The sequence below is a fragment of the Psychrobacter aquimaris genome (genome assembly GCF_016107525.1).
In the GTDB taxonomy this organism is placed as follows: domain Bacteria; phylum Pseudomonadota; class Gammaproteobacteria; order Pseudomonadales; family Moraxellaceae; genus Psychrobacter; species Psychrobacter aquimaris.
This window is the reverse complement of record NZ_JABASR010000010.1, coordinates 1-115,343: the sequence shown is the minus strand read 5'-3', so window position 1 is coordinate 115,343 and position 115,343 is coordinate 1. Positions and strand designations below refer to the sequence as shown.

Genomic DNA, 115,343 nt, shown 5'->3' with positions numbered 1-115,343 from the left:
AACAGATTTCATGTGAGCCACTATTATGAATTGAATTTTATTGCGGCTCATTTATCGATAATACTTTTCATGGTGAATCATGGCTAAATACAAAGTAAAACAACTTGTTAGCTATAGAAAATGGTGCAATAACTATGCCAAACCTATTGATTTAACAATAAAATAAAAAATTATGCCTCAAAAAAAGCGGTCATAAACTAACATCTTGAAGAGGATAGTCGATGACAGTAATAATCTGGCTACTGGTAACGGTATTTTTAATATCTGCACTTTGACCGAAATAAGCCCGTAAACGGTCTGCTTGAATATAAAAATTCATGTGTTGACGTAAATCATGATCAATAATGAACGTTTTTTTAGGAAGCTCGACACTAATCATAATTGCAACCCGATGCTGCTGCCAAGTGACTTTAATATTGATATAAATGGTTTCAGTGGTCATCTCCACCACATTCAGCAGCATTTTTTCTAGCACGCTCTGTAAGGTCAAGGCGGTGATGACCATGTCATACATGACATCTTCGTCAGGTAATTGCCAACTCACTTCGAGCTTATCCGCTAAACGGCTAGACTCAATCGCCAGATAATGCTCACAAAGAGCGATCTCTTCTTCAAAGCTAATCTCTCGCGCCCCATTAAAACTGGCACGGAATAATGCAGAAACGTGCTGTAATAAAGCGGAAGCTCTTGCTGGATTGGATTCTATCAATGACACTAGGGTGTTAACGGTATTAAAGAAAAAATGCGGAGCAATTCTTGCTTTGATCACATCGTTTTGTGCACTCAATTTATGCTCAAACGATTGTTTGAGCGCATTCGTCTCACGATAACGGCGTAAAAAATACAGCAAGAACACCAAGGAAAAGCCACCACTAATCACCGCATCAAACAATATATTTAAAATAAAAGTCTGACGATCATATTCAAACCAACCAATATTAATCATCACCAGCATGACTAGAATCATAGATATTGTAGATGCCACCATGATTAAGGCAAGCACATACATGCTGACTCTAGGTATGCTCATGCCTTTAAAAATAGGCCGCAAATAATCAATGAGATATAAAGAAGGAATAATGCTCAAGGTGTTTTGCAGGACTCTGCTAAACAGCTGAATCAAAAAGTCTGACCACGTGGCAATGTCATAGCGATTCGTCACCGTGACGAATAGCGACCAAAAAAAGAGATAAATGAACCACTGCCAAGGCTTCATGACCTCCATGAGCTTGGGAATAAAAAACTCTAAGCGCTCCGCTAGTAAGGCAACCTCATCCTTTGCTATACTTGAGTTCTTATTCTCTTGACTTGTCTTGTACCGATATGAACGCCAATTCTTCAAACCCTAGTAATCCCGAATCAAGTGTAAATTCATCTGTCTCTGATTCTAGCACAGATGCTTCTATAACAAATAACACGACACAAAACAGCCCTGCAAGCAGTCAGGGTCAGCAGATGTGGGGCGGACGCTTCAGTGAAGCGACGGACAGTTTTGTCGCTGCCTTCACCGCCTCTGTCGGCTTCGACCAACGCTTTGCGCGTCACGATATTCAAGGCTCAATCGCCCACGCGACCATGCTTAAAGAATGTGACATTTTAACTGCTGATGAAGTTGCGACCATTGTCGATGGTCTTCAGCAGGTACTGCGCGAGATTGAAGCAGGCGAGTTTAACTGGTCAATCGCTCTCGAAGACGTGCACATGAACGTCGAATCACGCCTGACTGATATCGTCGGTGCGGTTGGCAAAAAACTGCATACAGGTCGTAGCCGTAATGATCAAGTTGCCACCGATATTCGTTTATGGCTGCGCGAAGAAGTCGATAATATCATCGCCTTATTAGTACGCTTACAAAGCGGATTGCTTGATTTGGCTGAGCAACATACTGACACTATTATGCCCGGTTTTACGCATTTACAAACAGCCCAGCCCGTGAGCTTTGGTCATCATGTGATGGCGTGGTTTGAGATGTTATATCGCGATACCGAGCGTTTGGTGGATGCCCGTCGCCGTATCAATCAGATGCCACTTGGTAGTGCTGCTCTGGCTGGCACGACGTTCCCAATCGATCGTACCATCACCGCTGAGCTATTAGGTTTTGAAGGTATTTGCCAAAACTCGCTCGATGCCGTCTCAGATCGTGACTTTGCGATTGAATTCACCTCAGCTGCTTCTATCTTAATGATGCATATGTCACGCATGAGTGAAGAGATTATTCTTTGGATGTCAGCGCAGTTTAACTTTGTGCAGATTCCAGATCGCTTTTGTACCGGCTCATCTATCATGCCGCAAAAGAAAAATCCTGATGTACCAGAGTTGGTTCGCGGTAAAGCAGCACGTGTCTTTGGTCAGTTAATGACGCTATTAAGCCTAATGAAGAGTCAACCACTGGCTTATAACAAAGACAACCAAGAAGACAAAGAGCCGCTCTTTGATTGCGTTGATACTTTGACAGGTTCGCTATTGGCGTTTGCTGATATGCTACCGAATATCACCCCAAATAAAGAAAATATGCGTGCTGCCACCATGAAAGGCTATGCCACTGCAACAGACTTAGCAGATTATTTGGTACGCCAAGGCGTTGCTTTCCGTGATGCCCATGAAGTGGTCGGTAACGCTGTCGCCTTAGGTATTAAAGAAGGCGTTGATTTAAGTGATTTATCACTGGCGCAATTACAGCAATTTAGCGATGCGATTGGTGATGATGTCTTTGAGTATCTAACTTTAGAAGGTTCATTGGCAGCTCGTGACCATTTGGGTGGCACTGCGCCAAACCAAGTTAAGAAAGCTGTGATCAATGGTCGCGCTCGCTTAAAAGCCTTTGTCTAATCAGACCATTTTAAGTAAAAGCTAACGTACCGCTATATATCTAACACCCGCTATTGATGCGGGTGTTTTTTATTTGTCTTATCCTCTCTTATCATTTACCACTTATCGCTTCTAAACTATCGTTACATCTAGAAATATCGAAACAAAGAATATGATTGGAAGCACGACACATCATAGATTGAACAGCCCTGACACCGTAGCTGGTTGATATAGGATTGACTATAGCGAATTGATAGAGGTTTGACGATATATACTAGATACCCTTTGCTAAATTGACCCAGACCGTTATCATAGTCTCATATGACTATTTGATTTGACCACTTAATATAATAAATAAGGAACGCCTTATGACTGAGACTTTTAATCCTCAAGCCAATACCGTATTTTGCCGCAAATATAAGCAAGAATTGCCAAAAATGCCGCATCCACCTTTTCCTAATAAAAAAGGTCAAGAGCTCCAAGAGACCGTATCTGAAAAAGCATGGAAAGAATGGCTTGAGCATCAAACGATGCTTATTAACGAAAACCATTTGAGCATGATGGATCCTGCCGCCAAGAAGTTCTTAACGGAGCAGCGCGATAAATTTTTGGACAATGAAGATTATGAGCGTGCTCAAGGCTGGACACCAGAAAGCTAACCTCGCCTTACTTTGTGATAGCCGTAAAAAAACGCGCTCAATATAGCGCGTTTTTTGCGGTTTATAAGCAATTAGTATTTATTATCAGTCGTCATCACTATCTAATAAATCAGTAACCGACATAGCACTAACTTGGCGGGCAGCTAAGCGATCATTGGCTTCTTGTACCGCTTTTTCGACCATTGCGTAGTCTGAATGACGTACGTCTTGACCGCTAATATAGTTAATCACTAGCTCTGCTACGTTTTGCGCATGATCGCCGATACGTTCAAGCGAGCGCAAAATCCACATGATATTGATGACCTTTGAGACTTGTCTTGAGTCTTCCATGATATATGTCATTAAAGCACGAATAGCAGATTGGTATTCGTTATTGACCACACTGTCATTGCGCATGACTTCAAATGCTTGCTCAGCATTCGATTGGCTAAAGGCTTCTAATGCGTTGTTGAGCATCAACCTTACCTGATTACTCAAGTGTTGCACTTCAGCATAGCCGTATGCCGATTTGCCTTGTGCCGCGAGCTTGCTTGCCATTTTCGCGATTTTTACCGCTTCATCGCCGATACGTTCTAAATCCACCACACCTTTACTGATCGACATCACCAAACGCAAATCACTGGCCGCTGGCTGACGCTTGGCAACCAATAACAAGATATGCTCATCGAGCTCAACTTCCATTCGATTGATATCGAAGTCCATCTCGATGACCTCTTGCGCCAGTGTCTCATCTTTGTCGATGAGTGCATGGATGGCTTTGGCCACTTGGTTGGCAGCACTATCACCCATGTATAAAAATAAACGGATGGCTTCATCAAGATCTTGGTCAAAACTTTTGGAGATATGCTTATCACTTTGCATAAGAGGTATTCCTTGAAATCCATATTTTAGTAGCGCGGTATACTGGTTAAGTGAAACAACCCAGCTCATAGCATGTTATGGAGCACTCTGTGTTAGACCCAACTTCAATATCAACTCTTCAATATCTACCCTTCGGCATTAACCCATCAATATTAACCGTAGCGACCAGTAATGTAATCTTCCGTCGCTGTTTGGGCAGGCTTGGTAAATATCTGATCGGTCTCGCCCATCTCGATCATATCGCCCAGATACATATAGACGGTATAGTCTGATACCCGCGCCGCTTGTTGCATGTTGTGGGTAACGATGGCGATGGTATAGTCGTTTTTGAGATCTTCTATCAGATCTTCGATAGCGCCCGTCGAGATAGGGTCAAGTGCAGAGGTTGGCTCATCGAGTAACAATACTTCAGGCTTGGTCGCGACACTACGGGCGATACACAAACGCTGCTGCTGACCACCTGATAATGACAGGCCTGATGCTTTTAGTTTGTCTTTCACTTCTGGCCACAATGCTGATTTTTTTAGTGCCCACTCCACACGCTCATCCACTTCGCTTTTACTGAGCTTCTCATAGAGTTTGACACCAAAGGCGACATTGTCATAAATAGACATCGGGAACGGGGTTGGTTTCTGAAAAACCATTCCGACTTGCGCGCGTAGCAAGTTGACATCGACGTCTTTGCCCAAGATATTGTTGCCATCAAGGTTGATGATGCCTTCTGCACGCATACCTGGATATAGATCATACATACGGTTAAATGTACGTAGCAGTGTCGACTTACCACAACCTGAAGGACCAATAAAGGCGGTCACTTTCTTTTCTGCGATATCAATATTGATATTTTTCAATGCTTGAAAATCATCGTAATAAAAGTTTAGATCGCGAACTTCCATTTTTGCTTTAGGCATATTTTTGGGAATATCATGAATGCTTTGCTTATTGAAATCAGCAGTATTTGGTTGCTGTGATTGCGCGCTATTAGACATGGTTCTATTTAACAGGCTGTCTGTTGCGGTATTAAAGCGATCAGCAGTCGTTTTTGTGCGGACCTTGCTTGCGACATCATTCATAATATTATCCAACCTAGCTTAGTGTATTTCATATAAGTGTAAGTAAATGCTTGGTATCTGTGTGGCGATATCGGTCTTTATTTGACCTGACCTCGATTGCCAATAAATCTTGCCAGAATATTCAACACCAAGACCGACGCAGTGATCAGGAGCGCCGCTGCCCACGCCAACGTATGCCAGTTATCATAAGGACTCATCGCAAACTGATAAATGGTATTGGGTAAGTTGGCAATAGGCTGACTCATATCGGTACTGAAGTACTGATTGTTCAGCGCCGTAAATAGCAACGGTGCTGTCTCACCAGTGATTCGAGCAAATGCCAATAACACCCCTGTCGTCAGTCCCGCTTTGGCGGCTTTGACCGTCACTTGTGTGACCATTTTCCACTTGGGTGTACCAAGTGCATAAGCGGCTTCACGCAAGCTATTAGGCACCAGATTCAGCATATTTTCAGTCGTACGCACGACGACTGGGATGACAATCAGTGCCAATGCCAATGCGCCTGCCCAACCAGAGAAACTTTCGCCTTTTACCATTAAAGCATATATAAAGAGACCAATGACAATTGATGGTGCCGATAATAAGATATCGTTCAAAAAACGGGTCACTTTGCCAAGCATGCTGCCTTTAGAAAACTCAGATAAATAAATACCTGTCATCAGGCCAATAGGTGCACCAATGAATAATCCTGAGAATGCCAGCATTACCGAACCGACGATCGCATTGCGTAGACCACCTGGGCTCATAGGCGGCGGTGTATCAGCGGTAAAGATTGGCAATTCCACTATGCCTTGAAAGCCTTCGACAAACAAAGTCACCAAAATCCATGACAACCAGAATAGACCAAAAACCATCGCTGACATAGCAAAGCCTAAACCCAGTTTATTGGTCCAGCGACGCTTGTTGTACAGGCTTTTGTTATAACGCCCAGCACTGCTTGGCTTCGTAGACATTGGCGCATTCATCGCATTGTTAGCAGGCATACTATTTATTTCCCATATCTTTTATCAATATCTATCAAGGTCTAATAAGTCCTTCTCAGACTTATCGGTTACCTGCTTTGTGATCCATGCGCATGAGCATTAGTTTGGCCAAAGACAGCACAATGAAGGTGATGACAAACAAGATTAAGCCTAGATGTAGTAAAGATGCCAAATGCAGCTCGCTCGACGCTTCGGCAAACTCGTTGGCCAATGCCGAGGTGATGGTCACACCAGAGGTAAATAGGCTTGGGCTGATATTGAACGCATTACCGATTAAGAAGGTCACTGCCATCGTCTCACCCAATGCACGACCAAGACCCAAGATTACGCCACCAACGACACCCGCCTTGGTATAAGGCAGGATAATCTTGAACATCACTTCCCACGTCGTCGCACCCATACCGTAGGCAGATTCTTTGAGCAGATCTGGCACAACCGCAAAGACATCACGCATGGTAGCCGCGATAAAAGGAATAATCATGATGGCAAGTACCAAAGACGCTGTGAACATCCCTAGCCCCATGGGCGCGCCTGTAAAAAGCTTCCCAATGATAGGTAGAGGGCCAACATTCTCAATAAACCATGGCTGAATGTGCTCACCAAAGAAAGGCGCAAATACGAACAAACCCCACATACCATAAATGATAGAAGGAATACCCGCCAATAGTTCAATGGCAATGCCAAGCGGTTTTTTAAGGAACTTAGGGCACATTTCAGTCAAAAATATCGCGATACCAAAACTAACTGGCACTGCGATAGCAATGGCGATAAATGACGTCACTAAGGTGCCATAAATAGGCGCTAATGCACCATACTCATTGGCGACCGTATCCCAATTATTACTGGTATAAAACCCCAGACCAAACGTTTGAATGCTCGGCCATGCCCCAACAATAAGAGACAGCAAAATGCCCCCTAAAGATAGGAGGACGAGTATGGCAAACGCTTTGGTAGAGTTGACAAATAAAGCGTCATAACGTTTTTGTTTAGCCAGTTGGGACCTTAAGTCTGTCATAAGTGTCTCAGCATTGAATGGGTGAATTCAAAAAACCAGGGTGTTCATTTCGTTTTATGACAGCAAACGCAACCTATATAAGCACTAATGGTCATATTTATTAATGATAATTATTAAAACTATCCATCAGTATGGCGGTCAAATTTGCTGTGATAAAACCTCTCAAACCACTACCGGAGAATAGTGGTTTAAGAGAAAATTTAGAAAATTATTAAACAAAAGCTAGCATAGATAGATTACTGAGCAGGCTTATAAACTGGCTGACCATCACTACCTTTTACGTCGTTCCATTTTGCTTTAAATAAGGCTACTGCCGTATCAGAGAATGGGACATAGTCTAGTGCCATGGCATCATCATCACCTTGGGTATAAGCCCAATCAAAGAAGTTCAACACACCAGCGACTTGCTGAGGATTCTCTGGTTGCTTATGGACTAAGATGAAAGTAGCAGCAGCGATAGGCCATGCTTGATCCGTCTCAGAGTTGGTGATGACTTTATAAAAGCCTTCTTGTTGTGACCAGTCGATATCACCAGCTGCTGCAAATGTCTCAGCAGACGGCTGAACAATGTTGCCAGCTGCGTTTTTCAGTGCAGTATGTGACATGTTGTTTTGCTTAGCGTAAGCATACTCAACATAGCCGATAGAGTTTTTCATACGGTTTACGTAGCTTGAAACGCCTTCGTTACCTTTACCACCTGCACCAGTCGCAGACGTTGGCCATTTAACGGTTTTATCAACGCCAACCGTGTCTTTCCAATCTGGTGACACTTTGGCTAGATAATCAGTGAAGTTAAACGTCGTGCCTGAACCGTCTGAGCGGAATACCGTCGTGATAGCGGCATCTGGCAAAGTTAAATCTGGGTTCATGGCTTTGATGGCTGGATCATTCCAGTTACTGATTTTACCCAGATAGATATCTGCTAACATTGCACCGTCTAATTTCAACGCACCCGGCTCGACACCGTCAATGTTGACGATTGGCACAACGCCGCCGATGACCGTCGGAAACTGAATCAAGCCCGCTTCGTCTAGCTCTTCAGGCGTCATCGGCGCATCAGAAGCACCAAAATCGACGGTTTTTGATTGAATTTGTTTGATACCACCAGACGAGCCAATAGATTGATAGTTGACTTGGCCACCGGTAGCAGCATTATAGTCGTAAGACCATTTGGCATAGATAGGCTGCGGAAATGATGCACCTGCACCAGTGATGTTCATTGCGATATTTTCAGCAGATTTGAAACCGGTTTCAGCAGAAGGCGTTGCCTGGTTCTGAGTGGTTGTTTCAGCCGTGGTAGCGGCACTACTGCTAGTATCAGCAGCTGGCTCTGTCGTTTCAGTCGATTTATTACATGCCGTAAGCATTAATGTACAACTAACGGCCACTGCTAATAACGAATAACGCATGTAGGACTCCTAAAGTTTAACAACGATACAAAAAGTATTTGTTTGTGATATGCGTGCTATCTTGCCAAATCTTTATGACAGTTTAATGACAACCTCTGGAATCTTTCATTCGCTTTACATAATATTTAGATAAGTATTCTAAATCCCAGTAATATCAAGTGATTTCAATCACTGGTACTCCAAAGTCGTTCACATAAATATATCGAACATCAAACTCAACGCCTGATATTTTCATCTAAATATCATTAGCCCTCATTGCAGAACTTTGTTAGTATTAAGTTGATTTACAACACTGACAGACTCGGGGTGCGGTGTATTATTGGCTCACTTTACTAAACTTGCTTTATTAAAGTAGTCGCCTTTATACATTCGCTGAGAGATCACCCGCCGAACCTGATGCGGTTAGTACCGACGCAGGGAAGTCTTAAGCACTTTGTTATTTATGGCAAAGGACGTGCAGAAATGCCTTTTTTATCCTCATTACTATCTTAATGTGCGTGATGTACTATTAAGTAATGAAGACTGATATAAAGCTGCGTCCAACATTTGATGAGTATTATTCACGACTATATCCTTCAATTTTAGTCGCGAATGATGCTCATGAACTGAATTTTCCGGAATTACAAATGCTCTCCCCGCAGCTACTGGCGGTGTTGCTTTTATTCAAAAACCAACACGCTAGGACAGCATATGACAACTTTATTAGCCACTTCTCCTTCTCAAAAATCTTCTAAGACAGATGCGTTAAAAACCCCTGCTCACCGCAGTGCCAGTGATGCGCGCTTTGAAGAAGATGCTCGCGACTTACACCGTGTTTTACCTGCCTCCCGTAAAGTCTATATCGAAGGCTCACGTCCTGATATTCAAGTACCCATGCGTGAAATCACTCTTGACCCCACTCCTATACAAGGCGTTCCTGAGAGCGCATGGGAGCAAAATCCGCCGTTTTATGTTTATGACACCTCTGGCGTTTATACAGACCCCAACGTCGAGATTGATTTGACAAAAGGCTTACCAAAGCTGCGTGAAGGCTGGATTTCTGAGCGTGGCGATACGGAACAGTTAGCAGGGTTATCAAGCGATTATGGGCTAGCACGTGCCCGTGATATCAGTACCGCTAATCTGCGCTTTGCCCATATCGACAAACCTCGCCGTGCTAAAACTGTTGATGGGAAGGTAGGTAACGTCACCCAATTGCACTATGCCCGACAAGGTATTATCACCCCAGAAATGGAATACATCGCCATTCGCGAAACGCAAAAGCAGCATGAGCTGACCGATATGCGTCAACACGATGGCGAAAACTTTGGTGCTAATACGCCGACGGTTATTACTCCTGAGTTTGTCCGTGATGAAGTAGCTGCTGGGCGAGCGATTATTCCCAATAACATTAACCATCCAGAATCTGAGCCAATGATTATTGGGCGCAATTTCTTGGTGAAAATCAACGCAAATATTGGTAACTCAGCGCTGGGTTCGTCTATCGATGAAGAAGTGTCCAAGATGACATGGGCAACTCGTTGGGGTGCAGATAACATCATGGATTTGTCGACTGGCAATCATATTCACGAAACCCGCGAATGGCTGATTCGTAACTCGCCAGTACCAATTGGTACCGTCCCTATTTATCAGGCACTCGAAAAAGTCGATGGCGTGGCAGAAGATTTAACGTGGGAAATCTTTCGTGATACCTTGATTGAGCAAGCCGAACAAGGTGTCGATTACTTCACTATTCATGCTGGCGTACTACTACGCTATGTGCCGCTGACTGCCGGACGCTTAACCGGTATCGTCTCGCGTGGCGGATCTATCATGGCGCAGTGGTGCATGTTTCATAATAAAGAGAGCTTTTTATATACCCATTTTGAAGACATTTGCGAGATTATGAAGCAGTATGATGTAGCTTTTAGCTTAGGCGATGGCTTACGTCCAGGCTGCTTACAAGATGCCAATGACGAGGCACAATTTGGTGAATTGCGTACCCTTGGCGAGTTGACTAAAATCGCATGGGAGCATGATGTACAGGTCATGATTGAAGGTCCGGGGCACGTAGCAATGAACCGTATTAAAGAAAATATGGACTTACAACTTGAGCTGTGTGCCGATGCACCATTTTATACGTTAGGACCCTTAACCACCGATATCGCACCCGGTTACGACCATATTACTAGCGCCATTGGTGCGGCGATGATTGGCTGGTTTGGGACGGCGATGCTGTGCTATGTCACACCAAAAGAGCACTTAGGTCTGCCGAATAAAAAGGACGTCAAAGACGGTATCATCACCTATAAAATCGCAGCCCACGCGGCTGATTTGGCTAAAGGTCATCCAGGGGCACAATCTCGCGATAATGCGTTATCCAAAGCCCGTTTTGAATTCCGCTGGGACGATCAATTTAATCTGGCGCTTGACCCAGATACCGCCCGTGAGTTCCATGATGAAACCTTGCCAAAAGACGCTCACAAGTCGGCGCATTTTTGCTCCATGTGTGGGCCAAAATTCTGCTCAATGAAAATCACTCAAAACGTGCGTGAGTATGCGGCGGGACTAGATAAAGATGCCGCTAACCAAAAAGTTATTTCATAAATAGATGACTTAACGGATATTAATCATTTAATTAAAGTGGTAAACATAACAGCGAAGGACGTCAGTTATAGAGAGAGATGTAGGCAACCTATATAGCAGCGCATCAAAAAAGCTCGAACCTGATAATCAGGTTCGAGCTTTTTTTAAAATAACTCTTAACATTTTTAAAAATTAAATACTCAATTCAGTGGATATTTTTTCTCAATTTTTCGGATTTCATCAATACCTCCAGATTCTAGCTTGGAAACAATGTAAAACTCTTTGTCACCGCCAAAATTATCTAGGGCGTTATTGAGTCCTTTTATATACTCATAAAACTCCGCGTAAGAATAAACTTCCTCATTATAGCGAGTGTCGGGTTTATCTATATAGAGGTATACCGAACCTTCGCACTGTGTTACTTCACCTTTGATATTCGTCTCAGCCTCATAGGAGCTTGACGTCAATATTTTATTGCTGTTGTAACTCATACATACTTTCTGTCCACCTCTATTCATTGTTTCAAACTTATAACTATCCAGTTTTTGATTTAAGTTGGCCTTCAGTTCTGAAAAATCTGTCTCATTTGCTGAAACATCCAAATTACCCAAAACAACATCTACTTCTGTCAGAGAATTCAGCATAACTTTGTCGTTAGTGCCTCCCATCGCACTGAGTAAACCAATATGGTGAATACCTTTGCGAGATAGCTCATCAATAATTTGCTGTACTGAGTTCGTAGTGCCAAGGACGTCATCACTATAAGCCACGCCAATCCATGCCATTGTCTTCCCCCACGCTATTTCTTGAGTGAGATGGGGTTCAATAGTTACACCCAGAGCTTTCAAAGCCTTACTTTTATCCTCAGATAAGTTGGCTGCCAGTACTGCTGTATCCTCTTTACAAAAAGGATTGTTGTTCAAATGATTGATAAAATTTGATAAATCCTGAGACTGCATTGATAGCTCTTGCTCACCAAGCGTTAACGCTCGAGAACACGTATAGCGAAGAAACTCAGCTTCACGTTTACCTTTATAGAGCTTGTAGCTATTACTACTGGTGTCTACAAGATTTCCAGATAGCATGTTGAAAATATCAGGTAGACTTGGGTTTTTATCTTGTAGCAAATCTTCAAAAGAGGCCATGGTAGCAAGATTGCCTTTGTTGACCGTCACATAGCTATCGCTTTCAGGGTAAAAAATCCTAGTAGTTTCAATACTGTCATAATTATGTAGGTTTCCAAGGTGCGTTCCAGAAATTGGCAAAACCTTATACATTTTCCCAGTTTCGTTATTTAACCTAGCAGGTGCGCGAATGTACTGATCGACGTCCTCGCCTTCTTCAGCCGCCATTTCGTTGGAAAAGGTGACATCTGGTACCTGTGGTTCAATCTTATCTGGTTTAGTAGTTGGTATGACTGGCGTCTCTGGCGTACCACCACTATTTTTATTACCGCCATCACTACCACCACCGCAGCCATAAAGTGCCAACATAGAAGCCAAAGCCAAACTTAGATAGCGTTTATTCATCAATACATATCCATTTAGGTTAACGGTAGATCAATATAGAAGTGAACTTAATTTCGCTAATAATAAATTGAAAATGATACTAAATCAATACAAATAAACAAAAAATTCCCAACAGATATTTTATCTGTTGGGAATTTGGTGAGTACCAAATTATAGCTTTTAAACTCTGTTTTTTAAAATTCAGTTTTTAAACTTTCGACGCCTCATAAATCTCTTCGATAGACGTGTTGATAGTATTAGCAAACTCATCATCACTTTGCTGCTTACTTAGCCCTTCAGTAAAGGCCCGTGAAAAGCTAGCAATCATACCTGGATTTTGCTTGAGCTTAGCACAAGCATCGCCACGGCTGTAGCCGCCCGATAACGCCACGACTTTTAATACTTTTGGATGATCAATCAGCTCTTGATAGAATCCTGCTTCTTCAGGCAATGTAAGCTTAAGCATTACTTGCTGATCATCAGTCAAACGATCCAGATTGTGCAAAATGCTGGTCTTGAGTATGACTTCACATTCATGCTTTTTGCTACTGTTGATATCTACTTCAGGCTCTACGATTGGCATCAGACCTTTTGAGAGTATCTGTTTTGCCACATCGAATTGCTGTTGCACGACCAGCTCAATGCCATCGACATTCGGCTCATAAATCACTGAGCGCATTTTGGTGCCAAATACTGGATAGTTTTTGGCTTTATCGAGTAGCAAGTCTAAATTTGGCATTGGACGCATCACTTGGACACCATTCATTTGCTCAGCCAAACCCTTATCCACTTTTAAAAACGGCACAATATTTTTATCTTCCCATAGATAATTGGCCGTTGGTTTACCATTGACTTCACGTTCCATAGTATCTTCGAACAAAATCGCCCCAAGTACACGCTTATTATCAAAGGCTTCACAAGTCATGATACGGGCGCGCATTTCATGCACCAGATCAAACATCGCTTCATCGTTGTCATAATCATCGCCCATGACACCATAATTTTCCAGGGCTTTTGGCGTGCTGCCACCACTTTGATCAAGTGCCGCAATGAACCCTGAACCATTTTTGATACGTTGTAGCTGTTTGTTATATTGGTTTTGATATTCCATTGAGAGTGCGTCCTATTTTATTTATTGAGGTCAAGTGTCACAAAGTAAATCACTTTTTGTTAGCTTATATCAGCCTTGCTATTTGTAGACAACCTTATCATAGGACTCTCTTTGTGCCTATATCTGATAAGTTAACTCGTTGGTAAAATGATTATTATTTGTCCTATGAGCGAACTCACTAGGCTAAACGTTTATGCTAAAAACAGCACTGCCACACAGCAAATCGCTAATAATAAACCCAATACATTAATACGGTTAAGCGACTCTTTAAACACACCAACCCCTATCAAGGTTGCCACTGCAATGACGCCGACATTCATACCCGTAAAGACGACACTGGGTGACTCGGACAATACTTGATGCGCACGTACATAAGCATAAATATTGCCCATATTGAGTACACCTAATAATAATCCTGCGATCAGTGCATTCCCCTGCCAGCGCACCCGCATAATCAGCAAATAAATGAACAGCAATAATCCTGCTAAGCCAAAGCTGACAAATAACGTAAGAGGAAAAGCAGTGCCTTGCTTGGCGACCTGCTTGAATAAGATATCAATCAAGCCATAACCTGCCCATACGCTAAACAACCAAAGCGGCGTATGTGTGGCTTGCTTACCAATCTCAACGTGCTGTGGACGATAAATCAGTGCACCAAGTGCCAAAAATCCTAACGCCAGCCCGAATATACGAGTGCCTGTCAGTACTTCACCAAACAATAAAAAAGCCGCGATGATAGGGATGATTAATGACAAACGCTGAGCCGCATCAGTTGCCACCATGCCAACTGCTTCTATTGCGCGTCCGAGGATGATAAACACGGCGGGAAGCAGGATACCAAGCGCGATGATAATACCCCAAGCATTATCAAGCTCATGTATGGTGCCTACATCAGGCTTCAATAAAAACCACGTCAGTAAAAAAGCCACTGGATAACCTGCGACGATGGTCTGGCGTATGTCGATATCTTTCTGTCGTAACATTTTAAGCAATACTGAAACGGCGACACTACAAAGCACCGCTATCGTCAAATATATCATGAGCTATTACCTTGTTAAACTGCCATTTTTACGTGGGTATTATTCATATACTGCAGATAAAACGCGAACTGCTAATGAGGATAAAGCCATAGAATGTAACAAAATATTTCTTAATCAGCAATCTATTTATTGGCTTTTATTCGACTGCTGACAAGTAGTTCTTTACCGTTCAATTTACAATTAGCATGCAGGTCTGATTGGGAATTTTGCTAAAATAGTGCACACCCCTAATAACAAAAGTAAAGATTCAAAATAACGAGTAATGTCGTTGATTTTGGCGTACTGCTATTGATGTTTTATAACTGCCTATGAATGCTCTATTTCGATTTTTTGAAACTCGCCTGCCTGCCTTCCCTGAAACTCCGATGCCGCTACCTTCACCCCGTGATGGCATGCTAAAGTTCTTGTGGGCGTGTACCAACGGTTTACGTGGCTGGCTATTGGTATTTATGATTTTGTCTGCGGGTATTGGCATCTATGAAGCGATGTTATTTGCTTGGATTGGGAATATCGTTGACTGGCTAGGCGTGTATACGCCGCAGAACCTGTGGTTAGAAAAAGGCGACATGCTACTGCTCATGCTAGCCGTCATGATCGTGAGTCCGCTATGGATTGCATTGTCATCGTTTATCCATTTTCAGACTTTGCAAGGCGTCTTTCCCATGCAAATGCGCTGGCGCTTTCACCAGCGGATGCTTGGGCAATCGATGCAGTTTTATCAAGACGAGTTTTCTGGACGTGTCTCAGCCAAAGTTATGCAAACTGCACTGGCTGTACGCGATACGGTCATGACCGTCACCGACATGTTTATGTATGTCACCGTTTATTTTATTACATCAGGTGTCATTTTATTTAATCTGGACAGTCTATTATTAATCCCGTTTATCGTTTGGCTGGTCTTGGTTGCGCTGACCATTTGGTACTTTATCCCTAAGCTCAAACAAACTGCCATTGTGCAAGCCGATGCCCGTGCTTTGATGACAGGCCGTATTACAGATGCTTATGCCAATATCATGACGGTCAAGCTGTTTAGCCATTCACGCCGTGAGCTGAGTTATGCCAAAAATGCCATGGGGCAATTTTTAGGTACCGTCCATGCACAGATGCGCTGGGTCAGTTATTTAGAAGTATCAACCCATCTAATCAGTGTGATTTTGGTTAGTGGCACTGCGGCTATTGGCTTATATTTATGGCAACAAGGTGCGGTCGGTGTCGGTGCGATTGCTGCCGCGACAGCCATGGCACTACGTCTGAACGGTTTAACTCGCTGGATCATGTGGCAGACTGCCAGTCTGTTTGAAAGTATCGGAACCGTACAAGATGGCATGCGTACCTTATCAGCACCGCAAAAAATCGTTGATAAGCCCAATGCACCCGCTTTAAAAGTCACCGAAGGTCGTATCGTTTTCGATCATGTTGATTTTAGTTATGAGAATGATAGCGACGATATCGAAGGCGACACCTTAGACACAGTAAAAACACCAGCAACGCCTACTAATAATACTAAACTGCTTGATAACTTCTATTTAGACATTAAACCCGGCGAAAAGATTGGCTTGGTTGGACGCTCAGGTGCCGGTAAATCAACCTTGGTTAATTTATTGTTACGCTTCTTTGATGTCGATAGCGGTAAAATCCTTATCGATGGACAAGCAATTGATGAAGTCACTCAAGAGTCTTTGCGCCAGCAGATAGGTATGGTGACGCAAGATACGTCTTTGCTGCATCGGACAGTACGTGAAAATATCGCTTACGGTCGTCCTGAGGCAACCGATGAAGAAATTATTACCGCTGCCAAACAAGCGCAAGCATGGGACTTTATCAAAGATTTATATGATGATAAGGGCAATACGGGACTTGACACCCAAGTCGGTGAGCGCGGCGTCAAACTCTCTGGCGGTCAACGTCAACGTATCGCCATCTCACGTGTTATGCTAAAAAATGCGCCCATCTTACTATTAGACGAAGCGACCAGCGCCCTTGACTCTGAGATTGAGTTTGCCATTACCGAAAGCCTGAATGACATTATGACAGGTAAAACGGTCATTGCGATTGCCCATCGTCTCTCTACCATTGCCGCACTTGATCGATTGGTGGTCATGGATAAAGGTCAAATTATCGAACAAGGCAGCCATGATGAATTATTAAATCTACACGGTGTTTATGCTCGCTTGTGGCACCGTCAAAGTGGCGGATTTTTAGGCGAAGACAGCTAAGTACAACCATTAATTTTCATTGAAAATCAGACACAAGGAGGTGTGTACATTATGAAAGCATTTGCAAAAAATATTAATATTAGTGGAAAACAAGCGCGCTACTATAATCTTAGCCAGCTTACGCCATCGATACAGTCAAGTACTGCCTCTCGCGTGCCAGCACACTTTTATGGAGGCAATAGTTTTACCGTTGGTACTTACAGTCCCTTATTGAATGCACTGGCCACTGACTTCAAGATCAGCTCGCTTGCGCTTCGTGGCTATTGGTACGACAAACCGCAGCGCCGTCGTCTTACACGCGAGCAAGATGCCGAGATACTTATTGAGTTTTTAGAAAAAACGCAAGACAAACCCATCGTTGGCATTGGTCATTCGCAAGGAGCCACTGCCACTGCCATCGCTGCAGCTCAGCGCCCAGATCTGTTTTCACAGCTATATTTGATAGAGCCTGTGACGTTTACCAAACCACAAGCCAGACTCTACAACCTATTGCCACGTAAGCTTCTGCTTAGCCGCGAACCTTTTAAAAGCACCCTCACCAAACAATCTACTTGGGCAAGCATCGATGATTATTATGAGAACTTGCGCGCTCAACGTGCTTATAGGCGAATGAGTGATGCGCATTTGCGGGTATTTGCGGAGCAAAGTTTATCCAAAGATACCAATGGCAGTTACACGCTAATATTTGCGCCTGAACAAGAGCTCGCCAACTATTTTGGCGCGCCGCACATCGATACTGCTCTTAAACAATTAAGCTGTCCTTATACGCTTATCACTGGCAAGCCAACGTTATTTATCAACCAAAAAGTGCGACAACAATGGCAAAAATTCGTCCCTGATAGCAACATCATATCTTTGTTAGATTATGGTCATCTACTGCCGATGGAAGCACCTGAATTATGTGCCCAAGTTATCAATGAGCATTATCATAGTCATAAATAAGCTGAGCCATCTAAGTCATGACTGACCTTTTTGCCCCTACGCCGACTGACAATCTGTTGCCTTATGATGGTCAGGTCAATGACTTAGGGGTAGTTATCAATGATGCTAACGCTCTTTATGATAATTTACTAACCGAGCTACCTTGGCAGCCTGACATCGTGACGTTGTTTGGCAAAACTCATGTTACCACTCGCCAAATCGTCTGGATGGGTGGCAGCGATGTCAGTTATCATTACTCTGGACAGACGCGTCGAGCCATTCCATGGTCAAAGCAGATATTGCACGTAAAACAACATATTGAACAACAGTTATTAAGCCATGGCATCAACGTTGATTTTAATTCTTGCTTACTTAACTACTATCCCTCTGGTGCTGATGGCATGGGTTATCATGCAGACGATGAAAAACAGCTGGGAACGAAGCCGATTATTGCTTCTTTATCACTCGGTGCGACGCGAAAATTTGTCTTTAAGCATAAAACTATTAGACAAAAGAAAAAGCCCGTCAAAGTTGAGCTATATCTTGAGTCCGGTCAGCTTATCGTTATGCATGGTGATACGCAGGATTTTTGGAAGCACACCATTACGAAAACCAAAACTGTCGCATCAGGGCGCATCAGTCTCACATTTCGACAAATACGATCGCATTAAATGAATATCCTAGGGCGTGTCTTCATTTTGAAAATGGTGATAAAAATAAGATAAATGGCAGCCAAACAAGGAAAATAGCGCAGATAATATCAAGGATATTAACCAGTTAATTGACGTCGTTTGGCAAGATTTAACCATTTTTAGCCGACTTAGTTGCTTTTGTTCAGATTGAGGGCATATGCCCTAGCTCACTTTTAAAACAATCTTGCCAAAAGCAGCGCCTTTTTGTAGCTCATGATGAGCCGCGACCACTTCAGACAAGGGATATGTTTGCTGAATACGTAGCGTTAGCTTGCCATCTGCAACGAGCTGTAAAACTCGCGCCATATCTTCACCACTACGCTGCGCTTTATAACCCGCTACCTTTAACTGCTTCTGGCTACCCGCTTCTTTGAGTTTATCCACCCAAATCGTTGGTAATACATTGACGCGACCACCAGATTTGAGCACGCTAAGCGCCCGTACCCCTGCTTCATTACCGACCAAATCCAGTAGCACATCTGCCTGTAACTCAGGAAATTCATCATCTTTGGTATAATCAATCCAACCTGTAAGCTGATTGGTATCTATTATTTCATCAAGTTTGGCATATTTTTCTGGCGAGCAAATAACGGTGACCTTGATACTATTTTTAGCCACTTTATCCATGAGTAGCTGAATTAATAAGTGACCCACGCCGCCTGCTGGCGCATTTACTACCACATGCTCACCATCTTGAATATCTGCAAACTCTACAAACTGTAGCGCCGTCTGTCCGATACAAGGTAGCGCACCTGCTTGCTGTAACGTGACAGACTCAGGTACTTTTGCCAGCATTTCAGCATCGACTGCTACATACTCTGCATAACAGCCGCCATGAAAAGTCAGGGCAGCGACCTGTGTACCGATAGTAAACTGCTCACTACGACTATCGACCACAGTGCCTGCCATATCGAAGCCCAAAATTGCAGGCTCATTTTTATCAAACTTGTCTTTTTGAATGGCCTCAGCGCCCCAGCCTTTGCCTTGACGCGTTTTGTAATCGACAGGATTGATACCAGCATAAGCGATTTTGACCAATACCTGATTGTCTGTTAACACAGGAATGACTACACCATCTTGATAGCTCATTACTTCAGGTTCGCCAAACTCACGTATGAGTACGGCGTGTTGCGTCGTTGGTAGCGGGTTATTAGAAAGAGTAGACATCGTTATATATCCTTATAAGCATCTATTGCTTCGTTTTTGCATTCAGTTTTATTTTTAGTGAATAACTAAACTTATTTAATAATCGTTTATAAATGCGCCAATTCTGCACTGAGTGGCAAATGATCAGACAGTGTCGACCATGGTTTGCCAGTATGTACCCAGGCATCCTTCACCCTTAGATTACGCACGTAGATACGATCTAAGCTAAGCACAGGAAGCTTGGCTGGGAAAGTTGGCAGCAGTTTGCCATGACAGTGCTTGAAAGCTTCGGTCATACCCAAGCTGGTGGCAAGCTTGTCACAAGACATCTTTTTCCAGTCATTAAAATCTCCTGCCAAAATCAGTGGTTGATCATGTGCAATCTCATTGCGGACATAGCTAGCAATGGCTTCATACTGCTTAATTCGATCACGCTCAAACAAATTTAGGTGCGCACACAATACGACGACTGGTACATCCCATCCTACTGGTTGTACTTCGCAGTGCAAAACGCCGCGCTGCTCAAGCTTATTAACGGTGATATTGACGTTATGCTTGGGATCCAATGGAAAACGGCTCAATACCGCATTGCCATGATGACCGTTTTCATACTCTGAGTTTTTACCATAGCTATTTTGCAGCTGTAAATACTCACCAAACCATTCATGTTGTGATTGGTCAGGGTATTCGTTGTACTGCATATTGCGCTTAAGGTTCTGACCTTGCACTTCTTGTAGACACAGTACATCGGAGCCAATGATATCAAGCGCTTGGGCGATACCTTGTATTTTAACTTGGCGATTCATCGGCGACATGCCTTTATGAATGTTATAGCTGGTTAGCACGAAAGAGGTTGTGGTAGTCATAGAATTAGTCATAAACTCAGTATGGATAGAGTAAAGGTTAAAAGCGATGGCTATTGGACAAGATTATGTCGTCCAAAAACACACCATGCTTCTCATTTTATCTTTCATAATTATTAATAGTTCTAACAAAGTTGTTATAAGCAAAATCTTATAATATAAATTATCAATATAAAAAAGAGCATTGGCTCTTATCGAACCAATGCTCTTATATTATACCTATCTGCCATCAATGGCGAACTTGCAAGTAAGCACCATCGATAAAGACGAGACTAGTAGCGAGTGACTAGAGCTATCGGCTGATCTTCGCCCATGATATCTTGTGGCATAAAGACCACCTCACCACCATTGTGAATGACATGCTCAATGATTTCGCCAATGGCATCATCGGTGACACCTTCTGAAGCCGCATCATCTGCGAGACTCAAAGTCTGTGCCTTTTCATCAATTTTGGCCGACTGTATATAACCACGACGGACATAAAGCGTCTCGCCTGCACCTTGGAAGGCACTGCGGTAGACTTCTTGTAGATCTGTTTGCAACATATTGGCACCGCGTGCTTTATCAATCTCACCCATGGCGGCTTGATGAAGTGATGTACGATAGCCTTCCACCGCCTCTTGCACACTATTGATAATATGCTGAGCACTACCATCTTCTAGATTGGTCGCATTTGACACTGTGGCAATGATGTTGTCTGGACGGTCACAAACTTCTTTATAGTAGCCGATGTTTTTGGCATCGCCAACGACGACGAGAGGCATTTTATGCTCACCCCACAGCTCTTGTACACTTTTATCCACTTGGTTAAAAAACTCTTTTAGGTAGCTGCTCTCATTATTAGACGAGCGATCCGATCCACCATCGCCTGTCGTGTACAAACCGTTATTTTCAATAGGAAATGGAATATTCTCCATGTTCTTTTGTAGGTCATCGTCTTTATCGAACTCTCTCACCACACGATCATTAGACGCTTCAATCAAGCGAGCATTATCACGAGTGAGCACCAATGTGTAATAATGCACCGCACTTGCCATATCACGCACCAAATCTCGAGTCGCAAAACGATGTGAAATTACCACACGCTCCGTGGTGTCAATCGGCATACGGATGACTTGCACATCGTCGGTACTGGCAAAAATAGCCAAGGTATCAAGATTCAAGTTGTGATTTAGCTCTTTGGTTTTATCATGAATCTTATCGAGTATGGTAGTCGCTGTACGCTTATCGTATTCGTTGGTTAAGCGTTCTTCAGCCACTTTTAATTGGTTCTTCAGGGCAATGGGATCTTGATCATTAGCAGGATGCTCGCGATGAGTTTTAACAAAGATACTAACCGCAGGATTGGCTTTGGTTTCACGTAAACTTTTGAGAGTCGCTTTCATTTATTGCTCCTTGTTTTATTATCATTTACTTTTAACGTTGTAATTTTTGCTATGAGTCAACTAATTAACAGTTTTTGCTATCAGTAATGCTTGGGCTTTCTATTCCATTGCCTTGATGCTAGCAGTCAAACCTCACTCGATGTAGGGTTAATTTGCAAGCAAATGATAGCGCTTTGTAAGTAGAACACTCTGTATTGTTCTAAAAGACTGACTGATCCCCTTTAAACCCCTTGAATATCCCACTATCTTCTCGATTCACTTTCTTTATAGTCAATGATTAGGTTGCATTTTCGTCAAACGAACCCATCTTTTATATAGCTTATCAATAAGACAGCAAAAAAGAAAAATAATAGAAAGCTACTGACGTTCTAGATATTACGGCAAGCCAATCTCTTATATATAGCGACGTTTACTCAATAATAATTCATTCACTACGATCAGATATCGGATACTTTTATGAAAACCCTTCCTGCAGATTTACGCCTTGTCGATTTTGACAACGTTTCGCCAAGTACATTACAAAGCCATGTCATCAGTGCAATCGATGCAGCCAATACATTTTTAGATGAGATGAGCGCAGATACTGACAGCCATAACAGCCCGACTAATATCAGTGCTGAGCAAGCACTGGCCGATGTGATGACTTTTGATCATATTAATCTGGCATTGGATCGCAGTTGGGGTATTTTATCGCACCTCAATAGCGTCATGAGCAATGACGACATTCGTCATGTCCATCATGAACTGCTACCTAAATTATCTGCTTATGGCACACGAGTGGGACAGCATCAGCCGTTATTTAATCGCTATCAAACCATCGTCAATGACACAGCATTTTTTGCTGCCCTTGAGCCTGCACGAGCGCGGGCTATTGAGCTTGCGCTACGCAGTTTTGAGCTGTCAGGCGTCGCATTACCAAAAGATGAACAAGAAAAGTTTGCGGCTATTCAAAGTCAGCTTTCCACCTTATCAGCGACCTTTTCAGACAACGTATTGGATGCCACCCAAGCCTATGCCTTACCGCTGCAGCAAGAGCAATTGGCAGGTCTAACCGAAAGTGGATTAGCGCTACTCGCAGATGCTGGCGAACAGTATAAAGCCCGCGAGCTTGCCAACGGTACGCTCACGCAAGTAGAAATCGATGCGTTACCAAGTCCTTATTACGTAGCAAGTTTAAATATCCCTGTTTATCTTGCCATCATGACCCATGCGGATGACCGCAAACTGCGCGAGACCCTATATCACGCTTATGTCACGCGTGCTTCTGAGTTTGATGCGCATACCAATGCCAAAGGTGAGTCGCTAAACAACGCCGATATCATGAGTCAAATCCTGCAATTACGTGAGCAAAAAGCCAAGCTATTAGGTTTTGACAATTATGCAGAAGTCTCTCTATCGACGAAAATGGCAGATAGTGTGGCAGAAGTAGAAACCTTTTTACGGGATTTGGCCACGCAAGCAACCCCAGCGGCCAAGCAAGACTTAGCTCAGTTGCAAAAGTATGCGCAGGATTATGGTATTGATGAGTTACAGGCGTGGGACAGTGCTTATATCGCCGAAAAAGTAAAACAAAGCGAGTTCAGCTTATCGCAAGAAGAAATCCGCCCGTACTTTCCCTTACCAAAAGTGATTAGCGGATTATTTGCCATCGTTGAGCGTCTGTACGGTATCAAAGTCCAAGAGCAAAGTGAATCCGTATCACGCTGGCACGACGATGTCAGCTTTTATCAGTTGTTTGATGCTGATGATAACTTGCTTGGTGGCTTTTACTTTGACTTATTTGCTCGTAGTGGTAAGCGTGGCGGCGCTTGGATGAGTGGTTTTCAATCACGTTATACTTACGATGAACAAAATCATCAGCAGCTACCGGTATGCTTTATGGTGGGTAACTTCACCCCTGCCCTCGATGGTAAACCAAGCTTGTTGACGCACGATGAAGTGTTGACTCTATTCCATGAATTTGGTCATGGCCTACATCATTTATTAACCCAAGTGACGGTCGGTGATGTCGCTGGTGTCAATGGCGTTGAGTGGGATGCGGTCGAGTTGCCCAGTCAATTTATGGAAAACTGGGCATGGGATGCCGAAGGTATTGCGCTGATTAGTAGTCATGTCGAAACGGGTGAGCCATTACCAAAAGACAAACTTGAAGCATTATTGGCGGTGAAGAACTTCCAAAGCGGCATGCAAACCCTACGTCAAATTGAGTTCGCACTGTTTGACTTATTGATTCATGCGCACACGCCAGCACTTAATTATGACGGTATCTTAGCCATGCTAAGTACCGTTCGAGACGACATTGCTATTATGCAGACACCTGACTACAACCGTTTTGCCAACGGCTTTAGTCATATCTTTGCCGGTGGCTATGCGGCAGGTTATTACTCGTATAAATGGGCAGAGTTGTTATCAGCAGATGCCTTTAGCAAGTTTGAAGAAGAGGGTATTTTTAATCCAGTCACTGGTAAAGCCTTCCGTGAGACTATCCTATCAGTCGGTGGTAGTTTCCCTGCCAAGACCAACTTTGAGAACTTCCGTGGGCGCAGTGCTAGCATTGATGCATTGCTACGTCATAGCGGCTTTGATAATGTTAAAAATGTCGATGCCGTCAGTTCTCAAACCAGCGCTCAAACTAATGCCCAAACGACGTGCGAGGTTATCTAAATGCGCTATCAATCATCAACTGCCAAGCGTCGGTTTTTAGCAGGGGTACGTTGCCCAAAATGTCAGGCGCTAGATGCAGTGGTACAAGTAAACATCGTCACACCAACACCCGATGAGTATATCGAATGTACTCAATGTGGACATACAGAACATCGTCCTGATCCTGATGCAATCAGTGCCAAAAACCATGCTGAAGACCAAATTGCTCGTGATGCTATGGCTACTGGTACCAGCGGTACAGTAAAATTCAAACATTAAATCTTAAGCGTCAAGTCTTAATAGCTACCGGCCTATCTAGCAATAGATAGGCTTTTTATTTTGAGTTTGCTATAGTATGGCTACTTATATTTCTAACATAAATCGACTATAGTATGAAAAGCCAAAAAATGCGACCTCTATCAACTAAATCATTAGAAAAAGAGCCTAGCAAATCACACCAGAAATGGTGGCCAATTATTGTTTTAGCGGCGTTATTGATTGGTTACTTAGTCTGGAAAAACAATTCGTATGATGCTAATACTGCGCCTATCGAAAGTACGCCAGCAACTACCGAACAAGATAGCGTTACTCAGTTAGATGCTACGCCCTTAGATAATAGTGACAATACTTCAGACAATAGTAGTTTAACGTTAAATACTGATGAGACAATCACAGTTAATCAGATGCCTGATGCCGAAACGATCTTAAATGCAGCTTTGCCAGAAACAGATAGTCTTGCTAAAGAAGAAATTGATCGCTTAGAAGACGAGCGTAAGCGCTTAGCCGAACAAGAAAAACTGGCTGCTGAACAACTGACGATGAATAAGCAATTGACTGATATGAAAGCAGAGCAAATCGCCCTACTTGAACAACAAATAGCACAATTAGAAGCGAAGGATGCTGTTACGACAACAGTAGAATAAATACATCGTTTTTATGGAGGGGCTGATGATGGCAAATATACAACTAACCCATGCCTCTATTTTAAATAGCAGTGCGCAGCTGCTTATTTTGCCTATCAATAATTCTGGCATCTTATTAGATCCCGTTCTCACCAGAGCTAAGACCTTATTTGCTGATAATTATCAACGTTATTATCGGGCATGCCGCGATGGCAGTCTGAGTGTTGGCAGCTGCTTACTCCATAAACGCGTGCTTGAGCAAGCCGGTTTAAGTATCAGCAGTAATGGCAATCAACCCAGTTATATCGCTAACCTTGTTATATCAAATCATCCTTACCACCCCACAAGATCACAGTGGTTAATTGCCGCGTTGAATGATTTATCTGAGCAGCTTATCCCGCTTATCCGTTATCAAGGTATCCGTAGAGTCTCCTTACTCGCACGCCCACTTGTTTATGATAATTCACGAGATGATGCAACCGATGTACCTAACTCAAAAAACCTAATGCCTTTAGATTGGTATGCTGATACGCTTCCATTACTAACCAAGTCTTTGCAAGACTTGCCGAAAATTCGTATCGATATTCATCTTCCTAAAGACATCAATATATAAACCAATCGCTTATTTCGACTTTTTTTAGTGCATAAAAAAACCGCCTTAAGCACTCATAACGAGAGACTTAAAGCGGTTTTTAGATTCTGACTAGATTAGATATCGATTAGTTTTGCTCGATACCTTTCATCGTCAATTTAATACGACCACGGTTGTCGACGTCTTGGACGAAGACTTTAACGATCTGACCTTCTTTTAGGTAGTCAGAAACATTCTCTACACGTTCTTCAGCGATTTGTGAGATATGTACCAGGCCATCAGTATTTGGCAAGACGTTAACGAATGCGCCAAAGTCAACGATACGAGCGACGGTGCCTTCATAAGTTTTGCCCACTTCAACTTCTGCAGTCAATGCTTCGATTCTACCAATAGCTGCTTTAGTTGCGGCTTTGTTTTCACCAAAGATACGAATCGTGCCGCCATCATCGATATCGATAACTGCGCCAGTCTCTTCCGTTAGCTGACGAATCATCGCGCCGCCTTTCCCGATTACGTCACGGATTTTGTCCGGATTGATTTCGATAACAGCATAGTTTGGTGCATGAGCGTTGATTTCAGTACGGCTTTCTGGCAATACTTTGTTCATCGCGTCCAAAATATGGATACGACCGGCATGGGCTTGCTTAAGCGCTTGCTCCATGATGTCAGGCGTAATACCTTCGATTTTAATATCCATTTGAAGCGCAGTAATACCGTCTTTAGAACCAGCGACTTTAAAGTCCATATCGCCAAGATGATCTTCATCGCCCAAGATATCTGACAAGACAGCGAAGCGCTCACCTTCTTTAACCAGACCCATGGCGATACCAGCAACTGGTGCTTTTAATGGAACACCAGCATCCATCAATGCCAAGCTTGCACCGCAAACAGACGCCATAGAAGATGAACCATTTGATTCAGTGATTTCTGATACTACACGGATGACATACGGGAAGCGTTCGCTATCTGGCAGCATCGCTTGTACACCGCGGCGTGCTAAACGGCCATGACCGATTTCACGACGTTTTGGAATACCTTCGCGGCCCGTCTCACCAACTGAGAAATGCGGGAAGTTGTAATGCAGCATGAAATGGTCACGAATCGTGCCACCTAGCGAGTCAATCATGTTGACGTCACGGCTATTACCAAGCGTGGTCGTAACCAACGCTTGCGTTTCACCACGTGTGAACAATGCTGAACCATGAGTGTATGGCAATACACCAACTTGTACGTCAAGCGCACGAACAGTTTCAAGATCACGACCATCAATACGCGGCTTACCTGACAAGATATTGTCACGAACGGTACGATATTTAAGATCGTTATAAATTTCTTTTAGCTCAGATACGGTGTCAGCATAAGTTTCTGACTCTGCATCACCAGCAAGCGCATCGATAATTGCTTGTTTAATCTCATCAAGCTTAGTGTAGCGTGCTTGCTTATCAGTAATCGTGTAAGCATCAGCCACTTGCTCACCAAACTGCTCTTTCATGCTGCTTGTAAGCGCTTGATCACGCTCAGGGGCAGTATACTGCTGCTTAGCAGTACCGATTTCTTCTGCCATTGAGGCAATGTTATCAATAACGATTTGCTGTTGCTGATGACCGTATAATACCGCGCCTAGCATTTGATCTTCTGAAAGCTCTGCCGCTTCAGACTCAACCATTAGTACCGCAGACTTAGTACCAGCCACAACCAAGTCAAGGTCGCTCTCTTTAAGCTGCTCAATCGTTGGGTTCAGTACGTATTCACCATTAATAAAGCCAACACGGGCAGCTGCGACTGGACCATTGAATGGCGCATCAGAAATCGCCAATGCCGCTGACGCACCAATTAGTGCAGCGATATCTGCAGACTGAGTCTTATCTGATGAAACAACCGTCGCAGTAATTTGGATTTCGTTGACATAACCTTCAGGGAATAGCGGACGAATCGGACGGTCAATCAAGCGTGAGGTTAGGGTTTCAAATTCGCTTGCACGACCTTCACGTTTGCCATAGGCACCTGGGATTTTGCCCGCTGCATACATTTTTTCTTGATAGTTGACCGTTAGCGGAAAGAAGTTTTGACCTTCTTTAGCCTCTGATTTTACAACTGCTGCGACAAGTACAGTCACGCCACCCATGTGTACTAAGATCGAGTTTGCTTGACGGGCAATACGGCCTGTCTCGATCACAACCTGTTGGTTGCCATACTGAAATTCACGCTTAATGGTGTTAAACATTGTCATATAATCTTCCTAATGTTGACTGACGAAAGTAATATTAGCGTTATAAAAAGCTGATATTTTTCATTAAAATTCTTTGTATATGACTACTAATTGACATTCTTTCTCTCAGAAATCATCTCAACTAGTGCCAATAACATTACCTGGTTATTCCATATGTCTGTCGGTGCTAGACATCGTACTATTGTGTGTATTTGGTCGTTCAATTTTGGCTTTACTATAAATACTATCAAAAAGACCTTAAGTCAAAAGACTTCGGTACTAAAAACCATACAGGCTATTTTTCTGCGCTTTTGAGAGTCGGATATTAGCGCAGCTAGCTATTCTATAAGCTAAGAAACAGGTATTTTATAAATAGTCACCATATATGCAATAGATATATTATCAAACTCACAAGGCATTATTTTACAGTGATTTATACCCATTGACCAATTAATTGCAGAACAGAGCAATTATCGATAAAAAACACTTAGCTCTAATAATACTGTTTTTACGAAAACTTCTATTACCTACTTTGAATTGGTCTTGATAACCAATGCTACCCAAAATCAATCTTGAAAATGAATAAGCATAAAAAAACGGCGTGAAACTATTCCACACCGTTTTTAGAAAAATCTATTTTATCGATAACAACAAGCAAATTCCAAGTGGTTTAGCAAAAGTTCTAAAATAGCACCATATAATGGCGTCTTTGGTTTTGACACCCACTCGTACTATTGTCGTTAGATTAACGACGTAGACCTAACTGGCTGATAAGGGTGGTGTAACGACCAAGATCTTTACCTTTTAGGTAATCAAGCAATTTACGACGCGTATTAACCATACGGATAAGACCGCGACGGCTATGATGGTCAGCTTTATGAGCTTTAAAATGGTTCTGCAAATCGTTGATACGAGCACTCAACAAAGCTACTTGAACTTCTGGAGAACCAGTGTCATTTTCGCCACGTTGGTATTGAGCAATGATTTGTTCGCGATCGGTATTAGTTAGCATAAATATCTCCGGCAATGCTAAAAGCTTTAAGACATTCTCGAATTTGAGTAAGATCTAAAGCAGTAGAATAGTAAATAAAATAGCCTGCACGTCATTCAGGACAACCCTGCATTACTAGAGTTGACCTAGTGTACGACAAGCTAATTAGTTATAACGACCATTTAGAGTAAGAGGCGATGAGAGAGCACTTAATATAACTACCCGTTTTGGACAGTCTATGAAACACAATATTTTATCTCAACCTAATTTAAATGTGATGGTGATTATAACAAAAAACTGCTGAACTAGCAGCAGTTTTTCATAATACTTGTAAAGTCAGATTTGCTTGTTAGAGTTAGAGCACTCCACAATAAGTAATAAGATTTGCTTATCGCTTTACGTCATCTTCCGTCGCGTTACCGCCTAGTTCATCCTCTTCAAGCGGTGCAGCTGTGGTAACTTCTGCTAAACTATCAGGAGTATCGTGCTCACTAGGGTTAATGTCTTCTGCAAGATTTTCAATCTTTTTTTCTTGCTCATCCATGTTATCCGATGACTTACTCATATTAGCTCCTGAATTATTATTTTTAACTAGCTGCTTTTATACTTTTTAATATTGAACTGCAAATATAAAATATATCAGTGTCACTCAACTATGAGTGACACTTTAAATACTCTACTTGTCTTCTTTAGCACTTTCTAGATTGTCCGCAATACGATCTGCTGCAGCTTCACTATCTTCGGTATGGTTATTCTCAGTTTGGCTTTCAAGAGCTGCAGTTGCTGATTCAGAACGTTGTTGCTCAAGCTTGGTATCGTTTGGATTAGAGTTTGACATAGTATTTTCCTCAGTTACGGTTGTGAATGGTTAAAAAATATGAATACTTAATTATTAATTAAATGAATAGATAAATTAAGATAATGCCTTATCAATAGCATCAACGAAATTGCTGATATCATCTGGATTACGTGAGGTAATCAAATTACCATCTACCTGTACTGTTTGATCTACAAATTTTGCACCAGCGTTTTCTAAATCTGTCTGCAGCGTATGATAGGCAGTAAGCGTTTTACCTTTAGCGATGTCTGTGTTGATAAGCGCCCAAGGTGCATGGCAGATAACAGCTAGTGGCTTGCCTGCATCATTGATGGCATTGATAATACTATGTGCTTCTTTATTACCACGAATTGTATCCGCATTGACAGTACCACCTGGTAATACCAGTGCATCGTAATCAGAAACGATTGCGTCTTTTGCAAAGATATCAGCAGTAAAGGTATCGCCTTTGTTGACATCCTGTTCCATCGCCTGAACGTTTTTGTCTTTATGAGTAGTGATGAGAACAGTTTTATAACCCTTATCTTTCAATTGGTTATTGACGTCTTCGTACTCTGCTTGTTCAAAATAATTATGCAGTAAAAAAGCAATGGTTTTCATGATATTCCTTTTTTCGTTATGAGTGATTTTCTTTCAGTTGTTTTATTATTTATACTTTTTATGCTTTATTTTTATGAGTCGTTCTTATTATCGGCCGTATAGTCTTCCTCTGACCCATTTTGTTTCTATTAAGATACTTCCTTTCGAACCCAATCTTTATTTTTGATATATGACTTTTTATCTTCTTATTTTTTTTATGTTCTTATTCTTAGCGTCTTAGTTCGATTTATTTTTCTATCCAGACTTCCTATCTGGTAGATCTAAAGTACAAAAAAAACAGGTTTCACCATAGGTGAAACCTGCAATAAAATGTGAGGATATGTGATTAGTGTAAACTATTAGTAAGCTAAATCGTGTTTAAACGAGGGTTATATAAGAACCGTAACACTAACGCTGAATTAATTTTTTAGGCTGTAATCGACCATTGAGACTCACAGCACCCAAACCAAGGAATTGACCTTGCTGGTTTATCAAACGAATATCAACTGGGATCTCATGGATCAATGGTTGTTTGTCATCCTCACTACTAACAATATTACTATCTAGTTGGGTATCATTGTTTTCTGACACAGAAGACTGATGACTGATGCTAGTTGAAATATAGTCACGCAGACTATCTGTCAACTGCTCAAATACATTTAAACGTTGACCCATATGTATACGCTCACACTGCTCAACCGTCAACGTCATCTCAGCTTCAATATTGATGCAAGTATCTACTGGCATCAATTGCTCTTGTCTGTTATCGAACGCTAATGCTTCTAAGTCTGGCAAAGTAATCGCATCATTAATTTTAAAATCACCAACCTGCGTACGGCGTAATGCGGTCAAATGCCCTAATGTACCCATCGCTTTGGCGATGTCTTCACCAAGTACACGCACATAAGTACCTTTAGTACAGGTCACTGTCAATTGGATTTTCTCATGATCAAGCGCTTTTAAATCAATGGCCTTGATTACAATATCTCTAGGCGCTCGCTCTACTTCAATACCAGCACGGGCATATTCATAGAGTTTTTTGCCATCTTTTTTTAGCGCAGAATACATCGGCGGTATTTGCTGCTGAACACCTGAGAATTGCTGAGCAACTTGCTCTAACAGCATATCATCAAATTTTGGAATGGGTGATTGTGCAACGATTTGACCGTCTGCGTCACCGGTGTCAGTCTGACTACCAAGCAAAATGGTTGCTTGATAAGATTTATCTGCATCTAGCTGATAATGGCTAAATTTCGTCGCCTCACCCATACAAATTGGCAATAAACCGGTTGCCATTGGATCAAGTGTCCCTGTGTGCCCCGCTTTTTTACTGTCATGCTTTGGTGACTTAAAAAGATACTTCACCTTTGATACGACTTGCTGTGAAGTCATGCCTTTGGGTTTATCCACTAAGATAACGCCAGAAACTTTTATTTTATCAGTTTGCTTTGATGCTGTAGACATAGTGATAGCTTACTCGTCATTTTCATTTTGTTCAGTCTTGGTGACGGCTTGATTAATCAGATCCATCATATAGTTACCACGAGCAGTCACTTCATCATAATGAAAACGCAGGCGCGGTGTGGTACGCGTTTTGAGGCTATGGCTCAATTCAGTACGCAAAAATCCCGCGGCTTTATTAAGTACTTTAATGCTTTCTTCATGATTGGTCTTGGTCATGGAATCATTAAGCTCAGGCTCCATGATAGTGACATAGACGTCAGCATATCCTAGGTCAGGACTAACCTTGACACTAGAAATAGTGACAAAACCAGTCAAACGAGGATCGTTGACTGCATCACGAATGAGGACAGCAAGCTCACGCTGAATTTGGTCGGCTAAGCGTTGTAGACGTTGGTTCATGTTGTTACCTTACTTTAATATGGCTTATTTTTATTGATTAATACATTGGCTGATTAACAAATTTTAGGACTGATATTTGGTAAAAAAGGCCTAGCAGGATGTACCTGTTAGGCCTAAGTACAGCTAGATATTAAGAAGATACTAATCTGCTCAGCTGATTAAGCATATTGCATGATTAGATATCCTGCTATCGAACTGTAACGTTAGATAGTACGTGCAAACTCTTGGATTTCAAAGACTTCAATCTTGTCGCCAGCTTCGACATCATAGCCTCGTACCGCTAGGCCACATTCCATACCAGTACGTACTTCATTAACGTCTTCTTTATAACGACGCAATGATTGCAATTGACCAGTAAAGATAACTTGGTCATCACGTAATACGCGGATAGGTTTATTGCGATAGATTGTACCTTCAACCACCATACAACCAGCAGCAGCACCGAACTTACTAGAACGGAACACTTCACGAACGTCTGCAACACCAAGGATTTTCTCACGATGTTCTGGTGCAAGCATGCCACTCATTGCTGACTTCACATCATCAATCAAACCATAGATAACGCTGTAATAACGGATATCCATGTTGGCGGCGTCTGCTTTGCGACGTGCGGTCGCATCAGCACGAACGTTGAAACCTAACAATACCGCTTCGCTAGACTCTGCAAGTGTCACATCAGACTCAGAGATAGGACCGACGCCTGAGCTGATTACTCTAACTTTAACTTCATCAGTTGATAGCTCATTCAATGCAGAAAGTAGTGCTTCAAGCGAACCACGAACATCGGTTTTCAATACGATATTCAAGAATGACACATCGCCTTGTTCCATCTGATCAAACATGCTTTCTAAACGCATGGCATTTTGACGTTCAAGTTGACGCTCACGCTCACGGTTGCTTCTAAACTCTGCAACTTCGCGAGCTTTTTTCTCGTCGGTTAAGACTAAGAACTCACTACCAGCTGCTGGGGTTTCAGGCAAGCCTAAAATTTCTACAGGGATAGAAGGACCTGCTGATTGAATACGCTGACCATGTTCATCGGTCATCGCACGAACTTTACCGTAATGCTCGCCTGCCAAGACCAAGTCGCCTTGCTTCAATGTGCCTTTTTTAACCAAGACACTAACAACTGGACCGCGTCCTTTTTCAAGTCTTGACTCAATAACCACACCTTGAGCAGCACCATCTAACGGCGCTTCTAGCTCCATTAGTTCAGCTTGTAGGCTAATAAGTTCTAGTAAGTTGTCGATACCTTCGCCTGTTTTGGCTGAGATGCGAGCCATCGGGGTATCGCCGCCCCACTCTTCTGAAACGACTTCTTTAGCAGTCAATTCATTAAGGACGCGATCTGGATCAGCGCTTGGCTTATCCATTTTGTTGATTGCAACGATAATTGGCGTACCAGCAGCACGGGCATGATCGATGGCTTCTGCTGTTTGTGGCATCATACCATCATCAGCGGCAACAACTAGCACAACGATATCTGTCGCCTGTGCACCGCGTGAACGCATGGCACTAAAGGCCGCGTGACCTGGAGTATCAAGGAAGGTAATCACACCACGATCGGTTTTAACATGATAAGCACCGATATGCTGGGTAATACCGCCTGCTTCACCAGTGGCTACTTTCGTTTCACGGATCTTATCAAGTAGCGATGTCTTACCATGGTCAACGTGACCCATGATTGTGACGACTGGCGGACGAGTTTGCACGTTACTGCTACGCTCATCAACTGCATATTGCAGATCGTCTTCAACTTTAGTATCACTGACTGGTACTGGATTGTGACCCATCTCTTCAACAAGTAAACTTGCTGTCGCTTGATCAATTGTATCTGACTCACGAGCCATCTCGCCCATTTTCATAAGCAATTTGGTGACTTCACGAGCTTTAACTGCCATACGTTGAGCAAGATCTGCGACTGTGATTTGTTCGCTAATCTCAACATCGTAAACAATTTTTTCAACAGGTTTTTCAAATTTATGCTGTGAGGCTTGCGTTGAACGCAAACCATTTTTACGGTTTTTGATCTCACGCTCGTCTTGATTTTTACGACGGCCACGACCACGGGCACTAGTACTACTGGTGCCACGCTTGATTTCACGACGTTCTTTTTCAAACGATTCTTCTAAAGCATCGCCGACCAAACCTTCTGCTAATGGTTCGTCTTTACGAACTTCAGAAGCAGGCTGATCCGTATATTTTCCAGCCATTTTACGCATTTGCTCAAGCGTACGTTTTTGTGCTTCTTCAGCTTGGGTGCGGCGTGTTTCTGTTTCGATTTCGCGTAAACGAGCTTCTTCTTTCTCACGCACTTCGCGAGCTTTACGCTCAGCTGCCGTTTCAACTTTTGGTTTCGTTGCAGCTACTTTTTTCTTCGGTTGGTCTTTTGGCTTAACTTCTACCGCCGCTTTACCACCCTTTTTCACAACCACTGAAGTTGAGATATCATCGTTCTTATCATCTGACTTTTTGCTAGAACCTAAGCTTGCACGCATCGCAGCCAAGGTCGCTGCTTGACGTTCTTCAGATTTTTTCTTAGTAGCAGCACGCTCTTCAGCATCTTTAGCAGCACGTTCTTGCGACTCAATCATCGCTTGCTCACGTGCAGCCAACTCTTCAGCCATTTTTTCTGGATCAGGCTTTTCGAATACTTTCTTTTTACGCACTTCCACATTGACGCTCTTAGATTTACCTGAAGAGCCGGTCACGCGCGCGGTGCTAGTCGTCTTAGATTTGAGACTAATACGACGCTTTTCTTGCTGACCATGACTTTGCTTTAAATACGTCACCAACTTCTCTTGCTCAAGCTCGGAGACTAGGTCATCCTCTGCACGAGCAGGCAGTCCAGCATCTACCAATTGCTGTTGTACAGCACTTGCGGTTTTGCCTACCATATCTGCCAGTTCTTTGACGGTCTTATCTGCCATTTATTATCACCTACTGTCTATTATTTGCTATATGTTCAATTCAGTTGTTGGCTACAAATGATTGGGTTAAGGCTGATATTTGTATTGCTTTCATACCAGCGCTTTATTATCGATAGCATATCACCAAAAGACAGCGATATGCAGTTACCGCTTATTCATTGAACCAAGATTCCCGAGCTTTCATGATGAGTTTTCCTGCGGTTTCAGAGTCTAAACCTTCGATATCTTCGAGATCGAAGACTGCTTGTTCTGCCAAGTCATCAACGGTAATAATGTCTTTTTGTGCCATTTTATAGGCCCAGTTGACTGTCATACCTTCAAGCTCTTGTAACTCTTGACTTGGCTCTTTCATGTTCTGTTGTTTGACCAGTTCATCAGCGATGACGACTTCTTTTGCACGCTCTTGAATCATCTCAATCGCTTCGTCGTCTAGACCTTCGATATCATAAAAGGTTTCAACGGGTACATAAGCCACTTCTTCAATACTGGTAAAGCCAATATCGACAAGTGCTTGGGCTAAGTCTTTATCCACTTCTAAGCGTTCATAGAATAATTCGATAAAGGCTTTCGATTCGTTTTGCTGACGCTGCTGATACTCTTCTTCTAGCATCATATTAAGCTTATAGCCCGTTAGCTCAGATGCTAAACGTACGTTTTGACCTTGTGAACCGATCGCACGCGCCAACTGATCATTGGTGCTAAAGATTATATCAGCAGTTTGCGTATCTTCATCTAAGATGATGCTGCTAACATCGGCTGGCTCTAAAGCACTGATAATAAATTGTGCTGGATCATCTGACCACACGACCACATCAATACGTTCGCCATCAAGCTCCTGCTGTACGGCTTGGATACGCGTACCACGCATACCAATACAAGCGCCAACTGGATCGATACGATGATCATTGGTCTTCACTGCTATTTTAGCACGAGTACCTGGCAAGCGCGCGACGTTGCGGATTTCAATAATTTGTTCAGCAATCTCAGGCACTTCTTTTTGCATCAATGCTGAAAGCATTTCAGGATGAGTACGAGAGAGCAACAACTGCGCACCACGGTTTTCACGGTTTACATGATACAAAATGGCATTGATGCGTGATTTTGCACGTAGTTGCTCACGTGGCAGCATTTGATCACGTGACAAATAACCTTCAGCATTGTCGCCTAGGTCAATGATATAACCATCACGCGTCTGCTTCTTAACTTCGCCATACATCATTTCACCAATACGTGGCTCGAAAGCGTCTGCAACAAGTGCGCGCTCAGCTTCACGGATTTTTTGAATGATGACCTGTTTAGCTTGTGTCGCAGCAATACGACCAAACTCAATTGATTCAATCTGTTCTTCTTTGACATCACCGATTGACCATTCTTCTGGATCAAGATCGCTGATGGCTAGCTGACAAGCAGGCATTTCATGGTCTTCATCTGCAACCACTGTCCAGTAACGATAAGTATCATAATCGCCCGTTGTACGGTCGATAGCAACCCGTACCGCCACTTCTGGCTGTTCGGTATATACTTTTTTCTTGGTCGATACCACCAAAGCGTCTTCTATCGCTTCAAAGATATCTTCAGGATTTAAGCCCTTTTCATTACTGACAGTTTCTACTACCGTTAAGATTTCACGACTCATGCTATACCTGTCCTATCATTTTTTAATTGACTTAAATTTTATAATTTGTGTATTGCTATTATATTTTCACCGTAAGCTATATAAGCTATTTGGATATTAAAATGCTGGTGGATGATTTGTTACTTCAAGTAGTCAAATCAAACTAAGCTGTATCGAAGCTTACGCATCTTCATAAATCAAATTGGCTTTATCAATATTACTTAATGCAATCTCAAACTGCTCGCCATCACTGGATGTCAGATTTAAGACATTTGCATCAATACTATCTAAAGTGCCTGTCGCTTTACGGCGTTTTTTATCACCTTCGCCAATGGCTTGTATCAAACGCAAGCTGACGGTTTGACCAACATAGGCATGCATCTGCTCATCTGAGAAGAATGCGCGGTCGAAACCTGGTGAAGAGACTTCTAAGATAAACTCACCAGCAATCGGGTCATGTACTTCAAGGATACCACTCACTTGGTGGTTCACCGCAGCACAGTTTTCAATCGTTACTTGTTTATTTTGGGCTTGCTCTTCTGGCAATGCCTCAATATAAATACGTAACAAAGAGCGATTACCTTGTGGTGCAAATTCGATACCCCATAGTGCCACATCGCAAGCAGCGACGGCAGGGGCAATAATATTAGTCAGTTCTGTAACTTTGGTTGAAAGCTTCATAATCTATTTATCTTTTCCTATTCACATATCTATCGTACTTAGTAAACCGCTTGCTTGTCGCTCACTCATGGTATGCATTTATTGGTAAGAGACACGGTCATTATATTATCTTAAATCACAAACATATTATTTTATATGATATGCGTTTATATAGGGATGAGCATAAAAAACATCAAGCTCAGCCAAACAATGCTTTTATTGTTCATAAAGCAGTACTATCGATAAAAGAGTGAGGAATAAAAGATAGTGTGCTTAAGAATCAGCGCGCCGGTAGCGGCAGGTGACAACCAGTAACGAATAATATCGCACTCTATAGAACTAGAGCTTAGCATAAGTAGGATAGATACCGCGATAACACTGACCATCAGATACAAAAAAACCCACAAGCATAATGGTGGGCTAATTGTTACTGACAAATTTAGTGTACAAAACATCAGTATAAAAAGTGGTAGCGGGGGCTGGATTTGAACCAACGACCTTCGGGTTATGAGCCCGACGAGCTACCAGACTGCTCCACCCCGCATCAATCTAGAACGCACATTATAGGGAGGTTTTATAGAAGTGTCAACGTTTATTTTAAAATAAATCTAAATAAACCAATTGACCACTAAAAAACAGAACCTTACGCTGTGCTAGCGTAATAAAACTTGGTGCGATTGGGGGGACTTGAACCCCCACAGCTTGCGCCACCACCCCCTCAAGATGGCGTGTCTACCATTCCACCACAATCGCATTGTACTACTCTGTTCCTTTACATCCAATCTATGATAAATGATGCTTAAGGTAGGCATCTATAGAGTAGGAGTTGCGAAAACAGAAACGCATTGTAAATCTAACGTGCCAAAATAGCAAGCACTGCCTATTTAAAAGACATTTACTCAGGATTCTGTGTCAATGGACGCGGCGTTTGCGGTGCCGAAACTGGCGCATCTAAACGAAACTGATCTTCAGCCTGCTTACGAGCATGAACAGCAAGCGTCATACTGGTGATGAAAAATATGACTGTTAATACCGCAGTCGCACGCGTCAAAAAGTTGGCAGTCCCTGCGGCACCAAATACCGTACCTGACGAGCCAGCACCAAAAGAAGCTCCAGCATCTGCCCCTTTACCATGCTGTATCAAGATCAAGCCGATCATGGCAATCGCCACGATAATGTGCAGGGCTAATATAAACGTAAACATGGTGGCCTCTTTTGCCGCGTAATGACGACTGATAACGGAAAATAAATCTTACGATTAATAGTGATAGCAATTGACGGGTAATACCGCTAAATCGATTATATAAATAAGGCGCATTGTACACGATTGCAAGGGTACTGTTAAACCTACTTTTGCCAACTGATAAAGACATTTATAATCGAGACCGCCATGGAATGAGCGTTTTGTCTCTATCTACTAGCCTTTAGCTTGACTAAAGGCATTGGCAATTGCCAAAAAACTCTCTACCTTTAATGAAGCCCCGCCAACCAATGCACCATCAATCATAGAATCTGCGGCAAAGCTATCGGCATTGTCCGCATTGACACTACCACCATATAGCACACTCATTACCTTTAGTGACTCAGCAAAGCCTGTTACTGTTTGCTTAATATGCTGATGCGTTTGACTGACTTCGCTCACGGTTGGGACTTTGCCAGTACCAATCGCCCACACTGGCTCATAAGCGATGATTAAATGCTCTGACAAACTTACTATAAGTTCTGGTTGCTGAGCCAATAGATCTTTAACAACCAATAACTGAGCATCGATTACTTCAAGGGTTTGCTTAGCATCATACTGAGCTTGGGTTTCACCAATACAAAATACCACGCCCAAACCTTGTGTGAGTGCGTGAATCATTTTTTGCAATAACGTATCGTGAGACTCGTTATGATACTGGCGACGCTCCGAATGACCCAGTATCGTCCAAGTTGCCCCAGCGTCTGCTATTTGCTGCGCTGAGCAATCACCTGTATAAGCACCAACGCTGGCACTATACGCACTAACATCTTGCGCTGCACTCAATATCGAACTACCAGCTAAATGCGCACTGACAGCTGCCAGATGAATACAGCTTGGTGCCACCATCAACTGGCAGCGACTATTTGACGGTTCTGTATCGGCTTGCTCTTTAGTATCAATCGTAGTCAACAAATCATTCAACAGCAAGTCGACGTCGTGACTCGTTGCTGGATTTTGTTTCCAATTACCAATTACCCAAGCTTGCATACTCATCTACCTTGTCTCATGTATTCTTGCCAATTTGGCTAATATGCGCGCCAGTATAACAAATAATTTCCAAGTGCTATAGTATGCTGCCGCCAACAGAAAAATAGACGGTCAATGCGAATATTTACTAAGGCGTGTCCTCATTTTAAAAATGGTGATAAAAATGAGATAAATTGCCGTCAAACAAGGAAAGTAGCGCAAATAATATCGAGATATTGATAAGCTATTTGACGATGTTTGGCAAAATTTAGCCATTTTTAGCCCATTTAAAAGATATTCGATTGAATTAAGGACACGCCCTAGACATTGTCTCAAGCTATCATTTTTTCAGGTCAAACATTCAATCGTCTATATAAAACCTTTAAACTAAAGTAATGTTTTATAGTATTGTATCTATATATAACAGAACATTATCAATAATCTAACGACCAAGCTAATGATGACCTACACTATTAAAACGCTTTCTCTGCTAGATCTTTTGCAAGGGCATATCTAAATTTCCTGTTATTAATGATAGCTCAAAGGCTAACAATGACTTATAGCAGGTATCTATTGAAAATTATAATAGTAAGTAGCTCTCAGAAGTATATGGGTTTCAGACAAATATATAGAATACTGGGTATTAAGGAGAAATCGTAATGTCTATCACCACGAGTAAATATGGTGGTTTAGCACATCAGCTAATCAGCGAAGGTATCATCAGCGAAGCGAACATGAAAATCGCGCAGACCGAATCGCAACAGCAACAAGTAGGACTAGTGCCCTACCTAGTCGACAATAAATTGGCCGATGCTTATCATCTTGCGCAGATGTTGTCACAAGCTTTTGGCGATCCTCTTTTCGACCTTGATGCCTTACATGTCGATGTCATTCCAAAAGACTTAGTGGATGAAAAAATCGTTCGTAAATTTAATGCGTTGCCATTATTCAAACGAGGACAGCGTTTATTCGTCGCGTTGAGTGATCCAACTCGTGTGGATGCAATTGACGCTATTGCTTTTAATTCACGGCTGTCTATTGAAACTATTGTCGTCGAAGAGGATAAGCTAAAAAGGCGTATTGAGAGTCTTTACGCTGATACCATGCAAAGCTTTGATAGCTTCTCTGATAGTGATTTAAATGTTGGCTTTGATGAAGAAAAAGATGAAGATGAAGGCAAGACCAAGCTAACTGACAGTATCGAGCAAGCACCCGTTGTAAAATTTGTCAATAAAATGCTGGTTGATGCCATTCGTATGGGTGCTTCTGACTTGCATTTTGAACCCTATGAAAAAACTTATCGCGTTCGCTTTCGTGTCGATGGTGTAATGCAAAAAATGGCCAATCCACCTGTACAGCTGGCTGGGAAAATTGCAGCCCGTTTAAAAGTAATGTCGCAGATGGATATTTCAGAGCGCCGTGTGCCACAGGATGGACGTATCAAGCTTAAAATATCTAAAGGTAAAGCCATCGACTTTCGAGTAAGCTGTCTGCCTACGCTATTTGGTGAAAAACTTGTACTTCGTATTTTGGATCCCTCTTCAGCGATGTTGGGTATCGAAGCGCTTGGCTATGAGCCTGACCAGAAAGAGATGTTTTTAGAGGCACTACATAAACCGCAAGGTATGTTGCTCATTACAGGGCCAACTGGCTCTGGTAAGACCGTATCGCTTTATACTGGTATTAATATTTTAAATACTGGCGCGACCAACATATCCACTGCCGAAGATCCAGTCGAAATTAACTTAGAGGGGATCAATCAAGTAAATGTCAATCCAAAAGTGGGTCTGACTTTCGCGAACTCTCTCAAATCTTTTTTACGCCAAGATCCTGATATTGTCATGGTTGGTGAGATTCGTGACCTTGAAACCGCTGAAATTGCGATTAAAGCAGCGCAAACTGGACACATGGTGCTCTCAACCCTACATACCAACTCAGCACCTGAAACGTTGACGCGTCTACGCAATATGGGTGTGGCCTCTTTTAATATTGCAACTTCCGTAAATTTGGTCATTGCCCAGCGGTTGGCACGCCGTTTATGTAAAAACTGTAAAAAGCCTATCAACATTCCACGTCAAAGCCTGCTTGAGCTTGGATTTAACGATGCTGACTTGGATAATCCAGACAATACTATTTATGAACCAGTAGGCTGTAACGAATGTCGCGAAGGCTACAAGGGCCGTGTGGGTATCTATGAGGTTATGAAAGTCAGTCCTGATATTTCCCGTATCATCATGGAAGATGGCAACGCGATAGATATTAAAGATGCGGCACTGAAAAATGGCTTTAGAGACTTACGTCGCTCTGGCATTTTAAAGGTATTACAAGGCGTAACCAGTATTCAAGAGATGATGCGCGTCACCTCCGAGTAAGAATACTGGCTATGCGCATGTTGCATACGCACAAAAAAACAGACACTCCTGATCACTAAAGAGAAACGTTCAAAATGATTAAATCAACTACTTTTTAATCTTGAATCATCTAAAAAGCAGTCTTTGTCAGTGCGATGGTGAAAAGGTAGTCGAAAGTTCTAAATTATCCTTATATAAGTAATGCTATCATTTATATGATGGACGTTAATAGTATAAACTTTTATAAAGCAGCAATAATATCTACCAGATATACTTAAATATAAAACAGAGTTATACTGGTTTTTTACGTTGAAATAAAGTATACCAATTTTATGTAATAAGTCAGGCATCGTTGTATGTCTTTGCAATATCTATATCAGACAATATTTTGAGGGTAGTAACATGGCAAAAGCGAAGACCGACATGCTGTTAGACTTTGTCTATGATGGGGTGAATCGACGCGGACAAAAAGTAAAAGGGGAGACCACCAGCCGTAGTTTAGAGTTGGCAAAAGCGACTTTACGCAAACAAGGTATCAGCGTCAAAGGCATTAAAAAAAAACCAAAGCCACTTTACACTTTCAAGAAATCTATCAAACCTATTGATATTGCTATTTTTTCCCGGCAAATGGCGACCATGATGAAAGCGGGCGTACCATTAACCCAATCCTTTGAGATTGTTGCTGATTCACTTGATAATCCCAGTATGAAAGACTTGGTATTACAAATAAAATCAGACATTGAAGCGGGTGGAACCTTTGCTTCAGCATTACGCAAGCACCCGCGTTATTTTGACGATCTGTTTTGTTCACTAATCGATTCTGGTGAGCAGTCAGGTGCACTGGAAACCATGCTTGAGCGCGTTGCTACCTATAAAGAAAAAAGTGAGTTACTTAAAGCAAAAATTAAGAAAGCAATGAAGTACCCTATCGCGGTTATCGTCGTTGCTATCATTGTTACCATGATTCTATTGATAAAAGTAGTTCCAGTATTTGCTGATTTGTTTGCCTCTTTTGGTGCAGAGCTGCCTGCCTTTACCCAAATGGTCGTTGGCATGTCAGAATGGATGCAAGCATGGTGGTTTATTTTGATCATTTTCATTGGCGTAGCGATTATTGGGTTTTCAGAGGCAAAAAAAAGGTCTAAGAAATTCCGTGACTTCTTAGACCGTGCGGTTTTAAAAGCACCAATATTTGGCAATATTGCCTATCAAGCTATTATTGCGCGTTTTGCTCGTACTTTATCTACCACTTTTGCAGCTGGGGTACCTCTTATTGATGCGCTAGATTCTACCGCTGGTGCTACTAATAATGTCGTATTTTATAACGCCACTCAGCAAATCAAAAATGATGTTTCTACTGGTCAGCAATTACAGTTTTCAATACGCTCAACCAACCTTTTTCCAAGTTTGGTCATTCAAATGGTTGGTATCGGTGAGGAATCCGGTAGCTTGGAAGAGATGTTAGATAAAGTGGCTGTCTATTATGAAAATGAGGTAGACAATGCCGTTGATGGATTAACCAGCTTAATGGAACCTTTAATCATGGCGGTGCTCGGTGTATTAGTCGGCGGCTTGGTGATTGCCATGTATTTACCAATATTCCAAATGGGCTCAGTAGTAGGCTAAAAGCTATTTAAAGGACAGCTACTTCATGCAATTTATAGAGTTATTACAAGACAATATGCCTATCGCTTTAGGCATATTTGGCCTACTAGGTCTTTGTGTTGGCAGTTTTTTAAATGTAGTGATTCACCGTATTCCGCTGATGATGGTTTATAGCTGGCGACAAGAGTGCAGCCAGTTTATATCAGAACAAACAGACATGCCACGCGAACACACTCTGCCCCTAACAAATATCGTAGCAGCTAACCAGCCGATTACTTTGAGTCGACCGGCGTCACGCTGCCCTCATTGCACCCACAAAATAAAATGGTATGAAAACATACCGTTAATCAGCTGGTTAATACTACGTGGCCGTTGCTCAGACTGTAAAGCTGCGATTGGACTGCGTTATCCACTGGTTGAACTAGCAACAGCCCTACTGTCAATGTTAGTGATTTATCAGTTTGGCGTAACTGCAGCTGGCTTGTCAGCACTGATTTTGGTGTGGACGCTGGTTGCATTAACCGGTATTGATTTTGATACGCAATTATTGCCTGATCGCTTAACTTTCCCATTAGCGGGTTTAGGGTTAGCGGTGAATTCACAAGGCTGGTTTGTCTCACCAACTCAGTCAATTTGGGGCTTATTGCTAGGATTTTTGTCATTGTGGATAGTGGTTAAAATATTTTATCTAATCACTAAAAAACATGGTATGGGGCAAGGAGATTTCAAATTATTGGCGGTATTGGGTGCTTGGCTTGGACCCATGATGTTGCCATTGATTATTTTGTTGTCTTCTCTATTAGGCTCGATCGTTGGCATTATTTTGATGAAGAAACAGGGTGAAAGCAAGCCGTTTGCCTTTGGTCCTTATATCGCTATCGCCGGTATTGTTGCTTTATTATATGGCTCAGATATCGTCAACTGGTATCTCGGCATGTATACTTACTAGATGTATTTTGGTCGCTCCTTTTCAAGCAGACAACAAAATACTTTCTTAGCTTATAACCATCACTGTCATTATATCGAGCAGATAAGTCATTATTATGTCAAAACAAGCATCTTCACCTTATTCTCATAAGCCCCAGACCCCGCAAAAGAAAAGCAAAACGTTAGTAGTTGGCTTAACTGGTGGTATCGGTAGTGGTAAGTCCGCTGCGAGTGCTTGGTTTGCTGAGCAAGGCATTGATATTATCGATGCGGATGTGATTGCCCATGAAATCGTTGCTAAAGGCAGCGCCACTCTGCACAAAATCCAGAAAAAATTTGGTGACTGGGTATTGAATGGCGATGGATCAATGGATCGAGTGGCAGTAAGAACACACGTCTTTTCACATCCTGAGGCATTGATTGAGTTAGAAGCAATCACTCATCCAGCGATACGCGAAACAGCAAAAGCGCAGTTAGCAACCAGTACTTCGCCTTACGTGATACTGTCAGCGCCTCTACTTATTGAAGCAGCAGAAGCAGGGCTTGCTAATTTATGCCAACGTATCTTAGTGATGGACGCCGCTGAAGATACGCAGATAGCGCGTGCCAGTCAGCGCGACGAACAAAGCATACAGAAAATCAAAGCCATCATGGTGAATCAGCTGAGCCGCGAAGAGCGTAATCGTCATGCGGATGATGTGGTGCTCAACGAAAGTGATCTTGCGGCTCTGTATGTGCAACTAGCGCCATTACACCAAGAATATCTTAAGCTTGCCCAGCAGCTAAAGTACGCTGTCGATTGACCTCATACAGCGCCATACCAGTGGCAACACTCACATTTAGACTTTGAAGGTTGCCATGCTCATTTCCTGACATCGGAATATACACCAGCTCATCACAGCTCTCCATGGTTAGGCGACGCATCCCCTCACCTTCTGAACCCATGATAATGGCTGTTTTGCCAGTCAGATCAGCGGCATGTATTGGTTTGGCATCCGCATTAAGCGCTGTACCAAAGACAAATACCCCAGCATTTTTGATTTGCGTGAGCGTACGTGCCAGATTGGTGACACTAACAATCGGCATCATCTCTGCTGCACCGACCGATACTTTAGCCACTGTTGGCGTCAGACTTGCCGCATGGTGTTTCGGACAAACCACGGCATCCACACCCATCGCCACTGCGGTACGCAAGCAAGCACCAAAGTTATGGGCATCAGTGATTTGATCCAATACTAATAACAAACACTGTTCACGGCCAATGATGGTATCAAGCAAGCCTTCATCAGCAAAGCCTAAAGGACGCGCATTTAGCACCACGCCTTGGTGTTGCGGGCTGCCACACAATTGCGTGAGTTTGTCTTTTTGCGTGGGTTGAATGCTAATACCATTGGCTTCTGCCTGCGCCATGATGGCTTGTACATGGCTGTCGGTTTCACGACCTTGTTGTACAAACAAACTAAGTCCATCAAGCGGACGATGTTCGAGCAAGGCATCAATCGCGTGAATACCATAGAAATAAACGGGTTTTGCCATAATAGGCCTATTGACTATAAAGTGGGTATCGCGCTATGTGATAAAAACTAGGCGATAAAAAGAGATGACGGTAATTGTATCAACAAATGGATATCTGCACATAAATAATATCAGCAGAAAAAGAAAAACCTTACCAATCCGATAAGGCTTTTCTTTTTTTGAATAAAAGGCTTTTTGGTGTCATCAAGCACTTAATAACAGCTTGAGCAGACTTACCCTTCTAAATGACAAATATATTGAACTATTTCTTCTGTCCGCAAGTTAAAGCCACTATTGCCTTCAACCACGAATGATTGACCAGCACGGTAATAGCTGAATTCTTCGTCACCATTAATTTTGACCTCACACTCACCGCCCGTGATCTCGATACGCTCGGAGGTATTGGTGCTAAAATGATAATGCTCAACCAAATTATCACAAGGCAAGATAACGCCCAGTGTTTTATGTCGACCATCTTCGAACATAATAGTGTGGCTTGAGCAACGACCATCATAAGATACCGTCGCTTGAGCATTGACTGTTACATTAGTAAATTGCGCCGCTGTCATAGTGGCTTCCTTATCAAATAATTATGGTAAAACTAAAAAATAAGTAACTGGTTAGAGTACCGTCAGAGTTGCGTCGTTAACCGACATCTCTGTACTACGTACCATATCCTTCTATACTAGATATCTGTGCGCTAAAGGTAGCCACAGGTGCTATGAAAACGCTTGAGAATAATGACCGAGTGGCATACTCTTCCAACTATACGCCTATCATTTTACAAAATTATGACTCGTTATCATGTATTACACTGCACTAATCTAATCAGAAGAGTTTATCATTATGTGAGATTATGCTACCACATTATATCTATAAAGTTTGTTAAAGCGACTAGGAAAATGCTGTTTGATGCTAAGCTTAAACGTACTTACTCATCTTTTTTTGAGTCAGCACCTTATCACTATAATGGGGCTTTTTTTATACATTTGATCCGCAACCATTCTTAGTCTAACGCCATCACTTTGACAGGCTTAGTCATCTTAATGATTGATATTGTGAAGATTATGATAACGACTCATTGCCAGTTTTTGATAGTTTTATGGTAGTCTTTCAACAATAAATCCTATTATACCGTGCCTAAAAGTTTGTATTTAATCGCATTTAACACCATACTATTTGCCTATAATATTTATCTCATTAACAGGGTTCAATGAATAATTTCATTCCCTTATCTACTCTACTTTATATATGGCTTCTTGAGATTTATATGAAGTCTATTGTCTGTCATGAGAGGCGTTGATGCTAGTATCATTAACTTTACATCAGTTTGCGTTGATCGCTCAGCATGAGCTGAGTGTGGCTGAAGGCTTCAATGTCATCACTGGTGAGACCGGTGCTGGCAAGTCTTTATTGCTTGATGCGCTCTCTTTATGTGTCGGTGAGCGCGCAGACATGGCGATGGTCAGACATGGCGCAGCGCATGCAGATATCTATGCTCAGTTTGATGTAGAAAATAACGGTGTCATCGCTGAGTGGTTTGCTAAAAATGAGCGAGCTCTAGAAGAGCCTGAAGTCCTAATTCGTCGTCAGCTCAGCAATAGCGGACGCTCAAAAGCCTGGTTAAATGGCACACCTGTCAGCTTGGCTGAGCTCAAAAGCTTAGGCGCATTATTGGTTAATATCCATAGTCAACATGCTCAGCAAGCGCTCCTCAAGCCGCAGTTTGTGGTGCAATGGCTTGATGAGATGGCGCAAATTACCCCACTTGCTGCACAAACGACCAGCAGTTATCAAGCTTATCAGCAACTTAAACGCCGTGCTGATGATATCGCGAGCCGTGAGGCACAGCGCCAAGACCGTATGCAACTATTGCAAAGCCAACTTGCTGACATTGCGCCGTTATTGGCGGTTGATTATGCAGAAGTTGAAGCGGAGCACGAAGAGCTGTCTAATATCGAAGCTTTAATGATCGAGGCCAGTCATGGCTTGCATCTGCTCGATAATGACACGGATGAGCCAGATGTCATGACCTTGCTCGGGCAAGCGATTAAGCTTTGTGATAACCAAATGAGCGTCAGTCAAACCTTTGAGCAAGCCTCAGAGCAGCTGCATTTAGCACAGCAACAAATCACTGAGGTAACAGGCTTACTGTCGGATTATGCTGAGCAACAGCTGCCTGATCCTGAGCGTTTGCAGACATTAGACAGTCTTATCAGCTTAGGACATCGCTTATCGCGCAAACACAACTTGCCAGCGAGCGACTTAATCGATGAAGCAAAGGGCTGGGAAGCGCAATTAGAACAGTTAGAAAATGAGCCAAGCAGCGATGCGATGGCCACACAAATTGAACAGGCATGGCAAGACTATCTAGCACTGGCCACTCAGTTAAATAAAGAGCGCTCAAAAGCAGCGCCGACTGTCAGCAAACAATTAATTAAACAATTACAACCGCTCGCGCTACCCAACGCCCGCTGCGAGTTTGTCTTTACCAAGAAAGCCGATATCAGTCAATATAGTGCGCAAGGTTGCTATGATATTGATTTGTTATTTAGCGCCAACGTCGGTATGCCGATGCAGCCACTGCATAAGATTGCCTCAGGCGGTGAGCTGTCACGAATGGCACTGGTGATGCAAGTGTTACAAGCAACCAATGCCGATAACAACGCCGCCAAACCCATGCTGGTATTTGATGAAGTCGATGTCGGTATCAGTGGCGGCACGGCGCAAGTGGTCGGTGAGCTACTGCGTGCGCTTGGGCAGACGCAGCAGCTACTGGCCATCACCCACCAAGCACAAGTCGCGGCGCAAGCACATCAGCATATCTTGGTACAAAAACATCATGACGAGCAAACCGAAAGCGAGCTATTAATACTGACTGATAGCGCGCAAGTCGACGAGCTGGCACGCATGTCTGGCGGTGTGATCATTACTGACGTCACCCGTGACCATGCGCGTAGTTTATTGACCGATGTTAAATAAAGGCTTTGTCATTCATAAACAGTTGTGAATCGCTGTGTCTCATAACTGCTAAATATTTGCTTTGGTTGATTTTCACCTCAGTATCGCCATATAGTGGTGTGTTATCTCTGTTATTTTACCTTTAATATTAGGTTGCGTTTGTCTCTATGTCTAAAGCCAATTTGACCCATCATTTCTTAATCGCGGCACCCGAGCTGTCAGACCCACGGTTTGAGCAGGCGCTGATTTATATCTGCCGTCATGATAAACACGGTGCCCTTGGTCTGATGGTCAATCGTCCATTAGAGCAGGCACGCGTGGGCAAACTGCTAGAAGATTTAGACATTGAGGTGACGGATGCGCAAGTCATGGAAGATGTGGCGTTAGATGGTGGCCCGATGTATCCAGAGGTTGGGTTTGTGCTGCATACGGGTCAACCAGAATGGGCATCGTCTTTTGCGATTTCAGAAAACGTCTGTATTACCACCAGTCAAGATATTCTTAAGCGTATTGCGGCAGGTCAAGGCGTTGGTCACTATCAACTGTGCTTGGGTCATGCCAGCTGGGGTAAAAAACAGCTAGACCAAGAGCTAAATAACGGTGATTGGCTCGTCTGCCCTGCTGATCTGAATTTATTGTTTGATACACCATTCGAAGAACGCTGGCAAATCGCCGCTGATAAGATTGGTGTCAACTTTGACTACCTTAGCAGTGATATCGGTCATGCTTAACGATTGGCTATGGTTACTAAATTATCTATTTAAATCAAAGCCGCATTTAAGTTAAAGCCATTAAGCCAAATGAATCATGCCCAACAGAAATAGGAAACGCGCATAATGATGGTAGAGTCTGATACGAGCACTAAAATCGAAACTGCTGACACTACTGTGGCGGAACCAGCTATTAAACCACATCTTATCTTAGCGCTCGATTATGGGGTCAAAAAGATGGGGATGGCGCTAGGTAATACAATTACTGGGACCGCGCGTGCCTTTGACATCTTGGCGATGAACAACGGTCAGCCAGACTGGGACAACCTAATCGGCATCATCAAAGTTTGGGGCGTGGCAAAAGTGGTGGTTGGGTTGCCGCTTAATATGGATGGTAGTAGCTCCATGCTCTCCAAGCGTGCGCACAAATTCGCTCGCCGCTTAGCGCATCGAGTCATGGAACAGCATCTGCCAGTGGTCGTGAGCCTTTGTGATGAGCGCCTGACTTCAGTCGAGGCACGTGAGATCGCTTGGGAGAATGGTTGGATTAAGCATGAGCGCGATCCGATTGATGATATCTCTGCCTGCATTCTGATGTCGACTTATTTCGCTGACCCCAGTAGCAGTATCGCCATCGATGCTATCAAAGCCGATTAAATCAGCGACAAACCTGCTGTTAAAACAACGCCAATTCTGCCATATCGTCACTCTACACGGATAAATGCCTGATTATTATGACCACTGTCTCAGACCACTCCCCGCAAAACAAATCGCAACATGGTTTTGCACCGCTTGCTATCGCCCGTATCAAAGGCGCACAGCGAGCGAATCAAATAGCGATTTATCTCATTTATGCCGCTATTCTCACCTTTATGGTCTTTGGCACCATTGCCAGTATCAAAGCCTTTCATGACAATCAACTGCTTTATCAACTTTTCTATAACTTGCCCTATGCCTTGGTTGCGCTTACGATTCCTATTACTATTTATGATGCGCTAGTAATTTATCGTTATCGCTTAAACCAAGCGTCGATGATTGCCATGAGCATTGGCGTATCGACCATCATATTGGTTGGTGGCTTATTATTCGCTGATACTGCCTGGTTAGGCTTATCTTGTTGGCTTGGTGTGGCATTTTTATTTAAAGTGAGCTTCAAGCGCTTTTTTAATTTTCTAGAAGCAGAAAAAGACCATGAAATCACTGAATAAGTGTAAAACACACTGATAAAAACATCCTAACGGATGAAGCGCAAAAAACTTTAACCTTATCGATTTAAATGACTATTATGAGCACTTCTACCACGCAAACGACGATCAATCATCATTTAGACACTCAAGGGCTGATTTGCCCTGAGCCAGTCATGATGCTGCATCGAACCATCCGTAACGCTGATGCTGGCGAGGTGATTGAAATACTCGCCACCGATCCAGCCACCACTCGTGACATTCCTAATTTCTGCCGTCATTTGGGGCATGAGCTTGTGCAGCAAGAAACGCTGGCTGAAAATGTAAATCTAAACGTCGATCCCGATGAAATAATGGTCGCTGGCGATGATGATGCGCCAATCAGCGCCACGCTCTATCGTTATGTGGTCAAGAAAAAAGATGCTTAAATGCACTCAAGTTACCGCAGAAAACTAATGACAGCTCAATAAACAATATAAAGATATTTTTGTATTTTAAGCGAAGTATCTTTCACAGAAGGTAGGCTATTACGTGTTACAAACAGAAAAGCAGTATGTACAATGGCAAGAAAACGAAACTCTACGTAATGCTCTTTGGTTGTCTGAAAGCAATCATATGCCACCTGCGCGCATTGTATTGGTCGATGATACAACGACCGCAGATGACGCTTACCGCTTGGCTTGCGAAGGTACATCACTGCTATGGCGCGGTGACTTTCATAATGCACGCCAGTTGCTACAGGCGCTCGGTCGTCGCATAGATCGTACGAATGAACGCTCTGAGCTGCGTAAAATCAAGAAAGCGGCTAATAAATCTGCTAAGTCTAAAACAGAGTCTGATTCGGTCAACTCTAAAGAAATTCCTAACCTATTTCATCAGCAGCGTCAACTACAAGCCCAGCGCTCACGCATATTGAGCCGCTTACTACTAGAGCTTGATGCCAGTTATGTCAGCCAACTACGCCGCGCCCCTGATGTCAGTGCGGCCTGTACAGAAGCCTTTGGTGCAATCGATGAGCCATGTGTACTATCATTTCGTGATATGCAAGGAGCACTTGGTGCAGCAGGATGGCGCGAAAAAGGCGTCCCAATAGATAGGTTAGGATTATCGATTTTCCCGCATTATGGCGTTTTTGCGCCAACCCGTCATGAGTATGTGCAGCTGTTGCTCGATGCACCGCTACCAGCGATCCATGATGTTGCCTATGACATCGGTACTGGCACAGGTTTATTGGCTATTATCTTAGCGCAACGCGGCGTTCCACAAGTAATAGCAACGGATTTGAATCCACGTTCTTTAGCCTGTGCTAGCGAAAATTTTACGCGATTAGAATTCACTAACGTGCAGTTACAGCAAGCCGATTTGTATCCGACTGATGCACCACTCGCCAATCTGATTGTCTGTAATCCGCCTTGGGTACCTGCTAAGCCAAGCTCGTCTCTTGAATACGCCGTTTATGATGCCAAGAGCACGATGCTTCGTGGGGTTTTGCAAGGTGCCAAACAGCACTTAGCTGAGCAAGGAGAGCTCTGGTTGATAATGTCGGACTTAGCTGAGCATTTACAGCTGCGCACCCGTGATGAGTTATTACGCTTGTTTGCCGATGCTGGATTGGCGGTAAAATATCGTCTGGACACCCAACCTAAGCATGGTCGCAGCCAAGATGATACGGACCCTCTACATGTCGCGCGCAGTGCAGAAATCACCTCACTATGGTGTTTAACGCTTATCTAACATTCAACCACCGAGTATTGAGTTATGAGCCGTGATCGTGCCGTGCAACAGCGCCAACCCAAGGCGCTGGCAGTAGATGATGAACCCAGTTATATCACTGAGTTTCGTCAAGCCATGCTGGCACGTGGGCTTGCAACCCGTACGCGTAATGCTTATGTGCGCGACCTGCGCTCATGCGAGCTGACCAACCCTATCGCGCTGACACGCTGGCAGCCTGATGACGTGCTGCACTGTCTCTCAACCCTTACACAAGACAATAAAACCCCACGTACTCAAGCGCGTATGCTCTCAAGCTTGCGTCAGTTTTATCTATGGATGATCGCCAGTAATCTGCGTGAGGACAATCCCTGCGAACGTATAAAAAGCCCAAAACTGGGACGACCGTTACCAAAAGACTTAGCCGAAGCTGATGTCGATAATCTTCTTGCCGCGCCTGATACCAGCACCGCGCTCGGACTGCGTGATAAAGCCATGTTAGAGGTGCTATACGCCTGCGGTCTACGGGTTAGTGAGCTGATTAACCTCTCACTAGAGCAAGTCAATCTAAACTCTGGCTGGCTACAGATCACGGGGAAAGGCAATAAAACGCGACTGGTGCCATTAGGTGAATATGCGGCTGATGCGCTGGAAGATTATTTAACCCATGCACGTGGGGATTTGATTGCGCATTTAAAATCTGGTAATTGCCAAGCGGTGTTTTTGACGGCGCAAGGCGGCTATATGACGCGGCAGAACTTTTGGTATTTGCTTAAAAAGTACGCCAAAGTCGCTAGTATCGATAAAGAGCTATCACCGCATACGCTACGTCACGCATTTGCCACGCATCTACTGAATCATGGTGCAGACTTGCGTAGCGTGCAATTATTGCTTGGACACAGTGATTTATCAACCACGCAAATCTATACCCATGTGGCGACGGCGAGATTGCAGAAATTGCATGCCGAGCATCATCCGCGAGGTTAGAATTGAGACTAAGAGATAAAATTTATGACCAATAATAACAATCAAAGTTTTGTCAGAAAGATTACTGAATACTTTAAAAACTTGGATTTTGAAACTGGTTACAATATGTTGAAAAGTTCAAATTTGCCAGCTATCGCTATTTTAGAATGCCAAGGAAATGCTGAGTTTTATAAGAAGAACTATCAAGACGCTTTTGCACTCTACGGTCAGGCGAATGAAATAGACAGTAGCTATCGCATAGCCAGAGATTGTTATCTGTGGGCTTCGAATTTCTTCGCTCAAGGTGATTTGGTTCAAGCTTTTGAATACTATCAAGAATCAATTGATATAGAGCCTGATTTTGTGGATGCCTATATCGATTTAGGGGCTTTAATGGCGGACATAGGAGAGTTTTCGTCTGCGAGAAAATGTTATGAAGATGCTCTGACTATAGATCCAAATGATACTAATATAAGAAAGAGCTTAGACTCCTTAAAAAACATGTGAAGCTAAAAGAGAGGTTGAGATTATAAAATGAGTCACTATCGAGAAGTAATTATCGAGACTTACGAAAATATCAAAAGTGGTTCGTCTAAAAGAATTAGAGCTCGCCCAATCGAAGGACAGGGACTTGATACGAATATGAACGTCGAGTGTTCGTCAAAAATGAGAAAGTCTTACCCTGTAGGTACTAAGTTCTTATTACAGGCAAAAGTAACAGAAAAAGAAGGCGGTAAACCTTTTCTATACGCTCACTATGATGCCGAATACAAAGTAATTAAAGGTGATTAATTACTCCATAGTAGTAAGAATATAAGCATCAGTAGCAAAATCCACGCTCATAAACCAAAACTACTATATGGCTTATTACACACACTAATTTTTTTTCGATTAAAGTATAACTAGTACTATTAATAGTCATCTTGCTAGCATCAAGGTAGATACAAGTAAGAAACGCGATTAGCGTTATAAAACGTCAGTAATCCCTAGCTGCAATCTCTTTTAATTCTCGCTACAATACACGTATGATGTGCACGCTGCATAACTGAGCAACGCACCACCTTTTACTTATCTATTATCCGAGAATCTCATGAGCCATAGACCACCTGCTGACCTATTAAAAAACGCCCAACATTGGCGTGAAGATATTAACTTTCGCCAAGATGTGCTGGGCAAGCCATTTGATTTTGCGACCACGTGGGGTATTTTTTCACCGCAAAAGCTCGATGATGGTAGCTTGATGTTGCTTGATTATGTGGATTTTCAAGCGGATGATGATTCGATCGATTTGGGCTGTGGTTATGGTGTGCTCGGTATGACAGCGGCGCGTGAATGTCCGAACGGTCAGCATACTTTGATTGATAAAGACTTTATGGCAGTAGAATATGCGCGCCTGAATTGTGAAAAAAACGGTCTAAAAAATGTCGATGTACATTTATCAAATGGCTTCAATCACGTGGCAAAAGACAAAGACTTTAGCCTTGTGATGTCAAACTTACCCGCCAAAGTCGGCAAAGAGCAACATTATCTATACTTTCTCGATGCCTATGCGCGCATGCGTAAAGGCGGACGTTTCTATGTAGTGACCATCAATGGCTTGCGTCAGTTTATGAAGCGCTCGTTTACCGAAGTATTTGGTAATAGTGAAAAGATCAAACAAGGTAAGACTTATACCATTACCATGGCGACGAAAGACTAAGCTTTAAAAGCTTATGTCTTAAAAGCTGCGTAAACAAAAAGCCCGCTAAATCGTCATGATCTAGCGGGCTTTTTTATGGCTAAATTTCTAAAATTACATCTGCCGCTTAAGCAAATATCCACCCAATATCGCACTGGCGATAATCGGTAATATCACCATCAATAACGGCGAGAATCCAGTCGCCAATGAGACAAAACCAACCAAATCTTGCACGTAACTAAATAGCAAACCAAACAATAATGCTACGACGATACGCAAGCCCAAGCTATGCGTCCGTAGTGAGCCAAAGACGAATGAGCAGGCAACTATCACCAGCGATAGAATCGATAACGGCGAGAGCAGCTTTTGCCAAAAAGCCAGCTCATGATTTAATGAGCGGGTGCCTTGTTGACGCATAAATTGACGATGCTCGTACAACTGGGTCAATGATAAATCCTCTGCCTTACGGGTGAGTAAATACACCGACTCAGGGGCAAAGGGCAGGCTTAAGGTATCTGACGGTGCGATGACTTGGCTACTCTCAAAGCCTTGATTAATCATCAGCTTGGTGATGTTGTTCAGCTGCCACTCATAGCGATACTGCTCGCTCGGTTTGCTGCTGGCAGGATTAACAGGTTCGCGACCGATATATCGACCGCCTTCAGCATGAATGGCAGTTTGCAGATTGCCATTATTATCTAAGTGCCAGCGTTTGACCTCGCCGATATTGCCTTGTACATCAGCATAATCAATATACAAAATATCGCTACCATCTGGCTTGGTACTGCCGTCTTTTGTACTCTCGAAGCGTGGTTGCACCGTCCAATAACCGCGTACCGATGTGACAAGCGAGCTGTTATCTTTATCGTTGATTTCTTTTGCCAATTGATTAGAGTACGGCAGCACGAACTGGTTGATAATCAATGCGAGCAATACAAAAATCAAAGCAGGCTGCAACACCCAACCGACGATACGATAAACGCTGACGCCAGCGGCGCGCATCACGACTAGCTCGCTTTTATTGGCAAGCAAGCCCAAGCCGACCACTGCACCTAGCAATGCACCAGTGGGAATAAATTGCTCTAAAAAATAAGGCGAGCGATAAAAAATATACTTAATCGCCTCACCCATCGTATAGCTATCATCTAACGAATCCAGCTCAGACAAATAAGAGAACACCAGTTGTAATGCCCACAAGCCTATGACTGCTCCGATGATCGCGAGCAAAGCGTTCAGTTTGACGTAACGGCTAAGCACTTTTAGTTTGGCCGGTTTGCGAGTGCGCTTAGCATGAGTATTTTGCGAGTCAGGATTGGAAGATTTAGAGAATAAGGCACTCATTAGGACTGCCCTCCTTGTGAGCCACTACTTTGCTGATCGGCAACCGTTAAAGACGCATTTTCTGGTTTTCGAAAACGCAATCGATGCTGCACACGGCTCCCCCAATTCATATAGAGCGCCAATGCCATAAACCCTAAAATAAGCCAAGCATATGCCCAAACGCTCACGCTGCCTTTGCTAACAGCATTTTTGAGTGAAATGATACCCAGTGCACAGCTAACAAACAATAAAATCGAAGGAAATAGGCGCAACCAGCGACCTTGGCGCGGACGCACTTGCGCCAGTGGTACGGCAAGCATCGGCGCGATAATCATTAGCCAAGGCAATGCCAAACGATAGCCAAGCTCACTTTGTGCCGCACGCAGCGAATTGCCACTGCTTGCCGTCCTACCCGTCGCAGCTTGCCATAACGGCCCAATCGCTTGTGTTTCGATATTGTCTTCGGTAATGACCTCTTTGGATGATTCTGTCAACGTAATACGGTAACGATCAAAGCCCACTTGATTGTATTTCAGACTGCCAGCACCCACTTCATAACGACGACCTTGGAACAAGTCCAATTGAGTCACGCCGCTATTACCCGTGTCTACTTGCTCGGCACGTTTGGCCAACGTAATGGTATCTTTGCTAATACTATTTTTATTTTCCAGTGCATCTGGTAGCTCTGGAATGTTTAATTGCTCAGCCGTTTCTGCATTAATGTTGTTATTAACATCGACAGCTGCCTCTTTAGTAGTGCTGGATTTTTTTTCAGGCTCAGACTGAATAAGTATCACATCTTGCAATTGCTTTTTATCATCACTCAAGCTGCCCACATACAAATGATAATTTCCACTACTAATAAATTCATTGGGGCGAATTAAATCAAAAGCGCTGGTCAATGCTTGCTGTTGCCAGACACTTTCCGATGAGCGCACGCCCCACGGTTTACCAACGATGGATAAAGCCGCTTCACCGACGAACAACGCCAAGATTAAAGGCGTCATCAAACGGGCAAGCTTACCACGCGACACGCCACTGGCATTAATCACGGCCATTTCTTGATCGACATACAAGCGCCCAAATACCAGCATCAGAGCGATAAAAAATGCTAATGGCAAGATAAGCTCTAAAAAGTACGGCAAATTATAACCAATGATAGTAAATAATAAGCTGATATCTAAATTGCCTTCTGCCGCAATGCCAAAGTAACGAATCAAGCGACCGCCCAGCATCATCACCACTAAAAACCCCAATACCAATGCGGTCGTTGAGGCAACTTGTTGAGTCATATAGCGGCGTAATATCACAATGGGCACTCTTTTAAAAAAGGTTGGTAGTCACACAATTTGGTGCAGCTTTATTGACAAACGCTGACAACGATGGACAGCTTTGCACGACATAGCTGCTATCGATGACTGAACAATAGAAATGCAATGCAGTACTGCTCAATCAGATACTTAAGCAGCCCTAAAAGCAACGGCAAAAGATATGAAAACATCTGCGAGACGGGTTAGCGACACGCTGTAAAGATTAGCGATAAAGATAACCGCTAATCCTAGCATATTTTGCTCAAAAATGGCTGTGAAATGTGTTTGCAAACATTGCGTCCATCTTGCTATACCGCTGTATTACTAACCAATAATAGATAAGATATGGAAAGAATATTAAGAATTCAACTCATTAGTTTGTCTTATCTTAGAAGCCTTTTTATGAAGTCTTTGCTCGATATTTTTACTTGATGTCATTTGGAAACCTTTGTGTGTCATTCGTATCATTGCCCTCGCACCCTTAATATTACTTGTTAGACTGAGAAAACTAAAAACTCATAATTATCTCGCCTAATGGAGAATACTACTGATGAATACACTCGCGTCTACGCCTGCTACCTTACTTGAACTCGCTGGCGGTCAATTTGATACGCTCGATTGGTCAAATTGTGCCGTGGTTTTTATTGACTATCAAAACGAATATGTCGATGGTGCGATGCCATTGGGGCAAGCTGGTACTAACGCCATTGCAAATGCGCGCCTATTGCTAGATAAAGCTCGTAAACAAGATGTTCCTATCTTCCATATCGCGCATCACGGTGCAGATAATGGCAACGTCTTTGATCCTTTATCGTCTAACGTCGAAATTATCGCTGAATTACAACCAAAGGATGGCGAAACCGTCATCGTCAAAAAACACCCCAATGCGTTCCATGATACCCAGCTTCAAGCGCTTATTTCAGCCGCGCAAAAACAGCAAATTATTTTTGCTGGGTTTATGAGTCATATGTGTGTCAGCTCAAGCGTGAGAGCCGCCTTTGATTTAGGCTTCGATAGTTTTGTTTGCCATGATGCTTGTGCCACTCGTGACTTGCCGGATTATAAAAAAGATAAGATCAGCGCTGATATCATACATGCTACCGCAATGGCAGCACTGCAAGACAGATTTGCCGCTTTAATAGCAACCGATGCATTGATTCATAGCTAATACAGTTTTGAACCCTTGACCTAAACCTTGCTCACTGCGCACTCACCTCGCAATATGCTACACTATTGCGATTGCTTGATTGGCCAAATACTCTAATAATCTAACAGGTATCAGCAATTAAAAAGATTCTGCCATTTTCATAGCGCTAACGTCATAACTCTAATAAGGATAAATATATGAATATTAAATTAACCCAAACACTACCAAAGACTCACACGCAAAAAATTCTCAAAAAAGAAGCCAAAAGTAAAGATGCGGCCTGCCTCGTCGTCTTAATCGATGATAAGAAAAATATCTTAGCTGAGTCAGTATTGAGCGATTATCAAACTCGCATTGAACAATTGATCGAAGTATCACACTTTAACGGCAAAGCCTGTGAAACCGTGGCTGATTATGCCTTAGCTGGTGATAAAAAGACCACTAAAGAAAATCCGGTACAGCTATTATTGGTCGGTGTTGGTAACCTTGAGAAGCTGAGCCATAGTGTATTGCAAAAAATTGCCAATACCATTTATCAAAGCACGCAAAAACGCGTGGATTCTATCACTGTTGCGCTGGGCGATGCTTTAGAAGAAAATCAGTTTGGTCAGTTTGCCTTGAACTTATTGGCAGCAACTTACCGTTTTGATAAATATAAATCAGAGCAAGCCACACCAGTCCTAAGCGATATTTATTTACTTGCTGACGAGTCATTAAAAGCTTCATTAACATTTGCCGAAGCGGTCTTCGCTGGTCAAAGCTTGACCCGTGATGTGGCTAATGAGCCGGGCAACATTTGCTTCCCAGCTTATATGGCAGAACAAGCACAAGAATTGGCCAAAACCTATCCTGACTTATTAAAAGTCACGGTACTAGGTGAAGATGAGATGTCAGCGCTAGGTATGGGTTGCTTCTTAGCTGTCGCGCAAGGCTCTACCAAAGAAGGCAAGCTGGTACTTATGGAGTATCGAGGTAAGTCTAACTTCAGTGCCAACACTGGTAAATCTACGACTAGCAGCGCAAAAGTAGCGGGTGGACTAAAAGCATTGGCGGATAAACTACCGACCAAAGCTGCTCACAAAAAAGCTGCTAAAAACGCGGAACAAGATAATAATGACGATGTTCAAGTTGCAAATGATGATGCGCCTATCGTCTTAGTTGGTAAAGGCGTCACCTTTGATTCAGGCGGTATCTCAATCAAGCCCGGTGCGGCAATGGATGAGATGAAATTTGATATGGGCGGTTCAGCGTCAGTATTGGGCACGATTAAAGCCTTATGTGAAGCACGCCTACCGATCAACGTCGTTGGTGCTCTCGCTTGCGCGGAAAACATGCCATCGGGTGATGCCACTCGCCCAGGCGATATCGTGAAAGCCATGAACGGCAAATCGGTTGAGATTTTAAACACCGATGCAGAAGGTCGTTTAGTATTGGCAGATACCTTGTGCTACGTGCAGCGCTATCATCCAAAAGCGATTATCGATGTTGCCACATTGACTGGTGCTTGTGTCGTTGCTTTAGGTCATGTACGCTCAGCCGTGTTCAGTAATGACGAAGACGTCTTGTTTGCTTTAGAAAATGCCAGTAACTTATCTGGCGACCTCGTGTGGCACATGCCAATGGATGATGAGTATCAAGCACAGCTTGACTCACCTATCGCTGATATGCAAAACATCGGTGGTAAAGGCGCGGGTGCAGTGACGGCTGCCTGCTTCTTATCGCGCTTCGTAGAAGAAGGTCAAGCATGGGCGCATTTAGACATCGCTGGCACAGCATGGAACTCAGGTAAAGATAAAGCCGCAACTGGTCGCCCTGTGCCGCTGTTTATGCAATATCTAAAAAACAGCTCAAACATGGCTTAATGAACTCATGAAAAACCAATGTATGAAAACCAATCTATGAACGTTAGCTTTTATGTATTAAGTGAAAATAAAGCCCAAGATTTCTTGGGCTTTATTTGTCAGTTGACCCAAACGGCGCTCAATAAAAGCAGCCAGTCGTTATTGATTCTTATCGAAAAAGATGATGAATTGCTGTCGACGCTTGATGAAGCATTATGGGCACAAGAGGCGGTCAGCTTTATACCGCATCAACGCCTTTTGGGTTCTAATATTGATGACACTGACGATGCTAGCAAGACTATTGGCTCTCATATTAATAATAAACCATTTGCCCCTGTCCTTCTTGGCAGCTATATGCCAGCCGATTTTAAAGGGATCGTACTCAACACCACGATACGTCCCGTTAATGACTTTATGGCAGCGACGAGCAATGCCCAACCTACTCGCATTCTTGAGCTCATAAAACCAGATCAAAAAAGCGTAAAAGAAGGTCGCCATAAGTACAAAATCTATAAAAAACTAGGCCATGAGTTGACGCATTTTAAAGTCTAACCTATAAAACCTCGCTATTTTTCACGCTGAAAAATACGCCCACCTTTCTTACGCCACGCCTGTTTTTTAGCCCTATCCACTTAGGTAGGTATGGGTTAAAGGTAGGCGCTTACCTTAAAAAATGCTACCATCCTTCGATTAGTTTTCTGTTTTTATTATAAATATCTTATTTATTGACAAAATTGAGGGTGTATAGATGCGTTCATTGATTGCGATGTACCAGCGTATAGGGCTGGTGCCGCTCATTATTATCGGTTTAATATTGGGGGTTTTGATTGGTTGGCTGGCACCAAACATCGGTATTGCATTAGGATTATTAGGAACGCTATTTGTCGGTGCCCTAAAGGCCGTCGCACCGATATTGGTCTTTGTTTTGGTCATGGCAGCGATTAGCCAACACCGTAGTGGCAATGAAGTTTACGTCAAGCCTGTGCTTATCATGTATATGTTTGGCACTTTTTTAGCCGCACTAACGGCTGTTGGCGCGAGCTTTTTATTCCCGACAGAACTGGTATTGGTCAACGCCACCATTGAGCAAGTACCCCCAGCCAATCTCAAAGAAGTATTGACCAATCTACTGATGAATTTGGTTGCCAATCCTGTCAATGCCATCGCTGAAGCCAACTATATTGGTATCTTAGCATGGGCAATCATCATTGGTTTTGCCTTGCGTCAAGCCAGCGATACCGCTCGTACCGTGGTAGGTGATTTTTCTGATGCTATTTCACAAGTAGTTAAATGGGTGATCGCTTTAGCGCCTTTTGGTATCTTGGGTTTGGTCGCCAATACTGTCGCTGAGACAGGTTTTGCCTCTTTAGCAGGTTATGCGCGTATCTTGATGGTACTGGTCGGTTGTATGCTATTTATCGCCTTGGTCGCTAACCCTATTATTGTACTGATCAAAACGGGCAAAAACCCTTATCCGCTAGTATTCAAATGCTTGCGTGAGTCAGGGATTACCGCATTCTTTACGCGTAGTTCGGCTGCCAACATTCCCGTCAATATGAACCTTGCCCGCAAACTAGGACTACACGAAGATACTTATTCGGTGACGATTCCACTGGGTGCGACCATTAATATGGCAGGCGCGGCGATTACGATTAACGTCTTAACGCTTGCAGCCGCGCATACACTCGGTATCGAAGTAACCTTTGCCTCAGCACTGCTACTCAGTTTGGTTGCAACCATTAGTGCGTGCGGTGCCTCTGGTGTCGCTGGTGGTTCATTATTGCTAATTCCATTGGCAGCGAGTTTATTTAGCATTCCAAACGATATCGCCATGCAAGTGGTTGCGATTGGCTTTATCATTGGAGTGATACAGGATTCGGCAGAAACGGCGCTGAACTCTTCAACTGATGTACTATTTACCGCGGCAGCTGACCCTAAATATGCACGTTAAACGCTAAATATATTATTTGCAAAAAAAGGGCCTCATTTTAGAGACCCTTTTTTTATGTGCTGATTTTTTATGTACTGAATAAAAGGTAATGGATTATTTTAAATGATTGATGTCAATTTCAATCACTGGTGTCTGCATATCTAATTGGCGTTTAAATTGACGTAATTGTTCGAGCTCATTCAATAGATCAAGTATCAAGCCGATCGCAGGAACACTGGCTTCAAAGTCGCGGCTAAGTCGTGAGGCACGGCGCACCGTCGTCAGCTGATAACCAGTGAACTGCTCACGTTCTGGCACATCATATTTGATGATGTCCTCTTCAATCAATTCGATGACCCATTGGCGCTCTTGGCCACAAGCAGATACCAGCTCATCCAAGCTCATAATAATGTCGGTAAATTCAGGCGAGTGTTTCATAGCTATTATCCTCGTTTGCTCTTTATTTCATCGTTATCGTATGGTATTCATCTCTATTACAATGTTTCAATTTGAGTGATTTTTAGTAGCCATTAACGACTAATATTGATATCGGCAAAGGCTTGTTTTAGTTGTTCATAAGCTTGGGTCGCGGCCTCAGTGCTGATATCAGGGTTCACGATGTTTAAAGTTAGATACAAATCACCCGCTTTTTTAGCAGGAATACCTTTACCTTTTAGACGTAAATTGCTGCCAGATTTGCTGTTCTTAGGCACAGTCACAGCAAGCGTACCTGCTGGCGTACTGACGTTAATTTTTTCACCCAACGCCGCTTCCCATGGCGCTATATTAACGGTTTGATAAACATCAGCACCTTCGATACGGATATTGTCGGCGTGACGGATTTTTACTTTTAAAAATAAATCGCCATTTTTACCGCCACCAATACCAGCCGCACCTTGCCCTGCTAGGCGAATTTGCTTGCCATCAGTGATGCCTTTAGGGATTTTAATTTTCAGCGTTTTGTTGTCATACTCGACACTGCCATTCGGTTGACGAATAGGGACATTCAACTTAATGCTGTAGTCGTCACCGTTATAAACTGATGCCAAATCAACCGTAATCTCTGCGTGCTGATCTTGACCTTTGCTATCTTGCGACCCAAAACCTCCACGCTGCGATTGTCCACTCGCTGAACCACGTGCACCGCGACCAAATGCCGAAAAGATATCATCGAAGCGGAAGCCACCATCGCCATAAGCTTCGCCATCACCAAACTGATCTTTGATATCTTCCCAGCGATAGCCGCCTTGCCCACCACTTGCAGATTGACTGCTAAAACCGCCACCTTGACCAGCAAAGGGGTTGTCTAGCATAGCGTCATATTCCGCACGCTTTTCTTCATCTCTAATGGTTTCATAAGCATTATTAATCTCAGCAATCTTACTGTCTGCGTCTGGATCGTCGCTCACATCAGGGTGATATTGACGGACAAGCTTACGGTATCTTTTCTTAATATCTGCAGCTGAGGCGTCTTTTTTGACCCCTAAAATGTCATAGTAATTTTTCTCTGCCATGTTTTTGTCCTCAAAATAAAAGCATGTTAATGATACTGGTATGCCCATTTTAAACGATATGGTATGGAAATTTATTCGACTGCGACATAACAGGTGGTAACGATAGTCTATCTAATAATGATAGTAATATAAAAGTTCAATACCGTTATATAAATATTACCAGTAATAGTGCCGAACAACAGCAGTGTTTAGGTTGTTTGAAGCACTTAATACATTATGATTCGCCTTTGTCACTGCATTGTCATATTTCTCTATGATTCTGGCATTATTTTTCGTTGATAACTACTGACATTGTGTCAATTTAGCACTCGACCTAATGCAAGAATAGAGATACAAGCCAAAAACACTATTAACAATGTAAATTGTTATTTAAAACAATTACATATAGATCATTGATATTCAATGGCTAGCGCGCATAAATGAGCATTTTGACCTCGGCAGTTCTTTTACAGAACCGTAAGAATATGACAAAGTATGTGTTGTAATATGAATATATTATTTATACTCATAGGGAGTATGAATAACATAGGCAAGTGTATCTGTCTATTTTATAAATTGCTTAAAGGTATTAAATGTCTTATTTAATCAAGTCTTTGGTTATCACATTATCACTACTGCTGAGTACCACCGTTTTTGCTGGAAACACCAGTTATTACGGTAGTCAATTCCACGGTAAACGCACCGCTAGTGGTAGTATCTTCAACATGAACTCTTTGACCGCTGCGCATCGCACGTTGCCGTTTGGTACGAAGGTACAAGTGACCAACAAGAAGACAAAGCAGAGTGTAATCGTAAAAATTACCGATAGAGGCCCTTTCATTCGGGGCCGTATTTTGGATTTATCGAAAGCCGCTGCTGGTCAAATAAACTGTCAGTTATGTACGACTACAATGGAAATTTTGTCTTATGGTGATGGTAAATACCGTAAGGAATAACGTAATAAAAAAGGGAGAGCCAGCGCTCTCCCTTTTTTGTGACTGTCTTTATCAAATAAAAATAGCTTAAAAAACAATCAAAATCTACTATTTATAACTGACAGCCATCTATTCAAAACCCGCTTCCATTTCCTCTAATGTCGTCATCAAAAGCAATAATTTTTCTTCATTATTACTATGCTGCTGCTGTAATGCCGTTTGCTCATTGAGTAATACTAGCAAGTCAGACTTGCGACTTTCTTCGTATAGAGCCGTATCAGCCAACTTTTCTTCAAGCGTCACAAGCTGCTTATCAATTTTAGCCAATGTCTTTTCTGTCTCTTCTATCTCACGGCGAACAGGTGCGGTGAGTTTGCGTTGTTCAGCAGCCAATTTACGCTGCGCATCTTTACTAAGCGTAGGCGTCGTAGCTTTACTTTTTGATGAATTATCAGGTGCTTTATTGCTCACTTGATCATTATCTGTTTCACGTGAAACGAATTTTTTACTCTCTTTTTTGCTTTTCTTCTTACTAGTATTTTTATCTTGCGAGTTTTCTTGTTTACGCTTTTCTGCCAGCCACTTACCGTAGTCGCTGATATCACCATCGAACTCATCGATTTTGCCATCATGGACCAAAAACAGCTCATCACAGACGTTGGCAATCAACTCACGATCATGCGAGACCAGTACCACTGCTCCTTGGAAGCCTTGCAGGGCAATGGTCAACGCTTGACGCATTTGTAAGTCTAAATGGTTGGTTGGCTCATCCAATACAAGGACGTTGGGACGTTGCCAAACGATCAATGCTAAGGTCAGACGCGCACGCTCGCCACCTGAGAATAGCTCACTTGGCGTATCAATACGCTCACCGCGAAAGTCAAAGCTGCCCAAAAACGAACGTAGCATCGCATCAGAGGTTTTGCCAGCTAGACGACGCAACATCTCTATAGGGGTTGCTTTGGCATCCAAGATATCCATTTGATGCTGGTTAAAGTAGCCTAATTTTAGAGTATCCGAAACACGATACGTCCCTGTTAATACGCCAAGCTCGCCGACCAATGCCTTAATCAATGTTGATTTACCTGCGCCATTCATACCCAGCAAGCCAATACGCGTGTCCGGCGTCACTTGCACGTTGGCATTGTGCAAAAGTGGCGTGGTGCTATAACCAATATCTGCGTTGGTAAGCTCAATCAGGGGTGAGCTCATATTTGCTGGCTCATAGAACTGGAAAGAGAACGGATTATCCGCCATCATCGGTGACAGTTCCGCCATGCGCTCAAGCTGCTTGATACGGCTCTGTGCTTGCTTAGCCTTACTGGCTTTGGCACGGAAACGACGAATGAAGTCATCTAAATGCGCCTTAGTTGCTTCTTGCTTTTCAAAAGCTTGCTGCTGCTGCGCCATCCGCTCGTGACGAGTGCGGATAAACTGCTGATAGTTACCCGTATAAAGGGTGATTTTTTGCTGCTCGACATGCAAGATATGACCGACCGTGGCATCCAAAAATGCTTGGTCATGCGAGATGACGATGACCAGACCAGTATAGGCATTGATCCAAGTCTCAAGCCACAAAATAGCATCCAAGTCCAAATGGTTGGTCGGCTCATCGAGTAGCATCAAGTCAGCACGGCTCATCAAGGTTTTGGCAAGATTCAAACGCATGCGCCAGCCACCCGAAAACCCTTCTACGGGCAATTCATGCTGGCTGGTATTAAAACCAAGACCTGCCATAATTTGTGCTGCTTTAGTGGGTGTGCGATACCCATCAATTTCATCGAACTGCTGATGCAAGACCCCAATCTGCTCATCACTAACGCTACTCAAATCATTCAAAGAAGCATTAATCTCATACCACTGCTCATCACCACTCAAGACATAATCAATCGCAGACTGCGTAGTAGCGCCGACTTCCTGTGCCATATGCGCCACATGCCAGCTATCAGGAATACTGACTTCACCTCTATCAAGCGTGACCTCGGTATCTCCCTTGCCCATTCGCGTCAACAATAAGGCAAATAAGGTAGATTTGCCGGTGCCGTTGTTGCCCGTCAAGCCAACTTTGTGGCCCGGATGTAGCTGGAAGCTTGCCCCTGCAAACAACTCACGACCATCACGGCGAACACCAACGTCTTTAAATTCGATCATATAATCTCTTCAACTCAACAGTAATATAAAATATAAGGCAATAAAAAACACACATCTGGCATGTTAACTGGCGGCTATTATTTCAAACGCTTGCCCCATAGGCAAACGATTAAATAACTATTTCAAAACTAAGTATTTATTAGCACAAAAAGTCTTTCTCTTAGCATGAGTTTATGGGGATAATCACCGCTAGTATCAATCAGTAACCTTCAGCCAGTAGTGTCACTCTTGACAAACGAATCAGCACCCCCATTATGATATACTGCGATCAGATAAGTGCCAGCCATCAATCAAATCGTTGTAATGGCACAGATATCATATTTATAATGTGTCACCTGTATCATGATTAATCACACCAATAGCATCGCCATAATAACAGCACCCAATTGAATCAAACGCCGTGCGTATCTTTATTTGCAACCATTTCATTGCAAACCCTAACTGGACGACCGCATTTGATCCTAGCAACTGAGGTAGATATGAACGAATCAGCCAACCAATTTAGCCCAAGCTCAAGTCAGCCAGTAGACCCAACCGTTTTAAGCCTAACTGACAGTGCCGCACAAAAGGTACGACGTCTGCGCGAAGAAGAAGGTGATAGCGACCTGATGCTACGCGTCTATGTGACGGGTGGCGGCTGTTCAGGTTTCTCTTATGGATTTAACTTTGCCAACGATCTAAATGAAGACGATGCCAATTTTGATAATGGTGACGTCACATTAGTCGTCGATTCACTGAGCTATCAGTACTTGCAAGGCTCTACTGTTGACTATACTGAGGGGCTAGAGGGTGCACGCTTTATCGTCACCAACCCAAATGCCACCACCACGTGTGGCTGTGGCTCATCCTTCTCTATTTAGGTTGGTGAGTCGCATGACTTTTGATAAAGATGCCCTCGTCGTTAGTCAACGCTATAACAAATAGCTTAACGTCGCACTTTTGAAGCATTTATCTCGTAGGTAGATGCTTCTTGTTTTATTCGCTTGCTAGAAAATAGTAGCGTGCTGTTCATAAAATTTTTGATTGAAATACCTATTAAAATCAAGACAAATGGGTGCCTGTAGAGCTTATTGTATTTGTAATTGTCCGTGGTTTTCAGGGCAGCTTTGAGCTAAACTGACGGCATTCTTAATCCAATATTTACCTTTTTTATGGTCAAACGCCAACCGTGTTTTGATCCGCCATAATAAATAACAATAGATGACTATTATGAGTAATTTTGCGAGTAGCTTTGTGAACTTTGACATTCCTAATTGGTTTGACAGCAAGCATTTAACGGGCATGTTACGCGGTATCGAAAAAGAAGGTCTGCGCGTGAGGCCTGATGGTTACTTGGCTCAGACGCCGCACCCAGCCAAACTTGGCTCAAAGCTCACCCATCCGTTTATCACGACTGATTATTCAGAAAGCCTACTTGAGCTAATTACCGACCCTAAAACCTCACCAAAAGAGACGCTAAACATGCTGCGTCAGTTGCATGTATTGGTCTATCAAGCCATGCCTGAAGGTGAGCTGATGTGGCCACTGTCTATGCCTTGTATGCTCTCATCGAATGACGAAGACATCCCGCTGGCTGATTATGGTAGCTCTAATACGGGCAAGCTCAAGACGCTATACCGTAGTGGTCTGGGCATCCGTTATGGTCGTCGCATGCAAACGATTGCAGGTTTGCATTATAATTTGTCTTTTGGTGACGGATTATTTGAAGTCTGGCAAGCTGAAATGTCCGCTGCGCAAGAACAAACGCTGACAGAATTCAAAAACGAAAAGTACTTAGGGCTTATCCGTAACTTTAAGCGCTTGACCAGTTTGGTGCTGTATTTACTGGGTGCTAGCCCTAGTGTTTGTCCTTGTTTCTTAGCCGGTCGTGAGCATGATTTAGAACTACTCAACGACTCAACCTATTATAAGCCTGCCGCCACTAGCCTACGTATGGGCAAGCTTGGCTATACCAATAGTGTGCAAGAACAGCTCGATATTCGTTATAACTATCTGCCAGAGTATGTCGATGGGCTGCGCCGTGCGATTCAGACACCACACGAAAGCTTTGCAAAGCTTGGCTTAGATGATGCCGACGGCAATCCTATCCAAATCAATAATCATATTTTACAAATAGAAAATGAATACTATAGCCCTATCCGCCCAAAACAAATCGCGATGAGCGGTGAGACACCGACAGAAGCACTGGAGCGTCGCGGTATTGCTTATGTTGAGTTCCGTGCCATCGATCTAGACCCTTATAGCGATGTCGGTATTCGTCTATCTAGCGCTTGTTTCCTAGAGGTCATGGCGCTGTACTGTTTGCTGAGCGACTCACCTGATCTGCTACCTGAGGAAGAAGAAGCCCTAGCCATCAATCTTGAGCGTGTGGTAAACGAAGGTCGCCGCGAAGGCTTACACATTATAAACAACGGCGAAGAGCAACTGCTTGAGAGCTGGATGCTGATGCATTTAGAGCGTATGCAGCCATTGGCAGCGCTGCTTGATGCTCATTATGGTGGCAACGACTACCGTGCAGCAGTCGCTTTAATGCAAGGCAAAGCAGGACATTCTGAATCGACCATTTCAGCACAAGTCAACTCTGATAGTCAACGTTTAGGCAGCTTATGGCAGCTTGGCTTTACCTTGGCACAGCAGCATAGAGAGTCTTTATTACAGCAAACGCTTAGTCCGAACACCCAAGCCAAATACGAAGTATTGGCGGAAAAATCGATATTACAGCAAGCTGAGATTGAAAAAGCCGAAACTGAAGACTTTATGGAATTTTTACAGCAATATCGCTAAATTTTGCCCACTAAGTTCTTTCCGCCACTTAGTGTATAAATGACTATTTTATAAGAGTAACCGCCCGATGCTAAAGCTGACCACTTACCGCAATTTGCAAATATTTTTGGTGATAATAGCCGTAATAGGTATGAGTTTTGCGCTGTTTTTTTTACAGCGCTATATGGGTTTTTCGCCTTGCCCACTGTGTATTTTTCAGCGTATTGGTCTCATAATAATGGGCAGTTTTGCTTTGATAGCAGCGTTATTCAACCCTAAATCTAAAGCGGTTAGATTGGTATTGTGGCTTGGTAGCTTAGCAGGTATCGGCTGGGCGACTGCAGTGGCTGGACGTCATGTTTGGCTACAGCATCTACCTGCCGACCAAGTACCTTCTTGTGGTCCAGGGTTGGATTATTGGTTAGATACGCTACCGATTTTACAAGTATTTAAAGAGGTTTTTGCAGGTTCTGGCGAATGTGCTTCTGTTGATTGGACATTTATGGGACTGAGCATTCCTGAACAATCTTTGATTCTATTTAGTCTACTATTGGTGGTACACGGATTAATATTATGGCGCATTTTACGACCTACTACCCCTAGCCATCTGGCTTAATAGCGAATTATCATTTACGTCGTCTTTTGCTATACCCTTTATCTAAAAGGACAGGCATATTTTTTAATAAACGTCTGTTTGTTAAAAAATACCATTAAGCAGCTTTGATAATTTTTATTCGTCATACCTATCAGTGTTAAAAAATTATGCTTAGATCGTGGCTAGACTAATCATAACAAAAAGGCCACAGAAATATCTTTAACCTTTGATATCTTGACACAGTTTATTTGCGTTTTTATTGGCTAAGATGCTTAATATCCGTGACTGATTGGCGATAGGCTACAGATAGCTTATTGTCGCCGCCAAATCTCAAATAGTGCGTATCATCTGGCAACTTTTGAGACATTGATAATTCTATACATCCTATTATCTTTCCTTTTTGACAACAGTATTGAGTTGCCGATAATATAGATAATCTTTCGAATGGCTATTTAAAAAATTGTTTTTTGGTGTGACCATGATATATTCTGTGCCTACTTGCTCTAGCACGCTAACCATCCTCAAACGTGGCGGTCATTGTTTGCTAGCGCTTCCCCTTTGTGTGCTGCTCATCGGCTGTGATAGTGCCTCGTCTAACCAAGATAAAGGATTGACGACTAAGATAGCCTCTATCGATTATGTAGAAGAGAACAGCTCACAAGTTGCCGCAGAGAACTTGGAAGAAATCAATCTGTTAAGTGCTGGTAGTAAGCTGGCAGTAGCAGAAGGACAATCGCTGATTGCGGCTGCCCAATCGAGCAATGATGCACATATACATCAATCGTTGACATACTCAAAGTCGCATAATAGTATTTTACAAGCCACGTTAATGGGCGACTATGGCGGCATGGTACCCTGCAATTCTTGCGACAGCACCGATATTACATTGAATTTATTTGCTGATGGTTCAGTGCTCAAAACCAGCATTTATAACAACCCTGAAACGCCTCGTTTGCCCTTAATTGAGTCTGGCGTTTATCGTCAAGACAATGATACGATTACGATTGTCTATGAAGAAAAAAACATTGAGGCCTATCATATCCAGGATAATCATCTTGTCTTAATGGATGAATATAAAAATCCTAATAACGACTATACTTTGTCGCGTAAATAACCAAGCGGCGGCATAAAGTATTAGATGCTCTGAACCTAATGATGCCAAACACGCCAAACCATCTGTTGAACAACGCCTACTTACTGGGCGTTTTTTATTGGTCATCATGCGGTGTTTACTTTACAATAAGTGCTTGTTTTCGACGCTGCTACTTGGCGACCGTATGCTGTTTTTGTGACAGAATATAGGTCGAAGCAGTTTAAAGTAAGGGTAAGGCAGCCGGGTGCAAATAGTACGTTTGGTACATAAAGCGCGGTTAACGCCGTAACCATTTATAATACTTTAACTATCGCCAAGACTGATGATCATTAGGTTGAGTGTATCCTAGAATAAGCCACGGTTAATATCGGTGACTTTTGGGATAATACTCCATTTTTATTCTTTTAATTTAAGCTCGTACGGAACGTCTATGCATATTCATATTCTTGGTATTTGTGGTACTTTTATGGGCTCACTAGCCCTATTGGCGCGCGAGCTTGGACATACGGTCACGGGCTCAGATGCCAATGTTTATCCGCCGATGTCTACCCAACTTGAAAACGCGGGCGTGACCATTGAGCAAGGCTATCTGATAGAGCATTTACAACCAGCACCAGATTTAGTCGTCGTTGGTAATGCCATGAAGCGCGGTATGGATGTCATCGAATATATGCTGGACACAGGTCTACGCTATACCTCAGGGCCGCAGTTTTTATCTGAGCAAGTATTGCAATCGCGTCATGTGATAGCCGTTGCCGGTACTCACGGTAAAACCACGACGACGACCATGCTCGCTTGGATACTACATTATGCCGGTATCGATACTGGGTTTTTAATCGGCGGCGTGCCACTGGTTGATACCACTGATGCGCATTTGCAACAAGTCTTCGCTCACAGCAGTTATTTGGGTGCTGACAAAATTGATAATGACGATTCGACAAATACTGGCTATTTCGTTATCGAAGCGGATGAATACGATTCTGCGTTTTTTGATAAGCGCTCAAAGTTCGTTCATTACCGTCCGCGTACGGCTATTTTAAATAACCTTGAATTTGACCATGCGGATATTTTTAAGGATCTTGATGCTATTCAAACCCAATTCCATCATATGGTTCGCATGATTCCAAGCACTGGCAAAATCATTATGCCCACAGCGACTGCCAGCTTAGAGGAGACATTAGCGAAAGGGGTTTGGACACCTGTTTGGCGGACAGCCATACTGGACTCAGTGGCACATAATACCCATGCAACAGACGAGCATTTAAGAGATAGTAGTGATTGGCAAGCTGAGCTTATCAGCGCAGATGGTGGTCAATTTGCGGTCAGTTTTGTGGCTGATACTGCTGACAAAGAAGCCACGGGAGTCGTCGATTGGTCGATGAGCGGCATTCACAATGTAAATAATGCCTTGGTTGCTATCGCAGCAGCTTATAACATCGGCGTCAGTGTTAAAGCCGCTTGCGCGGCGTTATCAGCATTCGCTGGCATTAAACGTCGGATGGAGCTGATTGGCGATGTCAATGATATCTTAGTCTTTGATGATTTTGCCCATCACCCTACGGCTATTACTACAACTCTAGATGGTGCAAAGAAGAAACTGGCAGATAGACGCATTTGGGCCATCATTGAGCCACGTAGTAACACCATGAAAATGGGTGTTCATCAAGACAGCTTGGCTGAGTCCGCAGCTCTCGCCGATCATACCTTATGGTATGAGCCGACAGGACTAGAATGGGGTTTAAAAGAAGTCATTGAAAATGCCAATATCGCAAATCCTAACATGGGCAATCAACAGGTGCTCTCTAGTATCGATGCGGTCATCGAGCATATCGACACGCATGCAAAAGCTGGTGACGCTATTGTGATTATGTCGAATGGGGGTTTTGAAGGTATTCATCAACGCCTGCTAACTGCACTACATAACAAAGCTACGCAGCAAATGATTTAGCTGGTCTAGATCTGGTGTTGAACAAGAGCGTTGCTTGTCATAAATAAGCAACGTTTTTTTATGATCAAATTTTTTGATTACTATAGGGAATATCAGTATTAGGGAGCGCCGGTATTCAAAAATCATTTAATATATAAACGGCGTTTTCGACTTCACTACCTTTGTAACCTTTCATTTACCTATCCTACCTGCATATTAGCAAATCTACGGTTTTCCTCACATAGCTCATACACTGGTAACATTTCGCGCTTACCTTTGCGCCTATACAGTGCTTACAATGGACTTATCAAAATTAGCAAACCATTATAAATGATAATAAATTAGGAGAATAATATGAGCTTTATTTGGATGATTATTGTAGGTCTGGTTGCAGGTTTATTGGCACGAGCTATCAAGCCAGGTAGTGACCCGATGGGCTGGATAATGACGATTGTACTGGGTATCGTTGGTGCTTTAGTAGGTGGCTTCTTGGCTAGTCTTATCGGTATCAATGCTGATGGCGGATTTACTGGTTTGATCTTCTCAGTAATTGGTGCGATCATCCTCTTGTTTATCTATGAGATGATTATGAGCAAACGTGGCGTATAATTTTTCGCTTTTGGTCAAATGCTTTAGTTGTACAAAGTGACTTTCCTTACTCAAAAGTGACTTTATTTACCCAATTGAGACCACATACCATCTAGCTTATATAAATCGAAAAGCCTTGCGAATTGCAGGGCTTTTTTATGACTAGAATAAAAGCGACCACTTTTATTTTTTACGATGATAAAAAGCAATAATTGCTCGAAAGTATTGATAAGCATTACTTTTGTCCCCATTTATCTTATAATATCAACCCTATTTTATCCTTATCACTGAGGTGAGCATTATGGCTTTACTCCCTATTTTAAATTACCCAGACCCACGCCTGCGTACCATTGCTAAGCCTGTTAAGGAAGTGACTGCTGAAATCAAAACCTTAATCGCTGATATGATTGAGACAATGTATGATGCACAAGGCATCGGTTTGGCAGCGAGCCAAGTGGATCGCCATATTCAGCTCATCGTCATGGATCTGTCTGAAGATAAAAATAGCCCTAGAGTTTTTATCAACCCAAAGGTGACACCATTAGTAGAAGACAAACAGCCCTATGAAGAAGGTTGTTTGTCCGTACCTGAGGTCTATGACAGTGTTGAGCGCCCGAACAAAGTGCGCATTGAAGCCTTAGATGAGAATGGTCAAAAGATCGATGAAGAAGTAGAAGGCTTACTCGCGGTATGCATCCAACATGAAATGGATCATTTAAATGGGGTCATATTCGTCGATTATTTATCACGTCTCAAGCAGACTCGTGCGCGCGATAAAGTGCGTAAAGTTATTAAAATACGCGAAAAACAAGGCGAACAAACGGCGGATAAACAGCCGCAGCCCACCCATTCTTAGTCTACTCATCACCTAAGCTATTTTTACGTCATTTAGTCAGCATGAATATAAGATATTATCACCTGTGAGATGCGCGATGATAATGACGTGATGCGAGCATTTACTCTTTCACACATACTGTCTCTACTAAAGGTTTACTACCATGACCATGATCAAAATTGACCAATATTTTGACCCTGCCGGCTGGCAGAAATTCACCCAAGCTGCTGAAGGTCGCGAGACGCCATTTTTGGTCGTGGACCTTAGCCGTATCAAAACCAAATATCATGAAATGGTTGGGTTTTTTCCCAATGCAAAAATCCATTATGCAATGAAAGCCAGTCCTGCTGTTGAAGTGATTAACTTGCTTGCTGATCTTGGTTCAAACTTTGATTGTGCCTCCATCTATGAGCTTGATCGCGTACTAGACTGCGGCGTTGAGCCATCGCGTATCTCTTATGGCAATACCATCAAAAAAGCGGAGCATGTCAAATATGCCTTTGAAAAAGGTATTGACTTGTATGCGACCGACTCAGAAGCTGATTTAAAAAATATTGCCAAGCACGCCCCTGGTTCAAAAATCTTTGTGCGTATCTTAGTACAAGGGTCAGAGACTGCTGAATGGCCATTGTCTCGTAAGTTTGGTTGTCATCCCAATATGGCGATTGAGCTGTTGATTCAAGCTCGTGACTTGGGTCTAGTACCTTATGGCATCTCATTCCACGTCGGTAGTCAGCAAAAAGACGTTGCCGCTTGGGATGATGCGCTAGCCAAGGTCAAATACATGTTTGACTGGATGAAAAACGAAGAAGATATTAAGCTACAAATGATTAATTTGGGTGGCGGCTTTCCAGCCAACTATATCAGTGAAGTGAACCCTATAAAAGTCTACGCTGAAGAGATTACTCGTTATTTGACAGACGATTATAATGAAGAAGACATGCCTGAGATTATCCTTGAGCCAGGTCGTTCATTGGTTGGCGGATCGGGCGTATTGGTCAGCGACGTGGTGCTTATCTCACGTAAGTCACATACAGATTTAACACGTTGGGTCTATACCGATGTGGGCTTATTCCAAGGCTTAATCGAGACGTTAGGAGAGGCCATCAAATATCCTGTGTATACGCCTAAAATGGAGACATCAACCAGCGAAGGCACGGTAGTACTGGCAGGTCCCACATGTGATTCGACCGATATCATGTATGAAGAAGCGGGCTATCAGCTACCACAAGAGCTGGAGATTGGTGATAAAATCTTTTGGTTGACCACTGGTGCATATACTAATTCGTACTCATCTATTGAATTCAATGGTTTCCCACCGTTAGAAGTGATCTACGTTGACTAATCTGCAATAGATTATTATCAATAAAAAGGCGCGATACTGCTCATCACAGTATCGCGCTTTTTTATACCAAAAATAATATGAGTCAATGCAAGGCTACTGCACCATTATCCAAATTGGTGTGTTTTTAGTGCTATCAATGGCACCATAACTTGAGCGTTGATTGTGGCTATTTTGAGAGATTTGTCCGATAGTCACCCATTGTCCACGTGGGATAATAATGGTCGTGTCTAATCGCTGACCTTGAACAGCATGATTACTATTTTTCTGAGAAGTTGAATAGGAGCGTGCGAGTTTTTCTTCAACTTGGGACAATGTTACTTCGACTTGGCCAGTCGGTAATAGCCTTGGCGTAACGGCGATGCCTTGCGTCGTTGGTAGCAATACCTGCTGCTGAATGACAATCTGTACTGACGGACGGTTATAATTTGTATAACTATTGGCATCAGAGGTTTGATTCAATGCGTAAAGCGTCCCTGTGCTGATACTGGCGGCACTACCTGACAAGGTTTGTACTTGATATAAATTATTTGTTTGCTGTTGGCTATTGCTCTGATGAATAATCCCTGATCCTTGAATACCACGATTGCTAATAATGACCTGCCCCTGCTGAATATTACCTTGGACGCTGCTATTATTGCCAACACGCACAGCGACCGTCAATGCCTGTGGCTGACGATCAATCTGAGTCAATAACTGCTGTACCGCCTGATAATTAGCGGCTGTCGTGTGCAACACTAACTTGTCTTGATAAGTAGTAACTGTACCGCCGTCACGACTATTATTCAGTTGCTGACGAACAGCAGGTAATAATGCATCACCGCCATAAGTGTCGATGACGTAGGTTTGAAAAGTCGCAGCTTGTGCGACTATTGGCACTACCGTCAAACTTAGGGCAAATGCTATTTGGCTAGCGTAAAGCGTGCTTTTGCTAGGCTTGAGTGTCGTGACGCTGTTGGCAGCTTTGATACTTCTGGCAACCCTGACAACAGCCACAGCGCGACTAAAACTCGCTATTAGATTCTTGCTAAACTTATCCATGTCTGACTCCTAACAGTCATTTCGCTTTATCAATCAGCCATCCTCAGCAGCCACCAAACAGCAAGCAAGAAACCTTAATCAGTCAAATCTTACTCTCTCAAAGACTAGTCATTTAAACCCAACACATCCTGCATATTATATTGCCCGAATTCTTGTTTGATAACCCAAGTCGCGGCACGTACGGCACCCGCGGCAAAAGTCATACGCGCGCGGGCACGATGGGTAATTTCAACCACCTCACCATCGGCAATAAACATCACGGTATGATCGCCAATGATTTCACCACCGCGAATGGCATGAATACCAATAGTACCAGCTTTACGTTCGCCCGTTTGTCCTTCGCGGCCATAAACAGCAACGTCTTTTAGATTCTGTCCGCGAGCTTCTGCGACGGCTTCTGCCATCATATATGCTGTGCCTGATGGCGCATCGATTTTATGCTTATGGTGTGCTTCGATGACTTCTACATCGGCATCCTCACCAAAGGCCTTCGCTGCCATGCCGAGCAACTTTAATGACAGATTAACACCTGTTGAATAGTTACCGGCATAGACAATTGCTATTTTTTCGCTGGCTTTTGCCAATACTTGCTCTTGCTGCTCATTAAAACCTGTCGTACCAATAACCATCGCGACATTGTTTGCAGCGCAAATCTGCATATTTTGCTCAGTGGCATCAGGCAAGCTAAAATCAATCAGTACATCGATGTCATTAATGACGGCTTTTAAATCATCGACAATTTGCACCTCTAAGCGACCGATAGCAGCAACTTCGCCAGCATCCGCGCCGACAAGGCTTGAGCCTTGACGTTCTATCGCGGCATTTAATATTGTTTGCGAGTTGCCTTGTACCGCCTCTATTAGCATACGCCCCATACGACCACCAGCACCAATCACACCAACTTTAATGGCTTGTTTTTTTGTTTCCTGACTCATATCTTTACCTTAAATGCTTTATATTTAGTGGGGTTATTTTTGGATGTCATTTATCCTAAGTTTAACAAATATCACTGCATGAGTGGTTTTTTATAAGTACAAGAAAAAGCCCAGATGTTTCACATGAAACCTCTGGGCTTACTTTAAGTATAATTATCTAGCGATAGTCATTGTTAGTCAAACAAATCGCCAATCTTTTTAAAGAATGATTTTTTGTGTGGCGACTGCTGATGCTTACTATCACCGTCGAGCGTATCTTGGAACTGGCGCAACAGGTCTTTTTGCTCGCGAGTTAAGTTCACTGGGGTTTCGATAACCACACGGCAAATCAAATCACCTTTCATCGTGGTGCGTACTGGCGTCACACCTTTACCGCGCACACGCAGCAACTTACCACTTTGCGTGCCTTCTGCAACCTTGATTTTTACTTTACCATCTAAAGTTGGTATCTCTACTTCTTTACCCAATGCCGCATCAGTGATGCTAACGGGTACGTCCATATATAGATCAGCGCCTTGACGGGTAAAGACGTTATGCGGTTTCACGCGTACTTCAACGTATAAGTCGCCGTTTTGGACACCCGCGCCGCCCGCTTCACCTTCGCCTGCTAGACGGACGCGATCACCATCATCAACACCCGCTGGGATAGACACTTCTAGCGTACGTGATTTGTCTTTAACGCCATTACCATGACAGTCAGAGCACGGATTTTTGATTTGTTTACCAGTGCCGCCACAATGTGGGCAAGCCTGCTGAACAGCAAAGAAACCTTGCTGCATACGCACTTGACCTTGTCCATGACAGGTCTGACAAGTCACGATATCAGAGGCATTTTTTGCACCTTTACCATCACAGGTGTCACATGGAGCCGGAGCAGTAAAGCTGATTTCTTTTTTGCAGCCACGTACCGCTTCTTCTAATGTCAGCTCAATCACATAACGCAAATCTGAGCCACGGCGCGAACGTCCACCGCCGCCGCCGCGTGATTGACCAAAAATGTCGCCAAAGTTACCGAAAATGTCGCCGAAAATGTCTTGGAAGTTGCCACCACCTGCACCGCCAAAGCCGCCGCCACCCATACCGTTTTCAAAGGCTGAATGACCCATGCGATCATAAGCAGAGCGCTTTTCTTCGCTGCTTAGTACTTCGTAAGCCATGGATGCTTCTTTGAATTTATCTTCAGCATCTGGATCATCAGAGTTACGGTCAGGGTGATATTTCATAGCCAGCTTGCGGTAAGCTCGCTTAATTTCTTTGCTTTCAGCGGTCTTGCTCACACCTAATACTTCATAAAAATCGCGCTTACTCATGGGCTCTCCTATCGTCTTTACAGTCCACCGGCCAGTCGATTCAGTAGTTCTAGTCAACCACCACCTTGATACGACTCACTATGGCACTTAAAGGTTTCACATGAAACATCATAAATAGTGAGAGAAAAGAGGTGATACTGCTATGAATCTTACAAGCGAATACGGCGGGATGCTGCTTAGCCAAATCAATTATTAAAAGTTTGCGCTATTTATGGAGATGCTATGGTGATTTATCAAGCGCTTAAGGAGGAAAGTATCCACTATAGTGCGCTTGGCCATACAAAAAGGTTTTATTAAGGAATGAACAAAGGTTTTCATACCTTAAAAAGGCTCAGCCATGCTAATATTTATCGCTATATTCTTGGGGGTTTAGATTTATACTCACCATCATTAAATTTGCCCATTATTAAGTTTTGTTTTTCAACAAGGTATTGATTTTTATGAAAAAGCTGATTATTTTATTAATCATCATTGCAGTCGCTGTCTATGCAGGCTCGCCTTATTACAGCGCCTATCAGCTTAAAAATGCCTACGATGCAAAAGACGGCGCGACCATCGCAGCAGCGATCGACTATGAGCAAGTGCGACCCAGCATCCAAAACCAACTAACCAGTCAGTTTACGGCGACTATGGCTAATTATCCATTGGTCGCTGAGCTGGGCGGCGAACCATTGACCCAAGCTGCCAATAGTTTTATCACGCAGGCGGTGAATGGTGCTATAACGCCACAAAATATCGAAAAAGTCATTAATACCCAAGGTCAGGCCAACACCGCGACCAAAGAGCTGGCCGCCGCATGGGCAATCGCCAGTAATCAAGTCGATCTCAAAAACTTGATTCAAAATCTTATCATTCAGCGCGGTGATGTAGATGCAGTGGTCAAAAGCCAAATGCAGCAAATCATGAAAAAACAAGCTGCGGAATTGGAGCAACAGGTAGCGCAAGGGTCTGACAGTGACAAGCCAACATTGGGCTATTGCGGTATTAATTGCTTCAATATTAGCGGTCAGGTAAAAGGTTATCCGCTCACCATCGAGATGCAGCGTAACGGCTTAATTGATTGGAAAATCGTTGATATCGTGTTGCCACAATAGACTTGCTATCATTGACTTTTAGACACAATAAAAAAACTGCCCCATGAGTTATGTTCATAGGGCGGTTTTTTAATAGTCGTTGATTATGTGTATATCATGTATATCTTACGTCATATAAATATCAAGGTTATACGGGTCAGGCGATAAAAACGTTAATAATCTACTCTACGCCCAAAAACTCTAAAAACTCTGGACTCTCAAAGCTTGCTTGATAAAGCACCCCATCTTCACGGTAGATAGCAGGCGTTGCCATCACCGCAAGCCCTGCTGATTTTTCACGATTGGGCGTCACATGATCGACTTTACAACTTGCTGGTGCAGGTGTCATCTCACCCTGCAGCATTGCTTTATCAAAAGCGTTGCGGCGGCTGTCCTCGTCACCTTGGCACCAGATGCCACGCATTTGCTCAGGGGACTGTTCGTATATCGGATAACCAATGGTTTTGACCGTCACACCTTTGGCATTAAGCATCGGTAGCTGCTGATGTAAGCGGCGGCAGTAAGGGCAATTGACATCATTGGCCACATAAATAACCGCTCTCTCAGGACTGGTCGCTGGATAATTAATCAGTTGGCTTTCATCTAAAGTCTCAAACACAGACTGATTTTTACGCTTTTCAAACTGCTCATCGAGTCCGATAAATTGACCGTTTTCGATGACAGAGACCTCGCCATCAGTAATATATTGCGCATCATCCGATAGTAAAAAAGGCACGCCTTCTAACGTCGCACCCCAAATCACACCGGGTACTGCGGTATAAAAGAACGGCGTTTTAGCGCTCATGTTTTTCAGCGCATCCATATTTGCCAATATATCGGCTTTGACACTAGCACTGACAGGCTTGCCTGCCTGCGCACTGGTGCTACGCGCTGGTGTCTTGGTGACTACACGCTTGCTTGGATTCTTTTGTAGTTCGCCTTGAATAACATATTTACCATCTTCAGTGATATGCAATGGCAACTGCCCCGCCAAATTGACTTGATACATATTGGGTAAGTTGGAAGGCACAATAGAGCTGATTTGTGTTTTGATACCTGCCTGCGTAAGCAATTGGCGCAAGCGACTGTCCACAGATTTGCTAACGCTGCCAGCAGCTTTTGTATTTTGCACACTTTGGCTGGCTTTTTGGTTAGTAGCGGCAGTATCACTAGACTGAGCACAGGCGGTGGTTGCCAATAACATGGCGCCAATTAAACTGGCAGATTTTAATAGAGATGAGTTCACAGAGACAGTCCTATCTGATTTTAACAACGAGCGCTTTTAATAACAGCGAGTTTCAGTAACCACAATTTTTAATAACTTTCTTTTTTGATAACCTTCATTTTTTATAATAAGGCGCTTTTAATCAAGGTAACGATATTATGTAAAAAAATAGATTAAAAAAGACAGTCAGACTTTAGCATAAGGAAGACTTTTGCAAAGTAATAACGGTTCAATTTTGCAAAACTGCTACTGAGCTTTAAGAGATAGGCAACACAGTGTGCACGCAAGACATAACAGTCTAAAAGTAATAAATAAAAACTACGGCCAAAAAAAAGCAGCACACATGATGTGGCTGCTGATTGTAGAACGCTATATTTAAGGGTTTATTCTAATATTTAACAAAACGTAAATTTAGAATTTGGCGACTTCATCGGCAGTTAAGAAGCGACTATCGCCTTTTTCCAAACCGTCTAAATTAATGTGACCGATACTGGCGCGATGCAGCTCGGTGACTCGATTACCAAAATAACCCATCATACGTTTTACTTGATGATACTTACCTTGCTCCAAGGTCAAACGCGCATGCGTTTCATCGATGAACTCAAGAGTTGCAGGCTTGGTCTCTTCGTGATCACCTTCTAACAAGATGCCTTCAGCCACTTCTTTAATCGCGTTCGCCTGAGCGTCGCTATCCATCGCCTCTGCTAAGGTTAGCTCATAAACCTTGGCATGCTCATGTTTAGGACTGGTCACACGGTGTAGCCAACCGCCATCATCACTGATAAGCAAAGCGCCAGTGGTATCGACATCAAGTCGTCCGGCGATGCGTAAACTGCCAAGCTCTGGTACGGCTATCAGCTCAGTGACAATTGGGTACTCTTTGGCTTTTAGCGTACACTCAAAGCCTTCAGGCTTATGCAATAAGATATAACGATTGCCCGTCGCGACCGACAGTGGCTCGCCACCCCACATCACCTCATCATTGACGATATCGACATGCAAACCTGGATCCTTGACGATCTGCTCGTTTACCATGATCTCACCGGCATGCATGATTTTTTTGGACTCTTTACGTGACAACTCAGTGGCTTTACTAATAAATTTATCTAGACGCATACTATTTACTACCATCCGTTTTATGATACCTACTTTACCGTAGCAGCTAACGACACCAGCACTCGCACTGAGCTTGTCCGCTATCTTCATGGGTCAGAAGTGGTACTATAATAAAAAATTAAATGAACACTGCGCCAAATACGGACGACAGTGAAAGTTAGACCAGTTTACCATATCCAACCTAGACCTGATGAAATATGAGCTATCAAACGCTAAAACGTGCTGTCACTGCGCGCTTAGAAATTAAAAAATCCGAATTTATTGCTTACGCTTATCCTGTAACCTCACGTGAGCAGGCAATGTTTCACGTGGAACAACTACGCGAGCAATATGCCGATGCGCGGCACCACTGCTGGGCGTATATCGTTGGTGACCCCAATAACACCACCAGTGCTGGCTTTGATGATGATGGCGAGCCAAATGGTACGGCAGGTCGCCCGATATTAAATGTCCTGCAGCATAAATCAATCGGCAATGTCATTATCATCGTGGTGCGTTATTTTGGTGGTATCAAGCTGGGGGCTGGCGGTCTCACTCGTGCTTATGCAGGCGCAGCGCAAGCAGCAGTCGACCAGATGATATTGCTACCTTATGTGCCGATGGTGCAAGTACAGATATTGGCAGAGTTTGCCACCGAAGCACAATGCCGCTATGTGGTCGAAAGTTTAAATGGCAGTATCGATGATGTTGCTTATAGTAAACAAGTGACATTGACCGTGACGCTTGCTGAGGCAGATATCGAGAGTTTAAAAGAGCGACTTGCGATGGATGGGCGGGTGTTAGCATTGCCATAAATAACTTAAGTATTTTAAGTAACGTCATTTTAAGTAACGCTATTCTGAGTAACCATGCGTTCACTGATAATCATTGGTTTTGACGACTGCTAACGCTATGATAAGACATTACTTTTTAACTCTAATAAAATAAGACCTATCTATGTCATCTTCAAAACCGAACCAACCCTTCTCGCCAGCGCCTTTTAAACCGCCCTTTTGGCTGACCAATCCGCATTTGCAAAGCATCTTACCTAAGTTTTTTGCCCCGAAAGCGCCTATTTATCGCCGTGTGGTCGAAAAAGACTCGTTGGATGAAAGTGATATTGCTTATGACTTTTATGATGCGCAGTTTGTTAACACAGCAGAAAATGGCGAGCTTGAGCAAACACCTTTAATCGTGCTATTCCATGGCATGGAAGGCAGTAGTGACAGTCATTATGCACGTGCTTTGGCGCATCAGATGCACGCACAAGGCTGGCACTTTGTCGTCGCTCACTTTCGTAGCTGTGGCGGCATTCCTGCTAATGGTAGAGTTTTTTATAATGCCGGTGATACCGATGAAGTGCATCACGCGCTGCAAAACCTAAGTCAACAATACGCCAATATTTATGCGGTTGGGGTGTCGCTGGGCGGTAATGCCTTGGCAAAATACATGGGCGAATATGGTGACAAAGCACTCTGCCAAGGCGCTGTGGTCATCTCCGCTCCCGTCGATATGTCATCGGCGGCGCTTAGTATGCACAGCTTTTTGAGCCATCGAATTTATACCCCTTATTTGCTCAACCCAATTATCAAAAAAGCCTTAGCTAATGACATTACTCAAGATGAGATCGACTCGATCAAAACCGTCAATCGCATCAGTGACTTTGATGATATCTTTACCGCGCCGCGTCACGGCTACCGCTCTAACAATCACTACTATCAAGCCTCATCAGCCCTGCCTTATTTGATAAAAGTGACAAAGCCTTTATTACTCATTAGTGCCAAAGACGATCCTTTCCTTGGTTTTACCGCCACGCCAAACGATGTGTCTAACAGTGTCACTATTTTAGACACTGAGCATGGTGGGCATGTGGGCTTTATTCGTTATCGCTCTGATAAAGACAAATCACCTCATCTTTATAAAAAATCAAGATTTGATATCAACTGGATACCCGAAACCGTCACTGCTTATTTTAACCATATTGGCGTACCATCTAACATCTAAAAACTGATAATTTTGCAAACGTTAACCCTAATATTTGACCTTTTGAGATTGCGCTTATGTATCCATTTATCCGTTATGCCAGTACCATCGCCCGTGCCGCGCTAGAAGTAAAAAAAGGCAATACATTGACGTTTAAGGATACCAGTGAGATTCAGTTTCGCTGTCGTCTGACAGACATTGATAATTTTCTGGAGATGAATAACGGTCGTGTATTCACGCTGTATGATTTGGGGCGTATGGATTTTGCGGTACGTAGCGGGCTTGGCAAGCAGCTGCTAAAACAGCGTTGGGGTTTGGTCATCGCTGGCAGTACCATCCAATACCGCAAGCGTATTCGTGCCTTTGAAAAGGTCACGCTAAAAACTAAAATCGTCGGTATCGATACGCGCTGGCTCTATATCGAGCAGTCAATGTGGGTCAAAGGTAAGCCCTGCTCATCTGCGCTACTGCGTACGGGTGTGACCAAGGGTGGTCGGGTGATCGACACGGCACAAGTACTGGCAGCATTGGGGCAGTCTGATTGGGAATTACCGCCAACTGGCTATGTCGCCGAATGGATAGAGAGCGACCGTGATCGTCCGTGGCCACCGCAAGGTTAGAATTTGTTATCTAACGTTATTCATAAGTCACAACCCAGCAACCTTATGGCTACTATTTACTAACAATACATTATATAAATAAATATAATAAATGTTAGGATAGTAGTGAGCATCATACTCAGCTCAACTAAATACTATCTAATTAAAATAGTCTTATAAGGAGAATAATATGGCTAACACGACGGATTATGTCGGTACGTTATTTGATAATAGTGAATCAAATCCAAGCAAAATCACCTTAGCATTTACTATGGCTGGCGTGGCACTTAAAAAAGGTCATTCTGCCTCAGTGATATTGATGGTGGACGCAGTACATTTAGCATTACCCAACGCATTAGATAAGGTCAATATTGGCGCGCCATTTGAACCTGCGGGCGAATTGTTAGAAGCCTTTATCGAGAACGGCGGTCAAGTATTGGTTTGCGGTGCGTGTATGAAGCACAACGGCGTGGAAGAATCAGACATCGACAAGCGCTTTGAAGTGATTAGCGGTGATGATGTGGTTGAGCTGCTGATGAATGCGAAAGGGTCGTTGCAGTTGAATTAAGTTTTTTTCATAGTTCTAACACTGAGTTAGTTCTCTTAGCTGTCTTTTTGACGGCTTTAGGGACTGACTCTTTTTTTTGAAAATTTAATAATATTTCATAAGATTCACTATAGTCAGTCCTAAATAAAAAAGATACGCATATGATCATGCAGTAATGGCATACATTTTCCTTGCTTGCTGTGCCTACGTAGACAGAGGCGGCGCAAAATGTACGCCAGTATTGCTGTATCTCTTTTACAGTGGATCTACTATAATTCATAAGCTTCACTAATTAGGTATATACAAGTTGCCGACCTTAGCTAGAACCTATGCTTATGAATGGGTAGAAAGTAGTAAAGTGATATGAGCTATAGTATATTTAGATTCCATTTTCTTAGGTTTTGGCCATATCTATAATGAAGATTAAATCAGCTAACGTTTTCCTTAGTTTTCTTTTACCCGCTATGCTTTTAACAGGGTGTTCAGAGCTTTCTACAAATACCAATGGATATATTACTAATGAAAATAACAAGCCTTTCTATTTGGAGTTTGATAGTAGTAAAGCAGATAGCCTTAATGTAATAAAATATAGTCAACTGACTACTGATACATTCAAACTATTTTGTGGGAGTGATGCTTTTACTACTTTACCTAATTGGTCAATATATGATGGCGAGCCTACGGAGTCGATTGCAAGTATCGATATCTCACATATATATTTAACCTTCGACGATAGAGAACGCTTACAAAGGCTACTTCTTGTGGAAACTGTCGATACTAAGGACGAACAAAAACAAGTATATGATAAAGCCAAAAAATATCTCGACCAAAACTATAATCAAACTAAATCACATCCATTACGCACACTAAACATGACTACTAATGAAGTGGTTAGAAGTGATAGAGATAACTCTTATACTGGTTGGGTCAGCTACGATGTTGTTTCTTATAAGACTAAAAATGGTTATATTAGTATAAATAAAGGTTCGGTAGGAGCTGTGGTACCTCCTTCAAATATACAACCAAGTACAAATGGACTATACAAAGAATATATTAGTCTTGGAAATAAGCTACCTAAGTGGGAAAACGATGATTCAGAGCTTTTAGATGTAAAAGTTAGATATTTTTCAAATTCGTTTTCAGATATGTATGACAAAAAATGTAGTTGATTCACTTAACTACAATTCCGTAGCCAAAATCCAATCCTTCTATTCAGCAACTAAATAAACACTATCCAACACGCGCACCGCCTACCTCTGCTACAGTAAGTCATGCAAATATCCTAATAAAAAGGAGCCATTCATGAGCTTACTCAATACGCTTAACCTAATCTATCCGATCATCCAAGCGCCAATGGCAGGCGGTGCTACCACCCCTGAGCTGATTGCAAGTGTCAGTAACTTTGGTGGACTGGGCTCATTAGGCGCTGGTATGACCGCGCCAGACGTTTTGGATAGCCAAATCAATACGATTAAAACCCTGACCGACCGTCCTTTTATGGTCAATCTGATGGTGTTATCTGAGCAGGAGTCGAGCAGCTTTGATACCGCCATGCCTACTTGGCTGAGTAATTATTACCAAGAGCAGAATATAGAATTTACGCTACCCGAACGTCCAGCACAGAGCTTTGCTGAGCAGTTGCAAGTCCTCTATGACAATCCTGTACCTGTCGCCAGTTTTACCTTTGGTATTATCAGCGCCGAGCAAGTTCAGCGTTTACAAAGTATCGGCACGCGAGTCATCGGTACGGCAAACCATCCATTAGAAGCCAAAGCATGGAGCGATATTGGTGCAGATGCGGTGTGTGTACAAGGGGTAGAAGCTGGCGGTCATCGTGGTGGTTGGTTGCCACAAAGTGAAACCGATCCATTGGGATTATTGACACTGATTAGTCAAACGCGTGCTTGCACCGATATTCCGTTAATTGCAGCGGGTGGCATTATGACGGGACAGGGTATCAAAGCGGTACAAGCAGCAGGTGCTGAGCTTGCGCAAATGGGAACGGCGTTTTTGACTACAGATCAGTGCGGTATCAATGATACGTATAAGCAAGCACTCATTGATGCCAGTCAAAGTAGACGCAGTACTGAGACGCGCTTAACGCGACTGTTTTCAGGCAAGCTTGCGCGTGGTTTATTAAACAATTATCTGCGTGATTTTGCCCAATTTGAGAGCGCAGATGCGCTACCGCCCTACCCGCAACTCAATGCCATGACCAAGTTTATGCGGGCGGATGCGACCAAGCATTTGGACGCCGAGCATCTATCACTATGGGCAGGACAAGGCGTCACGTTGGTCAGAGACGAAAGTACAGACGCCTTGCTAACGCGATTAATAAAAGATTTGTGAGTTACTGACCCTTAAGCGTTGCACGAAATTCTTTGTAATCACTGGCCGTCTCTTTTACTGCCTCGACCATCGGCACATGACCGACCTCAGACATCATAATCAGCTGTGCTTGCGGCATCAGTTTGGTCATGATGGCGGCAGTCTCAGGCTTAATAATTTTATCCTCAGTGCCCCAGACGACGAGCGTGGGTATATCGCGCTGCGCGATGACTTTGGCACGTGCTTCCACATTGTCTGCTGTAATCTGCTTGAGGATATTGGCGTGCAGATCTCGGTTGGCGATATTGGTCTGCGCAAAGACGGCTTGCACGGTTTTGGGAATATAAGGCGGCTTGTACATCACGAGATTATACAAAGCAAAATAATCCTCTGTGTTTTGGACCAACAGCGGGCTGTTGTCAAAGCTATCATCATCAAACCTGTCTTTTGGAAACCCTGCTGACCAAAAACCGCCACTGTCGAGTAGCCACAAGCTTTTGACGCTATCAGGATACATGGCGGCATAAGCAACACTGATGGCACCGCCCATTGAGTTACCACCGATATGAATATGAGACGCGACCCCTTTTGCCTGTAGCAGCTCATGTAAACGCTGCGCCTGAGCGTCGGTACGATAGTCAGCTTGCGGCGGTTTACTGGATTCACCAAAACCCAGTAAGTCTGGAATGATCAGATGATAATCGCTCAGCTCTCTCGCGATACGGGTAAAGTTGTCTTTGTTTGCCCCAAACCCATGGATGAGCAGTAACGGCTCGCCGTTGATATTGCCACCTTCTAGATAGGTCATGGTATCGCCAGAGGCCAGCGTCAATACCTTTTTTTCAAGCTTGGCTTTCTTTCGCTCGAACTGTATCAGCTTTTGAGTGGCATTCACCGCAAGCTTATTGAGTGCGGTGGTGCAGGCTATGATGGAAAGACTAAATAGGGCGACAAGGCTTAAACGTTTTAGTGTCATCGAAACATCCTTGTTAGAAATACAGCCAATCCATTATAAAAGCGTTACAGCGTTAACCTCGCTTGAAGTATGACATGTACATCTGAACTCGGCTGCCTTGTACCACTCTTACATTGGATCAACTATAGTATAAAAAGTATTTACGCTATGATTCTAACGATAAACGCTGCTTCATATTTATAAATCTATTACTTTGTAGTCAAATCAGCGTCATCCTTTTCAGGGTTTTTATAATAATCAGGATTTTATAATTAGTAGAAGCCGAGATAGCCTCACATAAGACCCAACATCAAAAGGAAAATAACAAAGTTAGTAACACATTTAGTACTAGGGCTTATGTCAGCACGTGGTTTGCTTACCGTTCTAATAAAAATGGCACGGGCATTGTCATTTATAATAAGCGTTTTTATTCCATGAATCCTAAGTCCGTTATCTAGCATCTTTATTAGGAAGCATTTTTATAATAAACCGAAGCCCACTTGAATGGTGCAAAAGGAAAGACATTGAGCAACACAAGTATTGCCACTGACAAAAGGCGTGACCTCACCGAAGGGTCGATTGCCAAAACGATGCTCCTATTTGCCTTGCCAACCCTTGGATCGTCAGCGCTACAGTCGTTGAACGGCTCCATCAATGCCGTCTGGGTGGGGCGATTTTTAGGAGAAGAGGCTCTCGCTGCGACAGCGAATGGCAACATTTTGATGTTTATACTCATCTCTTTCGTTTTCGGTTTTGGTATGGCTTCTACTATTTTGATTGGTCAGGCCATGGGCCGCCGTGATGAGGCTATGGTCAAAAAAACCATGGGAACAGCGCTTGGGAGCATTATTCCGATCAGTATATTGGTCTCGGCAGTAGGATGGATATTTGCCCCGATGCTACTTAATCTGCTAGGTACGCCGCCAAGCGCTGTAGACCTTGCACTAAGTTACCTGCGGATGATTTTTGTTGCGATGCCCGTCACACTCACGTTTACGCTGATAATGATGGCACTGCGCGGGACAGGCGATTCTACGACGCCGCTTTGGTTTATCATTATATCGGTGGCTCTTGATCTGATTTTGACACCGACACTGATTTTGGGTTTAGGACCCTTTCCCGAATGGGGCATATTTGGCGCAGCCTTCGCAACAGCCACCGCAAATACGCTAGCGCTTATTGGCATGGTCGTCACCATGTACCTACGTGGCTCGGTGCTAACACTTAAGCTGCCAGAGCTGCGCTTTTTGCGTGTAGACCGAGAAATACTAAAGTCGATGTTGTCAAAAGGGCTGCCGATGGGCCTTCAGATGATCGTCATTTCTTCGGCGGCATTGACAATGTTGTCGCTGATAAACCGCGAAGGTGTACAGACCACAGCTGCCTATAGCGCCACCCAGCAACTTTGGACATATGTGCAGATGCCTGCAATGGCGCTAAGTGCCGCAGCCAGCGCGATGGTCGCACAGAATATCGGTGCCAATCAATGGAGTAGAGTCTCAGGGATCACACGATGGGGACTCATCTTTAACGTGATATTGACAGGCGCAATTATCGGGATACTGACCATTTTTGATGGAACCATTCTGGGCTTGTTCCTTGGTAGTGACAGCGAAGCGTTGCCAATCGGACAACATATTCAGTCAATGGCGACATGGGGCTTTGTCTTTTTTGGGATAGCGCAAGTGCTGTTCGGCACCATGCGGGCGAATGGCTATGTGATTTGGCCGCTGATCGTCATGGTGATTTCGATGTACCCGGTGCGCCTTGGGTTTGCTTTTGGGCTTTACCCACTACTGGGAGAAGATGCGCTTTGGCTGTCGTTCCCAGCAGGCATGGTAGCCACCGCGCTGATGGGGGCAGGACTATATGTGCATGGCGGATGGCGCAAGGGTAAAAAATTGGTCGCAGAAGAGGCTGCTCAAGGGGCTGAGGGGTATCGCGCACATGGTGGTACCTCTGCATCGTGCCGTGATATTGCACCGACGACTGTGTGGAAACTGTTCCCTTTACGCCGTATTACAAGGTTACATCGACGACTTCGCAGACGACTTTATAGGCACCGCATGATCAAGAATAATAAAGGATAATAGCTTGGTTATATACGCTTAGCTTGATGGCTCTTGATCATTACGGCTTTTGTTAATCGGTATGGCGAATAAACTGTCCATAATACTTACTTATTACCGCATATACTAAATCCAGTGATAAGTAAGCCAGAGGTTGACATAACTTTGGCATATCAAAAAGCACCGTATGTAAAAATCTTTGCTGGGCTAAGCGTTGACTGGTAAAACATTACAACGTTGTATCAGCCAATAAAAAATCTACTGCGGCGGCGGCATGAATCGCTGTGGTATCAAATACAGAGATCGGGCTGTCTGCTTGCGTGATCAATAGACCAATCTCAGTACAGCCTAGTATCACGCCCTCTGCTCCTTGCTCAGCAAGTCCGTTGATGACATCGATATAATATTGGCGTGAGCTGTCTTTAAAATCACCGACGCACAGCTCTTTTTTGATGATACGGTGTACCTCTGCACGCTCGTCCTCGGCAGGTATCAACACTTCTAGCCCTGCATCAATCAGACGCTGCTTATAAAAATCTTGGGTCATCGTAAACTGCGTACCTAATAACGCTATTTTGCTGAGATTTTGTGTTTTGATGGCATCAATAGTGGCATCTGCAATATGAATCAACGGCAGGTCTGTGGCTGATTGTACATCGTCGAATAATTTGTGCATGGTGTTAGAAGCAATCATGAGCCCTTGTGCACCCGCAGCTTGCAAGCGTTTACCGCTACTCGCCATCATTATCCCTAATTCCTCCCAGCGGCCTTGCTCCTGCAACTCATTAATCAGCGCAAACTCCACGCTATGAATCAATAAATCCGCTGAATGTAATCCACCCAATTCAGCTTTGATGCCTTCATTGATGATGCGATAGTAGCTTTCGGTGCTCTCCCAACTCATACCACCGATGATGCCTAATGTTCGCTGTACTTGGTCTGCCATTTTATTGTCCTATTTATAGTTTAGTCTTGGTTATCATAGATTATCGTCGAAAAATAGACTATAAATAATGAACTATTTTTCATTATTATTTTTGAGGTAGCTTTTAAAACTGCCCTATCAAAACTACTCCTATATTATTCACTCTTTTGTTCACCAATAGGCTATACCCGTCACCCTACAAGGAAGTATTATGAAAACGATTCAATCAACGCTATATTCAAAGATTCGCTCATCGACATTATTACCGATTGGCTTACTTGCATCAGTAGTGGTTCTATTACCTGCTTGCGGTGGTGGCGACTCAGATACAGATTCAAGCGCTTCAACGCCTCCTACCACTGCTGAACCAGCCACACCCGCAGCACCAAATATTCCGACAGCTCCTGAAACCGTGATGCCGATATCTAGTAGCCAAGCGTTTTATGATCGCAGCTCAGCACTTGATGATTTAACGCTCGATGACAGTACGCGCAAACATATCTATGTGGCGACAACAGGTAGCGATAATGCTTCAGGTAGTGCGAACTCGCCAGTACTGACGCTACAAAGAGCGGCAGATCTCGCCACTGCTGGCACAACGGTACATATTGCCGCCGGTACTTATAAAGGGCCTGTCTATATTGAAAATTCTGGCACACTAGCGCAGCCTATTGTTTTTGAGCCAATGCTATCCGCAAAAGTTGTCGTTACAGGCACACCAAGCACTGACGATGAGCATTTGATTCATATCGAAAACCAAGCTTATGTGATCATTCGCGGTTTAGAATTTACCAAATTTTGGACGAGCAACGATCAGATTACACCCATTGCGATCTATGTCACTGGTAGTAGTCATAATATCCTCATCGAAAATAACTATATTCATGATCTAGGCACGCGCGCTGACACTGAGGATGGTAATGCGCATGGCATTGCGGTGTACGGTACTAAGCCTATTAAGGATATTCAGGTCAATAATAATCGAGTCGAAAACCTCAGCTTAGGTCGTAGTGAAGCGATCGTACTCAATGGGGATGTGACTAACTTTGAAGTGAATCGTAACCAAGTCAACAATAACAATAATATTGGTATCGACATCATTGGTTTTGAAGGGACAGCAGAGACCGATAATGACTATGCCAGACGAGGCGATATCATCGGCAATACAGTCACGCGCAATAGCATTGTTGGCAATCCTGGCTACAAAGGTGATGATCCTTCAGCGGGTGGTATTTATGTCGATGGTGGTAAACAAGTATTTATTCAGAACAATACCGTGACTGGCAATGATATTGGTATCGAAGTCGCCAGTGAAAACTTCCAAAAGTTGACAGAAGAGGTCTGGGTAGAAGGTAATACGGTCACCAATAGCAGCTATGCTGGTCTCGCAGTCGGTGGCTATGATGAGCAACGTGGCGGCGTCAGACAAATCACCCTTATTAATAATACGGTCATCAATAATGACCTTGGTAAACAACAAGGTGGTCAGCTGCTACTGCAATTTAATATTCAAAAATTAAGTGTTAAGAATAATACATTTACTAGCTCGCCATCACGCTATATGATCGTTGCCAATCAGATTGATCGCGGTGAAGTCAGCTTTGACAATAACCGTTACCTCCCTCAAAACAGCAATTTATCGTTAATATGGGTACTTGGTAACAGAAAGTTTAGTAGTAGTACCGCTTTTGAGAACTGTGCAGTATTGCTACAATGCAAATAGCCTATCAATGTTTAACAGGCCATAACCTTTTATTATCGAAATAAGTAAAACTATGAGCAAAATACCCACCATCAGAATACGTACACGGCGCAAATATTACCGACTGATCTTCACAGGTCTGATGGCGATGATGATGTCGCTGATCATCTCAGCGGCGCTAATTATCGTAAAGACAGGCATACATGACGGATTTTTTATGACACTGATGCACTCGTGGGGATTGGCATTTATTTTTGCGTGGCCAAGTGCTTATATCTGTGCCTATTTTGTACAAGAGCAGGTGCTTAGCCGCATTGAGTTTTATTAAGTAAGCATCTACAAACTTTAGTATACCCCTACCTCATAAAAAAGCTAAGATAAGCGATATCATCTTTTTATCTAGAGGACGCTATGAGCCAACCACGGCGTACTATCGAGCATTTGCTTAAGCAAGGCATACTGCCATTAGAGCATGCCAACGATGCAGCGCTTCATTTGCAAGTCTATCCTAGCAAACGCTCATGGCTGGTCTTTTTTGATAAAACCCTACTGATTATCGGAGCGATAGCGCTGGTATTGTCCCTTGTATTCTTTATCGCTTACAACTGGTTGCATATGGGCAAAATAGGCAAGTTTGCCTTAGTCGAGGGGGCGCTGGTCATCACTATCGCCTGGTACGTTGCACTGTCTTTTCGGCGACGGTTTCAGCTTATTCGCCAATTATTATTGCTCATTGCCAGCGTGATTACGGGTAGCTTATTGGCGCTGTTTGGGCAAGTTTATCAAACGGGTGCTGATACATGGCAGCTGTTTTTTGGTTGGGCAGTGTTGATTACGCCTTGGGTAATTATCGCCCGCTTCCCTGCGCTATGGCTGCTGTGGTTAGGGTTAATCAATGCCTGCTTAACACTCTATTTGCCTCTCACAAATATTCAATTTAGTGATGATAGTTTGCAAAGCGTATTTTATGTAGCAGCCCTTGCGCTAGTGAATCTCGTTGCTCTGTATTTTTGGCTCATGAGTTTTGATGATAAACGCCCTGTTACTAGCAAACTCTCTGGTCATATTACTGATAAACAACTCAGCTCAGCCACCGTTATTGGTCGCCCTACTACTAACCCTAACACCAAATCTAATACCAAATCTAATACCAACCCTAGCCTGCACTGGAGCACTTATGTCGTTGGTCTATTAAGCACCATCTTCATGACTTATCTAGCGATTGTCACCGTTTTTGATAGTGGCAATATCTGGGCAATATTAATCTCTGTCACTGTGTGGTTAGGCTGGTGCGGCTTTATATATTGGCAGTTTCGTCAGCGCCGTATTGATTTGCTCATGCTTACTTATCTATCATTTTCTATCATTGTTGTGGTGATGTTTTGGCTAGGTAAATGGCTGTTAGATGGCTTTGACGCAGGCGGATTTTTGATTTTATCATTGGTGCTGATTGGACTAAGCTCTACAGCGGTCATATGGCTGCGCCACGTGTCACGCTTAGACAATGAACATCAAACTGGCACCATAAATAAAGGCGCTGACCATGAATAGTGATAAGCAGACGCTGATTGCCTTAAAAAACCTTGGTCTGATTGATGCCAAGGGGGGCAATATTGACATGATTGACGAACATATTGCCACGGTAGACGGCGATGGTCGCCGCCAAATAAATGATGATCATCCATGGTTTCTACAATTGTTTTTTGGGGTTAGTGGGGTTTTAGCCAGTCTGTTCTTTGTTGGCTTTTTATCGTTGTTATTAGATAGTACTGGTGCGCTCGATAGTATGCTGGCTTTACTGATTATCGGGCTGTCATTAAACGCTGCTGGTTTTGCGCTATTTAGAAACAAGCAAGGTGGTGATAATACCTTTATCAGCAGCTTGGCATTTGCCATCAGTACTGCCGGTCAAGCGTACATTGCGTTTGCCTTGTTAAGTAATGATTTACCGCAGCCTTTAGATGCTTGGTTATTTTTACTAGTACAAGGCATTATGACCTTTATCGTGCCCAACCGTGTCTATCGAATATTAGGTAGCCTAGTCACGCTAAGCCTCATGGTCTATTTGCTTAATTACTATCATCTGCCTGAGGTCAGTTTGGGATTATTGGCGCTGATTGCGATCGTCACTAATTTACAACGCGATACGTTATTACAGCAAACCCCGACTCAATGGCGAGCGGGTAGTTTTGACATGATCAAGGCGATGGGTTACGCCAGCGCGCTCATGCTGTTATGCGTCTCTGTTTATTTTATCGCTGCTGAATATGGAAACAGCTTTAATGGTTATAATGCACCTTTCAGCTATCATTACTACTTGGCTCAAGGCCTGCTTATCCTTGCCAGCTTATATGCCGCTTACCTTATTCTCAAACGCTATCGTGTCACACTGCTATCAACAGCAGCTGGTATCATTGTCTGCGCTATCATTGTATTAGGCATCACGTCGGTCTATGTCTCAGGACTGCTCGCGACCAGTTTGATTATTATCATCGCGATGGCTAACAGCCAGCGTGCGCTGTTGGGACTTGCTATCATCGCTTTAGTCAGCTATATATTTTGGTATTACTACCAGCTCGATACTTCATTACTAATCAAATCTCTCTCAATGCTCATCGTCGGACTGACCATGCTGATGGTGCGTTGGCTATTGATTAAACGCTATTTCGCAAACTCCCTTATCAACGATACTGATTTGACCATAAGCGCCAACGATCATCAGGAGCGCCTATCATGAAAAATAAGATTTTGACTAAGCGCTTGATTAATGACACGTCACCATCCACCCATTGGCTAAAAAAACGAGCCGTTACGATTACCATTGCCCTACTTGGGTTAGCCTTGATATTGATTGTAATGACGATGAATATCATCAAATACGAAACCCATCTCACCACTGGCAAAACGGTATTATTAGCGCTAGCACCGGTTGATCCCCGTGGTTTTATGCAAGGTGATTATATGGCGTTACGTTATGCGCTGGAGCGCGATATTTTTGATGCCATGCGCTCAAAGCATCCTCATTCAACACCAGACAAATTAGGCTCAGAACTAGATGTAGAATTAAACGAGTTTGATGCAGATTTTCGTATTTATGAGCCAAGTGACGGTTATGTGATTGTGAGACTTGATGGCAATAATGTGGGGCATTTTGTGCGCCTAGCAGATAGCAATGACGGTGATAAATTGGCCGCTGATGAAATAGCCATTCATTACCGCGCCCGTAATGGCAACATACAGCTGGCTACCAACGCATTTTTCTTTCAAGAAGGCCATGCTAAGGCATTTGAAGCGGCTGAATATGGTCTGTTTCGTGTGAATGACAAAGGCGAGCCATTACTCACGGATATGGTAGACGGTGATTTTACAGTCATCGTCGGCGACATAAGCCAAGAGGATAAAGCCTCTCATTAGACGTTTATGATGTGACTTATCATTCGTTACTTCTCATGCTTTACTTCTCATGCTTTACTACACGCGATACGTGCAACGCATAACATTCCTTAACCAAAGTAACATTGAGGGTACTAAGACAAACTTGTTACTGTTGCTCACGACTTAAAAATAAAAAAGGAAATGATTATGCGTAGCGCAATTTATAGTACCTTCGGTAAACCATCTGACGTCCTCAGTTTAGGTGACACACCTATTCCTGAACCAAAAGCCAATGAAGTCCGAGTCAAAATGATACTCGCCTCTATCCACAACCATGATTTATTAACCATTCGCGGTCAATATGGCTTTAAACCTGAGCTACCAGCGATTGGTGGTAGCGAAGCGGTCGGCATTATCGATGCCGTCGGTCAAGATGTCAAAGACTTAAAAGTTGGTCAGCGCGTGGCGGCAGCGAGCGTGCAAGCGACATGGGCAGAGTATTTTGTCGCCTCAAAAGACATGGTATTTGTCATGCCTGATAGCTTAGAGGACGAAATGGCAGCACAGCTCATTGCGATGCCACTCAGTGCCCTGATGCTGATTGAGTTTTTAGAACTAAAAAGCGGTCAGTGGGTGATCCATAATGCCGCCAATGGTGCGGTCGGCAAATCGCTCGCCATGCTAGCCGCCGCGCGTGGTATTAATACTATTAATGTCGTGAGAAGTGGCGATGCTATCAAGGAATTAGAAGCACTGGGTATCAAGCATAATATCAACACCTCAGATGATGACTGGAAAGACCAAGTAAAAGCCATCCTTGGTGATAAAAAAATCAGTGCCGCGGTTGATTCTATCGGTGGTGAGTCTAGTAATGATCTGCTAGCGTTACTGGGTCATGGTGGCACATTGGCCTCGTTTGGCATCATGTCAGGCAAACCCATGGTGCTAGATCCAACCCATATTATTTTTAAACAAGCGATAATTAAAGGCTTTTGGGGCAGTAAAATCAGTCAAGAGATGAGCGTTGAAAACAAACAGCGTTTGATTGATGAGCTGATCGAACGTGCTAATAATGGCAATTTAAAACTGCCCGTTGAAGCAACGTTTGATTTGGCGGATATCGTCAAGGCCGTCGATGGCAAATTGCAGGCAAGTAAGAATGGTAAGGTGTTGTTAAAAGCATAAATGACTGTCTTACATACCTCTATGTAATTGCAAATAAAGATGCACACCAAAAAACCTCATTAGGAATAATATTATGTCTAATAATAAAACCTTTAAAGCCTTGGTTGTCGAAGAAAATACCGACGGCAGCTTTAGCAAAAGTATCCAAGAACGCAACGTCAGCGACTTACCAGAAAACGATTTACTCATCGAAGTGCATTACTCATCGCTCAATTATAAAGATGCGATGTCGGCATCAGGTAATAAAAGAATCACCAAAAACTATCCGCATACCCCTGGTATTGATGCGGCAGGCGTGGTGGTCAGTGATAAATCAGGCACCTTTACAGAAGGGCAAGAAGTATTGGTATTTGGCTATGATTTGGGCATGGATACGGATGGCGGTCTGGGTCAGATGATCTCTATACCTGCCGATTGGGCATTGCCCTGCCCAGAAACGCTGACGCTGAAAGAAGCAATGACTTACGGTACGGGCGGCTTAACCGCAGCACTCAGTATCCAAAAACTAGAAAAAATGGGCGCAAAACCCAGTGATGGTCCAGTCGCGGTAACTGGTGCAACAGGCGGCGTCGGTACGATCAGCATCGCTATTTTGAGTCAGCTGGGTTATGAGGTGATTGCCTTCTCAGGTAAGCCAGAGCAAAGCGAGCATTTAAAAGCATTGGGCGCGAGCGAAGTGCGTCATCGCGATACCATCAATGAAATCGGTAACAAGCCTATCGGCCGTGAGCTATGGGCAAACGCCATTGATACCATTGGCGGCGACTACTTACCCAACCTGCTAAAGCAAACCAAATCTGGCGGTGCGGTGACCAGTTGTGGTTTAGCAAGCGGCGCTGAGTTTTCGATGTCGGTGATACCTTTTATTACCCGCGCGGTGTCATTATTGGGTATCGATTCGGTCTATATTCCACTGGCTGATAAAGAAGCCATTTGGCAGCGTGTCGCCACCGATATGAAACTGCCTAATCTAGAGAGTTATGGTGAAGAGATTACGCTAGAGCAAACGCCAGAATACCTAGATCGATTTATGTCTAGCAAAGTAGTTGGGCGTTATGTGGTGAATGTGAAGGGTTAGGGTTTTGGTTTAGAAGCTTAACTTTTAGAGAATGGCAGCTTTCTTTTTTGGAGGGTTGCCATTACTTTTTCATAAAGACTATTTGAATAAATAAAATCAATATTTATTTAAAATGACTCTCAACTTCTACCAGCCTAGAATCTTAGCTAGTAACATTAGAGATCCACCTACAACAAAATTATCGATCATTGCTGATGGGTTCGGTCGATAGACATTACTAATATAAGATAGTTTCTCTTTTGATTTTTCAACAAAGATAAAAGTATTCTTTGTTAAATCTAACTTTTCATCTAAAAAAACTTGCAGCCACATAAGTATAAATAGGCAATTTAATATAATTGGGTAATAATAAACTTGATACAAACCAAGTAGAACAGTACGTCTTTCTTCGGAAAGCTCGTTAAAATCGTCTACTAAAGATAGTTCGTCACTTATTTCTGAGTCTAGTTCTACTATAGTTTCACTAATATTCTCTTCTAAATCTGGAATGCTATCTAAATCAATTCGCACCATATCTTCGAAAGGAAAGTTCTTTAGTCTAGTTATTGCTTTAAATGACTCAAGATTGTGTAGTGACTCAACCTGCTTAAAAACATCTGCATAATCTGATAAAACTGAGTTAGTAATAGCTTTCTGAGATTGAATATCTCCCACAAGTTTAGAAATTTCGCTTGCTTCAAATGAAGTACTGACTGCATCAAAAGCGCTTCTATATGGTTCTAATGAATCCCTAATTAGATTTACTGATGACATCATATTTTCATATACACTAGTTCCTCCTGTACTTTGTATTAGGCTCTCTCTTACAGACATGACACTATTATTATAAGCACTCATTCCCTTTGTCATTTCAAGAAAAGTATCTTGCACAGCCATTGCTTCTGGAAATTTCAACTGATCACTCATTGCCATTGCACCATGGTCAAAAACACTGCTGGAAGCGAAATCTACTGGTTGAACAGATTTGCTGACAATATCTGCAATACTCGCAGCTGAATTCATCTGTTCATATTTTGCCATTCTCGGCATAATACTATCTATTGCTTTACCACCAAAAGATAGTGGATTCAATTGTCTCTGAATTTTATCAACCATTTCACTGATCTCTAACATAGATGGTGTTTTACTATCTTTTTTAGGATTTTCAGCCACTCATAAGTTCCTTTTGTTCGATAATTAAAGCTAACTTCAAAGATAGCACAATAGTTAGAAATTTAGAAAATCAATAAATCTTTCAATCATAAACAATACTCACGTCGTATGATAAAAATACCAACCATTATGTAGCTCCGTTAGAGATATGACGGTAAGTCCATAAGGCGGTATCATATAACCAACTTCAATGTCATTATTTGGCGCTTTTAAGTAACCAAATTCATTATCCAAAAAGCCACCCATCGTTAGTACGATATAACCGTCCTCTCGTGCCATACTAACGATACCTGAGCGATCTAGCTTCTTACGGAGTAAAGCGACTTCTTCTACATCTAAATCATCTGCCCTTATCTTCCCAGCATAAGCTGCCGCTATCTCTCGTTCAGTTGTATAGCTGTCATCATTGGAGATAAGCTGATCATTTAGCATCTTATGGTAACGACGCATATTACTTATTTGATAGACGTTGGCATCTTGGCTGAGTGTATCTATAGCCTGCAAATTGCTTTTATTAAGCAAAAAATGTACTTGATTGCCCATACCAATTGCTGAAAGATAAAATGCAATCACAGTAACTATGGGAAATATCGCTAATGGCATATAAGAAGATGGCTTTTTATATCCTTTGCTGAATATATTTAACACCGAAAATAGTAACCCAGCAATAAGAAAAAATAGCAGAGTCAGCATACTTAAAATCGGCCCGAAACTGCCAAAATAGGGAGAATTAAGTAAACTTACCGAGAGAATAAACAAGCCAAGATATTTAGCGTATTTTTTATTTTTTGGCGGCATAACAGTCTCACACTGGATTTGAATATTGATAATATCTTAACGTGAGTCTGTTATAAGTAAGATGAAATAAGGATGAAATGAATATGGAGCGAATGACTTACGTTCAAACAAAGCCACTTCTACATTATCAATAACTAGCCACACGCCCAGTCAAAATTATTATTCAGCAAATCAATTTGACCATTACCACCGCCCATATTGGCATCGCCAAGTGCTTCTTCAAACTCAATATAAAAAGGGCTAAATTCTGGCATTGCTTGAATAGGATTGGCTGTACCACCAAAGTGATTTTTTGCATGAAATCTATCAAGTTTTAATACGTCGCCTTTTGTAGAAAACATAGGAACATAAGCATTCTCATCGTCTTCATCTGCCCATTCAGTTAGCGCTTTACCAATATTAGGATCATCTGTTCGAGTAACTTGCTTAATAAACTGAGCGGGTTTATCTGTAATAAAACAGGTACTCCCCCACTCTTCTACTGCATAGTTTGGATGCACACTGTTATCTTTATCAGGCAGTGGTGTAGATTCACCATGGAACTCTGCTTCCGTTAGCCAAATTAACGCCCAGCCACCGCCAATAATATCTTCAAGATATATTTCTTGAGGGTGACGATGGTTAGCATAGCGACTCAGTGACACCCAAAAATTCTCAGCGTCTGTATGATTCACCTCAGTGAGGTTCGTAATCAAATCTTCAACACCATCTATAGTGTCAGCAGTATGATCATCCGCTTGAAAGAATGAGATTGCCACAAAGTCCTGACCTTTTACGCGATACACTTCAGGTACTAATATCGTCCATAAGTGCGCCATCGGTAGACCGTTGCTCCTACTTCGCGGCCATTGATCAGTAGTAATACCGACAGGACGTCCAAAGGCCCAACCTTGTCCGTGATTGTTATCCGTTAGTTCCAAATCATATGCTTGTTTTAATGGTTCCATTGCTCTTGTCTCGCATCCTTAGATTAACCTTATTGATTAGACGTACTACACCAACCAAAACCAATCAGGGGCAAACAAGTAGGACATACCCATTGATAGTAAAACCGCCAATATACTACCCACAATTGCGCCAACCCATGACGTACCACCCTTTGCCGCTAGTTCCTGTTCAAGCATCGCTGGGTCTGCTGTGTTGCTCATGACTTTTTTTATATTTTTGACGCTATGATTAAAGTAAAAATAATTACCTAAAAGTCCTGTCAGTACTGCCCATGCGATAAAAAAGCTGGTTTGACCTATAGAGCTATACATTTCCAGACCGAGCAGATGCATTAAAATCAAATCGACCGTATTTATACCAACTACAATACACAAGGCTACTAGGTACATTTTACGATAGCATAACCACGATGTTCCCAATAGCAGTCCGGCAATATTAAAACTGTGAATGCTCGAACCATCATTATTGACTTCTAAACGTGGCTCACTGTCCTTAAACCATTTATTACGGTAGAAATCATCATACTTTTTACCAACGAAGGCCGCCAGTAAAGTATCAGCTGTCTCAGAGTCAGATGATGATGTGTTTTTCGTGCTTTGCGCATCTTTAGAAATATTAACTGCCGTTAACGGTGGCGGTGTTTGTGCTTGAACGTCAGAGAGCTGATGTCCACATTTTGAACAAAATCCTGCCTCACTTGAATTTTCTTGATTACAGTTATTACAAAGCATCTTATCCCTTAGTTTTACCAAACGGTTTGTGGTTTTATATCAACTTCAATAATTAAAAGTCAATTAAAGTTTGCTATATTATAGATAATAAAGACAAATGTTCAATGAAAAATTAGAGGATTCTTAGCTACCCGTTTGTTTTAACCAAAAAAAACACCCAACCAAGTTGAGTGTTTTTTTATTTCAGCTAAAGATTAAATAAGAAGTTTATTCCCATTCAATCGTCGCAGGTGGTTTACTCGACACATCATATGTCACGCGTGACACTTCCGCGATTTCGTTCATAATGCGGTTCGATACCGTCTCGATCAAATCATACGGCAGATGGGCAAAGCGCGCGGTCATAAAGTCTACGGTCTCAACAGCACGTAGCGCAATCACCCATGCATAGCGGCGGCCATCGCCGACCACGCCAACCGATTTAATCGGTTGGAATACCGCAAACGCTTGCGCGGTCTTCTCATACCAGCCTGATTTTTCTAACTCTTCCATAAAGATAGCATCAGCTGAGCGCAAGATATCAGCAAACTCTTTGGTGACTTCACCAAGGATACGCACGCCCAAACCCGGTCCTGGGAACGGATGGCGGTTGATCATCTTCGCTGGTAAACCAAGGGTAATACCCAATTTACGGACTTCATCTTTAAACAAATCACGTAACGGCTCAACCAATTCAAACGCCAAATCATCTGGCAAACCACCAACGTTGTGATGGCTCTTAATCACGTGGGCTTTACCTTGATGCGACTTCGCTGATTCGATAACGTCTGGATAAATCGTCCCTTGTGCCAAAAATTCAATCGTTTTGCCATCGCTTTGCTCGCTGATTTCACGGGCACTATTAGCAAAAACGTCGATAAAGGTTTTACCGATGATTTTGCGCTTGGCTTCAGGATCAGACTCGCCAGCCAATGCCGTTAAGAACAACTCTTCGGCATCGACACGAATGACTTTTACGCCCATATTTTCTGCGAAGATTTGCATCACTTGGTCGCCTTCGTGCAAACGCAAGAGACCGGTATCGACAAACACACAAGTTAATTGGTCGCCAATCGCTTTATGCAATAGTGCTGCAACGACCGAACTGTCGACACCACCTGAAAGACCGAGCAATACTTGCTTATCACCGATTTGCTTCTGTAACTGTTCGATACGCATATCGATGATGTTGTCAGGCGTCCAGCTGCCAGCGCAATCACAGATTTCATGGACAAAACGACCAAGCAGTGCCTGACCTTGGGCGGTATGAGTCACTTCAGGATGGAACTGCAAACCATAATAATGGCGCGAATCGTCTGCCATAATCGCAATCGGACAGCTTGGCGTACTAGCGACGATATCGAAACCTTGTGGCGCTTCAATTACCTTGTCGCCATGGCTCATCCAGACATTCAGCTTACCCGCTGCGTCTTCGATTCCATTGATCAGTGTAGAAGTACCATTGATATTGATAGTCGCTGCGCCAAACTCATGGATATCACTGGCATGAACCTGCCCGCCGAAACGATCTGCCATCGCTTGCATACCGTAGCAAATACCTAGTACTGGTACGCCTAAGTCAAATACAGCATCGTTGATACGCGGGCTGTTTTCAGCGTGCACGCTCTCAGGACCACCGGATAAGATAACGCCTTTTGCGCCAAAATCGATGATGCGCTGGGTGTCGATGTCATAAGGGAACATCTCACAAAACACCCCAGAATCGCGCACACGGCGAGCGATTAGCTGGCTGTATTGCGAGCCAAAATCAAGAATTAAGATGCGATCTTGCTTGATAGTAGGTATTGCAGGAGTGGCAGCGGCAGTGGTCATAAATCGATGTCCATCAATAGATAAATTGGTGCCCTATTTTAACAAGTTTCCGCACATTAATGGCTATAAAAATAATCTAATCTGCTAACTGGCATATAACTTTATAACTCATCAGTATAAACCCCTACTTTATTTCATTAATAAATGCATTTCTTCTATATTTTTCTATATCTAGGTAGCGATGATAAGGCACTGTAGAATAATGAACAGCATAAAAAAGCGGCTGATAGGTCTAGTACGTCAACTGATACTCTTGGCTATTAGGCTTTCTTCTCAGCCTGATACTTTTATGGGCAACGCCTAAATTATGGTGTAGACGTTATTACAAAGTAGCCATTGTACTTTTTTACATAGCATTCTATATAGAATACTTGCATCAGTGTCGCCTATGATTACCGTGTATTATTCGGCAACACATGTACTTCATCTGAAATCTTCTCAAGCTTAGTCTCACCGCATTGGTATTTTTATATGCTAGGGTTTATTGGTGTCATTTGGCACTACTTAGCGCATAGACTGATTGTGTTCGTGAGGAATAAAGACTTATAAAGTTGAGACAGTACACCAATCTTCGTTGACTAATGTATAGAAAACAGTTACTTATTATAGTCATAAATAATCATAATAAATTGACAGGTATGTCCCTATGAGCAAAATAAAATCCCTTATCCAAAAACGCCCTAAATCTGACCAATCCGAAGCTATTTCAGTAAATTCTGATAACCAGAATACCAATAAGACCAGTGTAGACGCCACCTCAAAAAGTCATACGTCCAATACCCCCATCGAGCAAACGCGCTGGAACGGTTGGGGCAATATCAATATTAATAAAAAAGTCTCACCGCACGGCGCAAAACTCATCAAATCACATATTGGCAAAACCAAAAAACTATCGTCGGTGAGCTTACAACAGGTACTAAAAACCGTCCCCACATCGCGCTTACCTACTGCCATTATCGATCTTGATATCGTCTCTATTGATAGTGAGATTAGGCTTAGACACGCTCGTGGGCAAAGCTTTCCAGACTGGATAGCCATGCATGGTGGTAACTTTGAAGTCTTCCCTGATGGCGTCGCTTTTCCTAAATCGACCGCTGATGTCGAAACCTTATTAAAGCTAGCAAGCGAACATGATCTTATCGTCATTCCGTTTGGTGGCGGTACTTCGGTAGTTGGTCATATCAATCCGCAAAAGGGTTCACGCCCTGTACTCACCGTCGCGATGAGCAAGATGGATCAGCTTATTGGTTTAGACAATGAGAGCCAAATCGCTACCTTTGGCGCAGGCACACAAGGGCCCGCCGTTGAAGCACAATTGGACGAGCATGGCTATAGATTGGGACATTATCCGCAGTCTTGGGAGCTATCGACGCTCGGCGGCTGGATTGCCGCGCGCTCTAGTGGGCAGCAGTCATTAGGCTACGGGCGTATCGAGCAGATGTTTGCCGGTGGTACATTAGTCACGCCGCAAGGCATACTCAATATCGCTGATATTCCTGCCTCATCAGCAGGGCCTGACCTGCGTGAGATGATGATGGGCACGGAAGGTCGAGCTGGTATTTTTACCGAAGTCAAAATGCGCGTGCAGCCACAACCGGAAGAAGAGTTGTTTAAAGTCGCCTTTTTACCCAATTGGGAAGCGGGTAAAGCCATACTCAGACAAGCCGTGCAGAGTAATATCCGCCTGTCTATGCTTCGTCTGAGCAATGCGGTCGAGACCGACGCGCACTTGCATCTGGGTACGACGCCTAGTCAGTTTTTAGCCATTAGCACTTATCTAAAAGCACGTGGACTGAGCTCAAACAAAGTCATGCTGACTTATGGCGTCTCAGGTGATGAAGCGCAGAATAAACTGGCACTTAAACAGTTCAAGCAGCTACTAAAACAGCAAGGCTGTGTCACGGGCAAGCTGACCGATATCATGGGCAAAATTTGGGCACACGGCCGCTTTAAACTCCCTTATTTGCGCGGGACACTGTGGGAAAAGGGCATCATGGTCGATACCTTTGAGACTGCAACCAATTGGCATAATATCGATGAGCAAATGGCGCAGATGCAAGCAGGCGTTCAAACGGCTTTGAGCGATGAAGGCGAAGCGGTGATGGCATTTACTCATATCTCGCACGTCTATAAGCAAGGTGCTAGCCTTTATACCACCTACTTCTTTAGAGCAGCACAAGACCACGCTAGCACTTTAAGCCGCTGGCAAAAAATCAAACTTGCCGCTAGTACCAGTTTGGCTAATGGCAAATCGACGATATCGCATCAGCATGGTGTTGGTCGCGATCACGCGCCATACCTTGCTGCTGAAAAAGGCGAGCTAGGTATTCAAGTGACCCGCGATATGCTCAAAAGCTTAGATCCCAAGCAGCGTATGAATCCAGGCGTCTTAATCGAAGATTAAAAGGTCGCCTTAGCGTCACTAGTTGGCTTAAACAGGTTAAGTCGCTGATTAATTTGAGTATCATTTGAGATGAGTCGTTTATGAACCAAGCCAATCAACATCAGCAACGCCAGCAAGTATTAGCGCCTTTATTTCGTCGCTCGTCTCAAGTAGTACCGTGGGATATGCTCATCATCGGTGGCGGCATCACTGGTGCTGGGATCGCGCGCGAAGCGGCACGGCGTGGCTTGGCGGTGTTACTCATTGAGCAAAAAGACTTTGCGTGGGGCACCTCTAGCCGCTCTAGTAAAATGGTACATGGCGGGCTGCGCTATATTGCCTCAGGCGACTATAAAACGACTTTGCTTAGCGTGCGTGAACGTGAGCGTATGCTTAGTGAAGCAAGTGGTCTGGTTAATGAAATGCATTACGTCATGCCGCATTATAAAGGCAAGTTTCCACCGCCATGGATATTTAATACCCTACTTAGGGTATACGATAAACTGGCAGGGCAGCGCTACTTTAAATACTTTAAAAAAGACGCTTTTTTAAGTTCAAATCCTGGCATCAAACGAGAGAATTTCTTGGGTGCCAGCCAGTTTAGTGACGCAGTGACCGATGACTCACGGCTGGTGATGCGGGTGCTGGACGAAGCGATTCATGATGGCGCGCATGCGATTAATTACCTTAAATCCGAATCATTAATGACTAATGAGCAAGGCTTGGTGGTGGGTGCGAGTCTAGTAGATACTGCTGCGCAAAATAGCGCCGCCACGTATGATATTTATGCCAAAGTGGTGGTCAGCGCGACGGGCGCTTGGGCGGATACTTTACGGATGCAAGCGAGCGCTCAGACGGAGCAAAACTTTCATAAACAAATTCGCCCATCGCGTGGCAGTCACTTGGTGGTCAGTCAAGAGCGTCTGCCGCTCAAGCAAGCCTATACCTTTTTGCATCCTGTCGATAAAAGAGCCATTTTTGTATTTCCATGGGAAAACCGTACGGTCCTTGGAACAACCGATCTGGATCATCCGCCCTTAGACGATAACGAAGTCGGTATCACCAATGCAGAGGTAGATTATCTATTGGCGGCAACCAATAATCTCTTTGACAAGGCTAATCTAAACCGAGAAGACGTCATCAGCACGTGGGCAGGTGTGCGTCCGCTGATATCTGAAGGCGGCGATGGCAAGCGCGTCAGCCCAAGTAAAGAAAAGCGCGACCATAGCATTTGGCTCGATAACAATTTAGTGACCGTCAGTGGTGGCAAGCTCACGACTTTTCGCCTGATAGCCCTCGATGTACTCAAAACCTGCCAAAAGGTGTTGGCACTTGATGGCGTCGCTATCCAAGACCATACTCACCATAACGACCAAGTCTTTAGCAAATTAGTACCAACCAACCCTAAATTTGCCACCTTGCCCGCATCGCTACAGCAGCGCTTAAAAGGGTTTTATGGTCGGCAACTTGATGCCTTGCTTAAGCTGGCGCATGACGATGATTTGGCTTATGTGACCAACAGCAATACCATTTGGGCGGAAATACGTTTTGCGGCGCATTACGAGCAAGTCATTCATTTGGACGATTTATTACTGCGACGCACGCGCTTAGGATTGATACTGCTGCATGGCGCGATGACGCGGCCGATTAGTGATAGGCTCAAACAAATATGTCAGCAGGAACTGGGCTGGGATGAGCAAAAATGGCAGCAAGAAGTTGACCGCTATCAAGAGTTATGGCAACGCTACTATCATCTGCCTGCGGCTTAAGCCTATTTTTATTACTGCTTATCACTACATAGTTAAGGATGACTATGACCAACAACTTTGATGCTCCTATTTATTTCTTAGCCATCGACAATGGTACGCAAAGCGTCAGAGCGCTGATATTTGATCAATTTGGCACTGAGATCGCCAAAGCCCGCGTCGCTATCGAGCCGTATTTTTCAACGCAGCCCAATTTTGCTGAGCAACATGCCGCCTACTATTGGCAAAAATTAAGCGAGGCCTGTCAGCAGTTGTGGCAAAATTGCGATATCACGCCAGCGCAAATTGCCGGCATCAGTCTCGCCACCCAGCGCTATACCATGATATGTTTGGACAAGGATAAACAACCGCTACGTCCCGCCATTGTGTGGATGGATTTGCGTCGCGGCGAAACCAACGATATCGGCTTTCTCAATCCACTCACCAAAGTCATCGGTATGGGTGAGCTGGTACAAGAGGCGCAGCAAAAAGCACGCTGTAATTGGCTTGCTCATCACGAACCAGAAATATGGGCAAAAACAGCCTATTATGTCAATTTATCAGCGTACCTCACCTATCAACTCACAGGCGAGATTGCCGATTCTACTGGTCATGCCTTAGGCTACCTGCCTTATGATTACAAAGCGCAAACTTGGTTTAAGCCAAACAATATCAAATGGCGACTGTTCAGTTGCCGACTAGAGCAAATGCCCAAACTCGTGGCACCAGGGCAGCTACTTGGTCACATTACCGCTCACGCTGCCGCCGCTACTGGTGTTGTTGAAGGCACGCCAATGATCGCCGCTGCCAGTGATAAAGCTTGCGAAGCGTTGGGTTCCGCTGGACTCGCCGCCGATACCGCCTGCTTAAGCTTTGGCACTACTGCGACTATTAATACCACGTCGAGCCATTATATTGAGATACTCAAGCACATGCCCGCCTATACCGCCGCCGCGCCGAATTACTACAATCATGAATATATGATTTATCGCGGCTTTTGGATGGTCAGCTGGTTTAAGGAGCAATTTGCCCAGTATGAAGAGCAACTGGCAAAAACTCAGGGTGTTGATACTGAAAAACTACTCGATCAAGCGGTAAAAGACATTCCAGCAGGCTGTATGGGTTTAATGATGCAGCCATATTGGTCGCCCGGTGTTCGTCATCCGGGTCTTGAAGGCAAAGGTGCACTCATTGGTTTCGGTGATGTACACACGCGAGCGCATGTTTATCGCGCTATTTTGGAAGGACTTGCCTACGAGCTAAAGCTTGGTTTTGATACTATTGAGAAGCGTACAGACAAACCCATTAAACACCTGCGTGTGTCTGGTGGCGGCTCCCAAAGTGACTCCGCCATGCAGCTGACGGCAGATATCTTTGGTATGCCCGCTTATCGACCGCATACTTATGAAGCTTCAGGCTTAGGCGCTGCCATCAACTGTGCAGTGGGTCTTGGCGTTTATCCTGACCATTTAACCGCGACTCAGGCGATGACTCATTTGGGTGATGGATTTGTACCCATTGACGTCAATGTCCAGCTCTACAAACGTCTTTATAATGAGGTCTATCTCAAAATGTATAAGCGCCTAAAGCCGTTATATCAAAGCATTCAAGATATTACGGGTTATCCTGCGAAACAATATTAAATATCTGCCCAGCTGCCCAATCACACTAACCTCAATACTGGATAAGCATGGTGGCTTTCAGTATTGTCTAAATACCATCACTGTTTAATGCTGTTTGCATACGATTTAGCCCTTCTATCAGCAACGCTTTAGGACAAGCCACATTCAGGCGCATTTTAAGATGTCCCTCTGCGCCATATTTAATCCCAGCATTTAGCTCCACTTTCGCCGCTCTTAGACTATCATAGAGCACTTGATCATCTTGACTATATGCAGAGCAATCCAGCCAGATTAGATAGGATGCTTCTGGACGCATGACCTTAACTTTAGGCAGGTGTTCAGCGAAAAACTGTATGGTTAAATCAATATTGGCCTCGATATATGTCAGCGCCTGTGCCAACCATTCATTGCCTTGCTCATACGCATGACGCATCGCAGTATACGCAAATAAATTTAGCTCGTACTCGTCATTTAATTGCTGCTGTTGACTGATTTTTTGGATTAATGCGTCATCTTTAGCAAAGATCATCGAGCCTTTAATCCCAGCGATATTAAAGGTTTTGGTCATCGAGGTCAGGCTGACCACATTGTGCTCGTAACCTGTTGCTAGCGTCAAAAACGGTGTGAACGTGTGACCGCGCAAGGTTAAGTCCTGATGAATCTCGTCGCTGACAATCGCCACATCATGCTTTTTACAAATCGAAAGTACAGCTTTCAACTCATCCGCTGTCCACACGCGACCACCCGGGTTGTGCGGATTACAGAGTAAATACAGCTTAATATCATGCTCGATAATCTTAGCTTCGATATCCGCTAAATTTAAATGATATTTGCCCTCACTCTCTTGTAATAACGAGGTGATGAGCGTGCGACCATTTTGCTCAACTTTACTCATAAATGGCGCATAGATAGGATCATTGACCAGTACCGCATCCCCTACCTCGGTAAAGACGTTCATCATCAGCGCTAGGCTTGGTACGACACCTGGGGAGAACAAGATATTTGCTTGCTTAAGCGCCAACTCATAGCGACTGCCATGCCAATCAATAATCGCGTCATACAGCGCCGCGGTAGGTTTGGTATAGCCCAATATGCCATGCTGCACGGCTTGCTCAATCGCGTTTAAGATAGGCGGCGCGGCCTTAAAATCCATATCCGCCACCCACAGCGGAATCGTATCATCGCTATAGTGCCATTTGAGCGACCCCGTATCCCGTCTGTCGATGACCTCATCAAAGTTATACAACACCCGCGCTCTCCTTCATTTAAAAATAATGGTTCAGGGTACAACATGAATAGCGTCATCAACAATCGCTTTATGCAGGATATATAAAGTCGCTATATGATTATTAAAATCACGCCTATTTCGTCCCTTTTAAAACCTGATACTATTGGCTAATAGTGGTATACACTCAAAGCATCAATCAAGGAGACAGATGATGACGACACCAGACCAACAGCCGCGTAAGGACACGCAAGCATACGTCTTGACCAAATCCGATATCGATAACACGCCTGAGACTAAGCATGTCCACCAGTTCAACGAGCACGCCATTCGCCATACGGTGTCGCTCAGTGATATCGTTGGTCTGACTAAATTTGGCTTGCACCTCGTACGTGTGGAAGCGGGAGATGAGACGACGACGCATCACTATCATGAAGAGTCGGATGAGTTTATTTATGTGCTGTCAGGTGAGCTGTCGCTGCGCTATGGTGATGAGGATTATCAGCTGAGTGCTGGAGATTTTGTCGGTTTCCCTGCTCATGGCGCGGCGCACTCGATGCGCAATGAGAGCGCTGCCGATGCCACTTACTTGATGGGTGGCAGCCGACCACCGATTGACATTACCCTGTATCCAGAGATCAAGCGTAAGATGTATAAGATCCATGGTAAAAAAGAGTATGTGGATATGGAAGATTTGGGTGAAATCTAGAGGTAAGACTCGGATAATAAAAATTTAATTAACAAGTGTTTTATAATTCATAAGTATAAAAATTAATGCTATTATATATTTGGCTCGAAATAGCTTACGCGATTTAATAGATTGCCAAGTTATTATTAAAGAGCTTGTCACGCCATATAGCAGCGCTATAGTGTCCCGTATGAAACGTACGGTCTGGTTAAGTGGAGACAGATGTCAAAGCTTAATCAATATAGCTCAGCGATTGCGTAGATTACCTTTGCTCCGGCTACAAACAACTCAAAGGGACTCAACAAATCGAACAGGCGAGGGCGTGATGATAATAAAGAAACTGACCACACTATTAATCTGGGTAGAACGGATGGTACTGCTAATCGGCGCACTCCTGCCAACAGTAACATTTGCCAGTAAAATGTACATAATCATCGCATTAGCAATAATAATTGCGGACGTATTTGTGGTATCATGTAATAGTGAAGGACTGCATAAGAAAATCGCAAAACTGGAGGGACTGGCTCGAAATAGCATACGCAATTTAATAGATTGCCAAGTTATTATTAAAGAGCTTGTCACGACATATAGCAGCGCTATAACGTACCGTATGAAACGTACGGTCTGGTTAAGTGGAGACAGATGTCAAAGCTTAATCAATATAGCTCAGCGATTGCGTAGATTACCGCACCTTCGTCATGACCGTCGAGTTATTAGATCTTTTGCACAAATAGCCTAGTTTTTTGCAAAAGGTTTATGTATTGAAAGCGGGAGAGGCGTCATGACAGACAAGGTTAACTTCTCATCCTATGTGAAAGAACATTTTAAATCCACTCTCAACCAACTCGCTGAAAACAAGTCGAAAGCCGACAACTCCTACCATACTAAATACATCACCGTTAATGATTATTTAAATAATTTTAGTGCAGAAAAATTAAATACTATTTGTCATAAAATATCGCAATTAGAATATGGTTGTGACAACCTAACACCTATTATTATTCCTAAAACAACTGGTCTCAAAGACAATACTATGACGACAGAAAATACTCGTCTAGTCTGTGTTCCCTCCGTACAAGATAGAATCCTTCAAAAGCTATTTATTAAATACTTAAAAAACTATTACGAAGAAATATACAAAGTATTTTGTATGTATGATCATGCCTTGAATAAAGGTTATAACGATAAAAAGGTAGACTATGTTGATGATAGAGGAGTACCAAAAAAGAAAACCATATATGGTATTCGCAAGGCTTTAGATGATGTTATAGAGTATCGAAGTAAGTATAGATACGTTATCAAGGCAGATATTGTTAAATTTTTCGATAATATAAATAGAGAAATCGCTGTAAAAAAGTTTGAAAAAAAATTTATTGGATTAAATGACGATAAAGAGCTGATTGCTATTTTTAAAAGCTTCGTTTATTGCGATGCTAAGTTGGATTATGGCGACCCAAGGTACAAAAAACTGATAAAAACATATCTAAAAGAACTTGAGGGAAAGGGCGTTCGACAAGGTATGCCTATAGCTTCATTGTGCTCTTCAATGTATTTGCATGATTTTGACAACTGGATAATAAAAAAAGAAATTCCATATATAACCCCACTCTCAACTTCGAAAGTGATTGAAAAAAGAAGAGCACCTCACTAA

Annotated in this window: 101 protein-coding genes, 2 tRNA genes and 1 riboswitch; of the genes, 57 read left to right on the top strand and 46 right to left on the bottom strand. The window is 43.2% G+C overall.

The window, feature by feature from the left end:
• Positions 1–190 precede the first annotated feature (190 nt).
• On the bottom strand, positions 191–1,342 hold the full coding sequence (locus JFC10_RS10350) for a histidine kinase (RefSeq protein WP_198332753.1): 1,152 nt from the start codon (positions 1,340–1,342) through the stop codon (positions 191–193).
• A gap of 113 nt (positions 1,343–1,455) precedes the next feature.
• On the opposite strand from JFC10_RS10350, the gene argH reads away from it, so the two are divergent.
• Together argH and JFC10_RS10340 are read left to right on the top strand one after the other, a co-directional pair.
• Positions 1,456–2,829, top strand: a complete 1,374-nt coding sequence (gene argH, locus JFC10_RS10345) for an argininosuccinate lyase (RefSeq protein ID WP_198332776.1) — start codon at positions 1,456–1,458, stop codon at positions 2,827–2,829.
• A 347-nt stretch (positions 2,830–3,176) separates the two neighbouring features.
• Entirely contained in the window at positions 3,177–3,467 is a 291-nt protein-coding gene (locus JFC10_RS10340; RefSeq protein ID WP_193012633.1) for an oxidative damage protection protein, read from the top strand.
• Between the two features lie 84 nt (positions 3,468–3,551).
• Here the strand turns inward: JFC10_RS10340 and phoU are convergent, their stop codons facing one another.
• From phoU to pstS, 5 genes are all read right to left on the bottom strand, one after another.
• Positions 3,552–4,328, bottom strand: coding sequence for a phosphate signaling complex protein PhoU (gene phoU / locus JFC10_RS10335; protein WP_193012632.1), 777 nt, complete (start codon positions 4,326–4,328; stop codon positions 3,552–3,554).
• 152 nt (positions 4,329–4,480) lie between these two features.
• Positions 4,481–5,401 carry a phosphate ABC transporter ATP-binding protein PstB gene (gene pstB / locus JFC10_RS10330; protein WP_198332752.1) on the bottom strand — a complete coding sequence of 307 codons (921 nt, stop codon included), beginning with the start codon at positions 5,399–5,401 and terminating at the stop codon, positions 4,481–4,483.
• A 77-nt stretch (positions 5,402–5,478) separates the two neighbouring features.
• Positions 5,479–6,384, bottom strand: coding sequence for a phosphate ABC transporter permease PstA (gene pstA, locus JFC10_RS10325; protein WP_198332751.1), 906 nt, complete (start codon positions 6,382–6,384; stop codon positions 5,479–5,481).
• 61 nt (positions 6,385–6,445) lie between these two features.
• Positions 6,446–7,399 (bottom strand): phosphate ABC transporter permease subunit PstC, encoded by a 954-nt coding sequence (gene pstC, locus JFC10_RS10320; protein ID WP_193012630.1) that lies wholly within the window; start codon positions 7,397–7,399, stop codon positions 6,446–6,448.
• Positions 7,400–7,635: 236 nt separating this feature from the next.
• Entirely contained in the window at positions 7,636–8,808 is a 1,173-nt protein-coding gene (gene pstS, locus JFC10_RS10315; protein ID WP_198332750.1) for a phosphate ABC transporter substrate-binding protein PstS, read from the bottom strand.
• Positions 8,809–9,100: 292 nt separating this feature from the next.
• Positions 9,101–9,245: riboswitch (TPP riboswitch) on the top strand.
• 253 nt (positions 9,246–9,498) lie between these two features.
• Between pstS and thiC the strand changes: the two genes are divergently transcribed.
• Positions 9,499–11,394: a phosphomethylpyrimidine synthase ThiC gene (gene thiC / locus JFC10_RS10310; RefSeq protein ID WP_198332749.1), complete on the top strand. Its 1,896-nt coding sequence runs from the start codon at positions 9,499–9,501 to the stop codon at positions 11,392–11,394.
• Between the two features lie 179 nt (positions 11,395–11,573).
• On the opposite strand, the gene JFC10_RS10305 is transcribed toward thiC, so the two are convergent.
• The 3 genes from JFC10_RS10305 to JFC10_RS10295 form a co-directional block, all read right to left on the bottom strand.
• Positions 11,574–12,902: a metallophosphoesterase family protein gene (locus JFC10_RS10305; RefSeq protein ID WP_198332748.1), complete on the bottom strand. Its 1,329-nt coding sequence runs from the start codon at positions 12,900–12,902 to the stop codon at positions 11,574–11,576.
• A gap of 187 nt (positions 12,903–13,089) precedes the next feature.
• Positions 13,090–13,992: a fructose bisphosphate aldolase gene (locus JFC10_RS10300; protein ID WP_198332747.1), complete on the bottom strand. Its 903-nt coding sequence runs from the start codon at positions 13,990–13,992 to the stop codon at positions 13,090–13,092.
• A 191-nt stretch (positions 13,993–14,183) separates the two neighbouring features.
• Positions 14,184–15,032, bottom strand: coding sequence for a DMT family transporter (locus tag JFC10_RS10295; RefSeq protein ID WP_198332746.1), 849 nt, complete (start codon positions 15,030–15,032; stop codon positions 14,184–14,186).
• Between the two features lie 308 nt (positions 15,033–15,340).
• Here JFC10_RS10295 and JFC10_RS10290 point away from each other — a divergent pair, with 308 nt between their 5' ends.
• From JFC10_RS10290 to JFC10_RS10280, 3 genes are read left to right on the top strand one after another with little or no spacing between them, the layout of a single operon-like run.
• On the top strand, positions 15,341–17,248 hold the full coding sequence (locus JFC10_RS10290; RefSeq protein ID WP_198332745.1) for an ABC transporter ATP-binding protein: 1,908 nt from the start codon (positions 15,341–15,343) through the stop codon (positions 17,246–17,248).
• Positions 17,249–17,299: 51 nt separating this feature from the next.
• Positions 17,300–18,190, top strand: a complete 891-nt coding sequence (locus tag JFC10_RS10285; RefSeq protein ID WP_198332744.1) for an alpha/beta fold hydrolase — start codon at positions 17,300–17,302, stop codon at positions 18,188–18,190.
• 17 nt (positions 18,191–18,207) lie between these two features.
• Positions 18,208–18,840: an alpha-ketoglutarate-dependent dioxygenase AlkB family protein gene (locus JFC10_RS10280; RefSeq protein WP_198332743.1), complete on the top strand. Its 633-nt coding sequence runs from the start codon at positions 18,208–18,210 to the stop codon at positions 18,838–18,840.
• Positions 18,841–19,023: 183 nt separating this feature from the next.
• On the opposite strand, the gene JFC10_RS10275 is transcribed toward JFC10_RS10280, so the two are convergent.
• The 3 genes from JFC10_RS10275 to JFC10_RS10265 all read right to left on the bottom strand — a co-directional run bounded on the left by JFC10_RS10275 (position 19,024) and on the right by JFC10_RS10265 (position 22,255).
• Positions 19,024–20,028 (bottom strand): NADP-dependent oxidoreductase, encoded by a 1,005-nt coding sequence (locus JFC10_RS10275; RefSeq protein WP_198332742.1) that lies wholly within the window; start codon positions 20,026–20,028, stop codon positions 19,024–19,026.
• Positions 20,029–20,114: 86 nt separating this feature from the next.
• Complete coding sequence (locus JFC10_RS10270; RefSeq protein ID WP_193012620.1) at positions 20,115–20,873, bottom strand: endonuclease/exonuclease/phosphatase family protein; 759 nt, start codon at positions 20,871–20,873, stop codon at positions 20,115–20,117.
• 269 nt (positions 20,874–21,142) lie between these two features.
• Positions 21,143–22,255, bottom strand: a complete 1,113-nt coding sequence (locus tag JFC10_RS10265; RefSeq protein ID WP_193012619.1) for an AOC03_06830 family ribosome hibernation factor — start codon at positions 22,253–22,255, stop codon at positions 21,143–21,145.
• A gap of 456 nt (positions 22,256–22,711) precedes the next feature.
• On the opposite strand from JFC10_RS10265, the gene JFC10_RS10260 reads away from it, so the two are divergent.
• From JFC10_RS10260 to JFC10_RS10245, 4 genes are all read left to right on the top strand, one after another.
• The gene (locus tag JFC10_RS10260) at positions 22,712–24,919 is read left to right on the top strand and encodes a M3 family metallopeptidase (protein ID WP_198332741.1); all 2,208 of its coding nucleotides are present in this window, start codon (positions 22,712–22,714) and stop codon (positions 24,917–24,919) included.
• Positions 24,920–25,177, top strand: coding sequence for a YheV family putative metal-binding protein (locus JFC10_RS10255; protein WP_198332740.1), 258 nt, complete (start codon positions 24,920–24,922; stop codon positions 25,175–25,177). It abuts the gene before it with no gap.
• Between the two features lie 113 nt (positions 25,178–25,290).
• Positions 25,291–25,821: a hypothetical protein gene (locus JFC10_RS10250; RefSeq protein WP_198332739.1), complete on the top strand. Its 531-nt coding sequence runs from the start codon at positions 25,291–25,293 to the stop codon at positions 25,819–25,821.
• Between the two features lie 25 nt (positions 25,822–25,846).
• Positions 25,847–26,413 carry a hypothetical protein gene (locus JFC10_RS10245; protein ID WP_227685767.1) on the top strand — a complete coding sequence of 189 codons (567 nt, stop codon included), beginning with the start codon at positions 25,847–25,849 and terminating at the stop codon, positions 26,411–26,413.
• A 106-nt stretch (positions 26,414–26,519) separates the two neighbouring features.
• Here the strand turns inward: JFC10_RS10245 and pnp are convergent, their stop codons facing one another.
• The 14 genes from pnp to tpiA form a co-directional block, all read right to left on the bottom strand.
• Positions 26,520–28,622 (bottom strand): polyribonucleotide nucleotidyltransferase, encoded by a 2,103-nt coding sequence (pnp, locus tag JFC10_RS10240; protein WP_198332738.1) that lies wholly within the window; start codon positions 28,620–28,622, stop codon positions 26,520–26,522.
• A gap of 724 nt (positions 28,623–29,346) precedes the next feature.
• The gene (rpsO, locus tag JFC10_RS10235) at positions 29,347–29,613 is read right to left on the bottom strand and encodes a 30S ribosomal protein S15 (protein ID WP_045443035.1); all 267 of its coding nucleotides are present in this window, start codon (positions 29,611–29,613) and stop codon (positions 29,347–29,349) included.
• A 367-nt stretch (positions 29,614–29,980) separates the two neighbouring features.
• Positions 29,981–30,157 (bottom strand): hypothetical protein, encoded by a 177-nt coding sequence (locus JFC10_RS10230; protein ID WP_198332737.1) that lies wholly within the window; start codon positions 30,155–30,157, stop codon positions 29,981–29,983.
• A gap of 111 nt (positions 30,158–30,268) precedes the next feature.
• Positions 30,269–30,430 (bottom strand): hypothetical protein, encoded by a 162-nt coding sequence (locus JFC10_RS10225; RefSeq protein WP_198332736.1) that lies wholly within the window; start codon positions 30,428–30,430, stop codon positions 30,269–30,271.
• Positions 30,431–30,505: 75 nt separating this feature from the next.
• Positions 30,506–31,030, bottom strand: a complete 525-nt coding sequence (locus JFC10_RS10220; protein ID WP_198332735.1) for a type 1 glutamine amidotransferase domain-containing protein — start codon at positions 31,028–31,030, stop codon at positions 30,506–30,508.
• A gap of 387 nt (positions 31,031–31,417) precedes the next feature.
• Positions 31,418–32,473, bottom strand: coding sequence for a tRNA pseudouridine(55) synthase TruB (gene truB / locus JFC10_RS10215; RefSeq protein ID WP_198332734.1), 1,056 nt, complete (start codon positions 32,471–32,473; stop codon positions 31,418–31,420).
• 9 nt (positions 32,474–32,482) lie between these two features.
• Positions 32,483–32,872, bottom strand: coding sequence for a ribosome-binding factor A (locus tag JFC10_RS10210; RefSeq protein WP_193012610.1), 390 nt, complete (start codon positions 32,870–32,872; stop codon positions 32,483–32,485).
• 203 nt (positions 32,873–33,075) lie between these two features.
• Positions 33,076–35,802, bottom strand: a complete 2,727-nt coding sequence (gene infB, locus JFC10_RS10205; protein WP_193012609.1) for a translation initiation factor IF-2 — start codon at positions 35,800–35,802, stop codon at positions 33,076–33,078.
• 151 nt (positions 35,803–35,953) lie between these two features.
• Complete coding sequence (gene nusA / locus JFC10_RS10200) at positions 35,954–37,438, bottom strand: transcription termination factor NusA (protein ID WP_193012608.1); 1,485 nt, start codon at positions 37,436–37,438, stop codon at positions 35,954–35,956.
• A gap of 159 nt (positions 37,439–37,597) precedes the next feature.
• Positions 37,598–38,098: a ribosome maturation factor RimP gene (gene rimP, locus JFC10_RS10195; protein WP_193012607.1), complete on the bottom strand. Its 501-nt coding sequence runs from the start codon at positions 38,096–38,098 to the stop codon at positions 37,598–37,600.
• Positions 38,099–38,544: 446 nt separating this feature from the next.
• Positions 38,545–38,621: transfer RNA gene (locus tag JFC10_RS10190), tRNA-Met, on the bottom strand.
• 125 nt (positions 38,622–38,746) lie between these two features.
• Positions 38,747–38,830: transfer RNA gene (locus tag JFC10_RS10185), tRNA-Leu, on the bottom strand.
• A 142-nt stretch (positions 38,831–38,972) separates the two neighbouring features.
• On the bottom strand, positions 38,973–39,281 hold the full coding sequence (secG, locus tag JFC10_RS10180; protein WP_021814138.1) for a preprotein translocase subunit SecG: 309 nt from the start codon (positions 39,279–39,281) through the stop codon (positions 38,973–38,975).
• A 213-nt stretch (positions 39,282–39,494) separates the two neighbouring features.
• The gene (gene tpiA / locus JFC10_RS10175; protein ID WP_198332733.1) at positions 39,495–40,307 is read right to left on the bottom strand and encodes a triose-phosphate isomerase; all 813 of its coding nucleotides are present in this window, start codon (positions 40,305–40,307) and stop codon (positions 39,495–39,497) included.
• A gap of 638 nt (positions 40,308–40,945) precedes the next feature.
• Here tpiA and pilB point away from each other — a divergent pair.
• From pilB to coaE, 4 genes are all read left to right on the top strand, one after another.
• The gene (gene pilB / locus JFC10_RS10170) at positions 40,946–42,658 is read left to right on the top strand and encodes a type IV-A pilus assembly ATPase PilB (RefSeq protein WP_198332732.1); all 1,713 of its coding nucleotides are present in this window, start codon (positions 40,946–40,948) and stop codon (positions 42,656–42,658) included.
• Positions 42,659–43,039: 381 nt separating this feature from the next.
• Positions 43,040–44,263, top strand: a complete 1,224-nt coding sequence (locus tag JFC10_RS10165; RefSeq protein ID WP_198332731.1) for a type II secretion system F family protein — start codon at positions 43,040–43,042, stop codon at positions 44,261–44,263.
• 25 nt (positions 44,264–44,288) lie between these two features.
• The gene (locus tag JFC10_RS10160) at positions 44,289–45,191 is read left to right on the top strand and encodes a prepilin peptidase (protein WP_198332730.1); all 903 of its coding nucleotides are present in this window, start codon (positions 44,289–44,291) and stop codon (positions 45,189–45,191) included.
• 94 nt (positions 45,192–45,285) lie between these two features.
• The gene (gene coaE / locus JFC10_RS10155; protein ID WP_198332729.1) at positions 45,286–45,972 is read left to right on the top strand and encodes a dephospho-CoA kinase; all 687 of its coding nucleotides are present in this window, start codon (positions 45,286–45,288) and stop codon (positions 45,970–45,972) included.
• Here coaE and rlmB read toward each other — a convergent pair.
• Together rlmB and ppnP are read right to left on the bottom strand one after the other, a co-directional pair.
• Complete coding sequence (rlmB, locus tag JFC10_RS10150; RefSeq protein ID WP_193008405.1) at positions 45,935–46,705, bottom strand: 23S rRNA (guanosine(2251)-2'-O)-methyltransferase RlmB; 771 nt, start codon at positions 46,703–46,705, stop codon at positions 45,935–45,937. The two genes, coaE and rlmB, sit on opposite strands and share 38 nt — an antisense overlap.
• A gap of 212 nt (positions 46,706–46,917) precedes the next feature.
• A complete protein-coding gene (gene ppnP / locus JFC10_RS10145; protein WP_045443006.1) occupies positions 46,918–47,253 on the bottom strand; it encodes a pyrimidine/purine nucleoside phosphorylase in 336 nt (111 codons plus the stop codon).
• A gap of 733 nt (positions 47,254–47,986) precedes the next feature.
• Between ppnP and recN the strand changes: the two genes are divergently transcribed.
• The 10 genes from recN to JFC10_RS10100 all read left to right on the top strand — a co-directional run bounded on the left by recN (position 47,987) and on the right by JFC10_RS10100 (position 55,914).
• A complete protein-coding gene (recN, locus tag JFC10_RS10140; protein WP_198332728.1) occupies positions 47,987–49,666 on the top strand; it encodes a DNA repair protein RecN in 1,680 nt (559 codons plus the stop codon).
• Positions 49,667–49,812: 146 nt separating this feature from the next.
• Positions 49,813–50,376, top strand: a complete 564-nt coding sequence (locus tag JFC10_RS10135; RefSeq protein ID WP_193008403.1) for a YqgE/AlgH family protein — start codon at positions 49,813–49,815, stop codon at positions 50,374–50,376.
• A 105-nt stretch (positions 50,377–50,481) separates the two neighbouring features.
• Positions 50,482–51,012: a Holliday junction resolvase RuvX gene (gene ruvX, locus JFC10_RS10130; RefSeq protein ID WP_406947304.1), complete on the top strand. Its 531-nt coding sequence runs from the start codon at positions 50,482–50,484 to the stop codon at positions 51,010–51,012.
• A 77-nt stretch (positions 51,013–51,089) separates the two neighbouring features.
• Positions 51,090–51,563: a hypothetical protein gene (locus tag JFC10_RS10125; RefSeq protein ID WP_198332727.1), complete on the top strand. Its 474-nt coding sequence runs from the start codon at positions 51,090–51,092 to the stop codon at positions 51,561–51,563.
• A 77-nt stretch (positions 51,564–51,640) separates the two neighbouring features.
• On the top strand, positions 51,641–51,967 hold the full coding sequence (gene tusA / locus JFC10_RS10120) for a sulfurtransferase TusA (RefSeq protein ID WP_198332726.1): 327 nt from the start codon (positions 51,641–51,643) through the stop codon (positions 51,965–51,967).
• A gap of 103 nt (positions 51,968–52,070) precedes the next feature.
• Positions 52,071–53,273 carry a methyltransferase gene (locus tag JFC10_RS10115; protein ID WP_198332725.1) on the top strand — a complete coding sequence of 401 codons (1,203 nt, stop codon included), beginning with the start codon at positions 52,071–52,073 and terminating at the stop codon, positions 53,271–53,273.
• A gap of 24 nt (positions 53,274–53,297) precedes the next feature.
• Positions 53,298–54,236 carry a site-specific tyrosine recombinase XerD gene (gene xerD, locus JFC10_RS10110; protein WP_193012598.1) on the top strand — a complete coding sequence of 313 codons (939 nt, stop codon included), beginning with the start codon at positions 53,298–53,300 and terminating at the stop codon, positions 54,234–54,236.
• Positions 54,237–54,260: 24 nt separating this feature from the next.
• Positions 54,261–54,722 (top strand): tetratricopeptide repeat protein, encoded by a 462-nt coding sequence (locus JFC10_RS10105; RefSeq protein ID WP_198332724.1) that lies wholly within the window; start codon positions 54,261–54,263, stop codon positions 54,720–54,722.
• Between the two features lie 159 nt (positions 54,723–54,881).
• Entirely contained in the window at positions 54,882–55,007 is a 126-nt protein-coding gene (locus JFC10_RS15040; RefSeq protein WP_265089799.1) for a hypothetical protein, read from the top strand.
• A gap of 298 nt (positions 55,008–55,305) precedes the next feature.
• Complete coding sequence (locus JFC10_RS10100; protein WP_193012596.1) at positions 55,306–55,914, top strand: class I SAM-dependent methyltransferase; 609 nt, start codon at positions 55,306–55,308, stop codon at positions 55,912–55,914.
• A 93-nt stretch (positions 55,915–56,007) separates the two neighbouring features.
• Here the strand turns inward: JFC10_RS10100 and lptG are convergent, their stop codons facing one another.
• Complete coding sequence (gene lptG, locus JFC10_RS10095; RefSeq protein WP_198332723.1) at positions 56,008–57,234, bottom strand: LPS export ABC transporter permease LptG; 1,227 nt, start codon at positions 57,232–57,234, stop codon at positions 56,008–56,010.
• On the bottom strand, positions 57,234–58,505 hold the full coding sequence (locus tag JFC10_RS10090; RefSeq protein ID WP_198332722.1) for an LPS export ABC transporter permease LptF: 1,272 nt from the start codon (positions 58,503–58,505) through the stop codon (positions 57,234–57,236). The genes lptG and JFC10_RS10090 overlap by 1 nt, the downstream gene beginning before the upstream one ends.
• Positions 58,506–59,073: 568 nt before the next feature.
• On the opposite strand from JFC10_RS10090, the gene JFC10_RS10085 reads away from it, so the two are divergent.
• The 4 genes from JFC10_RS10085 (at position 59,074) to sstT (ending at position 63,462) form a co-directional block, all read left to right on the top strand.
• On the top strand, positions 59,074–59,691 hold the full coding sequence (locus JFC10_RS10085; protein ID WP_198332721.1) for a cysteine hydrolase family protein: 618 nt from the start codon (positions 59,074–59,076) through the stop codon (positions 59,689–59,691).
• 176 nt (positions 59,692–59,867) lie between these two features.
• The gene (locus tag JFC10_RS10080) at positions 59,868–61,532 is read left to right on the top strand and encodes a leucyl aminopeptidase (RefSeq protein WP_198332720.1); all 1,665 of its coding nucleotides are present in this window, start codon (positions 59,868–59,870) and stop codon (positions 61,530–61,532) included.
• A gap of 36 nt (positions 61,533–61,568) precedes the next feature.
• Positions 61,569–62,063 (top strand): DNA polymerase III subunit chi, encoded by a 495-nt coding sequence (locus JFC10_RS10075; RefSeq protein WP_198332719.1) that lies wholly within the window; start codon positions 61,569–61,571, stop codon positions 62,061–62,063.
• A gap of 196 nt (positions 62,064–62,259) precedes the next feature.
• Positions 62,260–63,462: a serine/threonine transporter SstT gene (gene sstT / locus JFC10_RS10070; protein ID WP_193012590.1), complete on the top strand. Its 1,203-nt coding sequence runs from the start codon at positions 62,260–62,262 to the stop codon at positions 63,460–63,462.
• A gap of 93 nt (positions 63,463–63,555) precedes the next feature.
• On the opposite strand, the gene JFC10_RS10065 is transcribed toward sstT, so the two are convergent.
• Together JFC10_RS10065 and JFC10_RS10060 are read right to left on the bottom strand one after the other, a co-directional pair.
• On the bottom strand, positions 63,556–63,879 hold the full coding sequence (locus JFC10_RS10065) for a chaperone modulator CbpM (RefSeq protein WP_198332718.1): 324 nt from the start codon (positions 63,877–63,879) through the stop codon (positions 63,556–63,558).
• Positions 63,880–63,971: 92 nt separating this feature from the next.
• Positions 63,972–64,955: a DnaJ C-terminal domain-containing protein gene (locus JFC10_RS10060; protein WP_198332717.1), complete on the bottom strand. Its 984-nt coding sequence runs from the start codon at positions 64,953–64,955 to the stop codon at positions 63,972–63,974.
• 572 nt (positions 64,956–65,527) lie between these two features.
• Here JFC10_RS10060 and JFC10_RS10055 point away from each other — a divergent pair.
• Positions 65,528–65,890, top strand: coding sequence for a septal ring lytic transglycosylase RlpA family protein (locus JFC10_RS10055; protein WP_045442968.1), 363 nt, complete (start codon positions 65,528–65,530; stop codon positions 65,888–65,890).
• A 108-nt stretch (positions 65,891–65,998) separates the two neighbouring features.
• Here the strand turns inward: JFC10_RS10055 and JFC10_RS10050 are convergent, their stop codons facing one another.
• A complete protein-coding gene (locus JFC10_RS10050; RefSeq protein ID WP_198332716.1) occupies positions 65,999–68,020 on the bottom strand; it encodes an ABC-F family ATP-binding cassette domain-containing protein in 2,022 nt (673 codons plus the stop codon).
• A 479-nt stretch (positions 68,021–68,499) separates the two neighbouring features.
• On the opposite strand from JFC10_RS10050, the gene erpA reads away from it, so the two are divergent.
• The 8 genes from erpA to JFC10_RS10010 all read left to right on the top strand — a co-directional run bounded on the left by erpA (position 68,500) and on the right by JFC10_RS10010 (position 77,166).
• Positions 68,500–68,880: an iron-sulfur cluster insertion protein ErpA gene (gene erpA, locus JFC10_RS10045; protein ID WP_193012586.1), complete on the top strand. Its 381-nt coding sequence runs from the start codon at positions 68,500–68,502 to the stop codon at positions 68,878–68,880.
• Positions 68,881–69,229: 349 nt separating this feature from the next.
• Positions 69,230–70,804: a glutamate--cysteine ligase gene (gene gshA / locus JFC10_RS10040; protein WP_198332715.1), complete on the top strand. Its 1,575-nt coding sequence runs from the start codon at positions 69,230–69,232 to the stop codon at positions 70,802–70,804.
• Positions 70,805–70,871: 67 nt separating this feature from the next.
• Positions 70,872–71,399, top strand: coding sequence for a disulfide bond formation protein B (locus JFC10_RS10035; protein ID WP_193012584.1), 528 nt, complete (start codon positions 70,872–70,874; stop codon positions 71,397–71,399).
• Between the two features lie 457 nt (positions 71,400–71,856).
• Complete coding sequence (locus JFC10_RS10030) at positions 71,857–72,492, top strand: copper resistance protein NlpE N-terminal domain-containing protein (RefSeq protein ID WP_198332714.1); 636 nt, start codon at positions 71,857–71,859, stop codon at positions 72,490–72,492.
• Between the two features lie 409 nt (positions 72,493–72,901).
• Complete coding sequence (gene mpl, locus JFC10_RS10025; RefSeq protein WP_198332713.1) at positions 72,902–74,419, top strand: UDP-N-acetylmuramate:L-alanyl-gamma-D-glutamyl-meso-diaminopimelate ligase; 1,518 nt, start codon at positions 72,902–72,904, stop codon at positions 74,417–74,419.
• 333 nt (positions 74,420–74,752) lie between these two features.
• Entirely contained in the window at positions 74,753–75,007 is a 255-nt protein-coding gene (locus JFC10_RS10020; RefSeq protein WP_198332712.1) for a GlsB/YeaQ/YmgE family stress response membrane protein, read from the top strand.
• A 280-nt stretch (positions 75,008–75,287) separates the two neighbouring features.
• Complete coding sequence (gene def, locus JFC10_RS10015) at positions 75,288–75,842, top strand: peptide deformylase (protein WP_193012580.1); 555 nt, start codon at positions 75,288–75,290, stop codon at positions 75,840–75,842.
• 148 nt (positions 75,843–75,990) lie between these two features.
• A complete protein-coding gene (locus JFC10_RS10010; RefSeq protein ID WP_198332773.1) occupies positions 75,991–77,166 on the top strand; it encodes a type III PLP-dependent enzyme in 1,176 nt (391 codons plus the stop codon).
• A gap of 93 nt (positions 77,167–77,259) precedes the next feature.
• Here the strand turns inward: JFC10_RS10010 and JFC10_RS10005 are convergent, their stop codons facing one another.
• The 3 genes from JFC10_RS10005 to dnaJ form a co-directional block, all read right to left on the bottom strand.
• Positions 77,260–78,204, bottom strand: a complete 945-nt coding sequence (locus JFC10_RS10005) for a hypothetical protein (RefSeq protein WP_198332711.1) — start codon at positions 78,202–78,204, stop codon at positions 77,260–77,262.
• 104 nt (positions 78,205–78,308) lie between these two features.
• Positions 78,309–79,139, bottom strand: a complete 831-nt coding sequence (gene dapB / locus JFC10_RS10000) for a 4-hydroxy-tetrahydrodipicolinate reductase (RefSeq protein ID WP_198332710.1) — start codon at positions 79,137–79,139, stop codon at positions 78,309–78,311.
• 173 nt (positions 79,140–79,312) lie between these two features.
• On the bottom strand, positions 79,313–80,449 hold the full coding sequence (gene dnaJ / locus JFC10_RS09995) for a molecular chaperone DnaJ (RefSeq protein WP_193012577.1): 1,137 nt from the start codon (positions 80,447–80,449) through the stop codon (positions 79,313–79,315).
• Between the two features lie 440 nt (positions 80,450–80,889).
• On the opposite strand from dnaJ, the gene JFC10_RS09990 reads away from it, so the two are divergent.
• Positions 80,890–81,543 (top strand): DUF2939 domain-containing protein, encoded by a 654-nt coding sequence (locus JFC10_RS09990; RefSeq protein ID WP_198332709.1) that lies wholly within the window; start codon positions 80,890–80,892, stop codon positions 81,541–81,543.
• A 160-nt stretch (positions 81,544–81,703) separates the two neighbouring features.
• On the opposite strand, the gene JFC10_RS09985 is transcribed toward JFC10_RS09990, so the two are convergent.
• Positions 81,704–82,768 carry a disulfide isomerase DsbC N-terminal domain-containing protein gene (locus tag JFC10_RS09985; RefSeq protein ID WP_198332708.1) on the bottom strand — a complete coding sequence of 355 codons (1,065 nt, stop codon included), beginning with the start codon at positions 82,766–82,768 and terminating at the stop codon, positions 81,704–81,706.
• A gap of 390 nt (positions 82,769–83,158) precedes the next feature.
• A complete protein-coding gene (locus tag JFC10_RS09980; protein ID WP_193012653.1) occupies positions 83,159–83,863 on the bottom strand; it encodes a pseudouridine synthase in 705 nt (234 codons plus the stop codon).
• Positions 83,864–84,060: 197 nt separating this feature from the next.
• On the opposite strand from JFC10_RS09980, the gene JFC10_RS09975 reads away from it, so the two are divergent.
• From JFC10_RS09975 to JFC10_RS09950, 6 genes are all read left to right on the top strand, one after another.
• The gene (locus JFC10_RS09975; protein ID WP_198332707.1) at positions 84,061–84,657 is read left to right on the top strand and encodes a YigZ family protein; all 597 of its coding nucleotides are present in this window, start codon (positions 84,061–84,063) and stop codon (positions 84,655–84,657) included.
• A 142-nt stretch (positions 84,658–84,799) separates the two neighbouring features.
• Positions 84,800–85,846 (top strand): YheT family hydrolase, encoded by a 1,047-nt coding sequence (locus JFC10_RS09970; RefSeq protein ID WP_198332706.1) that lies wholly within the window; start codon positions 84,800–84,802, stop codon positions 85,844–85,846.
• A 56-nt stretch (positions 85,847–85,902) separates the two neighbouring features.
• Positions 85,903–86,445 (top strand): acyl-CoA thioesterase, encoded by a 543-nt coding sequence (locus JFC10_RS09965; protein WP_193012572.1) that lies wholly within the window; start codon positions 85,903–85,905, stop codon positions 86,443–86,445.
• Between the two features lie 169 nt (positions 86,446–86,614).
• The gene (locus JFC10_RS09960; protein ID WP_198332705.1) at positions 86,615–86,992 is read left to right on the top strand and encodes a DsrE family protein; all 378 of its coding nucleotides are present in this window, start codon (positions 86,615–86,617) and stop codon (positions 86,990–86,992) included.
• A gap of 395 nt (positions 86,993–87,387) precedes the next feature.
• On the top strand, positions 87,388–88,140 hold the full coding sequence (locus tag JFC10_RS09955) for a hypothetical protein (protein ID WP_198332704.1): 753 nt from the start codon (positions 87,388–87,390) through the stop codon (positions 88,138–88,140).
• A gap of 133 nt (positions 88,141–88,273) precedes the next feature.
• Positions 88,274–89,320, top strand: a complete 1,047-nt coding sequence (locus JFC10_RS09950) for an NAD(P)H-dependent flavin oxidoreductase (protein WP_198332703.1) — start codon at positions 88,274–88,276, stop codon at positions 89,318–89,320.
• Position 89,321: 1 nt separating this feature from the next.
• Here the strand turns inward: JFC10_RS09950 and JFC10_RS09945 are convergent, their stop codons facing one another.
• Complete coding sequence (locus JFC10_RS09945; protein WP_198332702.1) at positions 89,322–90,275, bottom strand: alpha/beta fold hydrolase; 954 nt, start codon at positions 90,273–90,275, stop codon at positions 89,322–89,324.
• Positions 90,276–90,778: 503 nt separating this feature from the next.
• Between JFC10_RS09945 and JFC10_RS09940 the strand changes: the two genes are divergently transcribed.
• Entirely contained in the window at positions 90,779–92,344 is a 1,566-nt protein-coding gene (locus JFC10_RS09940; protein ID WP_198332701.1) for an MATE family efflux transporter, read from the top strand.
• Between the two features lie 208 nt (positions 92,345–92,552).
• Here the strand turns inward: JFC10_RS09940 and JFC10_RS09935 are convergent, their stop codons facing one another.
• Entirely contained in the window at positions 92,553–93,269 is a 717-nt protein-coding gene (locus JFC10_RS09935) for an aspartate/glutamate racemase family protein (protein ID WP_198332700.1), read from the bottom strand.
• Between the two features lie 190 nt (positions 93,270–93,459).
• Between JFC10_RS09935 and JFC10_RS09930 the strand changes: the two genes are divergently transcribed.
• The 7 genes from JFC10_RS09930 (at position 93,460) to JFC10_RS09900 (ending at position 100,588) form a co-directional block, all read left to right on the top strand.
• The gene (locus tag JFC10_RS09930) at positions 93,460–94,971 is read left to right on the top strand and encodes a right-handed parallel beta-helix repeat-containing protein (protein WP_198332699.1); all 1,512 of its coding nucleotides are present in this window, start codon (positions 93,460–93,462) and stop codon (positions 94,969–94,971) included.
• A 52-nt stretch (positions 94,972–95,023) separates the two neighbouring features.
• Entirely contained in the window at positions 95,024–95,278 is a 255-nt protein-coding gene (locus tag JFC10_RS09925; RefSeq protein ID WP_198332698.1) for a DUF2798 domain-containing protein, read from the top strand.
• A gap of 83 nt (positions 95,279–95,361) precedes the next feature.
• Complete coding sequence (locus JFC10_RS09920; protein ID WP_198332697.1) at positions 95,362–96,501, top strand: DUF2157 domain-containing protein; 1,140 nt, start codon at positions 95,362–95,364, stop codon at positions 96,499–96,501.
• A complete protein-coding gene (locus tag JFC10_RS09915; protein ID WP_198332696.1) occupies positions 96,494–97,687 on the top strand; it encodes a DUF4401 domain-containing protein in 1,194 nt (397 codons plus the stop codon). The genes JFC10_RS09920 and JFC10_RS09915 overlap by 8 nt, the downstream gene beginning before the upstream one ends.
• A complete protein-coding gene (locus JFC10_RS09910; protein ID WP_198332695.1) occupies positions 97,684–98,364 on the top strand; it encodes a GDYXXLXY domain-containing protein in 681 nt (226 codons plus the stop codon). Before JFC10_RS09915 ends, JFC10_RS09910 begins: the two co-directional genes overlap by 4 nt.
• A 168-nt stretch (positions 98,365–98,532) precedes the next feature.
• The gene (locus JFC10_RS09905) at positions 98,533–99,510 is read left to right on the top strand and encodes a zinc-binding dehydrogenase (protein WP_198332694.1); all 978 of its coding nucleotides are present in this window, start codon (positions 98,533–98,535) and stop codon (positions 99,508–99,510) included.
• Between the two features lie 73 nt (positions 99,511–99,583).
• On the top strand, positions 99,584–100,588 hold the full coding sequence (locus JFC10_RS09900; protein WP_198332693.1) for a YhdH/YhfP family quinone oxidoreductase: 1,005 nt from the start codon (positions 99,584–99,586) through the stop codon (positions 100,586–100,588).
• A 126-nt stretch (positions 100,589–100,714) separates the two neighbouring features.
• Here the strand turns inward: JFC10_RS09900 and JFC10_RS09895 are convergent, their stop codons facing one another.
• The 5 genes from JFC10_RS09895 to guaA all read right to left on the bottom strand — a co-directional run bounded on the left by JFC10_RS09895 (position 100,715) and on the right by guaA (position 106,029).
• Positions 100,715–101,740: a hypothetical protein gene (locus tag JFC10_RS09895; RefSeq protein WP_198332692.1), complete on the bottom strand. Its 1,026-nt coding sequence runs from the start codon at positions 101,738–101,740 to the stop codon at positions 100,715–100,717.
• Positions 101,741–101,839: 99 nt separating this feature from the next.
• Entirely contained in the window at positions 101,840–102,538 is a 699-nt protein-coding gene (locus JFC10_RS09890) for a hypothetical protein (protein ID WP_198332691.1), read from the bottom strand.
• 134 nt (positions 102,539–102,672) lie between these two features.
• Positions 102,673–103,485, bottom strand: a complete 813-nt coding sequence (locus JFC10_RS09885; RefSeq protein WP_198332780.1) for a hypothetical protein — start codon at positions 103,483–103,485, stop codon at positions 102,673–102,675.
• A gap of 45 nt (positions 103,486–103,530) precedes the next feature.
• Positions 103,531–104,217, bottom strand: a complete 687-nt coding sequence (locus JFC10_RS09880; protein ID WP_198332690.1) for a zinc ribbon domain-containing protein — start codon at positions 104,215–104,217, stop codon at positions 103,531–103,533.
• A gap of 207 nt (positions 104,218–104,424) precedes the next feature.
• A complete protein-coding gene (gene guaA, locus JFC10_RS09875) occupies positions 104,425–106,029 on the bottom strand; it encodes a glutamine-hydrolyzing GMP synthase (RefSeq protein WP_193012556.1) in 1,605 nt (534 codons plus the stop codon).
• A gap of 646 nt (positions 106,030–106,675) precedes the next feature.
• Here guaA and JFC10_RS09870 point away from each other — a divergent pair.
• The 3 genes from JFC10_RS09870 (at position 106,676) to JFC10_RS09860 (ending at position 111,800) form a co-directional block, all read left to right on the top strand.
• A complete protein-coding gene (locus JFC10_RS09870) occupies positions 106,676–108,433 on the top strand; it encodes an FAD-binding oxidoreductase (RefSeq protein ID WP_198332689.1) in 1,758 nt (585 codons plus the stop codon).
• Between the two features lie 80 nt (positions 108,434–108,513).
• A complete protein-coding gene (locus JFC10_RS09865; RefSeq protein ID WP_198332688.1) occupies positions 108,514–110,181 on the top strand; it encodes a glycerol-3-phosphate dehydrogenase/oxidase in 1,668 nt (555 codons plus the stop codon).
• 44 nt (positions 110,182–110,225) lie between these two features.
• A complete protein-coding gene (locus JFC10_RS09860) occupies positions 110,226–111,800 on the top strand; it encodes an FGGY-family carbohydrate kinase (protein ID WP_198332687.1) in 1,575 nt (524 codons plus the stop codon).
• Between the two features lie 67 nt (positions 111,801–111,867).
• On the opposite strand, the gene JFC10_RS09855 is transcribed toward JFC10_RS09860, so the two are convergent.
• Positions 111,868–113,028: a MalY/PatB family protein gene (locus JFC10_RS09855; RefSeq protein ID WP_198332686.1), complete on the bottom strand. Its 1,161-nt coding sequence runs from the start codon at positions 113,026–113,028 to the stop codon at positions 111,868–111,870.
• 187 nt (positions 113,029–113,215) lie between these two features.
• Between JFC10_RS09855 and JFC10_RS09850 the strand changes: the two genes are divergently transcribed.
• Together JFC10_RS09850 and JFC10_RS09845 are read left to right on the top strand one after the other, a co-directional pair.
• On the top strand, positions 113,216–113,713 hold the full coding sequence (locus JFC10_RS09850; protein WP_198332685.1) for a cupin domain-containing protein: 498 nt from the start codon (positions 113,216–113,218) through the stop codon (positions 113,711–113,713).
• Between the two features lie 760 nt (positions 113,714–114,473).
• Positions 114,474–115,343 carry a reverse transcriptase domain-containing protein gene (locus JFC10_RS09845; protein WP_198332684.1) on the top strand — a complete coding sequence of 290 codons (870 nt, stop codon included), beginning with the start codon at positions 114,474–114,476 and terminating at the stop codon, positions 115,341–115,343.

Bases quoted from the DNA above. Each gene is read 5' to 3' on its own strand.
- gshA (WP_198332715.1), top strand. From the start codon at position 69,230: ATGAGTAATTTTGCGAGTAGCTTTGTGAACTTTGACATTCCTAATTGG.
- JFC10_RS09935 (WP_198332700.1), bottom strand. From the start codon at position 93,269: ATGGCAGACCAAGTACAGCGAACATTAGGCATCATCGGTGGTATGAGT.
- JFC10_RS09975 (WP_198332707.1), top strand. From the start codon at position 84,061: ATGAGCTATCAAACGCTAAAACGTGCTGTCACTGCGCGCTTAGAAATT.
- JFC10_RS10265 (WP_193012619.1), bottom strand. From the start codon at position 22,255: ATGAAAGCGACTCTCAAAAGTTTACGTGAAACCAAAGCCAATCCTGCG.
- JFC10_RS09880 (WP_198332690.1), bottom strand. From the start codon at position 104,217: ATGCTTTGTAATAACTGTAATCAAGAAAATTCAAGTGAGGCAGGATTT.
- JFC10_RS10030 (WP_198332714.1), top strand. From the start codon at position 71,857: ATGATATATTCTGTGCCTACTTGCTCTAGCACGCTAACCATCCTCAAA.
- truB (WP_198332734.1), bottom strand. From the start codon at position 32,473: ATGTCTACAGCATCAAAGCAAACTGATAAAATAAAAGTTTCTGGCGTT.
- JFC10_RS10135 (WP_193008403.1), top strand. From the start codon at position 49,813: ATGTCTAAAGCCAATTTGACCCATCATTTCTTAATCGCGGCACCCGAG.
- JFC10_RS10100 (WP_193012596.1), top strand. From the start codon at position 55,306: ATGAGCCATAGACCACCTGCTGACCTATTAAAAAACGCCCAACATTGG.
- recN (WP_198332728.1), top strand. From the start codon at position 47,987: ATGCTAGTATCATTAACTTTACATCAGTTTGCGTTGATCGCTCAGCAT.
- JFC10_RS09930 (WP_198332699.1), top strand. From the start codon at position 93,460: ATGAAAACGATTCAATCAACGCTATATTCAAAGATTCGCTCATCGACA.
- infB (WP_193012609.1), bottom strand. From the start codon at position 35,802: ATGGCAGATAAGACCGTCAAAGAACTGGCAGATATGGTAGGCAAAACC.
- JFC10_RS10255 (WP_198332740.1), top strand. From the start codon at position 24,920: ATGCGCTATCAATCATCAACTGCCAAGCGTCGGTTTTTAGCAGGGGTA.
- pilB (WP_198332732.1), top strand. From the start codon at position 40,946: ATGTCTATCACCACGAGTAAATATGGTGGTTTAGCACATCAGCTAATC.
- JFC10_RS10080 (WP_198332720.1), top strand. From the start codon at position 59,868: ATGAATATTAAATTAACCCAAACACTACCAAAGACTCACACGCAAAAA.
- secG (WP_021814138.1), bottom strand. From the start codon at position 39,281: ATGTTTACGTTTATATTAGCCCTGCACATTATCGTGGCGATTGCCATG.
- ppnP (WP_045443006.1), bottom strand. From the start codon at position 47,253: ATGACAGCGGCGCAATTTACTAATGTAACAGTCAATGCTCAAGCGACG.
- erpA (WP_193012586.1), top strand. From the start codon at position 68,500: ATGAACGAATCAGCCAACCAATTTAGCCCAAGCTCAAGTCAGCCAGTA.
- JFC10_RS10060 (WP_198332717.1), bottom strand. From the start codon at position 64,955: ATGGCAGAGAAAAATTACTATGACATTTTAGGGGTCAAAAAAGACGCC.
- pstA (WP_198332751.1), bottom strand. From the start codon at position 6,384: ATGCCTGCTAACAATGCGATGAATGCGCCAATGTCTACGAAGCCAAGC.
- JFC10_RS10065 (WP_198332718.1), bottom strand. From the start codon at position 63,879: ATGAAACACTCGCCTGAATTTACCGACATTATTATGAGCTTGGATGAG.
- JFC10_RS10220 (WP_198332735.1), bottom strand. From the start codon at position 31,030: ATGAAAACCATTGCTTTTTTACTGCATAATTATTTTGAACAAGCAGAG.
- JFC10_RS10245 (WP_227685767.1), top strand. From the start codon at position 25,847: ATGATGGCAAATATACAACTAACCCATGCCTCTATTTTAAATAGCAGT.
- JFC10_RS10125 (WP_198332727.1), top strand. From the start codon at position 51,090: ATGACCACTGTCTCAGACCACTCCCCGCAAAACAAATCGCAACATGGT.
- nusA (WP_193012608.1), bottom strand. From the start codon at position 37,438: ATGAGTCGTGAAATCTTAACGGTAGTAGAAACTGTCAGTAATGAAAAG.
- JFC10_RS09980 (WP_193012653.1), bottom strand. From the start codon at position 83,863: ATGCGTCTAGATAAATTTATTAGTAAAGCCACTGAGTTGTCACGTAAA.
- JFC10_RS10075 (WP_198332719.1), top strand. From the start codon at position 61,569: ATGAACGTTAGCTTTTATGTATTAAGTGAAAATAAAGCCCAAGATTTC.
- JFC10_RS10010 (WP_198332773.1), top strand. From the start codon at position 75,991: ATGATCAAAATTGACCAATATTTTGACCCTGCCGGCTGGCAGAAATTC.
- rpsO (WP_045443035.1), bottom strand. From the start codon at position 29,613: ATGCTAACTAATACCGATCGCGAACAAATCATTGCTCAATACCAACGT.
- JFC10_RS09850 (WP_198332685.1), top strand. From the start codon at position 113,216: ATGATGACGACACCAGACCAACAGCCGCGTAAGGACACGCAAGCATAC.
- pstB (WP_198332752.1), bottom strand. From the start codon at position 5,401: ATGAATGATGTCGCAAGCAAGGTCCGCACAAAAACGACTGCTGATCGC.
- def (WP_193012580.1), top strand. From the start codon at position 75,288: ATGGCTTTACTCCCTATTTTAAATTACCCAGACCCACGCCTGCGTACC.
- JFC10_RS09865 (WP_198332688.1), top strand. From the start codon at position 108,514: ATGAACCAAGCCAATCAACATCAGCAACGCCAGCAAGTATTAGCGCCT.
- JFC10_RS10105 (WP_198332724.1), top strand. From the start codon at position 54,261: ATGACCAATAATAACAATCAAAGTTTTGTCAGAAAGATTACTGAATAC.
- JFC10_RS09885 (WP_198332780.1), bottom strand. From the start codon at position 103,485: ATGGAACCATTAAAACAAGCATATGATTTGGAACTAACGGATAACAAT.
- tusA (WP_198332726.1), top strand. From the start codon at position 51,641: ATGAGCACTTCTACCACGCAAACGACGATCAATCATCATTTAGACACT.
- JFC10_RS10055 (WP_045442968.1), top strand. From the start codon at position 65,528: ATGTCTTATTTAATCAAGTCTTTGGTTATCACATTATCACTACTGCTG.
- JFC10_RS09905 (WP_198332694.1), top strand. From the start codon at position 98,533: ATGCGTAGCGCAATTTATAGTACCTTCGGTAAACCATCTGACGTCCTC.
- JFC10_RS09925 (WP_198332698.1), top strand. From the start codon at position 95,024: ATGAGCAAAATACCCACCATCAGAATACGTACACGGCGCAAATATTAC.
- JFC10_RS09910 (WP_198332695.1), top strand. From the start codon at position 97,684: ATGAAAAATAAGATTTTGACTAAGCGCTTGATTAATGACACGTCACCA.
- rlmB (WP_193008405.1), bottom strand. From the start codon at position 46,705: ATGGCAAAACCCGTTTATTTCTATGGTATTCACGCGATTGATGCCTTG.
- xerD (WP_193012598.1), top strand. From the start codon at position 53,298: ATGAGCCGTGATCGTGCCGTGCAACAGCGCCAACCCAAGGCGCTGGCA.
- JFC10_RS10260 (WP_198332741.1), top strand. From the start codon at position 22,712: ATGAAAACCCTTCCTGCAGATTTACGCCTTGTCGATTTTGACAACGTT.
- JFC10_RS09920 (WP_198332697.1), top strand. From the start codon at position 95,362: ATGAGCCAACCACGGCGTACTATCGAGCATTTGCTTAAGCAAGGCATA.
- ruvX (WP_406947304.1), top strand. From the start codon at position 50,482: ATGATGGTAGAGTCTGATACGAGCACTAAAATCGAAACTGCTGACACT.
- argH (WP_198332776.1), top strand. From the start codon at position 1,456: ATGTGGGGCGGACGCTTCAGTGAAGCGACGGACAGTTTTGTCGCTGCC.
- pstC (WP_193012630.1), bottom strand. From the start codon at position 7,399: ATGACAGACTTAAGGTCCCAACTGGCTAAACAAAAACGTTATGACGCT.
- lptG (WP_198332723.1), bottom strand. From the start codon at position 57,234: ATGAGTGCCTTATTCTCTAAATCTTCCAATCCTGACTCGCAAAATACT.
- JFC10_RS09950 (WP_198332703.1), top strand. From the start codon at position 88,274: ATGAGCTTACTCAATACGCTTAACCTAATCTATCCGATCATCCAAGCG.
- pstS (WP_198332750.1), bottom strand. From the start codon at position 8,808: ATGCGTTATTCGTTATTAGCAGTGGCCGTTAGTTGTACATTAATGCTT.
- JFC10_RS10270 (WP_193012620.1), bottom strand. From the start codon at position 20,873: ATGACTACCACAACCTCTTTCGTGCTAACCAGCTATAACATTCATAAA.
- tpiA (WP_198332733.1), bottom strand. From the start codon at position 40,307: ATGCAAGCTTGGGTAATTGGTAATTGGAAACAAAATCCAGCAACGAGT.
- JFC10_RS09890 (WP_198332691.1), bottom strand. From the start codon at position 102,538: ATGCCGCCAAAAAATAAAAAATACGCTAAATATCTTGGCTTGTTTATT.
- JFC10_RS09915 (WP_198332696.1), top strand. From the start codon at position 96,494: ATGAATAGTGATAAGCAGACGCTGATTGCCTTAAAAAACCTTGGTCTG.
- JFC10_RS10090 (WP_198332722.1), bottom strand. From the start codon at position 58,505: ATGACTCAACAAGTTGCCTCAACGACCGCATTGGTATTGGGGTTTTTA.
- JFC10_RS10050 (WP_198332716.1), bottom strand. From the start codon at position 68,020: ATGATCGAATTTAAAGACGTTGGTGTTCGCCGTGATGGTCGTGAGTTG.
- rimP (WP_193012607.1), bottom strand. From the start codon at position 38,098: ATGAAGCTTTCAACCAAAGTTACAGAACTGACTAATATTATTGCCCCT.
- JFC10_RS10020 (WP_198332712.1), top strand. From the start codon at position 74,753: ATGAGCTTTATTTGGATGATTATTGTAGGTCTGGTTGCAGGTTTATTG.
- JFC10_RS09970 (WP_198332706.1), top strand. From the start codon at position 84,800: ATGTCATCTTCAAAACCGAACCAACCCTTCTCGCCAGCGCCTTTTAAA.
- JFC10_RS09900 (WP_198332693.1), top strand. From the start codon at position 99,584: ATGTCTAATAATAAAACCTTTAAAGCCTTGGTTGTCGAAGAAAATACC.
- JFC10_RS10290 (WP_198332745.1), top strand. From the start codon at position 15,341: ATGAATGCTCTATTTCGATTTTTTGAAACTCGCCTGCCTGCCTTCCCT.
- JFC10_RS10275 (WP_198332742.1), bottom strand. From the start codon at position 20,028: ATGTCTACTCTTTCTAATAACCCGCTACCAACGACGCAACACGCCGTA.
- JFC10_RS10160 (WP_198332730.1), top strand. From the start codon at position 44,289: ATGCAATTTATAGAGTTATTACAAGACAATATGCCTATCGCTTTAGGC.
- guaA (WP_193012556.1), bottom strand. From the start codon at position 106,029: ATGACCACTGCCGCTGCCACTCCTGCAATACCTACTATCAAGCAAGAT.
- JFC10_RS09955 (WP_198332704.1), top strand. From the start codon at position 87,388: ATGAAGATTAAATCAGCTAACGTTTTCCTTAGTTTTCTTTTACCCGCT.
- JFC10_RS10230 (WP_198332737.1), bottom strand. From the start codon at position 30,157: ATGAGTAAGTCATCGGATAACATGGATGAGCAAGAAAAAAAGATTGAA.
- dnaJ (WP_193012577.1), bottom strand. From the start codon at position 80,449: ATGAGTAAGCGCGATTTTTATGAAGTATTAGGTGTGAGCAAGACCGCT.
- JFC10_RS10035 (WP_193012584.1), top strand. From the start codon at position 70,872: ATGCTAAAGCTGACCACTTACCGCAATTTGCAAATATTTTTGGTGATA.
- JFC10_RS09960 (WP_198332705.1), top strand. From the start codon at position 86,615: ATGGCTAACACGACGGATTATGTCGGTACGTTATTTGATAATAGTGAA.
- thiC (WP_198332749.1), top strand. From the start codon at position 9,499: ATGACAACTTTATTAGCCACTTCTCCTTCTCAAAAATCTTCTAAGACA.
- JFC10_RS09845 (WP_198332684.1), top strand. From the start codon at position 114,474: ATGACAGACAAGGTTAACTTCTCATCCTATGTGAAAGAACATTTTAAA.
- JFC10_RS10300 (WP_198332747.1), bottom strand. From the start codon at position 13,992: ATGGAATATCAAAACCAATATAACAAACAGCTACAACGTATCAAAAAT.
- pnp (WP_198332738.1), bottom strand. From the start codon at position 28,622: ATGACAATGTTTAACACCATTAAGCGTGAATTTCAGTATGGCAACCAA.
- JFC10_RS10340 (WP_193012633.1), top strand. From the start codon at position 3,177: ATGACTGAGACTTTTAATCCTCAAGCCAATACCGTATTTTGCCGCAAA.
- phoU (WP_193012632.1), bottom strand. From the start codon at position 4,328: ATGCAAAGTGATAAGCATATCTCCAAAAGTTTTGACCAAGATCTTGAT.
- JFC10_RS10225 (WP_198332736.1), bottom strand. From the start codon at position 30,430: ATGTCAAACTCTAATCCAAACGATACCAAGCTTGAGCAACAACGTTCT.
- coaE (WP_198332729.1), top strand. From the start codon at position 45,286: ATGTCAAAACAAGCATCTTCACCTTATTCTCATAAGCCCCAGACCCCG.
- JFC10_RS15040 (WP_265089799.1), top strand. From the start codon at position 54,882: ATGAGAAAGTCTTACCCTGTAGGTACTAAGTTCTTATTACAGGCAAAA.
- JFC10_RS10250 (WP_198332739.1), top strand. From the start codon at position 25,291: ATGAAAAGCCAAAAAATGCGACCTCTATCAACTAAATCATTAGAAAAA.
- JFC10_RS09965 (WP_193012572.1), top strand. From the start codon at position 85,903: ATGTATCCATTTATCCGTTATGCCAGTACCATCGCCCGTGCCGCGCTA.
- JFC10_RS10085 (WP_198332721.1), top strand. From the start codon at position 59,074: ATGAATACACTCGCGTCTACGCCTGCTACCTTACTTGAACTCGCTGGC.
- JFC10_RS10285 (WP_198332744.1), top strand. From the start codon at position 17,300: ATGAAAGCATTTGCAAAAAATATTAATATTAGTGGAAAACAAGCGCGC.
- JFC10_RS10210 (WP_193012610.1), bottom strand. From the start codon at position 32,872: ATGAACCAACGTCTACAACGCTTAGCCGACCAAATTCAGCGTGAGCTT.
- dapB (WP_198332710.1), bottom strand. From the start codon at position 79,139: ATGAGTCAGGAAACAAAAAAACAAGCCATTAAAGTTGGTGTGATTGGT.
- sstT (WP_193012590.1), top strand. From the start codon at position 62,260: ATGCGTTCATTGATTGCGATGTACCAGCGTATAGGGCTGGTGCCGCTC.
- JFC10_RS09870 (WP_198332689.1), top strand. From the start codon at position 106,676: ATGAGCAAAATAAAATCCCTTATCCAAAAACGCCCTAAATCTGACCAA.
- JFC10_RS10295 (WP_198332746.1), bottom strand. From the start codon at position 15,032: ATGATATATTTGACGATAGCGGTGCTTTGTAGTGTCGCCGTTTCAGTA.
- JFC10_RS10280 (WP_198332743.1), top strand. From the start codon at position 18,208: ATGACTGACCTTTTTGCCCCTACGCCGACTGACAATCTGTTGCCTTAT.
- JFC10_RS10005 (WP_198332711.1), bottom strand. From the start codon at position 78,204: ATGGATAAGTTTAGCAAGAATCTAATAGCGAGTTTTAGTCGCGCTGTG.
- JFC10_RS09990 (WP_198332709.1), top strand. From the start codon at position 80,890: ATGAAAAAGCTGATTATTTTATTAATCATCATTGCAGTCGCTGTCTAT.
- mpl (WP_198332713.1), top strand. From the start codon at position 72,902: ATGCATATTCATATTCTTGGTATTTGTGGTACTTTTATGGGCTCACTA.
- JFC10_RS09860 (WP_198332687.1), top strand. From the start codon at position 110,226: ATGACCAACAACTTTGATGCTCCTATTTATTTCTTAGCCATCGACAAT.
- JFC10_RS10305 (WP_198332748.1), bottom strand. From the start codon at position 12,902: ATGAATAAACGCTATCTAAGTTTGGCTTTGGCTTCTATGTTGGCACTT.
- JFC10_RS09945 (WP_198332702.1), bottom strand. From the start codon at position 90,275: ATGACACTAAAACGTTTAAGCCTTGTCGCCCTATTTAGTCTTTCCATC.
- JFC10_RS10165 (WP_198332731.1), top strand. From the start codon at position 43,040: ATGGCAAAAGCGAAGACCGACATGCTGTTAGACTTTGTCTATGATGGG.